The 112,063-nt window shown below is 70.0% G+C and carries 114 protein-coding genes and 1 pseudogene (2 of these 115 only partly in view); 41 read left to right on the top strand and 74 right to left on the bottom strand.

The features are described 5' to 3' along the window. The 4 genes from ABD987_RS10320 to ABD987_RS10305 form a co-directional block, all read right to left on the bottom strand. Nucleotides 1-204, bottom strand: partial view of a penicillin-binding transpeptidase domain-containing protein gene (locus tag ABD987_RS10320; protein ID WP_345389632.1) — the start only. 1,602 nt of this gene lie to the left of the window's left edge; 204 of the gene's 1,806 nt are visible here — the first part of the coding sequence; its start codon is at nt 202-204; the stop codon falls past the left edge of the window. A 72-nt stretch (nt 205-276) separates the two neighbouring features. After that, nucleotides 277-1,131, bottom strand: a complete 855-nt coding sequence (locus tag ABD987_RS10315) for a GNAT family N-acetyltransferase (protein WP_345389629.1) — start codon at nt 1,129-1,131, stop codon at nt 277-279. A gap of 81 nt (nt 1,132-1,212) precedes the next feature. Next, entirely contained in the window at nt 1,213-1,620 is a 408-nt protein-coding gene (locus ABD987_RS10310) for a VOC family protein (protein WP_345389626.1), read from the bottom strand. 5 nt (nt 1,621-1,625) lie between these two features. Next, entirely contained in the window at nt 1,626-2,453 is an 828-nt protein-coding gene (locus tag ABD987_RS10305; protein WP_345389623.1) for a helix-turn-helix domain-containing protein, read from the bottom strand. A 109-nt stretch (nt 2,454-2,562) separates the two neighbouring features. Between ABD987_RS10305 and ABD987_RS10300 the strand changes: the two genes are divergently transcribed. Beyond that, nucleotides 2,563-2,817: a hypothetical protein gene (locus ABD987_RS10300; RefSeq protein WP_345389620.1), complete on the top strand. Its 255-nt coding sequence runs from the start codon at nt 2,563-2,565 to the stop codon at nt 2,815-2,817. A 5-nt stretch (nt 2,818-2,822) separates the two neighbouring features. Here ABD987_RS10300 and ispG read toward each other — a convergent pair whose 3' ends face one another. From ispG to dxr, 3 genes are all read right to left on the bottom strand, one after another. Further along, on the bottom strand, nt 2,823-3,956 hold the full coding sequence (ispG, locus tag ABD987_RS10295; protein ID WP_345389923.1) for a flavodoxin-dependent (E)-4-hydroxy-3-methylbut-2-enyl-diphosphate synthase: 1,134 nt from the start codon (nt 3,954-3,956) through the stop codon (nt 2,823-2,825). Nucleotides 3,957-4,092: 136 nt separating this feature from the next. Further along, nucleotides 4,093-5,304, bottom strand: coding sequence for a M50 family metallopeptidase (locus tag ABD987_RS10290; RefSeq protein WP_345389617.1), 1,212 nt, complete (start codon nt 5,302-5,304; stop codon nt 4,093-4,095). Between the two features lie 6 nt (nt 5,305-5,310). Beyond that, nucleotides 5,311-6,516, bottom strand: coding sequence for a 1-deoxy-D-xylulose-5-phosphate reductoisomerase (gene dxr / locus ABD987_RS10285; RefSeq protein WP_345389614.1), 1,206 nt, complete (start codon nt 6,514-6,516; stop codon nt 5,311-5,313). Between the two features lie 96 nt (nt 6,517-6,612). Here dxr and ABD987_RS10280 point away from each other — a divergent pair, with 96 nt between their 5' ends. Further along, entirely contained in the window at nt 6,613-6,867 is a 255-nt protein-coding gene (locus ABD987_RS10280; RefSeq protein WP_345389611.1) for a DUF2631 domain-containing protein, read from the top strand. 115 nt (nt 6,868-6,982) lie between these two features. On the opposite strand, the gene ABD987_RS10275 is transcribed toward ABD987_RS10280, so the two are convergent. Beyond that, nucleotides 6,983-8,212, bottom strand: a complete 1,230-nt coding sequence (locus ABD987_RS10275) for an RNA-guided endonuclease InsQ/TnpB family protein (RefSeq protein WP_345389608.1) — start codon at nt 8,210-8,212, stop codon at nt 6,983-6,985. A 79-nt stretch (nt 8,213-8,291) separates the two neighbouring features. Here ABD987_RS10275 and ABD987_RS10270 point away from each other — a divergent pair, with 79 nt between their 5' ends. After that, entirely contained in the window at nt 8,292-8,960 is a 669-nt protein-coding gene (locus ABD987_RS10270) for a peptidylprolyl isomerase (RefSeq protein WP_345389605.1), read from the top strand. Between the two features lie 31 nt (nt 8,961-8,991). On the opposite strand, the gene ABD987_RS10265 is transcribed toward ABD987_RS10270, so the two are convergent. The 6 genes from ABD987_RS10265 to ABD987_RS10240 all read right to left on the bottom strand — a co-directional run bounded on the left by ABD987_RS10265 (nt 8,992) and on the right by ABD987_RS10240 (nt 14,171). Then, nucleotides 8,992-9,534: a hypothetical protein gene (locus ABD987_RS10265; protein WP_345389602.1), complete on the bottom strand. Its 543-nt coding sequence runs from the start codon at nt 9,532-9,534 to the stop codon at nt 8,992-8,994. 21 nt (nt 9,535-9,555) lie between these two features. Continuing rightward, complete coding sequence (locus ABD987_RS10260) at nt 9,556-10,317, bottom strand: SUKH-3 domain-containing protein (RefSeq protein ID WP_345389599.1); 762 nt, start codon at nt 10,315-10,317, stop codon at nt 9,556-9,558. 97 nt (nt 10,318-10,414) lie between these two features. Further along, nucleotides 10,415-10,708 (bottom strand): DUF6881 domain-containing protein, encoded by a 294-nt coding sequence (locus ABD987_RS10255; RefSeq protein WP_345389596.1) that lies wholly within the window; start codon nt 10,706-10,708, stop codon nt 10,415-10,417. A 140-nt stretch (nt 10,709-10,848) separates the two neighbouring features. Further along, the gene (locus ABD987_RS10250; protein ID WP_345389593.1) at nt 10,849-11,463 is read right to left on the bottom strand and encodes a class I SAM-dependent methyltransferase; all 615 of its coding nucleotides are present in this window, start codon (nt 11,461-11,463) and stop codon (nt 10,849-10,851) included. Nucleotides 11,464-11,505: 42 nt separating this feature from the next. Further along, nucleotides 11,506-13,206 carry an MFS transporter gene (locus tag ABD987_RS10245; protein ID WP_345389920.1) on the bottom strand — a complete coding sequence of 567 codons (1,701 nt, stop codon included), beginning with the start codon at nt 13,204-13,206 and terminating at the stop codon, nt 11,506-11,508. 236 nt (nt 13,207-13,442) lie between these two features. Beyond that, on the bottom strand, nt 13,443-14,171 hold the full coding sequence (locus ABD987_RS10240; protein ID WP_345389590.1) for an alpha/beta fold hydrolase: 729 nt from the start codon (nt 14,169-14,171) through the stop codon (nt 13,443-13,445). 47 nt (nt 14,172-14,218) lie between these two features. Between ABD987_RS10240 and ABD987_RS10235 the strand changes: the two genes are divergently transcribed. Next, complete coding sequence (locus ABD987_RS10235; RefSeq protein WP_345389587.1) at nt 14,219-15,490, top strand: cytochrome P450; 1,272 nt, start codon at nt 14,219-14,221, stop codon at nt 15,488-15,490. A gap of 39 nt (nt 15,491-15,529) precedes the next feature. On the opposite strand, the gene ABD987_RS10230 is transcribed toward ABD987_RS10235, so the two are convergent. Then, entirely contained in the window at nt 15,530-18,688 is a 3,159-nt protein-coding gene (locus ABD987_RS10230; protein ID WP_378214014.1) for an NACHT domain-containing protein, read from the bottom strand. A gap of 50 nt (nt 18,689-18,738) precedes the next feature. Beyond that, nucleotides 18,739-20,214 carry a hypothetical protein gene (locus ABD987_RS10225; RefSeq protein WP_345389581.1) on the bottom strand — a complete coding sequence of 492 codons (1,476 nt, stop codon included), beginning with the start codon at nt 20,212-20,214 and terminating at the stop codon, nt 18,739-18,741. A 533-nt stretch (nt 20,215-20,747) separates the two neighbouring features. Here ABD987_RS10225 and ABD987_RS10220 point away from each other — a divergent pair. The 4 genes from ABD987_RS10220 (at nt 20,748) to ABD987_RS10205 (ending at nt 25,512) form a co-directional block, all read left to right on the top strand. Next, entirely contained in the window at nt 20,748-22,865 is a 2,118-nt protein-coding gene (locus ABD987_RS10220) for a putative bifunctional diguanylate cyclase/phosphodiesterase (RefSeq protein WP_345389578.1), read from the top strand. Nucleotides 22,866-23,005: 140 nt separating this feature from the next. After that, nucleotides 23,006-23,857, top strand: a complete 852-nt coding sequence (locus ABD987_RS10215; RefSeq protein WP_378214021.1) for a helix-turn-helix transcriptional regulator — start codon at nt 23,006-23,008, stop codon at nt 23,855-23,857. 101 nt (nt 23,858-23,958) lie between these two features. Beyond that, the gene (locus ABD987_RS10210) at nt 23,959-24,834 is read left to right on the top strand and encodes a dioxygenase family protein (protein WP_345389572.1); all 876 of its coding nucleotides are present in this window, start codon (nt 23,959-23,961) and stop codon (nt 24,832-24,834) included. A 141-nt stretch (nt 24,835-24,975) separates the two neighbouring features. Then, nucleotides 24,976-25,512 carry a hypothetical protein gene (locus ABD987_RS10205; protein WP_345389570.1) on the top strand — a complete coding sequence of 179 codons (537 nt, stop codon included), beginning with the start codon at nt 24,976-24,978 and terminating at the stop codon, nt 25,510-25,512. A 54-nt stretch (nt 25,513-25,566) separates the two neighbouring features. Here ABD987_RS10205 and ABD987_RS10200 read toward each other — a convergent pair whose 3' ends face one another. The 3 genes from ABD987_RS10200 to ABD987_RS10190 are packed head-to-tail and all read right to left on the bottom strand — an operon-like array spanning nt 25,567 to nt 26,391. Then, nucleotides 25,567-25,914: a hypothetical protein gene (locus ABD987_RS10200; protein WP_345389567.1), complete on the bottom strand. Its 348-nt coding sequence runs from the start codon at nt 25,912-25,914 to the stop codon at nt 25,567-25,569. 7 nt (nt 25,915-25,921) lie between these two features. Next, nucleotides 25,922-26,128 (bottom strand): DUF397 domain-containing protein, encoded by a 207-nt coding sequence (locus tag ABD987_RS10195; RefSeq protein WP_345389564.1) that lies wholly within the window; start codon nt 26,126-26,128, stop codon nt 25,922-25,924. Next, entirely contained in the window at nt 26,125-26,391 is a 267-nt protein-coding gene (locus ABD987_RS10190) for a hypothetical protein (protein ID WP_345389562.1), read from the bottom strand. Before ABD987_RS10190 ends, ABD987_RS10195 begins: the two co-directional genes overlap by 4 nt. A gap of 228 nt (nt 26,392-26,619) precedes the next feature. Between ABD987_RS10190 and ABD987_RS10185 the strand changes: the two genes are divergently transcribed. The 3 genes from ABD987_RS10185 (at nt 26,620) to ABD987_RS10175 (ending at nt 28,822) form a co-directional block, all read left to right on the top strand. Further along, nucleotides 26,620-27,477, top strand: a complete 858-nt coding sequence (locus ABD987_RS10185) for a helix-turn-helix domain-containing protein (protein WP_345389560.1) — start codon at nt 26,620-26,622, stop codon at nt 27,475-27,477. Beyond that, entirely contained in the window at nt 27,474-27,671 is a 198-nt protein-coding gene (locus ABD987_RS10180; protein ID WP_345389557.1) for a DUF397 domain-containing protein, read from the top strand. The genes ABD987_RS10185 and ABD987_RS10180 overlap by 4 nt, the downstream gene beginning before the upstream one ends. Before the next feature lie 278 nt (nt 27,672-27,949). Further along, nucleotides 27,950-28,822: a PaaX family transcriptional regulator C-terminal domain-containing protein gene (locus ABD987_RS10175; RefSeq protein ID WP_345389554.1), complete on the top strand. Its 873-nt coding sequence runs from the start codon at nt 27,950-27,952 to the stop codon at nt 28,820-28,822. Here ABD987_RS10175 and ABD987_RS10170 read toward each other — a convergent pair. Genes ABD987_RS10170 through ABD987_RS10155 form a run of 4 tightly spaced genes read right to left on the bottom strand, consistent with a single transcriptional unit; the run spans nt 28,811 to nt 34,781 of the window. Next, nucleotides 28,811-31,891, bottom strand: a complete 3,081-nt coding sequence (locus tag ABD987_RS10170) for an ATP-binding protein (protein ID WP_345389551.1) — start codon at nt 31,889-31,891, stop codon at nt 28,811-28,813. The two genes, ABD987_RS10175 and ABD987_RS10170, sit on opposite strands and share 12 nt — an antisense overlap. After that, nucleotides 31,891-32,538, bottom strand: a complete 648-nt coding sequence (locus ABD987_RS10165) for a hypothetical protein (RefSeq protein ID WP_345389548.1) — start codon at nt 32,536-32,538, stop codon at nt 31,891-31,893. The genes ABD987_RS10170 and ABD987_RS10165 overlap by 1 nt, the downstream gene beginning before the upstream one ends. Nucleotides 32,539-32,561: 23 nt before the next feature. Next, a complete protein-coding gene (locus ABD987_RS10160) occupies nt 32,562-34,193 on the bottom strand; it encodes a tyrosine-protein kinase family protein (protein ID WP_345389545.1) in 1,632 nt (543 codons plus the stop codon). Nucleotides 34,194-34,196: 3 nt separating this feature from the next. Then, entirely contained in the window at nt 34,197-34,781 is a 585-nt protein-coding gene (locus tag ABD987_RS10155; protein ID WP_345389542.1) for a TIR domain-containing protein, read from the bottom strand. A 186-nt stretch (nt 34,782-34,967) separates the two neighbouring features. Between ABD987_RS10155 and ABD987_RS10150 the strand changes: the two genes are divergently transcribed. Continuing rightward, nucleotides 34,968-35,942, top strand: coding sequence for an SEFIR domain-containing protein (locus ABD987_RS10150; RefSeq protein ID WP_345389539.1), 975 nt, complete (start codon nt 34,968-34,970; stop codon nt 35,940-35,942). A gap of 60 nt (nt 35,943-36,002) precedes the next feature. Here ABD987_RS10150 and ABD987_RS10145 read toward each other — a convergent pair whose 3' ends face one another. From ABD987_RS10145 to ABD987_RS10130, 4 genes are all read right to left on the bottom strand, one after another. Further along, on the bottom strand, nt 36,003-37,859 hold the full coding sequence (locus ABD987_RS10145) for a hypothetical protein (protein ID WP_345389536.1): 1,857 nt from the start codon (nt 37,857-37,859) through the stop codon (nt 36,003-36,005). 117 nt (nt 37,860-37,976) lie between these two features. Next, complete coding sequence (locus tag ABD987_RS10140; protein WP_345389533.1) at nt 37,977-39,197, bottom strand: hypothetical protein; 1,221 nt, start codon at nt 39,195-39,197, stop codon at nt 37,977-37,979. After that, nucleotides 39,197-42,127, bottom strand: coding sequence for a DEAD/DEAH box helicase (locus tag ABD987_RS10135; protein ID WP_345389530.1), 2,931 nt, complete (start codon nt 42,125-42,127; stop codon nt 39,197-39,199). Before ABD987_RS10135 ends, ABD987_RS10140 begins: the two co-directional genes overlap by 1 nt. 44 nt (nt 42,128-42,171) lie before the next feature. After that, the gene (locus ABD987_RS10130) at nt 42,172-43,575 is read right to left on the bottom strand and encodes an SEFIR domain-containing protein (protein ID WP_345389527.1); all 1,404 of its coding nucleotides are present in this window, start codon (nt 43,573-43,575) and stop codon (nt 42,172-42,174) included. A 216-nt stretch (nt 43,576-43,791) separates the two neighbouring features. Here ABD987_RS10130 and ABD987_RS10125 point away from each other — a divergent pair, with 216 nt between their 5' ends. Beyond that, nucleotides 43,792-44,364, top strand: coding sequence for a toll/interleukin-1 receptor domain-containing protein (locus ABD987_RS10125; protein WP_345389524.1), 573 nt, complete (start codon nt 43,792-43,794; stop codon nt 44,362-44,364). Between the two features lie 91 nt (nt 44,365-44,455). Here ABD987_RS10125 and ABD987_RS10120 read toward each other — a convergent pair whose 3' ends face one another. Next, nucleotides 44,456-45,412: a hypothetical protein gene (locus ABD987_RS10120; RefSeq protein WP_345389521.1), complete on the bottom strand. Its 957-nt coding sequence runs from the start codon at nt 45,410-45,412 to the stop codon at nt 44,456-44,458. Between the two features lie 272 nt (nt 45,413-45,684). On the opposite strand from ABD987_RS10120, the gene ABD987_RS10115 reads away from it, so the two are divergent. From ABD987_RS10115 to ABD987_RS10105, 3 genes are all read left to right on the top strand, one after another. Then, nucleotides 45,685-45,843 carry a hypothetical protein gene (locus ABD987_RS10115; protein ID WP_345389518.1) on the top strand — a complete coding sequence of 53 codons (159 nt, stop codon included), beginning with the start codon at nt 45,685-45,687 and terminating at the stop codon, nt 45,841-45,843. A gap of 204 nt (nt 45,844-46,047) precedes the next feature. Further along, on the top strand, nt 46,048-48,249 hold the full coding sequence (locus tag ABD987_RS10110) for a helix-turn-helix domain-containing protein (protein WP_345389515.1): 2,202 nt from the start codon (nt 46,048-46,050) through the stop codon (nt 48,247-48,249). A gap of 158 nt (nt 48,250-48,407) precedes the next feature. Next, nucleotides 48,408-48,863, top strand: a complete 456-nt coding sequence (locus tag ABD987_RS10105) for a MarR family winged helix-turn-helix transcriptional regulator (protein ID WP_345389512.1) — start codon at nt 48,408-48,410, stop codon at nt 48,861-48,863. A gap of 90 nt (nt 48,864-48,953) precedes the next feature. Here the strand turns inward: ABD987_RS10105 and ABD987_RS10100 are convergent, their stop codons facing one another. Together ABD987_RS10100 and ABD987_RS10095 are read right to left on the bottom strand one after the other, a co-directional pair. Further along, nucleotides 48,954-49,673 (bottom strand): ABC transporter permease, encoded by a 720-nt coding sequence (locus ABD987_RS10100; RefSeq protein WP_345389509.1) that lies wholly within the window; start codon nt 49,671-49,673, stop codon nt 48,954-48,956. Nucleotides 49,674-49,704: 31 nt separating this feature from the next. Then, entirely contained in the window at nt 49,705-50,589 is an 885-nt protein-coding gene (locus tag ABD987_RS10095; RefSeq protein WP_345389506.1) for an ABC transporter ATP-binding protein, read from the bottom strand. A gap of 163 nt (nt 50,590-50,752) precedes the next feature. On the opposite strand from ABD987_RS10095, the gene ABD987_RS10090 reads away from it, so the two are divergent. From ABD987_RS10090 to ABD987_RS10050, 9 genes are all read left to right on the top strand, one after another. After that, nucleotides 50,753-50,986, top strand: coding sequence for a hypothetical protein (locus ABD987_RS10090; RefSeq protein ID WP_345389503.1), 234 nt, complete (start codon nt 50,753-50,755; stop codon nt 50,984-50,986). Continuing rightward, nucleotides 50,983-52,134 carry a sensor histidine kinase gene (locus ABD987_RS10085; protein ID WP_345389500.1) on the top strand — a complete coding sequence of 384 codons (1,152 nt, stop codon included), beginning with the start codon at nt 50,983-50,985 and terminating at the stop codon, nt 52,132-52,134. Before ABD987_RS10090 ends, ABD987_RS10085 begins: the two co-directional genes overlap by 4 nt. Continuing rightward, nucleotides 52,131-52,733, top strand: coding sequence for a response regulator (locus ABD987_RS10080; RefSeq protein WP_345389498.1), 603 nt, complete (start codon nt 52,131-52,133; stop codon nt 52,731-52,733). The genes ABD987_RS10085 and ABD987_RS10080 overlap by 4 nt, the downstream gene beginning before the upstream one ends. A 92-nt stretch (nt 52,734-52,825) precedes the next feature. Further along, nucleotides 52,826-54,496, top strand: coding sequence for an amidohydrolase (locus tag ABD987_RS10075; RefSeq protein WP_345389495.1), 1,671 nt, complete (start codon nt 52,826-52,828; stop codon nt 54,494-54,496). Continuing rightward, nucleotides 54,493-54,705 (top strand): DUF3311 domain-containing protein, encoded by a 213-nt coding sequence (locus ABD987_RS10070; RefSeq protein ID WP_345389492.1) that lies wholly within the window; start codon nt 54,493-54,495, stop codon nt 54,703-54,705. The genes ABD987_RS10075 and ABD987_RS10070 overlap by 4 nt, the downstream gene beginning before the upstream one ends. Continuing rightward, on the top strand, nt 54,705-56,138 hold the full coding sequence (locus ABD987_RS10065; protein WP_345389490.1) for a sodium:solute symporter family protein: 1,434 nt from the start codon (nt 54,705-54,707) through the stop codon (nt 56,136-56,138). The genes ABD987_RS10070 and ABD987_RS10065 overlap by 1 nt, the downstream gene beginning before the upstream one ends. Nucleotides 56,139-56,320: 182 nt before the next feature. Continuing rightward, nucleotides 56,321-56,875 (top strand): hypothetical protein, encoded by a 555-nt coding sequence (locus ABD987_RS10060; RefSeq protein ID WP_345389487.1) that lies wholly within the window; start codon nt 56,321-56,323, stop codon nt 56,873-56,875. Beyond that, nucleotides 56,872-57,969, top strand: coding sequence for an MAB_1171c family putative transporter (locus tag ABD987_RS10055; RefSeq protein ID WP_345389484.1), 1,098 nt, complete (start codon nt 56,872-56,874; stop codon nt 57,967-57,969). The genes ABD987_RS10060 and ABD987_RS10055 overlap by 4 nt, the downstream gene beginning before the upstream one ends. Before the next feature lie 144 nt (nt 57,970-58,113). Continuing rightward, complete coding sequence (locus ABD987_RS10050; RefSeq protein WP_345389481.1) at nt 58,114-58,776, top strand: DUF4097 family beta strand repeat-containing protein; 663 nt, start codon at nt 58,114-58,116, stop codon at nt 58,774-58,776. 105 nt (nt 58,777-58,881) lie between these two features. Here the strand turns inward: ABD987_RS10050 and ABD987_RS10045 are convergent. The 4 genes and pseudogenes from ABD987_RS10045 to rlmN form a co-directional block, all read right to left on the bottom strand. Further along, a pseudogene (locus ABD987_RS10045) lies at nt 58,882-59,013 on the bottom strand (dual-specificity RNA methyltransferase RlmN); the annotation flags it as partial. Between the two features lie 112 nt (nt 59,014-59,125). Beyond that, on the bottom strand, nt 59,126-60,073 hold the full coding sequence (locus ABD987_RS10040) for a cold-shock protein (RefSeq protein ID WP_425551077.1): 948 nt from the start codon (nt 60,071-60,073) through the stop codon (nt 59,126-59,128). A gap of 412 nt (nt 60,074-60,485) precedes the next feature. Further along, on the bottom strand, nt 60,486-60,761 hold the full coding sequence (locus ABD987_RS10030; RefSeq protein WP_378214013.1) for a hypothetical protein: 276 nt from the start codon (nt 60,759-60,761) through the stop codon (nt 60,486-60,488). Nucleotides 60,762-60,790: 29 nt separating this feature from the next. After that, the gene (gene rlmN, locus ABD987_RS10025) at nt 60,791-61,897 is read right to left on the bottom strand and encodes a dual-specificity RNA methyltransferase RlmN (protein ID WP_345389478.1); all 1,107 of its coding nucleotides are present in this window, start codon (nt 61,895-61,897) and stop codon (nt 60,791-60,793) included. A 135-nt stretch (nt 61,898-62,032) separates the two neighbouring features. Between rlmN and ABD987_RS10020 the strand changes: the two genes are divergently transcribed. Further along, entirely contained in the window at nt 62,033-62,635 is a 603-nt protein-coding gene (locus ABD987_RS10020; RefSeq protein WP_345389475.1) for a PadR family transcriptional regulator, read from the top strand. On the opposite strand, the gene ABD987_RS10015 is transcribed toward ABD987_RS10020, so the two are convergent. Further along, nucleotides 62,575-63,414, bottom strand: a complete 840-nt coding sequence (locus ABD987_RS10015; protein WP_345389473.1) for a class I SAM-dependent methyltransferase — start codon at nt 63,412-63,414, stop codon at nt 62,575-62,577. The genes ABD987_RS10020 and ABD987_RS10015 overlap by 61 nt on opposite strands. 120 nt (nt 63,415-63,534) lie before the next feature. Here ABD987_RS10015 and ABD987_RS10010 point away from each other — a divergent pair, with 120 nt between their 5' ends. Then, entirely contained in the window at nt 63,535-64,377 is an 843-nt protein-coding gene (locus ABD987_RS10010) for a VOC family protein (RefSeq protein WP_345389470.1), read from the top strand. Nucleotides 64,378-64,456: 79 nt separating this feature from the next. On the opposite strand, the gene ABD987_RS10005 is transcribed toward ABD987_RS10010, so the two are convergent. The 5 genes from ABD987_RS10005 to rpsB form a co-directional block, all read right to left on the bottom strand. Continuing rightward, complete coding sequence (locus tag ABD987_RS10005; protein ID WP_345389467.1) at nt 64,457-65,362, bottom strand: phosphatidate cytidylyltransferase; 906 nt, start codon at nt 65,360-65,362, stop codon at nt 64,457-64,459. After that, entirely contained in the window at nt 65,362-65,919 is a 558-nt protein-coding gene (gene frr, locus ABD987_RS10000; protein ID WP_345389464.1) for a ribosome recycling factor, read from the bottom strand. Before frr ends, ABD987_RS10005 begins: the two co-directional genes overlap by 1 nt. A gap of 51 nt (nt 65,920-65,970) precedes the next feature. Further along, nucleotides 65,971-66,714, bottom strand: a complete 744-nt coding sequence (gene pyrH / locus ABD987_RS09995) for a UMP kinase (protein WP_345389461.1) — start codon at nt 66,712-66,714, stop codon at nt 65,971-65,973. 121 nt (nt 66,715-66,835) lie between these two features. Further along, nucleotides 66,836-67,651: a translation elongation factor Ts gene (tsf, locus tag ABD987_RS09990; RefSeq protein WP_345389458.1), complete on the bottom strand. Its 816-nt coding sequence runs from the start codon at nt 67,649-67,651 to the stop codon at nt 66,836-66,838. A gap of 94 nt (nt 67,652-67,745) precedes the next feature. Further along, nucleotides 67,746-68,606 carry a 30S ribosomal protein S2 gene (rpsB, locus tag ABD987_RS09985; RefSeq protein ID WP_345389455.1) on the bottom strand — a complete coding sequence of 287 codons (861 nt, stop codon included), beginning with the start codon at nt 68,604-68,606 and terminating at the stop codon, nt 67,746-67,748. A 375-nt stretch (nt 68,607-68,981) separates the two neighbouring features. Here rpsB and ABD987_RS09980 point away from each other — a divergent pair, with 375 nt between their 5' ends. Next, entirely contained in the window at nt 68,982-69,548 is a 567-nt protein-coding gene (locus tag ABD987_RS09980) for a murein hydrolase activator EnvC family protein (RefSeq protein ID WP_345389452.1), read from the top strand. A gap of 2 nt (nt 69,549-69,550) precedes the next feature. On the opposite strand, the gene ABD987_RS09975 is transcribed toward ABD987_RS09980, so the two are convergent. The 6 genes from ABD987_RS09975 to ABD987_RS09950 all read right to left on the bottom strand — a co-directional run bounded on the left by ABD987_RS09975 (nt 69,551) and on the right by ABD987_RS09950 (nt 75,777). After that, the gene (locus ABD987_RS09975) at nt 69,551-70,333 is read right to left on the bottom strand and encodes a hypothetical protein (protein WP_345389449.1); all 783 of its coding nucleotides are present in this window, start codon (nt 70,331-70,333) and stop codon (nt 69,551-69,553) included. 84 nt (nt 70,334-70,417) lie between these two features. After that, a complete protein-coding gene (locus tag ABD987_RS09970; RefSeq protein ID WP_345389446.1) occupies nt 70,418-71,266 on the bottom strand; it encodes a FliA/WhiG family RNA polymerase sigma factor in 849 nt (282 codons plus the stop codon). A 109-nt stretch (nt 71,267-71,375) separates the two neighbouring features. Continuing rightward, nucleotides 71,376-72,374, bottom strand: coding sequence for a tyrosine recombinase XerC (locus ABD987_RS09965; RefSeq protein ID WP_345389443.1), 999 nt, complete (start codon nt 72,372-72,374; stop codon nt 71,376-71,378). A gap of 57 nt (nt 72,375-72,431) precedes the next feature. Beyond that, nucleotides 72,432-73,574 carry a DNA-processing protein DprA gene (gene dprA / locus ABD987_RS09960; protein ID WP_345389440.1) on the bottom strand — a complete coding sequence of 381 codons (1,143 nt, stop codon included), beginning with the start codon at nt 73,572-73,574 and terminating at the stop codon, nt 72,432-72,434. 292 nt (nt 73,575-73,866) lie between these two features. Next, nucleotides 73,867-75,381 (bottom strand): YifB family Mg chelatase-like AAA ATPase, encoded by a 1,515-nt coding sequence (locus ABD987_RS09955; RefSeq protein WP_345389437.1) that lies wholly within the window; start codon nt 75,379-75,381, stop codon nt 73,867-73,869. Further along, complete coding sequence (locus ABD987_RS09950) at nt 75,382-75,777, bottom strand: YraN family protein (protein ID WP_345389434.1); 396 nt, start codon at nt 75,775-75,777, stop codon at nt 75,382-75,384. A 226-nt stretch (nt 75,778-76,003) separates the two neighbouring features. On the opposite strand from ABD987_RS09950, the gene ABD987_RS09945 reads away from it, so the two are divergent. Then, nucleotides 76,004-76,561: a hypothetical protein gene (locus ABD987_RS09945; protein WP_345389431.1), complete on the top strand. Its 558-nt coding sequence runs from the start codon at nt 76,004-76,006 to the stop codon at nt 76,559-76,561. Nucleotides 76,562-76,572: 11 nt separating this feature from the next. On the opposite strand, the gene ABD987_RS09940 is transcribed toward ABD987_RS09945, so the two are convergent. The 12 genes from ABD987_RS09940 to ffh form a co-directional block, all read right to left on the bottom strand. Next, nucleotides 76,573-76,896, bottom strand: coding sequence for a DUF2469 domain-containing protein (locus ABD987_RS09940; RefSeq protein WP_003096226.1), 324 nt, complete (start codon nt 76,894-76,896; stop codon nt 76,573-76,575). Then, on the bottom strand, nt 76,893-77,672 hold the full coding sequence (locus ABD987_RS09935) for a ribonuclease HII (RefSeq protein WP_345389907.1): 780 nt from the start codon (nt 77,670-77,672) through the stop codon (nt 76,893-76,895). Before ABD987_RS09935 ends, ABD987_RS09940 begins: the two co-directional genes overlap by 4 nt. Before the next feature lie 77 nt (nt 77,673-77,749). Continuing rightward, a complete protein-coding gene (gene lepB / locus ABD987_RS09930; protein WP_345389427.1) occupies nt 77,750-78,694 on the bottom strand; it encodes a signal peptidase I in 945 nt (314 codons plus the stop codon). A gap of 31 nt (nt 78,695-78,725) precedes the next feature. Continuing rightward, the gene (gene rplS, locus ABD987_RS09925) at nt 78,726-79,094 is read right to left on the bottom strand and encodes a 50S ribosomal protein L19 (RefSeq protein ID WP_345389424.1); all 369 of its coding nucleotides are present in this window, start codon (nt 79,092-79,094) and stop codon (nt 78,726-78,728) included. Between the two features lie 184 nt (nt 79,095-79,278). After that, nucleotides 79,279-80,019 (bottom strand): tRNA (guanosine(37)-N1)-methyltransferase TrmD, encoded by a 741-nt coding sequence (gene trmD, locus ABD987_RS09920; RefSeq protein ID WP_345389421.1) that lies wholly within the window; start codon nt 80,017-80,019, stop codon nt 79,279-79,281. 2 nt (nt 80,020-80,021) lie between these two features. Further along, nucleotides 80,022-80,534, bottom strand: coding sequence for a ribosome maturation factor RimM (rimM, locus tag ABD987_RS09915; RefSeq protein ID WP_345389418.1), 513 nt, complete (start codon nt 80,532-80,534; stop codon nt 80,022-80,024). Nucleotides 80,535-80,553: 19 nt separating this feature from the next. Continuing rightward, nucleotides 80,554-80,793, bottom strand: coding sequence for an RNA-binding protein (locus ABD987_RS09910; RefSeq protein WP_003103110.1), 240 nt, complete (start codon nt 80,791-80,793; stop codon nt 80,554-80,556). Continuing rightward, nucleotides 80,790-81,230, bottom strand: a complete 441-nt coding sequence (gene rpsP / locus ABD987_RS09905; RefSeq protein WP_345389415.1) for a 30S ribosomal protein S16 — start codon at nt 81,228-81,230, stop codon at nt 80,790-80,792. The genes ABD987_RS09910 and rpsP overlap by 4 nt, the downstream gene beginning before the upstream one ends. Before the next feature lie 171 nt (nt 81,231-81,401). Continuing rightward, the gene (locus ABD987_RS09900) at nt 81,402-82,190 is read right to left on the bottom strand and encodes a CPBP family intramembrane glutamic endopeptidase (protein ID WP_378214010.1); all 789 of its coding nucleotides are present in this window, start codon (nt 82,188-82,190) and stop codon (nt 81,402-81,404) included. Between the two features lie 162 nt (nt 82,191-82,352). Continuing rightward, nucleotides 82,353-83,120 (bottom strand): CPBP family intramembrane glutamic endopeptidase, encoded by a 768-nt coding sequence (locus ABD987_RS09895; protein ID WP_345389411.1) that lies wholly within the window; start codon nt 83,118-83,120, stop codon nt 82,353-82,355. Between the two features lie 43 nt (nt 83,121-83,163). After that, entirely contained in the window at nt 83,164-84,237 is a 1,074-nt protein-coding gene (locus ABD987_RS09890) for an amidohydrolase family protein (protein WP_345389409.1), read from the bottom strand. Next, entirely contained in the window at nt 84,238-85,773 is a 1,536-nt protein-coding gene (gene ffh, locus ABD987_RS09885) for a signal recognition particle protein (protein WP_345389407.1), read from the bottom strand. It abuts the gene before it with no gap. 179 nt (nt 85,774-85,952) lie between these two features. Between ffh and ABD987_RS09880 the strand changes: the two genes are divergently transcribed. Beyond that, nucleotides 85,953-87,155, top strand: coding sequence for a nucleotide disphospho-sugar-binding domain-containing protein (locus tag ABD987_RS09880; protein WP_345389405.1), 1,203 nt, complete (start codon nt 85,953-85,955; stop codon nt 87,153-87,155). Nucleotides 87,156-87,427: 272 nt separating this feature from the next. Here ABD987_RS09880 and ku read toward each other — a convergent pair whose 3' ends face one another. The 3 genes from ku to ABD987_RS09865 all read right to left on the bottom strand — a co-directional run bounded on the left by ku (nt 87,428) and on the right by ABD987_RS09865 (nt 89,258). Further along, nucleotides 87,428-88,312, bottom strand: a complete 885-nt coding sequence (gene ku / locus ABD987_RS09875; protein ID WP_345389403.1) for a non-homologous end joining protein Ku — start codon at nt 88,310-88,312, stop codon at nt 87,428-87,430. 51 nt (nt 88,313-88,363) lie between these two features. After that, a complete protein-coding gene (locus tag ABD987_RS09870) occupies nt 88,364-88,747 on the bottom strand; it encodes a hypothetical protein (RefSeq protein ID WP_345389401.1) in 384 nt (127 codons plus the stop codon). A 91-nt stretch (nt 88,748-88,838) separates the two neighbouring features. Then, on the bottom strand, nt 88,839-89,258 hold the full coding sequence (locus ABD987_RS09865; RefSeq protein WP_345389399.1) for a MarR family winged helix-turn-helix transcriptional regulator: 420 nt from the start codon (nt 89,256-89,258) through the stop codon (nt 88,839-88,841). A gap of 81 nt (nt 89,259-89,339) precedes the next feature. Between ABD987_RS09865 and ABD987_RS09860 the strand changes: the two genes are divergently transcribed. The 3 genes from ABD987_RS09860 to ABD987_RS09850 all read left to right on the top strand — a co-directional run bounded on the left by ABD987_RS09860 (nt 89,340) and on the right by ABD987_RS09850 (nt 90,950). Next, nucleotides 89,340-90,167, top strand: coding sequence for an SDR family NAD(P)-dependent oxidoreductase (locus tag ABD987_RS09860; RefSeq protein ID WP_345389397.1), 828 nt, complete (start codon nt 89,340-89,342; stop codon nt 90,165-90,167). 88 nt (nt 90,168-90,255) lie between these two features. Continuing rightward, nucleotides 90,256-90,516, top strand: coding sequence for a hypothetical protein (locus tag ABD987_RS09855; protein ID WP_345389395.1), 261 nt, complete (start codon nt 90,256-90,258; stop codon nt 90,514-90,516). After that, nucleotides 90,513-90,950 carry a type II toxin-antitoxin system VapC family toxin gene (locus tag ABD987_RS09850; RefSeq protein ID WP_345389393.1) on the top strand — a complete coding sequence of 146 codons (438 nt, stop codon included), beginning with the start codon at nt 90,513-90,515 and terminating at the stop codon, nt 90,948-90,950. The genes ABD987_RS09855 and ABD987_RS09850 overlap by 4 nt, the downstream gene beginning before the upstream one ends. Nucleotides 90,951-90,957: 7 nt before the next feature. On the opposite strand, the gene ABD987_RS09845 is transcribed toward ABD987_RS09850, so the two are convergent. Genes ABD987_RS09845 through ABD987_RS09830 form a run of 4 tightly spaced genes read right to left on the bottom strand, consistent with a single transcriptional unit; the run spans nt 90,958 to nt 95,665 of the window. Further along, nucleotides 90,958-91,578, bottom strand: a complete 621-nt coding sequence (locus tag ABD987_RS09845) for a maleylpyruvate isomerase family mycothiol-dependent enzyme (protein ID WP_345389391.1) — start codon at nt 91,576-91,578, stop codon at nt 90,958-90,960. 44 nt (nt 91,579-91,622) lie between these two features. Next, the gene (locus tag ABD987_RS09840) at nt 91,623-93,935 is read right to left on the bottom strand and encodes a [protein-PII] uridylyltransferase (RefSeq protein WP_345389389.1); all 2,313 of its coding nucleotides are present in this window, start codon (nt 93,933-93,935) and stop codon (nt 91,623-91,625) included. 9 nt (nt 93,936-93,944) lie between these two features. Further along, complete coding sequence (locus tag ABD987_RS09835) at nt 93,945-94,283, bottom strand: P-II family nitrogen regulator (protein ID WP_345389387.1); 339 nt, start codon at nt 94,281-94,283, stop codon at nt 93,945-93,947. Continuing rightward, nucleotides 94,280-95,665 carry an ammonium transporter gene (locus tag ABD987_RS09830; RefSeq protein WP_345389385.1) on the bottom strand — a complete coding sequence of 462 codons (1,386 nt, stop codon included), beginning with the start codon at nt 95,663-95,665 and terminating at the stop codon, nt 94,280-94,282. Before ABD987_RS09830 ends, ABD987_RS09835 begins: the two co-directional genes overlap by 4 nt. Before the next feature lie 175 nt (nt 95,666-95,840). On the opposite strand from ABD987_RS09830, the gene ABD987_RS09825 reads away from it, so the two are divergent. From ABD987_RS09825 to ABD987_RS09815, 3 genes are all read left to right on the top strand, one after another. Next, entirely contained in the window at nt 95,841-96,701 is an 861-nt protein-coding gene (locus ABD987_RS09825) for a putative RNA methyltransferase (protein WP_345389383.1), read from the top strand. After that, nucleotides 96,698-97,327 (top strand): (2Fe-2S)-binding protein, encoded by a 630-nt coding sequence (locus ABD987_RS09820; RefSeq protein WP_345389381.1) that lies wholly within the window; start codon nt 96,698-96,700, stop codon nt 97,325-97,327. The genes ABD987_RS09825 and ABD987_RS09820 overlap by 4 nt, the downstream gene beginning before the upstream one ends. Nucleotides 97,328-97,522: 195 nt before the next feature. Further along, nucleotides 97,523-97,969, top strand: a complete 447-nt coding sequence (locus tag ABD987_RS09815) for an RICIN domain-containing protein (protein ID WP_345389379.1) — start codon at nt 97,523-97,525, stop codon at nt 97,967-97,969. Nucleotides 97,970-98,117: 148 nt separating this feature from the next. On the opposite strand, the gene ABD987_RS09810 is transcribed toward ABD987_RS09815, so the two are convergent. Continuing rightward, the gene (locus ABD987_RS09810) at nt 98,118-98,633 is read right to left on the bottom strand and encodes a GNAT family N-acetyltransferase (RefSeq protein ID WP_345389377.1); all 516 of its coding nucleotides are present in this window, start codon (nt 98,631-98,633) and stop codon (nt 98,118-98,120) included. Nucleotides 98,634-98,663: 30 nt separating this feature from the next. Between ABD987_RS09810 and ABD987_RS09805 the strand changes: the two genes are divergently transcribed. Genes ABD987_RS09805 through ABD987_RS09785 form a run of 5 tightly spaced genes read left to right on the top strand, consistent with a single transcriptional unit; the run spans nt 98,664 to nt 101,775 of the window. After that, nucleotides 98,664-99,953, top strand: a complete 1,290-nt coding sequence (locus ABD987_RS09805; RefSeq protein WP_345389375.1) for an O-acetylhomoserine aminocarboxypropyltransferase/cysteine synthase family protein — start codon at nt 98,664-98,666, stop codon at nt 99,951-99,953. Beyond that, the gene (locus ABD987_RS09800) at nt 99,950-100,426 is read left to right on the top strand and encodes a CoA-binding protein (protein ID WP_345389373.1); all 477 of its coding nucleotides are present in this window, start codon (nt 99,950-99,952) and stop codon (nt 100,424-100,426) included. The genes ABD987_RS09805 and ABD987_RS09800 overlap by 4 nt, the downstream gene beginning before the upstream one ends. Before the next feature lie 11 nt (nt 100,427-100,437). Further along, nucleotides 100,438-100,938 (top strand): GNAT family N-acetyltransferase, encoded by a 501-nt coding sequence (locus ABD987_RS09795; RefSeq protein WP_345389371.1) that lies wholly within the window; start codon nt 100,438-100,440, stop codon nt 100,936-100,938. Nucleotides 100,939-100,974: 36 nt separating this feature from the next. Next, complete coding sequence (locus tag ABD987_RS09790; protein ID WP_345389369.1) at nt 100,975-101,148, top strand: hypothetical protein; 174 nt, start codon at nt 100,975-100,977, stop codon at nt 101,146-101,148. 51 nt (nt 101,149-101,199) lie between these two features. Continuing rightward, the gene (locus ABD987_RS09785) at nt 101,200-101,775 is read left to right on the top strand and encodes a TetR/AcrR family transcriptional regulator (RefSeq protein WP_452039168.1); all 576 of its coding nucleotides are present in this window, start codon (nt 101,200-101,202) and stop codon (nt 101,773-101,775) included. 58 nt (nt 101,776-101,833) lie between these two features. Here the strand turns inward: ABD987_RS09785 and ABD987_RS09780 are convergent, their stop codons facing one another. The 8 genes from ABD987_RS09780 to ABD987_RS09745 form a co-directional block, all read right to left on the bottom strand. After that, nucleotides 101,834-102,847 carry an NADPH:quinone reductase gene (locus ABD987_RS09780; protein ID WP_345389367.1) on the bottom strand — a complete coding sequence of 338 codons (1,014 nt, stop codon included), beginning with the start codon at nt 102,845-102,847 and terminating at the stop codon, nt 101,834-101,836. A gap of 130 nt (nt 102,848-102,977) precedes the next feature. Beyond that, the gene (locus tag ABD987_RS09775; protein WP_345389365.1) at nt 102,978-103,700 is read right to left on the bottom strand and encodes an MgtC/SapB family protein; all 723 of its coding nucleotides are present in this window, start codon (nt 103,698-103,700) and stop codon (nt 102,978-102,980) included. Nucleotides 103,701-103,853: 153 nt separating this feature from the next. Next, complete coding sequence (locus ABD987_RS09770; protein ID WP_345389363.1) at nt 103,854-106,265, bottom strand: ATP-binding protein; 2,412 nt, start codon at nt 106,263-106,265, stop codon at nt 103,854-103,856. Nucleotides 106,266-106,268: 3 nt separating this feature from the next. After that, nucleotides 106,269-106,844 (bottom strand): DUF6879 family protein, encoded by a 576-nt coding sequence (locus ABD987_RS09765; protein ID WP_345389361.1) that lies wholly within the window; start codon nt 106,842-106,844, stop codon nt 106,269-106,271. Between the two features lie 28 nt (nt 106,845-106,872). Further along, complete coding sequence (locus tag ABD987_RS09760; protein ID WP_345389359.1) at nt 106,873-107,193, bottom strand: hypothetical protein; 321 nt, start codon at nt 107,191-107,193, stop codon at nt 106,873-106,875. 171 nt (nt 107,194-107,364) lie between these two features. Then, nucleotides 107,365-109,632 (bottom strand): xanthine dehydrogenase subunit D, encoded by a 2,268-nt coding sequence (pucD, locus tag ABD987_RS09755; protein ID WP_345389357.1) that lies wholly within the window; start codon nt 109,630-109,632, stop codon nt 107,365-107,367. Beyond that, nucleotides 109,629-110,969, bottom strand: coding sequence for an 8-oxoguanine deaminase (locus ABD987_RS09750; protein ID WP_345389355.1), 1,341 nt, complete (start codon nt 110,967-110,969; stop codon nt 109,629-109,631). The genes pucD and ABD987_RS09750 overlap by 4 nt, the downstream gene beginning before the upstream one ends. Before the next feature lie 227 nt (nt 110,970-111,196). Then, on the bottom strand, nt 111,197-112,063 hold the 3' portion of the coding sequence (locus ABD987_RS09745) for a DUF6986 family protein (protein WP_345389353.1). The gene runs 327 nt beyond the window's last position; the window shows 867 of its 1,194 coding nt (coding positions 328-1,194); its start codon lies beyond the right edge, outside the window — the gene reads right to left on this strand; it ends in the stop codon at nt 111,197-111,199.

The following is a 112,063-nucleotide window of genomic DNA, read 5'->3' as shown; positions in this document are numbered from 1 at the left end:
CCGGCCCAGTGTCGCGCGGGCCTGGTCCGGGGCGTCGGTGACCCGCGCGGCGGCGTCGGCGTCACCGGACACGACGGCGGCGAGGAACTCGTCGAGCACGTCGTCGGCCTCGGGCGCGCCGCAGGCGGTGAGGGGGACGACGGCCAGCAGCGCCAGCGCGAGTGCCGTGGCGCGGGATCGGGGGCGCGGTGGGGCGGAGCGCATGGGGCCGGATGGTGCCAGTTCACCGGAACGGCGGCGGCCCGCAACGCCGACCCGGAAGAGCGAACGTACCCGTCAGAAAAGGACGGTCGCGTACTGGCCGACCTGCTTGAACCCGATCTTGCGGTACGCGGCGAGCGCGGGGGTGTTGAACCCGTTGACGTACAGGCTCGCGGTGCGGCCGAGACCGCGGACGAGGCGGGTCGCGACCGCGGCCGTGCCCGCGGTGCCGATGCCGTCGCCGCGGCGTCCCGGATGGACCCAGACGCCCTGGATCTGCCCGACGGTGGCCGACATCGCGCCGATCTCCGCCTTGAACACGACTTCGCCGTTCTCGAACCGGGCGAAGGCCCGCCCCGCCGCGATCAGCTCGCTCACCCTGGCGCGGTAGCTGGCGCCGCCGTCGCCGCTGCGCGGGTCGACGCCGACCTCCTCGATGAACATCGCCACGGCCGCCGGGAGATAGCGTTCGAGTTCGTCGGGCCGGACCGCGCGCACCGCCGGATCGGCCGCGACCAGCGGCGGCCCGTCCAGCGCCATCAGCGGCTGATCGTCGCGGATCTCCCTGGCCGGGCCCCACTCCCCGGACAGCTCGTCCCACAGCCCGAGCACCTGTTCGGCCGGGCCGACCAGCGACGAGCAGCTGCGCTGGCGGCGCAGCGCCCGATCGGCGAAGGACCGCAGCGCCGAAGCGTTGCCGCGCAACGGGATCAGGTTCGGCCCGGAGAAGCACAGGCCCTGCAGGCGGGCGGCCCGGATCGGCCGCGACTCGGCCGCCCAGAGCTCACCACCGAGCCGCCACGGGTCGAGGCCCGCGGCCTCGACCCTGGCGCTGACCATGCAGCTGCCCACCGGGTCGGCGGCCAGCGCGGCACGGACCGCCGGATAGTCCCGATCATCGAGCAGCCGTGCACCTGCAAGCCGCAACACGGTGTCTAGCCTGCCAGATGAACGCCGTGAACGGAACGCAAGCCCGCGTATACGCTCGGGCAAACCGCGTGCGTACGGCGGTCACGCCGCCCCGCGGTAGGTGCCGATGGTCCAGGCGTTGCCCTCCGGGTCGCGAAGGCTGAAGGTGTGCGACCCGTAGTCGGTGTCGTGGAGGTCGAGGGTGATCTCCGCGCCCGCCGCGCGAACACGCTCGTGGATCTCGTCGACGTGGTCCGAAACGACGTAGGCGACACCGCCGCCGGGCTTCATGTTGTCGTGGACGCCGTCGTCGGGTTTGACGCTGCCGAGCATCACGCCACCGCCCTCGGGCCAGCGCAGTTCGGCGTGCTGGACGAGACCGTCGTCATCGGAGACCACGAGAGCCTCGCGGAACCCGAGGACGTCGACGAGGAACCGGATGGCGGCGGGCGCGTCGCGGTACCGGAACGCGGGCCGGACAGTGGGAAGTAGTGTTTCTGCTTCGCTCATGCACCTCAGTCTTGTTCGCCGAAGACCTCGGAGTCTTGGAGGAACGGGAGCTCCTCGCGGATCCACGTCCGCGGTGAGCAGCCCGCCAGTGCCCGCCATTCGTTGGACAGGTGGGCCTGGTCGTAGAAGCCGCATTCGACGGCGATGCCCGCGAGGTCGACCGGTCCGCCACGCCGGATCAGCGCCCCGGCCCGCTCGAACCGCAGCACCCGCGCGGCCTGCTTCGGCGCGAGCCCGAGTTCGGCGCGGAACCGTTCCCCGAAATGCCGTCTGCTCCAGCCGATCTCCCCGGCGAGGTCGGCGACGCGGACCTGCCCGGCGGCACCGCGCATCCGCCGCCACGCCTCCCCCAGCTCCGGCGCGGGCTCGACCACTTCCCCGGCCCGCGCGGTGAGGACCTCGTCGAGGATCGCGAAGCGCTGCTGCCACGTCGGCGTTTCGACGAGCCGTTCCGGCAGCGACGCGAGATCCGGCAGGTCCAGTTCGTCCAGCCCGACGACGTGGCCGCTCAGCTCGGCCGCGGTGACGCCGAGCAGCGTGCGCACCCCGAGCGGGTCGAGTTCGAGGTGGATCCCGGCCTGGACGAGGTCCTGTTCGATCAGGATGGCCTCGGTGTGCAGGCCGCCGACGAAGGCCTGCGCCCGTTTCGTGTACTCGGGCCGGGGGCCCGCCATCCGCACCGGCCCCTCCAGGCTGATGATGAGCGTCACATGCCGGGACGGCAGGCCGCGGTGCACCGGCAGCGTCACGTTCCGTTGCGCGTAGCCGACATAGCGCGTGACCAGCGGCCGCACCACGGGATGCGGCGTGCGGACGGCCCAGCTGACGTTCACACGACCAGCCTAGGCCGACGTCCTCGCCAGCGGGGCTTCACCGGAGTTTGCTAACACGGACGAGGGCGTGACCCGTCCCCCGATGTCCCCGCCGCGCGAAGGAACCACCATGACCATCCAGGAACAGGCACACCAGCTGGAACAGCTGGCCGAGCAGGTCCCCACCGGGATCGCGCTGGCCACCAAGAGCGAGCTGGAGGAGCTGCGCTCGCTCGTGCTCGGAGTGCTCGGCGAAACGTCGACGGCGGTCGCGATCCAGGGCGCGATCGAACTCGCCGGCGCGCAGATCGACGATCTGACCGCGGCGCTGGAGAACGTCAAGATCCAGATCCGCGACGCCGCCCAGCACCACCTCCAGGGCTGAGGCCGTCAACCCACCGTGACGACCGGCTCACCCTCGCCGACGGTCTCGCCCGCCTCTTCGGCGATGCGCATGGCTTCCTCGATGAGGGTCTCGACGATCGCGTGCTCGGGCACGGTCTTGATGACCTCGCCCTTGACGAAGATCTGGCCCTTGCCGTTGCCGGAGGCGACGCCGAGGTCGGCTTCGCGCGCCTCGCCGGGTCCGTTGACGACGCAGCCCATCACGGCCACGCGCAGCGGGATCTCCATGCCCTCCAGCCCGGCGGTGACCTGCTCGGCGAGCGTGTAGACGTCGACCTGCGCGCGTCCGCACGACGGGCAGGAGACGATCTCCAGCTTGCGCTCCTTGAGGTTGAGCGACTGCAGGATCTGGATGCCGACCTTGACCTCTTCCACCGGCGGCGCGGACAGCGACACCCGGATGGTGTCCCCGATGCCCTGGCGCAGCAGGGCACCGAAGGCGACGGCGGACTTGATCGTGCCCTGGAACGCCGGGCCCGCCTCGGTGACGCCGAGGTGCAGCGGGTAGTCGCACTGCTCGGCGAGGAGCTCGTAGGCCCGCACCATGACCACCGGGTCGTTGTGCTTGACCGAGATCTTGATGTCGTGGAAGTCGTGCTCGGCGAACAGCGACGCCTCCCACAGCGCCGACTCCGCCAGTGCCTCCGGCGTCGCCTTGCCGTACTTGTCCATGATCCGCTTGTCCAGCGAACCGGCGTTGACCCCGATCCGGATCGGCGTGCCGTGGTCCTTCGCGGCCTGCGCGATCTCCTTGACCTGGTCGTCGAACTTGCGGATGTTGCCCGGGTTCACCCGGACCGCGGCACACCCGGCCTCGATCGCGGCGAAGACGTACTTGGGCTGGAAGTGGATGTCGGCGATCACCGGGATCTGCGACTTCTTCGCGATCGCGGGCAGCGCCTCGGCGTCGTCGGCCGACGGGCAGGCGACACGCACGATGTCGCAGCCGGCCGCGGTCAGCTCGGCGATCTGCTGGAGCGTGGCGTTGACGTCGGCGGTGAGCGTGGTGGTCATCGACTGGACCGAGATGGGGTGCTCGCTGCCGACACCGACCGGGCCCACCATCAGCTGACGGGTCCTGCGGCGCTCGGAGAGGACGGGCGGTGGCAGGGCTGGCATACCTAGCGCGACGGTCACGGCACCCAGCCTACCTACTCCGACCGGGGCACCTTCACCAAGTCAACCGTGACGGTGAGCAGTATTACGGGCGGTGCGGCGCGCACCGGCCGGGCCACGACCCGACCGGTGCGCGTGACTACGGCAAACGGATCGGGTTGACGATGTCCGCGGTCACGGTGAGCAGCGTGATCCCACCGCCGATGACGACGAGCACGAGCGTCACCGCCGACAGCTTCGTGTAGTCGACCGGCCCGCCCGCGGCCTTGCCCCGCAGCTTGCGGAACCAGTCGCGGACACGCTCGTACCAGACGATCGCGATGTGCCCGCCGTCCAGTGGCAGCAGCGGCAGCAGGTTGAACACGCCGATGAAGAAGTTGAAGCTGGCCAGGAGGAAGAAGAACAGCGGCCAGAGCCCGCGTTCGACCGCCTCGCCGCCGATGCGGCTCGCGCCGACGACGCTGACCGGGGTGTTCGGGTCCCGTTCGCCGCCGAAGATCGAGTTGACCACCGCCGGGATGCGCTGCGGGAACTCGACCAGGCGCTTCGCCGTCTCGGAGAACATCGTGCCGGTGAAGCTCACGGTCTTGCCGACCGCGTCGACGGGGCCGTAGCTGAGCAGGCCGGGCGGGTTGGCCGCCGAGGCGCCGATCATGCCGACCTCCTTCACCGAGTTGTCGGTGAGCAGCCGCTGTACCCGGGGGATGTCGATGGTGATGGGGAGGGTCTGCCCGCCCCGCTGGACCTGGAACACGGTGGGCCCGCCGGCGGCCTGGACGGTGTTGAGCATGTCGTTCCAGGTCGGCGTCGGCTTCCCGCCGACGGAAAGCACCTTGTCGCCGGGCAGCAGCCCGGCCTTGGCGGCGGGCACGAGGTCACCCGGCGCGCAGGTGGCGTTGTTGACCTGCTCGGTGGTGGTCGCGGCCTTGGCGCACGAGGTCTTCCCGATGACCGCTTCCACGGTCGGGTGCAGGTTCGGCAGGCCCATGGTGACCGCCATGAGGTAGAGCACCACGAACCCGAGGATGAAGTGCATGACCGATCCGGCGGCCATCACCACGGTCCGCTTCCAGGTCTTGAAGCGCCACATCGCCCGCTTGGTCTCGTCCGGGGTGATCTCGTCCATCGCGGTCATCCCGGCGATGTCGCAGAAACCGCCCAGCGGGATCCACTTGAGACCGTATTCGGTCTCGCCGCGGCGGAAGGAGAACACCGTGGGCCCGAAGCCCACGAAGTACCGGCGCACCTTCATCCCGAAGGCCTTCGCGGTCAGCATGTGACCGGCTTCGTGCAGCGCCACGGAGATACAGATCCCGAGCGCGAACAGCACTATCCCGACGATATAGGCCACGACGCGCTACTTCCCCTTACCGATCATCGATCCGGCACGCGCGCGAGCCCACCGCTCGGCCGCGAGCACATCCGCCACGTCGCGAGGCTCGCGACGCCATTCGTCGGCGGCTTCCACCACCTGCGAAACAGTGTCCACGATGGAGGTGAAGCTGGTGTTCTGCGCCAGGAAGGCGGCCACCAGTTCCTCGTTCGCGGCGTTGTAGACCGCCGGGACGCAGCCGCCCAGCTCCCCGGCGTGACGGGCCAGCCGCACCGCGGGGAAGGCGTCGTCGTCCAGCGGCTCGAACGTCCAGCTCGCGGCCTTGTCCCAGGTACAGGCCGCGGCGGCGCCGGGGACGCGGTCGGGCCAGTGCAGGGCCAGCGCGATGGGCAGCCGCATGTCGGGCGGGCTGGCCTGGGCGATGGTGGAGCCGTCCACGAAGGTCACCATCGAGTGAACGATGGACTGCGGGTGCACGGTCACGTCGATCTTCTCGGCCGGGATGTCGAACAGCAGCGTCGCTTCGATCAGTTCGAGGCCCTTGTTGACCAGGGTGGCCGAGTTGATCGTGATCAGCGGCCCCATCGACCAGGTCGGATGCGCCATCGCCTGCTCGACGGTGACGTCGGCGAGCTCGGCGCGGGTGCGGCCGCGGAACGGGCCGCCGGACGCGGTCAGCACCAGCCGCGCGACCTCGGCGTCCCGCCCGGCCCGCAGCGCCTGCGCGATGGCCGAGTGCTCGGAGTCGACCGGGACGAGCTGCCCCGGCTTGGCCGCGGCCAGCACGAGCGGACCACCCGCGATGAGCGACTCCTTGTTGGCGAGCGCGAGCGTGGCGCCGGTGGCCAGCGTCCGCAGCGTCGGTTCCAGGCCCTGGGAGCCGGGCAGCGCGTTGAGCACCACGTCGACGCCGACCGCGTCGATGAGCTCGGTCACCGCGTCGGCCCCGGCGAAGATCCGCGGGATCCGGAACTCGCCGCGTGCGTACCCCCGCTTCTGCGCCTCGGCGTACAGCGCGAGCTGGAGATCCTCGACGACGGTCGGCTTCGTCACAGCGACCGCGTCGACCTCGTGCGCCAGCGCCTGCGCCGCCAGCGCCTGGGGATCCGAGCCGCCCGCGGCGATCCCGGCGACCCGGAACAACCCCGGGTTACGGGCCGCGACGTCGAGGGCCTGGACTCCGATGGACCCGGTCGAGCCGAGCACGAGCACACTTCGCGAAGTAGTCATCGCGAGCCATTATCGCCCGGGTCGTGTCGGTGGCGCCCGCCCCGGTGTGGGATCATCCGGGGGTACGTGTTGTTCCGGGTCTCAAGGAGTTTGATCGTGGTGAGCAAGGCGGTCGAGAAGCGGCCCGAGGTCGACCCGCGCGACGAGCCGTCGGCAGCGTGGGGCTGGCACGGTGAGTTCCCGAAGGCCACCCGGATCGCGGGCTGGGCGAGCGCGGTCATCCTGCTGCTGATGCTCAAGGGCAACCACGAGAACAACACCGAGAACGTCTGGCTGGTCGGGCTCGCGGCGTTCATCGTGCTGCTGCTGGTCCTGGACATCCGCAAGCGCCGCACGGCCTGGCGCAAGTGACGTCCTCTCCCACCCCTGTGGGAGGTTCCTCCCCGTCGTAGTGCGGTTCAGGGAGGAAGGTTCACGCATCCGGCTCCCTATACGGGTGCCTCGCCCTGTCTGGACTGCGCGTGCTCTACGACCTACCGTGACCGCTCACGGTAGGTCCCGCCCGTCCGGCGGTGGATAGTGCTCGGTCACGGATATTTATTGCCGCGTTGCGATCAGCGTGGTCGGTGTGACCGCAGTGAACGCATGCGAACAGGCGACCGCATCCTCGGCGGGAGTCGGGATCGCGGACACCGCATTCCGCACAGGTTTGCGAGGTACCCGGTGCAGGCACCACGACCAGCGTTCCGCCGCTCCGCTTCGCCTTATACCCCAGCTGACGACGAATCTCGAACCATCCCTGATCGTAGATCGACCTGTTGAGTCCAGCCTTCTGCAACACTTGACGGCCAGGATGTTCGATAGTGCCCTTCGCTGAGCGAGCCATGTTGGACACACACAAGTTCTCGATCGCGATCAGGCCGTGGTTGTTGGCCAGGTCGGCGGTGAGCTTATGGTTCCAGTCGGCGCGACGGCGGGACTGCCGAGCCTTCATCGTCGCGATCTGTGCGATGGTGCGGCGAAGCCGTTTACTGTATCTACCTCGGCTGTGTCTCTTCGCGTACACGATCTGACGGGCCTTGCGCTGCTCCAAGCCGCGGAGCCGCTTCTTCTCACCGGGGCTGAAGATATCGGGACGCTGCCGTTCGCTCTCCTCACTGGAGAGAAACACCGAACAAGCTATCCCGAGATCCACCCCGACCGGCGGCCCAGTGTTGACGAGCGGTTCGACTGGCTCCGGCTGGTGAACACCGAACGCGATATGCCAGCCCAGGCCATCCTGGCTCACCGCAGCATTGCGCACGACGCCCTCGATCGGCCGGGCCAGCCGCAGCCGCACCCATCCCAGCTTCGGCAACCACACCTGAGCCATCCGCCGAGACACCTTGCGGATACGCACTGCCTGCCCGGGGAACGCCACTCCTTGCCGACCCCGTTTGCGCTTGAATCGAGGGAATCCAGCCGGGTGAGCTGGGTTCCAGAAGTTGTCATACGCCGTGTCAAGTTGCCGCAACACCCGCTGAGCGCACTGAGCAGGCAGATCCCGCAGCCATTCATGCTCCCGTCGCGCCTCGGTCAACTCGACACACTGGTCCACCGCGCGCACCGTGACACGTCGCGCGGACCGATATGCCCAGACCCGCTCCGCCAGGGCTACGTTCCTCACGGCCCGGCAGGTGTGCGTCCACGACACGAGCCGCTCCGCCTGTACCGAATCCGGGTACAAGCGGAGCCGCGAGGCCGTGTTCGCCTTCATGCCAGGACCGTATACGGCAGGTACGACAGTTATTGCGCAAGACAGACAGGCCAGCCTACGACCGCTAAACTCGCGGGTCATGAAGCTGCGCTGGGGTCTCGCTGTCGTCGTTTCACTGCTGGCCACCCTGGTGGCCCCCGCCGTAGCCTCGGCGGCACCCGCCTCCGGGTTTCCCGTTGTGCGGTGTTCCTTCACGCCGACACCCGAGAACCCGGCGGCACGACCGGTGCTGCGTCCGCTGCCCTTCGCGCTGACGCACGGCAGCGTCGACGTGACGTTCCGCTTCAACTACGGCCCGGTGACCGTGCGGCTCGACCGCGCGGGCGCGGCGCCGTGCGCGGTGCACAACATGGCGAGCCTGGTGCTCCAGCGGTTCTACGACCACTCGCAGTGTTGGCGCCTGACGAACTCGGCGCGGCTCGGCGTGCTCCAGTGCGGGGACATCTACGAGGTCGAAAAGGGCGGGCCAGGGTACAAGTTCCCCGACGAGGTCACCGGTGCCGAGACCTACCCGCGCGGGACGATCGCGATGGGCAACCAGGGCGCGGGCACGAACGGGAGCGAGTTCTTCATCGTGCACTCGTTCGCTCATATTCCCGCTCAGTATTCGGTGCTGGGGCGGGTTGTCCGGGGCATGGACGTGCTGGACCGGATCGTGGCGGCGGGGATCATCCCCAGCGAACGCGGCCCGCTCGACGGAGCACCGGCCAAGCCGGTCAAGATCGACCGAGCCACCTTCAGCTTCTGAGCACCTGGGCGCTCTTACCCAAGCCGGTCAGCTATTCGTCCTCTGGAAGAGCTCCCATCACATACTCGCCCTGAGGAAAAGCTCCAGTCAAACGCGAAAACCGGTCTCGGTCCACCTCGACCCGGTCGAGGATGTCCCGGGCGGCGTAGTCGAACTTCCCGCCTAGCTCGCCGTAGAGGATCCATAAGCCCTCCCGCGCGCGGGCCCGGCACTCGTCGCCCAGCTTCGGGTTGCCGCGCGCTGCTGCTTCTTCGTCGGCCTCACCGGCAACCAGCTGGAAGAGAAGTTCCAGCACGTGCGGCTTCGCCGCAGGAGAAACCCCTTCGACGAGAGCGGCGAGAAGGACGGGCACCACCGCGGGCGCCGCTTCGAAGAGCTGCCCCTGCACGACCACGCAGTTCTCGAGTTCCCAGTAGTATCGCTCGGCTTCAGCGTTCGACGTCGCCAGCAGCAACCCCGCGATACTGCCCGGCACCCTCTTCGATCGGTCACCCATGACCGGGAGCGATTCCCAGTCCGTTCTCCGAATTTCTTCTCGGGCCAAGACAGCCACCGCACCGATGTTTCCCGTCACAGCCACTCTTCCGTTCGATCCTCACCGCACAGCGTGCTTGAAGTCGGGAACATCGGCGACCGACGCCGGATCGCCGATCGGCCAGACCCGAAATCCTTCCGGTGCCCACACTCGCGATAGTTGAATTCCCCTCAGACACGCGTCGCACCAGAACAGCAGATAGGCCTTCCGCGTTTCAGGAAAGCCCACGTAACGAATCTCCAGCCGGTATTTACTACAAGTCGGGCAGGAAACGAAGGCGGCGTCACCCCTGCCGGCGTCGATCACCGTGACCAGCTTCTTCACCCATGCCCTGCGCGACGACCTGACACCCGATCCCTTGTAGGGAACGGACATGCCCTTGTCTCCCGTGGCGTTCTCGATGAACTCGAACACGTCCGTACCGAACTCGACGAGGACCTGGTCATACCCACCGAACCAGCGGCCGTCCTCGCCGAGAAACACAGTCATGTGCCGGGAGAACGCCTCGCCGACGGGAACCACGGCGACCCCGGCCTGCTCGGTGTACTCGGCCGCCAGTCCCCAGCTGATCCCGGCACAGGCCTCCGCGGCCGAGAATATGATCTCATCGTGCCCATACGGCCTCCGGACATCCACGAACAGACCGGAGAAGTTACGCAGGAAGTCGACGGCGGCCGGAAACACCCGGTACCCGTCCTCCTCCAGCGCCCGCAGATCCGCGTCGATGGGCACCCGGCGACTCGGTGACCAACGCGCCTTGCGCAGGGCACGAATCGCCGGACGCACGACTTCCGGCGCGGAACCAGGATTCTCGATCAGCATTCGGAGATCCCCAGAAAGAAGCGACCGCAGTCAAGTTCACCGATCGAAAACAAGGAATTTTCGAGACTTTCACTCCAGTCGACAAATCGGTGTCCCGTCACAGCCACCCTTCCGTTCGAGCCCGCTCCCACATAGCCTCGAAGTCTGCTCTTTCCATGGTCGCGGCCGAAAATTCCGCTTGCGCGTTGATTTCCTCGAGTGGAGGCATCGGAGCCTCAGCGAGGAACACGCGATCGGTTTCCCGGACGGCATCCGCCCAGTCCATCCGGCCATCGCGATACACCTCGACCCTGCGAATCTCGTACCCGTCTTCGCCTATCTCGCCGAACGTCTCGACAGGTTCGACCTCAAAGTCGTGACGCCATTCAACACGAAGAAACCAGCTGGCCAATCCTCACCTCATGTTTCATGAAAGACCACGCTCTTGCTATCGAGCGCCCGAGAAATCCGTTACAAGCTTTTTTGACATTGCTCCGTTCGGCCTACATTCACCATTCTGAACGAGGCCGAAAACCGTAACTGCGCCTGGGTTTATCCAGCCGTCGCGTAGAGATACTGATGAACCTCGGGCCGTTCTCCCGCCTCCGCTTCGACCTCGCGCAGTTCGAGCACGCGGAAACCGGCGGCGTACACGACGGCCGACAGTTCGTCGTCCGGGTAGGCGGTCACCGCCACCGGGACGTCGAGGAACTCCAGCGGGTACGCGTCGAAGTCGCCCCGCACCATGCCGAGCACCAGCAGCCGCGGACCGCGCAGGCGCGTCCGGAGGTCGGCGAGCACCTCGGCGATCGACGCCTTCGGCAGCATGAGCAGGGAGAAGAACGCGGTCACGGCGTCGAACTCGCCGAGGTCGTCCAGCGCCCGAAGATCGCGCTGGTGGAAGGTCGCCCGGGGGACGTTGGCCCGCGCCAGGTCGAGCATGACGGCGGATTCGTCGACGCCGACGACCTCGGCCCCGGCTTCGCTCAGATCACGGGCAGTCGGGTCACCACTGCCGCAGCCGAGGTCGAGCACCCGGCCACCCGCCGGGAGGCGGGTGGCGAGCCAGGCGACAGCCTCGCGCTGCGGGCCCCGGTCCGACCAGGACTCGTCGTAGCGGGCACCGATGCGGTCGAACGGCGCGGGACCGGGCTCCTGGCTGCTCATGATCCGCAGTGTTCCAGGAGCGCGGCCCGGCCGCACCGTCGTTTATCGTCGTTCGCCGGTGACCGGGGCGACGAGTTCGCTCGGGCCGCCACTCGCTTCCCCGGCCACCGCGGCCAGTTCCTCGCCGACCGGTTCGCGGTCGGCCTCGGCGGGCGGCTTGCCCTTGGTGAACAGCGAGGCCACGGCGCCGATGACGCAGACGACGATGGCGAAGCCGAAGGCGACCGCGAGGCCCTGCGAGAACGGTTCGGAGATCAGGTTCGGGAAGAAGCTGCGGCCGGTGAGGAAGCTCGCCTGGTCCGCGGGCAGGTTGTGCAGTTGATCGCCCAGCAGCTGCTGGATCGGGTTGTAGCCGAGGAACGCCGCGAACAGCACCGCGACCGCGGGCAGGTGCGCCAGCTGGTCGGCCGACGCGGCGGGGACGCCGTGCGCGGTCAGGCCCTGGCTCATCGCGGTGGGCAGGCTGCTCGACAGCCCGGCGATGATCAGGCTGAAGAAGAACCCGATGGACAGCACCATCGCCGCGTTCTGGAACGTCGTCATCATGCCGGCGCCGGACCCGCGCGCGTCGGCGGGCAGGCTGTTCATCACCTCGACGCGGTTCGGTGAGGCGAACATGCCCATGCCGATGCCGTTGAGCAGCAGGATTCCCGCGAACGCCCAGTAGTCGAAGTCCACCGGCAGCACGATCAGCAGGCCGAAGGTGACCGCGGTCAGCGCCAGGCCGCCGAAGGCCAGCAGCCTGCTGCCCATCCGGTCCGACAGCGCGCCGGAGACCGGGGCGGAGAGCAGGAAGCCGACCGTCATGGGCAGCATGTAGATCCCGGCCCACAGCGGCGTCTGTTCGAAGGTGTACCCGTGCTGCGGCAGCCAGATCCCCTGCAGCCAGATGATCAGCACGAACTGTAGCCCGCCGCGGCCCAGCGACGCGGTGAAGTTCGCCAGGTTGCCGAGGCTGAACGAGCGGATGCGGAACAGCGAAAGCCGGAACAGCGGGTTCTCCACCTTGGTCTCGATGACCACGAACCCGATCAGCACCACGACTCCGCCGATCAGGCAGCTCAGCACGAACGGGCTCCCCCAGCCGGTCGGCGAACTGCCGTAGGGCTGGATGCCGTAGGTGATGCCGACCAGCACCGCGATCAGGCCGACGGCGAAGGTGATGTTGCCCCACCAGTCCATCCGGCCGTGCTTGCTGACGCCGGTGTCGTGCAGTTTGAGGTAGGCCCAGATCGTGCCGATCACGCCGAACGGCACGGACACCAGGAAGATCAGGTTCCAGTCGATCGGCGCGAGCACCCCGCCGACGACCAGGCCGATGAACGAGCCCGCGATCGCCGCGACGCCGTTGATGCCCAGCGCCAGGCCGCGCTGGTTGGTCGGGAACGCGTCGGTCAGGATCGCCGACGAGTTCGCCATCAGGAACGCGCCGCCGACGCCCTGCACGATCCGCCAGCCGATCAGCCACAGCGCGGCCGCGTCGCCGTCGAACCAGGTGATCGCCAGCATGACCGACGAAACCGTGAACACGGCGAAGCCCATGTTGTACATCCGGGCCCTGCCGTACATGTCCCCCAGCCTGCCGAAGCTCACCACCAGTACCGCGGTGACCACGAGGAATCCCATGATCATCCACAGCAGGTAGCTGGTGTTCGACGGTTCGAGGGGGTTGATGCCGATGCCCTTGAAGATGTCCGGGAGGGCGATCAGCACGATGGACGAGTTGATGGTGGCGATCAGCATGCCCAACGTCGTGTTGGACAGCGCGATCCACTTGTACCGCGGCCCCAGTTCCGCGGTCGAATACGTCTTGCGCCGCACCTTGACGGACCTCCGTTCGATTCCCTTAGTAAGGCTAAGCAAGTTAATTGCGTGACGCAACCAACAAGCCGTGATCGACATCGGAGAGAACAGTCACAATCGCAAATAGTCCTTTATGGACTATTTGGAAAAGAGAAACCCTTGGCGCGCGGCGGGTCCTAGGTCGCCGCGCCGGATGGCCCAGCGGCGACCCGGTCGAGCAGCGGAAGCAGCGACGCCGGGTCCTCGACGTGCGCGTTGTGCCCGAGACCGGGCAGTTCGACGGCGTTCGCGCTCAGCTCGCGCAACTGGCCGATCCCGCTCATCGGGTCGTGCTCGCCGGCGGCCAGCAGCACCGGGCAGCGCGCGGCGGCGAGCAGTCCGCGCATGTCCGGCCTCCCGACGGCGAACGCGGCCGGGTCCAGCGCGAGGCGCCAGCCGTCCGCCGACTCGGCGAGCCCGGCCGGGTCCGCGCCGGTCAGGCCCAGCAGCCCGGACACCTTCAGATATCCCCGCTCGGCGTCCTCCCTGGTCTCGAACACCCGGGGCGGGCGCGCGGCCATGGCAGCGGCCTTCGCCAGCTCGTCGTCACTCCACTCGACCTTGACGCCGACCGCGACCACCCCGGCGACTTCGATCCCGAACCAGCCGGTCGCCAGCGTCAGCGCGAGCACCCCGCCCAGGGAATGGCCGACGACGAGCACCGGCCCGGCGCCGGGCAGCCGATCGGCCACGGCGGCCGCCATTCCGCCGAACGAGTACCGCGGCAGGCGCGGCGCGCCGCCGTGTCCCGGCAGGTCGGGGGCGTGCGCGGGGCGGTCGAGCAGCTGGGTGAAGCCGTCCCAGACCGCGCCGGTGGCGCCCAGTCCGTGCAGCAGCAGTACGTCCGGCCGTGTCGTCGTGTCCACCGGTTGGATCTTTCCGCAGGCCGGGGTCCGCGGGCTAGTGTCGGAAGGTGCGCACCGCGGCGATCACCGATCCGGACACCTATGTCACCGGCGTCCCCCACGAGCTGCTCGCCCGGTTGCGCCGCGAGTCGCCGGTGGTGCGGCTGGACGGGTTCTGGGCGGTGCTCGGGCACGCCGACGTGCGGCGGGTGCTGCGCGATCCGGCGGTGTTCTCGTCGCAGCTGGGCGGCACACAGATCCGCGACCCGGCGACTGCGCGGGATCTGCGGTACGTGCGCCGGATGATGCTCAACATGGACCCGCCGGAGCACGCGCGGCTGCGCGGGCTGCTGACGAAGGCGTTCACGCCGCGGGCCGTGGCCAGGCTGACCGACCGGATCCACGGGTGGGCGCGCGCCCTCGTCGGCGCGGTGGCCGACGACGGCGAATGCGACTTCGCCAAGGTCGCCGCCGATCTGCCGCTGCTCACCCTCGCCGAGGTGTTCGGCGTGCCCGAACGGGACCGGCGGCTGATGTACGACTGGAGCAACCGCGTCATCGGCTACCAGGACGCCGAGTACGCGGTGAGCGCGACCGTGCACGCGGACGAGGTCACGGAGCTGGCGCGGGCGGCGCTGGCCGTGCGACCGGTGCCGGGCCCCGGCGGCACGATGCCCGACCCGCGCACCCGCGAGGGCATGCCGGACCTCTACGCCTACGCCACCGCGCTCGGCGAGTACAAACGCGAGTATCCCGGTGACGACGTGATGAGCAACCTGATGCAGCACGTCGATGACGAGGGCGGCCAGGTCTCGATCGCGGAGTTCGAGAACCTGTTCTGGCTGTTTTCCGTGGCGGGCAACGAAACCCTGCGCAACGGGCTGCCCGGTGGGCTGTTCGCCCTGCTGTCCGACCGCACGCAGTACCGCGCGCTGCTGGCCGACCGTTCGTTGCTGCCCGGCGCGGTCGAGGAGATGTTGCGCTGGTGGACTCCGGTTATGCACTTTCGCCGCACGGCTACTCGGGACGTCCGGCTGTCCGATGTGGATATTCGAGCCGGGGAGAAAGTGGTGGTGTGGTTCTCCTCGGCCAATCGGGACGAGACGGTGTTTCCGGATCCTGATCGGTTCGACATCACCCGTGCTGCCGGTGATCACCTGACCTTCGGGCACGGGCCGCATTTCTGCCTTGGCGCGCAGCTGGCGCGGGTGCAGATGCGGGCGATGTTCTCCGCGGTGCTGGATCTGCTCGGCGAGGTGGAACTCGCGGGGGAGCCGGCGCGGCTGCGGTCGAACTTCCAGAACGGCCTGAAAAGCCTCCCAATCCACTGGCGCCGCTAGCCGCAAAAGCGGACCGGCCGCCCGCCTTCCGCAAGCCTGTCATACCCGACGAAGTACGACACCGGGACCAAGCTTGTCCACTCCGACCAACTCGACTCCCCTACCTACAGTGATCCTAAGAGGCATGTCAGCCAACGGAGTCACGTCCACTTTCCGACTGCGCCCGTCGATAACTATATTTCGCAACGTCGACAGATTGGAAATTCCGCCAAAATCAACGAAATCACAGTCGCTGAAATGCATGGATGTCAGCGACAGATTGCGCATCGAGCGCAGGTTGTCAAGTGTTTGACAGCGGTAAAATCTTATATTTTTCGCGTTGCGAAACCGCTCAGTGACCCGCACAAGCGCATCACCATCCGAAATCTTTGCACAGGTAAGGGAGGTGATTTTCTCGGGATACGCGATCTTATCCATCCAGTCCATCACCGAGTTTCTGACAAAGTGAACGGCCTCCAACGAAGTCAAGGAATCAAGGAACGAGAATTCGGCCACACTAGCTGAATTCGCCAGAAAAAGAGTGCGTAGCCCAACCAAGGAGGCCAGAAAATCCACGGAATCCAGGCAGCCAGCGGCGAAATCGAGAAAAAGGAAATCCAGCTCCCGCAATTCACCCAGCACCCGGAGCGTCGGCGGTACCCGATCTCCCAGCAACACCAGGTCGACCAGACCACGGGCCCCGCCGAGCGTCCCCACTTCCTCAGCCACTGGCCCGCACCCCCAGAGGTTGATCCGGCATCTGCGAAGATTACGAAGCAGGTGAAGAAACGGGACAGCGGCGGGAAAATCCACCTCAACTAGTTTGTACTGTTCGAGTGTGAGAGGAGCGTCCGCGAGGACTCGGCGCGCGTAGGCTTCCGGGTCGAAGTACTTCCAGGCCTGAACCAACTCCCGCTGCACTTTTACCCGCGGGTCGTGTGCGTAGCGAGTCAGCACGTCCAAGGCCTGAGGTCCGTTCACTAGTGAGGCGGTGCGGACACACGCGGCGGCCTGTGCCTCAGAAAGCTCCGTCAAGGTTTCCGGCAGGTGGTCCAGGAACGATTCACCCACAGTTGCCAGGGAGCGGCTTTCCCGGACGCTGCGCGGCGGCACCAGACCAGCGATCCGGGCGTCCACACGGTCGAGCGCCTCGGGCGGCGCAAGGATCGCGGTCTCCTTGCAAGCCGCAGCCAGCAGGTTCAGCTGCCGGGCGGTTTTCGCCGGAGATCGGTCCGCCTTGTCGAGAATGCCGGTAAGGAGGCGACCCCGCTGTTCCTCACTCCCCTGCGCACAGGCCATCAGCACGGTTTCCCGCCAGAGATCCGAACGGGCGTGGCCGATGAGCAGATCGATGCTGTCCCGGTCGATCGCCTCCCGCGCGGCGAGGAACTCCTGGAACGTCCGGTGAATGAAGTCGACCCGGCCCTGTACGGGCTGACGGATGACACCGCTGCGTTCGATGAGGTGACTGAGCAGGGTCTCGGCATCCTCACGAACATTGGGCATGCCGCGAAGACGGTCGGCCAGCCGGGCGATGGCCTGGTCACGGCTCATCTCCGTGCGGCCGTTCTCGTTCAGCCACCACGCCAGCACCCGCAGCAGGACGAGCTTTTCGTTCGCCGAGACCTGGATTTCCTCGCCGGCGGTCACGTTCCGGTCGGCGTCGCGGCGCTCCAGCAGCATGTCCAGCGCGGCGGAGTACAGGGCGAGCCGATCGCGCGGCAGCTTGGCACGACGGTCGAGGTTGAGTGCGCACAACATCGCGCACAGCAGCGGACTTCGCGCCAGCGCGCGCAGGTGCGCCCTGGCCTGCAACTGGGCGAGCAGCGCGCGCTCGTGTTCGGGGACCTCGTCCGGGTGGCAGGGCAACAGGTCCGGTTCCGGGGTGGAGTCCAGCAGTGCGGCATGCCACCGGCGTAAGAACACCTTGACGTCGTCGGAGGTCATCGGTTCCAGCACGACCGAGCGGAAACCGTCGCGTACCAGCCATTTCGACGTCACCGCCGTCGGCCGCGAGGTCACCACCACCCGCAAGTCCGGATAGCTGTTCAGCATTTCCCGCAGCCACAGTTTGACGGCGTTGCGGCGCCGGGCGGCCAGCTCATCCACGCCGTCCACGAGCAACAGGGCGCGGCCCGATTCGCACTGGCGATGCACCCAGCCCTCCGGCACCGGCCCGCACTGCGGCGAGCTCGGCTGGGTGAGCAGTTCGTCGCCCCTCGGCAACGGTCCCTGCGGGAAGTCACGCAGCTTCACCAGGAACGGCACGCATTCGTTCCACTCTTCGAGCTGGTCCGTGAACGCCGTCCGCGCCGCGTTCACCGCGAGCCAGCGCAGCAACGTCGACTTGCCCGCGCCCGCCTCACCGCGGATCACGGTCAGTTTGCTGCCGCCCAGCGCCAGTTCGACCCGAACGTTTTCGGCCCCCCGCGACCTCCGCATGTCCTGGTGCAGCCAGTCGGCGATCGCCCGGTCCCGCGTCCGCCGCTGCGGCCGTTCCGAATCCGTCGTGACCGTCAGGCTGAGGTAGGCGACGCTGAGCGTGGTCCTCGGCTCGTAGGTGTGCGTGGTCAGGCCGATGACGTCGAGATGGTTGTACGAGCGGGCGACCAGGCCCAGATAGCGGCGGCGGAACTGCTCGTCGAAATCCCTCCCGGACGGCGCCGCCAGCTCACGGTCCGGCAGTCGCTCGAAGAGCCGGTCGACATCGTCCAGCAGCCGCCGGAGCCGCCCGAGCGTTTCCACCGCGACCGCCGCGTTGAACTCCGGCAGCTCTTTGACCAGGTGCGTCAGGACGACGCAAGCGCGGTCGAGCGCCACCTCGTAGAGCCGCGTGCCTTGTTCCGAGAGCGCGGCCCGCTCCACCGGCCGCTGTCCGCGCACCGCGGCGGCCAGCGCACCAGGGTCGAGATCGACCGCGAACAACGCGTGGTCGGAGAGATCGGCTTCCTCCAGCGCGTCGGAAACCGCGTCGAACGCCGCTTCCCTTTCGTTGTCCGGCAAGCCGTACGCCGTCTCGGCGAGCCCGGGCGTGAGCTGCTTCGCGACGTCGTCTTCGATCTTGACCAGCGCGTCGAGGATGTCCCGCTCGTCGCGTCGTAGCGGAAACCGCGCGCGGACGAGCCTGGTCAGATCGCGGCCTCGCCTGCTCTCGGCTTTCTTGTCCGCCAGCCATTTCAGCGCGACCTGCTTGGCCACGGCCTGACCGACCTTGAGCAACGATTCGGTAAGCGTGACGTCCCCCTCACACCCGGCTGGCGGCCATCGTACTAACGATCCAGCAGGACGCGGAGGACGGCGGGAACCAGTTCGTGCACGGCCGGATCGTGGTCGAGCGGGACGACGACCGGGCGATAGCCGCGAGAGGTCAGCTCGGCGACGAGGGTCGAGGGCTCGGCGTGGACGCCGTCGAGCCGCAGCGCCCGGCAGTGCGCGCGCAGGCCCTCGGTCACCGCCGCGGTCCAGTCGGGCCCGGCGGCCACGCCCAGCAGGTCGTCAAGCCCGGGAGAAGCGGGGAAGACACGGTCGGCGCGGACCAGCACGGCCTCGCCGCTTTCCCAGGCATAGCCCCAGATGTACGCCTCACCGCCCGGAAGGTCCCGCAGCGCGGCGTCCGGATCGGCGCGCGCGGTCAGCAGGGGCGCGCCGGTACGGTCCAGCAGCCGCCGCGGGTCGACCATCGCCGTCCCGTACCGCACCAGCGTGGCGCGGGTGTCCCCGCCCGAAGCGCCGGGCAGGCCGAAGCGGGGATCCGCGAGCACCGCGGCGCGGCGCGCGAACTCCTCGTCCGGCGTCGGTTCCGCCGACGCGAGCCGCTTGACCCGTGCCAGGAACTCGTCCGCGGTCTCGGCGGTGACGGGCTGGGTGAACGGGTGCCCGAGCACGACGTGCCGCGTCTCGTCCAGGGTGTCCAGCCGGACGCGGACGAGCCCGCCGTCCGGCGCCGCGCCAGCGCCGCCGGTGCGGTGCCGGAGCGCGGCCAGCATCGCCCGGCTGGTCAGCAGGGCGGTGGTCGCCTCGTCCAGTTCCCCGGCCGGCCCCTCCGGCAGGCCGCCGACGTGTCGCCGCCAGGCGCTGGCCAGCGAAACCGGCGGCGATTCCGGCGCCGCGCCGGGCAGGGCCAGCCACGCCTCGTCCCGGTGCACCGCGACCTGTACCAGCGGTACGCCCACCGCGGCGCACATCCGTTCCAGCCGCGCGGTCTCCCCCGCCCGCGGCTGCTCGGGGACGTGGATCGCGAACTCCGTCCCGCGCAGCGCCGCCGCGAGCGCCACCGGGTCCGCCGTGCCGACCGGACGCACCGCGCGCAGCCCGGACCGCCGCGCCGCGCGCACGATCGCCGCGCACAGCGGGCCGCCACCGGCCACGGTCAACGGTCCGTCCTGGTAGCGGGCGGGCACCCTGGCCGGGATGCTCAGGTAGTGGCCGAGCTGCGACACGATCCGCTCGCACATCGGCTCGCGCCGCACCTGAAGCACCGCGCCCGCCTCGACCAGCGTGCCCACCAGCGCGGTCAGGTACTCGCGGCGCGGCGGCGTCAGCGGGCCGGCCAGCTGGGCGAAGGTACGGCTGCCGTCGAGCAGGGGCACGAGCCAGGCAAGCCACGGCCCCGCCTCCCCGCCGTCGAGCCGGACGCCCCCGCCGGGAACGAGCACGTAGACGCCGTGCGCGGTCGCCACCGGATGCGCGTCGGGCCGGAAGAGCAGCCTCGGCGCCGTGTCGCAGTCCAGCTCCGGCAGGCACATCTGAAGTCCGTCCCCTGTCCGGGCGTCACCGTCTCACCGCCCGGACACCTCGGAACCGGTCGTGGACCACGATGGACGCAGGGCTGAAGGGACGTTAGCGGCTGCCACCGGAACGCACAACGGGCGGTGGCCGGGACCGTGGGCTTCCACAGCCCGCGCCTCCACTGTCCATTATGGACGTTCAACGGCCGCCCAGGAGGTCCATCCGAGTGACATCCGGTCACTCGGATGGCGCAACGACCACCGTACGGGCGTATCGCTAAGCTCGAACATCCACAAAAAGCCGAGGTGTTTCTCCGTGACCGAACAGGGTTGGTTCCCGCAAGGCGTCGATCTCACCGTGCCGGGCGTCCGCGATGAATACGCTCGTCCACGCCGGTGTCGGCGGCAAACCGTGAATAGGCACGGAATGTGACTTGCCAAGAAATCAATTCCCCCGAACGTGCTCGATTATCCCACCGGAAAGTCTGGGCACCCGCACTTCGAGTAGCTAAACTTCCGCTCGGCCGGAAACCACCACAGGGTGAACGATGATGTCGGAACCAAGCCGCGGTCACCACCTCCCGCCCACGCCGCCCGATCACCGCCGGGCCCGTGCCGTCCTCGCGCGGAAGTGGGCGTATCTGCTCAGCGGTGTCGTCGTCGTACCGTTGAGCGCCGAGGATCTCGGCCGCGAACTCGGCGGCAGGCTCGACCGGTTGTGCTCGGCGCTGACGGCCGAACCGTTCACCACCGAACCGTTCGAGCGGGCGGGCGAGCAGCTGGTCGCGCTGGGCTACCTGGGCGAGCCGGGACTGCGCTGCACAGTGGACGTGCTCGGAAAGGGCTTCCTGGCACTGCCCGAGTTCGCGAGCGCGCACCGGTTCGCCGAGCGGGTGGTGCTCGGACTGGGCGCGCTCGCCTGCGGATTCCTCGCCGGCAGCCAGCGGGTCGTGCTCGAACAACAGGAGACCATGCACCTGACGCTGCTCAAGGCGGTGCGCGACGCCAAATGGAACCTCCGGGAGAGTGAAGCGCGTTTCGACGAGGTCGTGACGTCGTCCTCCAGCGGTGTCATGATCGTCGACCTCGACGGGCAGGTGGCCCGTGCCAACGCCGCGATCGGCGAGATGCTCGGCTACACCCAGGCGGAGCTGACCGGCGCCGCACTGCTCGACCTCGTGCACCCGGACTCCGCGCCGGTCCTGCGCGACGCGATGCGGGCGCTGCGCGAAGGCGGGCGGGACCGGGTCCGGCAGTCACAGCGCCTGCTGCGCAAGGACGGCGACCTCGCCCGCATCTCGCTGACCTTGTCGCTGCTGCGCGGCGCCGACGACGAGTCCGGCCACTTCGTCACCGTGGTCGAGGACGGCACCGAGCTCATGTTGCTGCAGAGCGAGCTGAGCCGTCAGGCCCTGCACGACGTGCTGACCGGGCTGCCCAACCGGCAGTACTTCACCTCCAATCTGGAGAACGCGCTGCGGCGGGCCGATCCCGCCCACGGCACCACGATGTACCACCTGGGCATCGACGCGTTCGACATGCTGTGCAACAGCCTCGGCCGCCGCGCCGGTGAGCGCGTGCTCGTCCACATCGCCCAGCGGCTCAAGGCGGTGCTGGCCCGCGAAAAGGCGATGATCGCCCGGTTCGACGGCGACGAGTTCGCCATCCTCGTCGAGAACACCGAGGCCACACCCGGTGTCGCCGAGCTGGTCGCCGCGATCAGGGACGAGCTCACCGAACCGACCTATGTGGACGGTCGAGGGCTCGCCGTGTCGGCGAGCATCGGCGTGGTGCACCGCCCGCCACCCACCGTCGACCCGGCCGAGCTGCTGCGCACCGCCGATCTGACCCTGCGCCGCGCGGCGGCCGGACGTCGTGGCCAGTGGGAGCTCTACGATCCGGCGCGGGACACGGCCGAACGGAGCGAGCGGACGCTCGCGGTAAGCATGCCGGGCGCGTGGGAACACGGCGAGATCGACGTGCGTTACCGGCCGGTCGCCCGGCTCGCCGACGGCGGCACGGCGGGTGTGGAGGCACTGCTCCGTTGGGCGCCGGAAGGGCTGGACCCGTTGCCGCACAAGCACTGCGTCCAGCTGGCCGAGCAGACCGGGCTGAGCCTGCCGCTGGGCGAATGGCTGCTGCGGACCGCGGGCGGGCAGATCGCGTGGTGGCGGCAGCGGAACGGGTTCGAGCACCCGCTGCTGCTCGGGCTCACCGCGCACCAGGCCTGCGACGGGGAGCTGACCTCCCGGGTGCACCGCGTGCTCGCCGATGTCGGCCTGCGCCCCGAGCAGCTGATGCTCGGCGTTCCGGCCGGGACGCTGCCGGTCGACGAAGCGGCCGACAACCTCACCGTGCTGGCCGACATGGGTGTGCGGACGATGCTCGACGACTTCGACCTCGGGCCGGCGGGCCTGGCCGCGGCGGCGGACCTCCCGGTGACGGCGGTGCGGGTACGGCCCGCGCTCACCGCCCGTCTCACACCGGATTCCCCGCTCGCGAACGCGCTCCTGCCGCTGGTCCGGCAGGCCGGCGTCACCGTCGTCGTCGACGGGATCGAAGACGAGGCGCGGGCCCGCTGGTGGCGCGAGGCGGGCGCCGAGTTCGCCACCGGCGACTTCTTCGGGACCGCCGGTCTGGCGGAAGAAACCGTCACCCACTTCAACTGAGCGTCCTCTCGTGCGATCGTGGGAGATCACCCATGATTGGTCTGGACCTTCGGACCGATGACGAGAGGAGCCGGACAATGCGCGGTACCACGGTGTTGCCGGGGGCGCCCTGTCACACGGTGAACGAAGGGGAACTGCCGATGCACCGGCTCGAAGTGCCGACGCCGAATGCGCTTCCTTTCGCCATCGGCACCTTCGAGACCATGGGCCCGAACTCCCGCGCGTCCTTCCCGCACCGGCACACCTTCCACGAGATCGTCCACGTGACCGGTGGCACCGGGACACACGTCGTCGACCTCGCGCGCTGGGAGCTGCGGCCGCCGCACCTGTGTGTGCTCGGCCCCGGCCAGGTGCACCACTGGGAGAACGCGCGCGGGCTGACCGGGATCGTCGTGCTGTTCACCGACGACTTCCTGCTGGATCACCCCGGCGACCGGGATGTGCTGCGGCAGCTGAGCGAACGGCCGTGGCTGACGCTCGACGACGCCACGAACGCCGCCACCTCCCGGCTGCTCACCGAGATCCAGGAGGAGTACCGGCACGCCGCGCCGGGCGCCGAATCGGTGCTGCGGTCCCTGCTGCACATCCTCGTGGTGCGCGCGGCCCGGCTGCCCGAGACCACCGGCACCGCGACCCCGGCCAGGGCGGGCGCGGTGGTGGAGGAGTTCGTCCGGCTCACCGGACGGACGGATCTCGCGCTCTGGTCCGTTCGCGCGTACGCCGAACGCGTCGGTGTCACTCCCGGCTATCTCACCGAGGCGGTGAAGGCGGCGACCGGACGCACGCCCTCGCAGCTGATCCGGGAAACCCGTGCCCGGGAAGCGAAACGACTTCTGGCCAGAACGGACCTGACGGTGCGGCAGGTGGCGGGCAGGGTCGGTTTCGTGGACCCGGCGTACTTTTGCCGCTTCTTCCGCAGGGAAACCGGGATGAGCCCGGGCGATTTCCGCCGCGACGGTGACGTCCGCTTGCTCCCCGTGCCTTCATCGTGACCCTGCGAAATCACCACGACCAGCGGAGCCAGTCCATCGTCCACGCCGAACCGCGCACGTACGTTCATGGAGAATCTCCCACGCCCCCACAAGGAGCAGCCATGGACGGCGAGCACAGCCAGGCCGAGGGACACCCCACCGAAACACCCGGTGACGATGCCCAGCGGCAGTACAGCCGCAAGACGGTGTTGCGCGCGGCACTCGCCGCGGGAGTCGCGGTCCCCGCCGCCGTGATCGGCGCGCCCGCACTGGCGCGCACCGCCACCGCGTCCGGTGCCCCGCTCGAACCGACGCCCTCCTGCCACGACGGCGACGAGCCGACCATCGAGCAGACCGAGGGTCCGTACTTCAAGCCGAACTCACCGGAGCGGAGCTCGATCCGGGAACCGGGCTACCCCGGCACCAACCTGACCGTGTCCGGTTACGTGTTCGGGCTGGCCTGTCAGCCACTGGACCGGGTCCTGCTGGACTTCTGGCAGGCGGACGACGACGGCGCGTACGACAACTACACGTACCGTTTCCGCGGCCACCAGTTCACCAACGCCCAGGGCCAGTTCAAGCTGACCACGATAGTGCCCGGCCTCTACCCCGGACGCACGCGGCACATCCACGTCAAGGTGCAGGCGCCGGGACGCCGCATCCTCACCACGCAGCTCTACTTCCCCGGCGAGCCGCGCAACAACACCGACACGATCTTCGACCCGCGGCTGCTGATGACGGTGCGCGACGGGTCCGGCGGCCGCGAAGCCTCGTTCGACTTCGTGCTGAACGTGCCGGGCGGTGGGCCGACGACGCGGCCCACGCAGCCGACCACGCCCACCACCCCGCCGGGCGGGACCACGTGGGCGGCGGGCACCTCGTACACAGCGGGGACCCGGGTCACCTACAACGGAAAGACCTACGTGTGCCTGCAGGGTCACACGGCCCAGCCCGGCTGGGAACCGCCGACGGCCCCCTCGCTGTGGCAAGCGGCGTAACCGGGATCTTCCCGACCTGACCGAACGCGCACCGCGCCCGCTCTCCGGGTGCGGTGCGCGTTCCGTGTGGGCTCCGTGTGGCGTCGCCCGTGAAGATGACGCACCTCTGGTTCCCACCGCGTGAAAGGTTGTCGGTTCTCCATGCGTCGCGTCCTCCTCCCCGGCCTGCTCGCCGTCCTGTTCCTCTCCGGCGCGTGCGCCACCTCCACCACCGCTCCCGGCGGGACCCCGGCCACCGGCGCGTCGGCCTCCGCGGTGGAGGCGACGACGGCTCCGGCGCCGGAAAAGAAGATCGGCAAGACGATCACGGTCACCGATGACGAGGACAGCGCGGCCGTCACGCTCGTCTCCGTCGGCACGCTCAAGCAGGGCACCACTCCCGGCATCAAGCCGAGGAGCGGCACCTTCGTCGTGTTCGACCTCAAGATCGAGGGCAGGACCGGGAAGTTCAGCACCAACTCGCTGTACGTGTGGATGAAGACGGCGGCGGGCAAGACGGTGAAGGCGACCGACGGGTCGGCACCGGGGACCGGCGCCGACCCGGAACTGCCGTTGAAGGACCTCGGCCCCGGCGAGCAGGCGAGCGGGAAGACGCTGGTCGACGCCACGCTGGAACCCGGCGCCCAGATGCTCTGGATGTCCGCGATGGATCAGCCGCTGGCTTCCTGGGACCTGTAGTCGCCTGGTCCGTGAATGCCACATTGAGGGACTCTGATTCCCTCAATGTGGCATTCACGGACCTGGGGATCTCGTGCGGTATTCCAGTTCGGTGGGGATGCGGGTGTTTTTCCAGCGTTTCTCGAGCATGGCGTCCACCGACGATCGGACCGCGTCGAACGAGGGCGGCGAATCCGCGTTGTAGACGACCGTGAGATCCTTGTCCTTGCCGAGGACGACGAATTCGCAGGAAATGCCGTCCTCTTCGCACGCGGCGTGGACGATTTCCCGCCAGCGCGGCGGATCGATCCCTTCCCTGTCCGCCCATTCGTGCAGGTAGACGGCCCACCGCCCGAGCCGGACCGCGCCGACGACGTCCTTGGCCGTGGCGGACAGGTACGGCTCCCCCACCGTCCCGCTCACGGTGGCGTTACGCGGAAATGGCTGCCGCGAACGCCGCGAACGTGCCCGGCAGGACCGCGAGCGTGGGGCGAGTGGCCGAGGGCAGGTCGGCGTGCTTGCTGTCGCGCAGCACGGTGACGCCGCCGGCCGTGCCGACCTCCACGCAGTTGTCGTGGTCGTCCCGGGTGCACTGGGCCGCCTGGTGCCAGTTCGTCACGGTGGCGTGTTGACTCATGACAGTACTTCCTCTCCCTCTGTTTTTTCGCGGACGGCGCCCGCGAAGTCGAATTCGCCGTTCCGCACCCCTTCGGCGAACGCGGCGAACTCCCGCTGATCGAAGACGAGCGTGGTGCATTCGTGATCACGAAGCACCGTGAACGTCTCGCCCGCGAACTCGAATTTCGTCATCTGGAGTACGTCGAGGCCGGCTCCGAAGGTCTCCCAGCCGTCGGTAAGCTGCCAGTTCCGGGTGATGACGGTTTCGATGAACGCGGTCACGGTTCGCCGGTCGATGGACGAAAGTGGCATTTCACATCCTCTGCGCAAGCTGTCACGGGCGGGAACGCGCCTACCCACGTGGCTCCGTACGGCCGCGCGTCCCCGCCCTCCCTGTCGGCGAGGTCGTAGCTCCACCGCCGACACCTGTAATATAGAGCTGTAACTACACAGATAAAATCCCACCTTCGAGTGAGGCGTGACGCGCCTGGTTGCCGCTAGGCTCCCGCCATGGCGACGACACAACGTAAGGTTCAGTTCGGTAAATGGCTTGCCACGCAACGGGAACGCGCCGGGAAGTCGATGGATGACGTCGCCGAAGCGCTGGCCGTCACCTCGGTCTCGGTGAGCCGGTACGAGTCCGGCGCCTCCCGGCCTCAGCGCCTCGCACTCCAGGTCCTGACCCCGTTCTTCGGCCTGTCGCGGGAGGTCGCGGCCGAAGGCCTGGCGCTCTGGGAAGACGCCGGAGAACGCCTGACCCGCATCCGGCTTCCCGGCGCGGCCACCAAGGAGTACCGCGCGCTGCTGCGTGCGGAGAGTGAGGCGGTGACCCTTCGCACCGTCCAGCCGCTGGCTGTGCCGGGCCTGTTGCAGACGCCCGCGTACGCGGAAGCAGTCATGAAGGCCGGACGCCGGTTCCAGGACCCGGACGCCCGGATCACGCAGTACGTCGCCGCGCGGATGAAGCGGCAGAAGCGTTTGGAGGGCGAGGATCCGCTGAAGCTGCATGTCCTGCTGGACGACGGGGTCATCCACCGCGTCATCGGCGGCCCGGCGACGATGATCGAGCAGCTTCAGCACCTGCTCACCGTGAGCGAGCGGGACAACGTGACGGTGCAGATCGTTCCGCAGAGCGCGGGCGCCTACGGAACCATGACCGGGAGCTTCAGCGTCCTGAGCTTCCCGCGCCCGGAGGACGTGCCCTGCGTGTACCTCGACCACGCGGCCGGAGGCGAATGGATAGACAATGGGAGTGACGTCAAGCGGTACGAAGAGACCTTCGGTGACGTAGCCACCGAAGCCGCTTGGTCGGAAGAGGAGTCGGCGGAGGCTCTCCGCCGGCAGATAGGGAGGCTCGAGTCAGTATGACCAAAGAACCCACGTGGCGAAAAAGCAGTTACAGCGGTGGTACCGGAAACAGCGAATGCGTCGAGCTGCTGATCAGCACTGACCAGGTCGGCATCCGCGACAGCAAAGCCCCCGAGTACGGCCGGCTGAGCATCCCCGCCCCCGCCCACCGCGCCCTCCTCGACACCCTCAGGTCCCACACCCCCGGCGCCTAGCAACTCGCGGTGGTCATGCGCCCCAATGTGGCGTTCGGTGCGTCCAACGCACCGAACGCCACATTGGGTGCGTGGAATCGAGGCTGGACGCGGAGCGTCTCCGTTGAGGGTGGTGGCGGGGGCAAGGGCGGAGCACCCAATGCCACATTGGGGCGCTGGGCACGATGCGGCGATCTCGCGTGATCAGGGACGCAACTCGCGTGATCCGGCGGCGATCTCGCGTGATCAGACGGCGATCTCGCCGTGCGGGTGCGCGGGGCCGGTAGGCTCCGGTACTCATGAGCGACGCCCACGACCCGCCCGGACCGGCCGTGCAGGTCCCGACCCGGATGCTCGTCGAGGCGCTGGTCCGCGCGGACCACACCGTCGACGCCGGTGAGCTCTACGCCACCGCGAACCTGCTCGGCATGACCGACCAGCAGGTGCGGCTGTGCATCAAGCGCCTGGTGGCCGAGGAGCGGTTCACCCACGAAGGCCGCGGCCGGAAGGCGCTGTTGCGCGCCACCGAATCGACGTCGAAAACGCTGGGCCCCGAACCGGAGTTCGTCGCGCACGCCTTCCGCCAGGACGCCGGGCTGGCGCCGTGGGACGGTGTCTGGCACCTCGTCGCGTTCGCCGTCCCCGAATCCGCGCGGGCGGCACGCGACACGCTGCGTTCGGCGCTCACCTACCTCGGCGGCGCTCCCGTCCAGGGTGGACTCTACGTCAGCGCCGGCGCCTGGGAGTCCTCTGTGGAGGATCATGCGCGGGACCTCGGTGTCCTGGACCGCCTCACCTTCCTGACCACCCGGGATCTGCGCCACGGCGCACACGACTCCCCACCAGCACTCGCCCGCGCGTTCTGGCCGCTGCCCGAGATCGCCGAGCGCTACCATCGCTTGACCGCCGTCGCGCGGCCCCGCCTCGACCGGCTCCGTGCACAGCCGGACGACACCACGCTGCTGACCATCGCGGTCGAACTGGCCGCCGAGTTCACCCGCGCCATGGAACCGGATCCCCTGCTCCCGCCCGAACTCCTCCCCTCGCCGTGGCCCGGCATCGAAGCCCGCGCGCTGGTCGCGGAATGCTGGTCGCTCCTGGACGAACTCGCCGGGTCCACGACCCGGCTCTTCCGGCTGTTCGACGACGTCCTGCCCCTTTCAGGAGGCTGACCGCCGCGCGCGGGCGAGCACCTCCTCGATGCGCAGCGGGCTGGCCGGATGGTGGGTCAGGCACAACGGCGTCGCGAGCTGCCGGAAGCCGAAGGACTCGCCGGCCACGTAGAACTGGGCGCGTTCCAGCCGGGAGATGTCCTCGACCGGGCTGCCCTTGGCCCTGGCCAGCTCGTTGGCCGCGTCGATCTGCGCCGGGCTGTTGAGCCTGCCGAAGAACTGGGTCATGGCGTTGCCCACGACCTGGTTGTGCAGGCCCTTCGGCGCCTGGGTCGCGAACAACAGGCCGAGGCCGTACTTGCGGGCCTGGGAGGCGAGCACGATCGTGCTGCGCGTACTCGCGGTGAGCATGCCCGAGGCGGCGAGCATCTGCGCCTCGTCCATCACGAAGAGCGCGCCCAGCGGCCGATCCTCCGCCGGATTACGCTTGATCCAGGCGAACAGCTCCATCTGGAGCTGGTTGACGAAGTTCTGCCGCTGCCCCTCCGCGGGCAGGCCGACGAAACTGATGACCGACACCCTCGCCCGCCTGCCCGCCGACGGTGTCAGCAGTACCCCCGGATCGACGGGCTCGCCGCCGCCCGCGAACAGCGGATCGTTGACCATGGCCGCCTTGAGCACCTCGGCGAGGTCCGCGGCGATCCGCCTGCCGTCGTTGAGGTTGCTCACGTCCTCGGGCAGGTCGGCCAGCACCTCGATGAGGCCGGGCAGGCTCCGCGACCCGGTGCGGGCGTGGTGGCTGACGGCCTGGCGCAGGACCGCGAGACCGATGCCGGCCTTGGCCGTGCTGCCGGTGAGCCGGGCCTGCGGCGCCAGTGTCGCGACGGCCACCTCCACGGCCGCGGCGAACTCGTCCTCGTCGTCGAGCACCCCGGCGAAGTCGGGCAGCGGCTGGAAGGCCAGCGGCCTGCCGGTGGCACGGCCGGGCGTCCACACGACCACGTCCGTCTCGGCCAGATACCGCGCGGCGAGCCCGGCGTCGTCCGGGCCCCACGACTCCGGCGGCTCCGGCCAGGCGTCCCCGAGCCGCGCGAGGTCGTTGTTCGGATCCAGCACGATCGCGGAAACCCCCTGCAGCGCGCATTCCTCCACGATCCGCCGCAGCAGCACGGTCTTCCCCGACCCGGACCCGGCGAACACCGCGGCGTGCTTGCGCAACGCGGCGACTTCGAGCCGGACCGGCTCACCGTCGCCGACGGCGGCGCCCAAGGTGATCTCGCCCTCGGCCGGTGGCGGATGCGTCCCGTTCACGCCTTTTCCCACCGGCACCTCCGGAAGCACCGCCGAGAGCAACTGCGACTGCCCGGCGGGCCGCCGGGCGACCAGCCATTCGTGCAGCCCGGCGCCGTGCGCGGCGAGCATCCTGTCCAGCGCCCAGAACGTCCGAACGTCCTCTGTGGACAGCGCGAGGCTCTTTCCGCCGGCCGCCTTGAACGCCTGAAGCTCCTCCTGCGTCTTGGGACCCTTTGCCCATGACAGGTTACGGAGAAGGATCAGATGCCGGTTGTCCAAGCCCTTATGCACGCCCGCAGCGGACAGCGCCTTGCGGAAACGGCTCAGCACGGCAAAATGGTGCCGCGCCGCTATCGCCCGAAACGCCCAGTGCTCTTTGAGATCGGATGCCTCGTCGACCGTGCGAGTAAGCCACGCGTGCAGCTCGTTCCCTTCCGTCCACGCCTTGCACTCCCATGCCATTTCGTCGTCCCCGACCTCGGTGATCCATCCCCGCAAAGCGGAGGAGAGCAGTCCGGGCATCACCTCGTCCTCGGTCCGTTGATCGAGCAGTGCCGAGGCATCGGCCTCCGACCGCAACTTCTCGAACCGGGCATCCAACTCGGCGAAGCGATCTGGCTCAAGAACCGGACGTGGCTGTGCGGCCGGGACAGACGCGTCCTCGTCCAAAGTGGTCAACTCGCTGACCTGCCCGGTGCGCAGGCACATGTCGATATGCGCGCAAACACGCTTCAGCAGCTCACGCGGGGTCCATAGCTCCCAGGTGCTGTCGAAGGCCGAAGAGGCTACCGGCCATGTCGGATGTGGTGGAGCGAAACCCATCTTTTCGTAGGCGACGCCTAGCCTCTTCGCGACCAGGTCACGGCCGACCTCGGCATCGAGTATCCGGCCCAGGATCTTCGTTTCATCGAAACGGTCAGTGACCGTGCCAGCCGCCTTGGCGCTGATCTGCGTCCAGGTGCTGGGCAGGCAGGCCAGCACGGTCACTGTGCGGCGGGTCACCTCACGCAGCCGCATCAGCCCGTCGGCGATCTGGGCGACGAGCAGGTCTTCTTCCCTGCCAGTCCCGATGTGCTGGGTCTGCTGCACGGACTGCGCGATGAGGGTGTCGAGCTGATCGACAGCGATCAGGATCGGCCCGGTCAGCGCCAGCAGCCTGGTGATCTCCTTCACCCGGGCCAGCGCGCTCTTCGACGGCGATCGAATCCCCCACTTGCGCCGCTCCCCACGCTCGGACTCGTCGAAGCCACCGAGGTAGTAGTCACCGATATCGCTGATCTTCACGTTCTCGTTCGCGTAGAGCACCAACGCCCGCGCGGTGTCCGCGCATTCGACCGCGGTCTGCCGGTCGATCCCGCGCAACGCCTCGATGAACGCGTCGACGTCCTTCCTCGTAAGATTGCGTCCCTTGAGAATCCGCGAGGTGACATTCCCGGAGACACCAGCTCGTAGGCACACCCGGCGCAGGAAGTTCGTGAGCTGCATTAACCCGGATTCGTCGGGCCGGAGAAGTCCCTGACGCAGCGCTTCGACAGTGTCCCCCCAGAACGCGTCACCCGCAGTGAGATCGTTGAGGAAGAAGTATCCGCGAGCCTGATGTGTCTGCCGCCGCACGAGCCCGAGCAGGTGAGTCTTGCCAACCCCCTTCAGCCCTTGGAGCACGACCCCGACCGGACTGGGTCCGTCGCTGGCGACGGCGTTCCGAATCCCTTTGTCGACTTCGGCAATGGCATCCGTGTGAAGACCGTCAACGTGGTACGGCGAGTCCCGCCAGACGTGATCCGGGGTATCGGCCCAGTCAAACCGCAGTGCTTCCAACGCCTCCAGCGGTTCCATCACGACACCTCAAGAGACAGGAGATGGTTGTCCTGGCCGCCGACACGAATCGCCGCCTGGTGGTCGACGGCGGTGAGTGTCTTGCGGTTGTCCTCCGGAACCAGGTGCACCTTCCCCTTGCGACTCAAAGCTTTGAGTACCGCATCCACGTCCTTGGCGGGAACCGCGCCGAGCTTCGGTCGGAGGTCGACCAGGCCAACCCAGTCGCGAGGTTCCCGTGCCAGCTCGCGGTAGGCGGTCCTGATGCGGCGCTCGATCTCGTCCGGGGTCAGGTCGATTTCCGGTGTCACGCCCGGGGCGAACACGTCGGCCAGGCGCAGGTTCTGGCGCCGCATGAACTCGTCGAAGCCGTTGAGCAGGACGTAAATCCCGGCGAGGAGGGTGCTCCGCGAGTTCGGTGGCGGCTCCTTCCTCGCAAGCTCCTCTTCGCACCAGTTCCACCCGCTGTCGGTCAGCTGATGCACGAACATCCGACGGGGTCCCGATTGCTCACTGTCGACGTACCCGAGGGCGTTGAGCTCCCGGCGCTCATCGCCGGTGAGCGTGAAGCCCACCAGGGTCGCCAACTCGGAGTTGGGTACCTCGCGGGCGAGTACCAGCAGCGCGAACATCGCCGCGGTCTGTTTGTGTCCCAGCCGATCAGCCATTCGTTTTCCTTTCACACCAAGGTTCATTCGGGTAGGTATCCGGTGAAACCGCCGCTTGTGCCCTTCGCCCGCGCGCCGAGCACGCTTTCCGCCCATTCGAGCGCCTCCTTGGTCCCGGAGGGGACCGGTACCCGGCCGCCGTTCTCGCCCAGGCGAGAACGGGTCATCACGGCGAGTTCCTCACCGAGTGCCTGCGCCCGCTGGGAGTCGCCCGCACCGACCGCGTTGACCAGGTCGCGGGCGATCTCGCCGACGAGGTGCCACGACGCCGGGCGCAACAGCGCGTGCGCGGCCTGCCGGAGCAGGTCGACGAGATCGACGTCCCCGGTGTCGACGAGCGCGATATCGCCGTTGAGCTGATCCATCAGGTCACGCGCGACCCCGGCCAGCCCACGCGAGCCCTTCGACCGCAGGTAGCGAAGGTTGCCGACATAGCCGGTCAGCGCGTTCGGCTCGGTGTTCTCGGTCAGCACCGGGATGACCCGTCGATCCTGGCCCAGCGTGCGGTGCAGGAACAGCTCGACCTCGGCGGACTGCCAGCGGCTCACCTTGCCGTCGACGATCAGGCACAGGTGCTGCGCGTTGTCCTCGGCCTTGCCGAGCAGTGAGCGGTCCCCGGACAGTGACTTCCCGACCCGCGTGCCGAGACTCTCCAGCTCCGCGATCAGCTCGTCGGCGAAGTCCATTGTGGACCGCTGGGTGCTGACCCTGATGTCATAGGCGAAGCTGCGGTTGGTTTCCCGCACCGCCGCCACGTAGGCGTCGCGGTTCTCCTCCAGCAGGTCCGTGCGGTCGAACTCGTGCGCGATCACGGCGGCCACGGTTTCCAGCGCGAAACCGATCTGGTCGGCGCCGGGGCTGGACTCGGACTGGACCGCCAACTGCTCCCCGAAGCTCCAGTAGGAGACGTAGGGCAGCGTCAGATGGCGGAGCATGACATCGGCGGACACCGTGTGATGCACCCAGTTGCCGAAGAGGCTTTCGGTCTCCCGCACACAGATGCGGCGCCACTCCTCCGACCGGTCGTACTCCTCGCGGGTGTCGAACCGGGACAGCACCGGCAGGATGGTCAGCCGCGGCCGGTCGAACGGCAGCCCTCGGCGGGCGGCGTTGGCGCGTTCGGCGATCTCGACGGCGCCCCGGATGCTCTGCATGTTGGCGGTGAACAGGACGACGAGACGGTCGGGCAGGTGCGCGCTGCAGATGCTCGCGATATCGGAGATGCCGGTGCGGCTGTCGAGCAGGACGTAGTCGTAATCCGCGGTCCACTTCTCCCGGCACTTTTCGAGGTACTCGCCGAAGCCGTCGTCGTACAGGGACGCCCAGTCCACCGACTGCACCCAGCCGCGGTAGTCGGCGCCCGGACGGCCCGCGGTGATGAGATCGAGGGTGTCCGTGTGCGCCAGCCTGGTGATGTGCGCGGCCGGGCGGCACTCGCCCGCGACGAAGTCCTCGACCAGGTCCGCCACACCGCTCGTGGGATCCGCCTGCAACATCGGCCGGAAGTAGTCGTGCAGGCCGGGCGCTTCGAGATCCCAGTCCACGCACAGGACCCGGTTCCCCCAGCGTGCCAGCAGCACGGCGATATTGGCCAGTGCGAAGCTGCGGCCGACGCCACCCTTGTACGAGTAGAAGGTGATCACGGTGCCCGGCATCGGTCAGAACCTCGGCAGCTTTGCGGTCGGGGGCTTTTCGGGTAGAGGAGTGTCCAACGGCCAGTCCGGCTGCCAGGCGGGCGCGCGCTCGATGAGTTTCTCCAGTTCTTCGGCGATCCGCCCCACCTCGCTGCGGAAGTCGAGATACCGCGGACTCATCTGAAAGTGCTCTTCGGGATGGTTCAAGTCATTGAAATCTCGCATGCGACGCTGGTGCGCGTAGTCCGGAAAGCTGTCCGAATCGCAAAAGATCACCGGGTAGATCAGGCTCTGTGTTCCCTCCGGCGACGTCCTGCCGACGAGTTCCTCTCGCCGCGCCATCGATTGCCACTCGGCCATGCACCACTCGCTGCGAAAGTACTTGGGAGCGCACACCGCGACGAGGATGCGAGTCCGCCGCAGGGCATGTTGCAACGTGGGTGGCCACTTGGCTCCGGCGGGAATGTTCTCGTCGAAGAAGACAGTCACCTCACGATCGAGGTAGGCGTCCAGATGCTCCAGCAACCGCGGATAGAAGTGCGTACGCACCCAGGCGGCCGCCAATGCGACTTCGCGTGGATAGCTGATGAAGACGTCATACTCGTACACCCGGTACCCCGCTCCTTCGTCCCCTGCCTTCGGGCGGGGCGATCGTAAGTCGCCGAGGCTGGACAGAAACAGACAAGAAACATGACAAAAGCTGGACAGTCTCCGACCGCCACCCACCGGCCACCGAATATCGCGCAGAATTCGGGGCATCCACAGCCAAGATTCCCGATCGTTCCAGGAGCCCTGATGTCCGACGGCGAGGTCCCCCGACTGTTCATCACCTATGCCCACGACTCGGAGGCGCACAAAGAACGGGTCAGACGATTCGCGGCTTTCCTGCACGAGAAGATCGGCCTCGACGTGCACCTGGACCAGTGGTACGACAACAAGCGCCAGGACTGGTCGTCGTGGGCGATCGAGCACCTGGCGGCGGCGGACTTCGTCGTGGTCATCGCCTCGCCGGAGTACAAGCGCCGGGCCGACGGCGCCGCACCCGCCGACGAAGGGCGAGGTTCGCAGTTCGAAGCCGCGATGCTCCGGAACAACCTGACCAAGGATCTCCGTCGCGCGACCGAGCGGATACTTCCCGTCGTCCTGCCGGGGCAGACAGCGGAGGACATCCCGACGTTCCTCAACCCCTACTCCACCACCAGATTCCACGTCAGCACCTTCACCAGGGAGGGTGTGGCGGAACTGATCGCCGCGATCACCGGGAAGGGCCGGCACCAGCCGCCCGAACGCGGCCAGTGGCTGGGCGGGACAGCCAGCGGCACAACGGTGCCCGAGTACGTGTCGCTGGCGAACGGGCTGCCCTGGCTGGCCAGCGGCGCCGGTGTCCGTTCGGACAGCGCGCTGATCGACGGCGTGCGCTACGTGGACAGCATCGTGTTGCGGCCGTCGGCGAGCGCGATCGAGACACTGGGCTTCGTCGAGGTGGACCTCGGCTTGACCTACCGGCGACTGACCGCGATCGCCGGAGTGCTCGATGACGCCGAGGAATCCTTTCAGGTAGGGCATTTCGTGGTGTCTGCCGACGGCACAACGCTCGCCGAGTACCGGGTGGCCCTTGGTATGCCGGAGCCGGTCGAGGTGGACGTCACCGGGGCGCTGAAACTCCGGCTGGAGATGTACCGTCCGCGTGTCGGCGCGAGCCCGCGCCGGGATCGCCGGCCCGGTCGGTTGCCGGAGCTGGCCTGGGGCAACCCGGCGCTGTTCGGCTGAGCACGCGACGGCGGGCGGGAGCGTCGCCCCCGCCCGCCGCGCCCCTCCCCGGGCCGGTGGTTACGCGCTGCCGACGACGATCAGGTCGTCCCAGAGCGCGGTGACCGTCCTTCTGGTGCTGTGCAACACGTTGTCGAGCAGGGCGAGCCCGCAGGTGTCCCTGGTGACCCGATTCGCCGCCGCGTCCTCCCGCGCCCTGTCGTGCGCCGCGCGCTGCAGGTGCGGCTGGATGATGACCACCTTCGTCCGGTCGGTGGTCACGCGGGTACGGAGTTGCTCGATGAACTCGGCACTGGTGATCCGGCCGCCCGCGTGCCATGCCGCCCTGGCACGGACACGTGGTTTCAGCAGCTCGTCCTCCAGGATGTCCGTGTCCAGCAGGCGGACGTTCTTCTCGGCCTGGGTGACGACCTGCTCGAAGGGCGCGACGGCGACGCGACGGCCGATACTGGCGCTACCGGCGGCTTTCACGTGGATCGCGGTCAACGTGCCGTCGTCGGTGAGGTGCAGGAAGTCCGCGACCTCGCCGGCGCCGTCGTCGCACAACAGCCAGTCCTGGCCGAACTGCTTGACCACCCAGGCGAACAGCGAGTCGTCGCCGTTCACCGCGATCGCGTCGTGGAGCGACTCGTCCTCCTTGACGGCAGGCTTCTCCTTCGTGACCACGAAACCGGAGAAGTCCTGGAACACCAGGTTGGGGAACGGGGTGGACACGAGGTTCTGGCGGACCACCTGCCTGCCGTCGAACAGGTGCCCCGACTGGTAGTGGACGGTGACCAGATCGCCGCCCTCGAGCGCCTCCCTGATCTCGCGGGCGACGGGTTCCACCATCGGCACCCCGTCGTACCGGACGTCGAGATGGACGCCTTCGGGGCTCTCGACCGGTTTGAGCACCAGCGTGGCCGCGCGGACACCGTCGTGCCCGACGTCGACGAACGCGCGCGCGGACGCGGAATCGCCGCGGACGTCGAGGACGACCGAGCGCAGGAACTCGGCCCGTTCGACCCGCTCTTCGGTCGCGTCGGGCTCGCCGCGGACCTGGTCCGGATCGGGCACCAGGACGTCGAAGGCGTTCCGCACCCGGTTGAGGTCCTTTTCCGGCACCGCGAGTTCGGCGAACGGCGGCACCGGATTCTCCCCCTCCCCCAGCGCCTTTTTGACGGTGTCGAGCACTTCTCCCACAGCCTGGAGGAACATCAGGAAGTGCGAGGTCCGTTTCCACGAGACCCGCGAATTGCCCGGCGTGATGGTGACCAGGTCGCGCAGCAGCGCGTTTTCGTCGTCCGGCAGGTAGGCGACCTTGGCCGCGGTCAGCGCGAAGGTGCTGTCCTCGATGGCGTTGAGCGCGTCCTGGATCCGCAGGCCACCCAGCGCCTTGCTGTCCGGTTTGGTGGTGCGGGGCCGATGCACACCGCGCAGCCACACCATCCGGCCGTCACCGCGGAACACACCGGACAGCAGATCCGCGGGCACGAACCGGAACGGCGCCCCGCCCCGGCGGATCCACCTGCCGATGACGGTGTCGGTGGTGATACTCGAATAGATCGCCACGAGCTTGTCCCGGCGAACGGCCACCGACAGCTGGTTGAGCACGTCGACGAAGCCCGAGTCCCGCTCCGCCCAGCCCGGCGCGCGCAGCACTTCGCGAGCGATACCAAGGACTTCTTCGACGCCGAGGTCACCCACGATGCCGAGGTCGTCGACCAGTTCCCCGGCCCGCACCGCGACCTCGCCGCGGATCCGGGCGTCATCGGCGCGGCCGGGATCGGCCGCGCTCTTGCGCAGGAACCGGCGCAGGGTTTCGAACGCCTGCGCGGGATCATCGGAGGTGCATTCCAGCAGCACGACGGACATGTAGGGTTTCAGATCGGTGAGGCACAGTTTCTGGAGCGGGGGACTCGCGCTTTCGGTCGTCATGACTCAGGGAAGCTAGCCGCGCGAAACGGCGTTCGCCAGGCTGAACGGCGGAAGCGCGGATATTGTCCGGGAACTGTCCGGTTGACATTTCCGGTACAGTTCCCGGTCCGTAAACTGTCACTCGACGGGCCCGGCCAGCAACTCGTCGAGCCGACCCGCCAGCTTGGTTTCCCCGGCGTCGGCCGCCATCCGCCGCACCTCCGGCACATCCGCGGTCAGCTCCAGCTGGCGGGCGACCCGGTCGACCCGGCCGTCGAGGTCGGCGGCCGTGACCCCGGAGCGGCGCGTAACGTAGGAACCGACCCGTTCCAGCAACGCGCGTTCCCGAAGCTCCTTGTCCTCGCACCGAATGCGCAGCAGACAGGTGCTCAGTACAGCGAAGGAACCGATCCGGTAGTGCGGTATCCGTTTGGGCCCGAACGCTTCGGCCGGAAGAGTGACCTGCCAGCCACCCTCGTCGAGCCGGACCGGTTCGACCTGTTCGAACCCTCGCCGCCGGCACCATTCGGTGACCTGGCTTTCCTGTCGCTCCGGATCGACCGCCAGGTCCGCGATGTCGAGGACCTCGCGGATACCGGGCGTTTTCTCGCACAGTTCGGTGAATTCCGGGTCGGCCTCCGCGCCGGCCTGGCTGTAGGCGAGATACCGGACGGCGCCGCGCCGATCGACGGCACGCACCACGTAGAGCGGAAGATAGACGAGATCCTCCTGGAGACTTTCCGGCTGCTCGATCCGGACTGGCAGGTTGTAGCGCTCCCGGTCGGTGTGATTCGCCAGTTCCCGCAACGCTTCCCGGCGGAACCCGCCCGGATTGCAGAGCATCTGGAACGGCGGCTGCCCGCTGTCCGCCACCAGGGACATCACCTCGTCCGCCGGCGGCAGCGTCACGGCCCCGGCGTCGTAATAGGACCTGGTGAGCGGACGCGAGGCGAACGCGTCGAAGTACAGTTTCCGGCGGTCCTCCCGCTTGACGAAGTAGTACCTGTCGTCCCGTTGCGAGCGCCTGCCGAGTTCGGTCAGCGTCAACCTGCCCTCGCGCTCCACGACATGGCCGACGGCGTGGAGAAAGCGCAGCGCCCGGTCGACGATCGGTTCGTCCAGCGCGAGGAACGCGGCCAGTTCCTCCTTCGTGCCCAGCGCGCCTTCGGCGATCCCGCGCTCGATGTAGCGCTCGATCAGCTCGTAGGGCCTGCCGTCGGTGACCGTGGCCCTGACCTCGACCTGCCAGACCGGCAGCAGCAGCGCGAGGAGCCGGGTCGGCGCAAGCTCTCGCGAAAACGCCGCGTCCTCCAGGATCCGCTCCTTCGGATAAGGCATCACCCGCTTCCTGTCTGCCATTACCGCAGTCCTTCCAGGTCGGTCATGAATTCGGCGTACTTACGGACATCGCCGGTGTCGCGGACGTGATCGCGCAACGAGGTGGCCAGCTCCCGGAACCGGGTGTCGGTCGCGCGCAGCAGCATGTCCATGTCTCCGACCAGCACGAGTTGCTGTTTGGCCCTGGTGAACGCCACGTTCGCGCGTCGCAGTTCGTCGAGGAACCCGACACTTCCCCGCCGGTTGCTCCGGGTGAAGCCGTAGAGGATCACGTCCCGTTCCCCGCCCTGGAACGAGTCGACCGTCCCGATGTTCCCGTCGATCGCGTCGGAATCGCGGATGCTCCGGCCGAGGAGCTCGGCGATCAGCTTGACCTGGGCGGCGTACGGAACGATCAGGGCCCACTCCACGCCGCGCCGGTGGTAGTACTCCGCGAGTGCCCCGAGCACGCGCGCTTCGGCGTGGTTGACCGTGCCCTTCCGGCCGCCCGGCGCGGCCGACTCGGCGCGCTCGCGCTCGGGCAGCCCGGAGGTGTCGACGAACGCGAGCGGCTTGGCGAACAACGAGGTGTCCGGGGTCCGTTCGACCATCGTCCGCAGGGTCCCGTCGTAGAACATGTCGGAGATGAAATCCGCGATCACCCTCGGCATCCGCCGTTGCCGGGTGAGCCGCACGACGTGGCTGCCGGGCACCTCGTCCACCAGCATTTCGAGCGTGCTCTTGGTGACCAGTGCGGTCGTCTCGGCGTCGCCGGTCCCGTCCGCCCAGTCCGCGACGCCGTCCCCGACGAAGGGCGGCAGCTGCCGGTGGTCCCCGACCAGCACCGCACGTCGCGCCCGGACCAGCGGGATCAGCACGTCGGCGGTGCCGATCTGCCCCGCCTCGTCGACGATCGCGAGGTCGAATTCGACGTCGGCGAGTTCGGTCCGGGACGCCGAGCCGATACAGGTCGCGCCGATGACGTCGGCGTAGCGGATCAGTTCGGGATACAACTGGTCCACCGCGCCGGAAATGCCGACCCGCCATTCCGCGAGCAGTTTCTCCCTGGCCGCGAGCACGTCGAGGCGTCCCGGCAGCCACGCGTTCAGCCGCCGCAGGATGTCCAGCACCTGCGCGGGGTCGCCCTCGATCGCGACCGCGGGCAGGGCGTCCACCGCGGCCACCAGCGAACGGATCGCCCGCAGGGCCTGCTCGACCTCGTCCCGGCTCGCGACGAACCGCTGTTCGGCCAGCGCGGCGGCCTGGCGCGCCGCCCGCACCGGCGGCACGTCGTGGATCACGACGTTGAGGTGGTGTTCGGCCGTGGCGATCTCCGTGCGCAGCCTGCCCGCCTCGGCGGCCGCCGTGTCGAACTGGGCCCGGCACGCCGTGATCCGCCGTTCACGACGTCGGGCCGCGGCCCTGGCCAGTGCGGCGAACGGCGGCCACCAGCGACGCGCCCGCGCGCGCTCGTCCCGCGACACCAGGAGTCCGAGTTCGCCGTGTCGCCGGGCCAGCAGCTGGTCCTGCCCGGCGAGCCCTGCCCGTAACTCGGTGATCCGGTCCCGGACCGGGCCGCCCGCCGCGTACCGGATCCGCTCCAGCTCGTGCCGTTCCTGTACCAGGGCGCCGAACGCCGCCGCCATCGCCTCGGTGCGCTGGGCGAGCACCGGCAGCCACTGTCTGGCCTGGGGCAGCGTGGCATAGCCGCGCAGGGCGGTTTCGGCGCGGCCGATGGCCTCACGCCGCAGATCGGCGGCCAGCTGTTCCAGCAGAAACTGCCGTCCGTCGGGGTCGACCTTGCCCTCGCTGCCCACCCGGATCACGACGACGTCCTTCGGCAGCTTGACCAGCACGTTGTCCACGGCCCGGTTCGTGTGCGAGGTGACCAGGACCGGGCCGCGGTCCGGTGCCAGCGCGCAGGCCCGCGCGATCTCGCTGATGGTGCGTGTCTTCCCGGTTCCCGGCGGCCCGAGCACCAGTGCGAGGTCCTGGACGCCGAGCGCCATCCGGAAGGCGGCGAGCTGATCCTCGTCCAGTTCCTCGCCTGGCCGGTCGGAAACGTCTTGAACCGGCTTCAGCCGATGATCCACGAGCACCGGCAGCAACGACCGGTTCCGTTCCCGCTGGGTCCGGAGCAGGCGCACGGCCTCACGTCGCTTGGTGTGCACGACGTCGCCGGCGGTCTCCTCCAGTTCACCCTGCTCGGGCAGCTCTTTCCGGTCGATCAGGCGGTCGAAGCGGACGAGCACGCGGTCGCCCTCGACTCGCCGCACCTGGCCGCGGTAGTCACGGGCACCGCGTATCCCGACGTACTTGTTCCGGACGGGAAAGCGTTTACCTACGATGTGGAAGGCGTAGACCCCCTCGGCGCTGTATCGCCGTTCGGCCACCGACTCGACTTTCCCGTACGGGTAGGACGCCGGCGCGTTCTGCCGCTCCCCGGCGATCCGCTGCGTGGCGTCGATCAGCCGGTCGAGCCGATCGAGGTAGCGAGTGTGCGCCGGGCCGGGCTCGGTGACCGCGCGCCGGTCCGCCGGCCGGTTCCGCAGCGCCGTCCAGCCGTTGTGCACGACGTCCCACTGGGCACGAAAGCCGGGCGGGACCTCACGCGGCTCGAGCTTCGCGTGCCATTCCGCCCGCAGCATCAGGGCCCCGCTGGCCAGCCGATGCTGGTCGGCCAGCTGCATCGGGTTGATCCCGGCCACCGTGTAGGCGTCCCCCGACCTGGTCACGAACAGCCGCACGACATAGGTGCGGGTGTGCAGCAGCAGGCTGTGGTCGCCGCCGTTCCGCGGCTCGTCAACTGTGGCGGCGACACCCTGCGGATACCCGTTCAGTTCGCTGACGAGCTGGGTCACCCCGCTCGGCAGCAGTCCCGGATAGCGCTCCGCGTGCTGGACGAGCCGCGCGGCCAACGGCCGCCCCGGCACCAGTGCGACCGGGGCGGGCAGGGCGACTGGGGGATACAACGCGGGTTTCTCCTTGTCCGCAGGGGAGTTCGTCGGCACCGTCCTCACGCGTTCCGCAGGGCGCTCGCCAGCGCGGAGACGTCGGGACGCGCGCCGGGGTCGGCGGCGAGGGCGCGATCGAGCGCTTCGCCCACCGGGCGCGGTAAATCCGGTACCAGCCCGTGGATCGGCACCGGGTTCGGCGGGACGGGCACGTGCCCGGTCGCGAGGTGATAGGCCACCGCGGCGAGCTGGTAGACGTCGGTCCACGGGCCTGCCCGCCCTTGTCGGCTCCGGCGCTGTTCCGGGGCCCGGTAGAGATCGGGGCCCTCCCCCGGCTCGTAGGCCACCGCGGCGAGCCCGAGATCGCGGAGCACCAGCCGCCCGTCGTCGAGCCGGATCAGGCCCGCCGGCGTCAGGCACCGATGCGGTGTGTCCTTGCCGTGCATCACCGCGAGAATCCGGCATACCCCGGCGAGTTCCCGGAGGAATCCACGCGTGCGCAGGAGATCGGGGTGCTCACCGGGTTCCGGGAGGAACACCGCGAGCGTGTCGCAGGGAGCGCCGGTCCGGGTCGGCGGCCATCCGGTCGCCAGCGTCACGACACCGTCCTCTTCGGCCAGCCGCGCGGACTCCGGCATCCCCGGTGTCCGGCCGGTCGGCGCGGTGAGCAGGCGATGTTCGCGTACCAGTGCCGCGGCGACGGCGTTGGCCAGTGGGGTCCGCTGTCGTAGTTCGGCCTGACGAAGCCAGACGTAGCCACGCGACGCGCCGATGCGCAGCGCCCGCGCCGACCGGGTCACCGCCGCCCCGTCCGCGGTGATCCGTTCCTCGAAGGTGTCGCCGTGCACCAGGTAGTGCTCGTCCCCGACGAGGGCTTCGGTGCCCGGTACCAGGATCGGGCTCCGCCCTGGAGTGGTCTTCCGCTCGGCGACGACGATGGGATCGACGCCTGGCACCGGGGGCAGAAAGGGCCCGAGCGGCGGTTTCACGTGTTCCGGCGCACCGTAAATGACGCGCACCAGGTCACGGATTCCATCAAGAGTCAGGTCATCTACTACGTATTTCGTAGCGGAATAGGGAAGCAGAGTCGGAGGAATGTCGTCGACCGACTGATCCGGCAGCACCACCGGCAGAATTCGCCGCGTCGCCTCGCGCACGTCCCGGCCGAGATCGTTGTTGATCAACGCGTTTTCCAGCTGCGTCAGGCCGCTACCGGCGAGCCGTCCGTACTCGGGCGACACGATCACGAGGACGAACTCGGCACCGGTGTATTCCTCGCTGATCCAGGCCACCCGATCACGCCGGGCAGCGGTTTCCCACTCGTCGACCAGCGTCTCGATCCCCGCACGCTCCCGGAGGAAGCCCGCGAACCTCACAACCTGCTCGACGTGCCGCGCCGAATCCCGGGCATAGGAGACGTAAACCTTGGGTGAACGGGAAGTCTCGTCCGGCTCTGCCACGATCATCGATCCCTTCCGTGCGCGGCCATGATCGACAAACGCACGCACCATGTCATGAGTCGTACCGCAGCCGCAGGCGAATCACCAAACCGGCCCGGTTTTGTCCGGCATCACACAAATCGGCCGGCCGGGATCCCCAGCCGACCGAATGGACACCCGCGTTGCTATCGTTTTCGCCGGGACGATCGCCGCGGTGGCGGCCCGGACGACGAGGACCTTTCGATGCAGTTCCAGGAAAGTCAGCAGGCAGGCCGGGTCACCACACATCCGACGGTTTTCCTCTCCTATACCCACGACACCGAAGAGCACTGCCAGGCCGTCCTGGAGTTCGCCGGGTTCCTCAAGGGCAACGGGATCACCGTGCTGATCGACCGGTGGGCCGGTGTGTCGCGCCGCGACTGGCAGCTGTGGTCACAGCGGAACATCCCCGGTGCCGACTACATCATCGTCGTGGCCTCGGAGGTCTACCGGCGGGTCGGCGACGGCGACAGCACCTACGACCGGAACCGTGGCGGGCAGTGGGAGGTCGCCCTGCTGCGTGACGCCCTCCAGGAGAACCGTCCGAAATGGACGGAGAAGATCCTCCCGGTGATCCTGCCCGGCCACGGCATCGACGGTATCCCGCGGTTCCTCCAGCCCCACGCCGCCGACCGGTACGAGGTCACCTCGTTCACCGTGGCGGGAGCCGAACCGCTGCTGCGTGTCCTCACCGGACAGCCGGGCCACATCGCCCCGCCGCTGGGACCGCTTCCCCACCTGCCACCGCGGTCGGGCCCCGGCGCGAAGCCGACCTGACACCCGGCGATCGCTGTCACCCTCGCCAGGAGCCGGTCCGAGATCCGGTTCGCCGCGGACGAAGCCGTCGCGCTGAGCAGCCGGTAGCGCCTCACACCGCTTCCGGCACGTTCCAGCGCACCCCGTAGGCGAAGCCGGGGGTCAGCTGCCGAAACCGCAGGTGCACCTCCCCGGCGTCGTCCGGTTCCAGTGCCGTCCCCCGGACCGACCGGTTCAGCGCGTCGTTCTGGAACACCCGGTCCAGCCGGACGATCTCCTCGGGCATCGGCCGGGCGAACCGGACGTGCAGTTCGAAGGACTCGATCGGATGCCGCGGCACGCACACGTAGTGCGGGAACCGAAACACGGCCAGGAACCGTAGCGTGATCTCGTGCCGATCCCCTCGGCGCAGCGGCGCGGGCAGCCGGAGCGACAGCTTGGCCCGGTCGCTGGACTCCATCTCCCGACGGACGAGCCGGGCTCCCCGGAAGACATGAGCCCGCAGATCCGGCTCCTCGACCGCGGGCCCGCGCGGGTCTGGCGTGGTCAGGGTGAACGCCAGGTCGATATCACTGACGCCGTCGACGTCGGCCACGATCCGGCGGGTCTCGACCACCTCCGGCACCGGCTGATCGAGCGCCAGCGTGGTGCCCAGCCACTCGGTGTGCCAGCCACGTCCCGGGGAAGGCGGTTCCACGGCGGGTTCGGACTGGACGGCCAGCTCCGCGACCCGCTGCGTGCCCTCTTTGATCCGCCGGTTGATCGTCCGCTCGTCCCGCTCCAGTTCTTCGGCGACCCAGAGCACCCGGTCCCGCAGAAACTGACGCTGTGCCTGGCTGTGCAGCCCGTAAGCCGCGAGCAATGTGATGCGCAGGTCGGTCGGCAACTGTGCGATAGGACCACGCAACCACGTGGAAAGCTTCCGCCGGATCTCCGCGACGTCCTCGCCGTCGGCAATACCGCAGAGCGCTCGCAACGCGGGTCCCACCCGATCACCGAGGTCATCGGCGAAAACGCCCCGTCCCTTGCGCACCAGCTTCAGTTCCTCCACCACGTCCTTCGCGCTCACGTTCACCGTTCCCTCCCCGAGCAGCTCAGCACGGCTGCCAATCCTCGTCAACACCGATCGCGGTGTCCAGCCGGGCGCCGGGGCACATTCGCGATCGTTATGTCGCGGTTTCCTTTCCCGCCGGGAGAGGAAACAGGAAACCCGTTGTCAGCCACTTACCACCAACCGCATTCTTGGTGGGCCGCAACGATTCGCGGCGAAACACCGAAGACCACGGTGGACATCCCGTTTTCGCAGTGCCGTACCGGCACGCTCTCGTCGAAGGAGTCGCGATGAAGATCATGCGCTCGTTTTCCATGCTCATCCGGCTGCCCTTTTGGCTGGTGATCGCCGTTCTCGTGGGGGGAACGGCGCTCGGCGGCCAGGCCGGGAGGGTGCTGGGGAACCGCGCCTCCGCCGTGGTCGGCGCCACCGGAAAGGAGGTGTTGTGACATGCAGACCCACGACGTGTTCGGACTGATCCTGACCCTGCTGACCCGCTCCTTCGGCTGAGGCCGGATATGTGGCGAAACCACACCCCGCGTTCTCGCGGGCCGGTCGGCTCCGAGGATCCGACCGGCCCGCGGGCCGTCATCAGCCGGTACCGCGGCCCGCTCCGCGCGGCCATACTGAACGTGCGACGAGGATGGGAGCTGATGAGCGAACGAGCGACCTTCGGCGCCGAACTCCGGCGCCGCCGCCGCGCCGCCGGGCTCTCCCTGACCGAACTGGCGGAGCGCACGCACTACAGCAAGGGCTACCTGAGCAAAGTGGAGACCGGGGCGGCCACGCCGAACCCGGCACTGGCCGCCCTGTGCGAGTCGGAGCTCGGCGTCCCCGGCACGCTCGTCCCGCTCCTGCCCCGTGAACCGGTGCGCCGGCGCACCCGGCCGGACGTCCGCCCGTCCGGCCTGCCTCCGGCCACCCCCGACTTCGTCGGACGCGCCACCGAACTGCGGCTGGTCCGGGACGCCCTCGAGGCCGACGGCGGGATCTGCGTGGTCTCGGGCATGGGTGGCGTCGGTAAGACCGCACTGGCCGTCCGCTGCGCCCACCGCCTCGAAACCGGATTCGCCGACGGCTGTCTCTTCGTGAACCTCCACGGCTACGACGCGGGAGAAGCCGCGGCCGCGCCCGCCGTCGTGCACGACCGTCTCCTGCGGGTGCTCGGCGTCCCGGCCGAACGGATCCCGGCCGATCCGGACGACCGCGCCGCGCTGTACCGCTCCTGTCTCCGCGGCCGGAGCCTGCTGCTGGTACTGGACAACGCGGCGAACGCCGCCCAGGTCCGGCCATTGCTGCCCGCCGAGCCGAAGTGCCGGGTCCTGATCACCAGCCGGTCCCGGCTGACCACGCTCGACGAGGCCAGGCACGTCTCCCTCGACGTGCTGTCCGCGCCCGCCGCCGCCGAGCTGTTCGGGGCGCTCACCGGGAACCCGCCGGGCGATCCGGTCGCCAGGGTGGTCGATCGGTGCGGCAGGCTCCCGCTGGCGATCCGGATCGCCGCGGCCCGGCTGCGGGCCCATCCCACTTGGCAGCTCGAAACGCTGGAGAGGCGGCTCGGTGCCGAGGCCGACCGGCTGGGCGAGCTGGACGACGGCGAGCGCGCGATGTCCGCCGCGTTCCAGCTCTCCGCGCGACGGCTCGGCGACGTCGAATCCCGGCTCTTCGGCTTACTGGCCCTGCACCCTGGCGACGACTTCGACGTCCACGCCGCGAGCGCGCTGAGCGGGCTTTCCCTGCGCGAGACCGACCGGGCGCTCGAACGGCTGCACGACATGTACCTCCTCACGCAGCCCGAGGCGGAGCGGTACGGCTTTCACGACCTGCTCCGGGAGTTCTCCGGCGAAGCCGTGCTCGCCGACGTGCCCGAGCCCGACCGCGCCGCGGCCTTCCGCAGGCTCGCCGCCTTCGCCGTGCGAAGCGCCGCCCAAGCGGATTGCCTGACCACTCCCCAGCGTTTCCGGCCCGAGATCGCCTTCGGCGAGGACGTCCCGGCGCCCGTCCGGCTCGACGACGACGAGATGGCGCTGGCCTGGTACCGCGCCGAGTGGCCGGGCCTCGTCGCCCTGTGCCGGGCGGCCGCCGAGCGCGGTGAGCACGAACGGTGCTGGCAGCTGGCGTTCTTCCTGCGCGGGTTCTTCTTCACCAGCAAACTGTGGGATCCCTGGATCGCGACGCACCGCTGGGCACGTGCGTCCGCCACGACGCTCGGAAACCGGTGGGCGTTCGCGACGATGACGGCCAACCTCGGCGTGGCACTCGTCGACCGCGGCGAACTCGACGAGGCGTCCGCCCGCTACCGCGAAGCACTCGGGGTGTACCGCGAACTCGGGGACGAGCACGGCGAACACACCGTGCTGGCCCACCACGCGTGGGCCCTGCACTACCAGGGCGAGCACGAGAACGCGTTACGCGATCTGCGGATCGCCAGGGATCACTACGAGCGGACCGGCAACCGCCGCAACGCGGCGATCACCACCAGGGGCATCGCGCTCACGCTGACGGCACTCGAACGAGCCACCGACGCGGCCGCCCTCGCCGAGCAGGTGCTGCCGGTGTTCGACGAGCTCGGGCTGGCCCTCGACGCCGCCATGACGCAGAACTGTCTCGGCTGGGCGTGGTTCCACACCGACCGGCACGACCGGGCGACCGCCGCCTACCACGACGCCGCCACCCGCGCGCTGGCCTGCGGGAGCGCCTACGAGACGGCCCGCGCCTACACCGGGCTCGGCAACGTCGCCGCCACCCGAGGGGAGCCCGAGGTGGCGGCGGTCTTCTGGGCCCGCGCCGACGAGACATACCCGGACCTCGACCCGGTCATGGTCGGGGAAGCCCGCGCCCGGCGCCTTCGGTGAACACACCGGTCGGCGGGGCCGGCGCTGGGCCTCGCCGCGAGGGTCCAGGAGCCGTGCCCACTCCGGGGACCGAGGTGCTGGTGGCCGTCGATCCGTTCCATGTCGTTGCCTGCCCAAAAGTTAGCTTGCCAAATATTGCACAGGCTAGGCTCGCGCTCATGCGGAAGACGAGCACCGAGGAACTGGCGCGGGCCGCGGACCGGCTGTTCTACGCCATGCGCCGGTCCAGGGCCGCAACCGTCGGCCAGGCCGACGGCGGACTGTCCCTGGCCCAGCTGGCCCTGCTCGGGCCGCTGGCCGAGACACCGGACGAGCCGGGCCTGCCGGTCGGCAGGCTCGCCACCGCCGCCGAGGTCAGCGTCTCGACCGCCACCCGCATGCTCAAACAGCTCGAAACCAAGGGCGTGGTGACCCGGCGCCGCTCCCCCGACGACGAACGCCAGGTGCTGATCAGCCTCACCGGCGACGGCGTCCGCCGCCTCGACGCGGTGCGCGCCGACCTCCGTGCACGGCAGAACCGGGCGCTGAGCAGGTTCACCGCGGAGGAACGCCGGGAGCTCGCCGCCCAGCTGCACCGGCTGGCCGACGTCATCACCGACACGCCGCCCGCCTGAGCACCGAGGGAGGCCCTGGGTGCGTTGGCCGCGACAAGGGCGTCCCTCGGCGCGTCCAACGCACCGAAGGCGTCCCTCGGCACGCGTCCGTCAACGACGCGGCTCCCAGCGGAAGAACCGCCGGGCCAGTACTCCCGCCACGACCACCCAGGCCAGCGTCGGGCCCAGCAGGGTCAGGGAGTCCGAGACGCGGACACCGCCGTTCCAGGCGTTGAGGACCAGTTCGGTGGCCGACCCGCCGGGCAGCATCCGCTTGAGCACGGCGAGCTTTTCGGTGCCGCTGATACCGACCCAACCGGCCACGCCGAGCACGCCAATGGTGACCGGCAGCGTGGTCACCTGTGCGTGTTCCGGCGAGTTCGTCACGCCCGCCGTGGCCAGTGCGAGGCCGAGCATCATGAGCACCGCCGCGAGAACCGCCACCACCAGCAGGAGCGCGTTGCTCGGCGCGCCGGCGGCCGAGGCCAGCACGATCAGGATCACCGCGACCTGGACCACGGTGATGACGGTGATCGGCAGCAGCAGCCCGGAAAGGATGCCGCGATCGCTGACCGCGGTGGACCGCAGCCGTTTGAGGAAAAGGTTCTGCCTGCGCGAGGCCAACGTGGTCACCGCGGTGGTGTAGAGCCCGATCGCGACCACGAAGAACAGCACCAGCGCGGCGATGTACCCGAGGCTCGCCACCTTTTCGAAGGTTTCGCGCAGATAGATGAACATCGCGCTGAAGGCCACGGGGAGAACGAGGGTGGTGAGCAGGACCAGCCGGTTCCGGAAGATCTGGACCAGCTCGCCGCGAGCGATGGAGAACATGGGAAATTTCCTGTTCTGGAAAGGGAATGTGCTATTCGGCGCCGATGGCGCGGAAGACGTCGTCGAGCCGGGTCGGCCCGGCCCGCAGGTCCCGCAGTTCCAGCGCGTTGTCCTGTGCCCACCCGAGCAGGGTGTGCAGATCCTTCTGCAGCCCGAAGGTCTCGACGAGGAAGCGCCCGTCACCTTCGCGCGTGGCGGGCAACGGCGGCGCGGGCGCGTGGGCGGGCAGGACGAACCCGATGGTGGAGGGCAGGGTCCGCGTCAGCTCGGAAACGGTGCCCTCCCGGTGAAAAGTGCCCCGGTGCATGAGCCCGACGCGGTCGGCGCGCTGCTGGGCCTCTTCGAGGTAGTGCGTGGTGAGCACGATGGTGGTCCCGTCCTCGCGCAGCCTGTCCACCGCGTCCCAGAGCGCGTCCCTGGACCGGATGTCCAGCCCGGTGGTGGGCTCGTCCAGGAAGATCAGCTCCGGCGACCCGTACACGGCGGTGGCGAAGTCGAGCCGCCGCTTCTCACCGCCGGAGAGCTGGGCCACCTTCGTACTCGCCTTGCGGGTGAGGTCGACGACGCCGAGCACGCGGTCGACCCGGTCGGTCCGCTCGGTGAGCCCGCCGATCAGCCGGACGGACTCCCGCACCGTCAGGTCCGGGGAGAAACCGCTCTCCTGCAACATGATGCCCATCCGAGGCCGCACGGCGCGGCGGTCGCGCGGACTCTGCCCGAAGACCCGCACGGTGCCCGAGGTGGCGGCGCGATGACCTTCGACGGTCTCCAGGGTCGAGGTCTTTCCCGCCCCGTTCGTGCCGAGCAGCGCGTACAACTCCCCGCGCGCCACCTGAAAGGACAGATCCTTCACGGCGTGGAAGTCGCCGTAGGTGAGATTCAGACGTTCAACGTCGATGACCGGTGTCGAGGACATGCCGACGATTCCAGCGGTCCCCGCGCCCGGCTACCAGTGCGCCTGTGTCACCACTTCACCGTGACATTCCTGCGAGTGAAGTCATGACACGGTGTCACTGGTGACCGCGCGCCCGGCGCGGAATGCTGGACGGCGACTCCACTGTCCGAAATGGAAAGCCACGATGAACACCAGACCTCCGCGCGTCGTGCTCACGATCGTCATGATCGTCTCTCTCCTGGTCTGCGTGGTGTTCCTGCTCCACCACGCCGGACTCGGCCTCTACCCTGACCGCATGGAGTCCTGGCTCGACGGCAACTCGTGGCTGATGTGGACGGCCGCGGCCCTCACCGTCGGCAGCGCACTGGCGATCCCGCCACTCGCCCTGCTCAACCGGCACCCGGACGACGACCGGTGAGGTCGTTCCGCCCGGTGATCTTCAAGCGCACCGGCCCGGCCAAGGCCCGGTTGCGCCGGATCAACCTCGTCTCCACGCTCCCGCCACTCGTCTGTGTCGGGGCGCTGGTGGTGGTGATCGACAGCAGGACCTGGTGGCAGGCCGTCGTCCTCAGCCTGGGCGTGGTGGCCGCCGTCGTGGGCACCGAACGCTGGACGGCGGACGACTTCCCCCGCGTCGCGGTGCCCTGCCTCGCCGTCGCCGCGGGGGTGTGGCTCTTCGGCGCGCTGGCCGGCTGCCCGACGGCGTTCTACGGCATCTCCGTCGTCGGCCCCACCGCCATCCCGTCGCTGCCCCGCTACCGGGGCCGCGCGACGCTGGCGCTGGCCGCCTTCGTCGCCGCGGCGGGCGCGACGCGGCTGGTGGTGGTGCGGGAGCCCGGCCTCGCCGTGGTGCTCCAGTACGTCGTCTTCTCCGCCTTCACCGTCGTGGTGGCCACCGGGCTGATGTTCGCCAGCCAGCGGATCTTCGACCTCATGAGAGAGCTGGAGCAGTCGCGGGACCGGGAAGCCGAGCTGGCCGTCATGCGGGAACGGATGCGGTTCGCCAGCGACCTGCACGACATCCAGGGCCATACCCTGCACGTGGTGAAGCTAAAGGTCACGCTGGCCGAAAAGCTGCTCGAACACGACGTCGACCAAGCGCGCGCGGAACTGCGCGAGGTGCACGCCCTGGTCGGCGACACCATCACCCAGACCAAGGAACTCGCCTACGCGCAGCGGCGGCTCAACCTGTCGACGGAGCTGGAGAACGCGAAGAACCTCTTCGAGGCCGCGGGTATCCACGTGCGTGTCGACCGCGAGGCCGAGATCGACGACCGCGCGGGCGAGCTGCTCGGCCAGGTCCTGCGGGAGACGACGACCAACATCCTGCGGCACGCGCAGGCCAGGCAGGTGCGGATCACGCTCACGAGGTCGGGGATCACCATCGTCAACGACGGCGCGCGGGAATCCGTGCTGCCGGAGCTCAACGGGCTCTCCACCCTCGGGCAACGACTGTCGGACAACGGAGGCGAGTTGAAGGTGACACTGCAGAACGGGTACTTCCTGACCGCCGCGACGTTCCCGCCCGCCGGCCCCGTGCCCCGGACCGCGGGAGAACGATCGTGACCACCGTGGTGCTCGCCGACGACGAGGCACTCCTGCGCAAGGCACTGGCGGCACTGCTGCCGCTCGAAGGCGAGATCACCGTGCTCGCCGAGGCCAAGGACGGGGAGGACGCCGTGGCCGCCACCCTGCGGCACGAGCCCGACGTGCTCGTCATCGACCTGGAAATGCCCGGGGTGGACGGGCTCGGCGCCGTCGAGCGGATCCGCCGCGCGCGGCCGGAGCAGGTGATCCTCATGCTGACCCGGCACGCCCGGCCCGGTGTGCTCCGCAAGGCGCTGAAACTCGGCGTCCAGGGCTTCGTCAGCAAATCGGCGGAACCGGCGCACATCACCACGGTCATCAAGGCCCTGCACGAGGGCAGGCGCTGGATCGACCCGGACGTCTCCGCGCTCGCCGTCGTCGACGACTGTCCGCTCACCGACCGCGAGATCGACGTGCTGCGGGCGACCGCCGAAGGGTTCTCGGTCGCCGACATGGCGGGCCGGCTGCACCTCGCGCAGGGCACCGTGCGCAACTACCTGTCGAACGCGATGCAGAAGACCCAGACCCGGACCCGGCACCACGCGGCGCGCTACGCCCGCGAACACGACTGGCTCTGACTGGTACCACGGACCTGTCGCCTTCTGGACCTTTCGGCGGGCCCCGATCTCCCGCAGTGTCGTGAGCCAGAGCACGTCCGCGAGGAGGTTCGGTGGAGGATTTCGCGCGCAGGGCCGAAGCAGACCGGGCCGCCGACTTCGTCGCGCTGGGCGGCACCGTGCTCACCCTGGACGGCGCGGGCAGGCGGGCGAACGCGATCGCGGCGCGCGCCGGGCGGATCACCGCGATCGGCACGGACCGCGCCGTCGCGGAACTGATCGGCCCGGACACGAAGGTGCTCGACCTCGGCGGCCGCACCGCGATCCCCGGGTTCGTCGAATCCCACAACCACCCCGCGTTCTTCGGCATGACGCTGGCCGCGCCCGTGGACGCCGGGAGCCCGCCCAACGACACCATCGGCGACATCGTGGACCGCGTTGCCCAAGCCGTGGCCGATCGCGGTCCCGGGGAGTGGATCCGGGGATTCCGCTACGACGACACGTTGCTCGCCGACCGCCGCCATCCGGCGCGGTCCGATCTGGACGCCGTCTCCCCGCGCAACCCGGTCGTGCTCACCCATGTGTCGGGGCATTTCTGCGTGGTCAACTCGGCGGCCCTGCGCGCGGTCGGCGTCGACGCGGCCACCCCCGACCCGCCCGGCGGGCACATCGCCCGTGACGAGCGCGGGGAGCCGACCGGCCTGCTCGCGGAGACCGCCGCGTTCCTCGTCACCTCACGGCTGCCCGGCCAGAGCGCCGGCGAACTGGCCGCCGCGCTGCGGCTCGCCGACGCCGAATACCTGGCCAACGGCATCACCTCGGTGCACGACACCGGGATCGGCCTCATCGGTGGTGCCGCCGAACTCGACGCCTACCGCGCACTGCGGCGCGGCGGCGAACTGCGCACCAGGATCCGGGGTTACCTGATCGACGGGCTCGTGCCGGGCCTCGCCGAAGGCCGCCCCGAACGTCCCGATGGCGAGAACGCGGACGAGCGGTTCGCGCTGACCGGCGTCAAGATCATCGCCGACGGCTCGATCCAGGGCCGGACCGGCTGCCTCGCCGAGGGCTACACCTGCGCCCCCGGCGAGCACGGGATGATGCTGATCGAGCCCGCCGTCCTCGGCCGCCGGATCGCCGCGCTGGACGCCGCGGGCTGGCAGGTGGCGGTGCACGGCAACGGGGACGCCGCGATCGACGCCGTCATCGACGGCTACGCCCGCCTCGGCGCGCCGGACGGAACCGGGCGCCGTCACCGCATCGAACACTGCCAGACGGTGCGGGAGGACCAGCTCGACCGGATGGCCGCGCACGACGTGCTCGCCTCGTTCTTCATCAAGCACGTGTACTACTGGGGCGATCGGCACCGCGACACGTTCCTCGGCCCGGACCGCGCGCGCCGGATCAGCCCGCTGGTCTCGGCGAAGTCCCGCGGAATCCACTTCGGACTGCACTCCGACACGCCGGTCACCCCGGTCCCGCCGCTGGAGGGGATCTGGTGCGCGGTCCGGCGTGTCACGCGCGAGGGCGCGGTCCTCGGCCCGGAACAGGCGGTGGACGTGGAGGCCGCGCTGCGCGGCTACACCATCGACGCGGCCTACCTGGCGGGCGAGGAAAACCTCAAGGGCAGCCTCGAAATCGGGAAGCTCGCCGACCTCGCGGTGCTGTCGGAGGATCCGACCGCGGTGGACCCGGACCGGATCCGTTCCCTGCGCGTCGAGGCGACGGTGAGCGGCGGCGAAGTCGTCTGGTCCCTTCCCCCTGCCCCGGCGCGTCCGCGATGATCCGCAGCTGGCCCAGCGTCCTCATCGGACTCGGCGTCCCGGCCGCCGCGCTGCTGATCGGGATTCCCCTGGTGGCAGGCAGCACGGCCTCGGTCTTCGGCATCCCGCTGGTGTTCTTCTGGGTTTTCTGCTGCTGCCCGCTGACCACGGCGTGCCTGTGGATCAGCTGGCGTTTCTTCGACCGCCCGCACTACCCCGAGGACGACTGATGCTCATCGCGACGGTGGCGGTGGTGATGGCGGCGTCGATCGCGCTCGCGGTGTGGGCCGGTCGTGGCAGGCGCGGCGGCGGGATCTCCGAGTTCCTCGTCGGCGGCCGGTCCTTCCCCGCCTGGCTGGTGTACTTCCTCGCCGTCGGCGAGGTCTACAGCATCGGGACGATGATCGGCTTCCCGAGCGGGATCTACGCGCACGGCGCGAGCTACGGGATCTGGTTCCTCGGCTACATCCTCCTCGCCTACTCGCTGGGCTACTTCCTGGCCCCGCTGGTGTGGCGGGCCGCGAAACGGCACGACGCCATGACTGTGCCCGACGTCTTCGGCCGCCACTACGGCAGCCGTTCGCTGGAACTCGTGACGTCCGTGACGATGCTGATCGCGCTGGTGCCGTGGGGCCAGTACCAGTTCATCGGCCTGCAGGTGGTGCTCGGCAACCTCGGGCTGCGGCTGAGCCCGGTGCACTGTGTCCTGCTCGCCGGGATCATCGCGTTCGTCTACATCTCGGTCTCCGGCGTGCGCTCCCCGGCGTTCGTGTCCGTGCTCAAGGACATCTTCATGCTGCTCGGCGTGGTACTCGTCGGGGTCGCCGCGGTGCTCGCCGCCGGTGGCACGGCGAAGATCAGCGGGCCCGAGGTGCTCACGAGCGCGCAGACCACCATGGGCGGCCAGGGGCTGGTGTTCGCGATGACCACGATCGCGTTCCAGAGTGTCGTGTTCTATCTCGGTTTCGGCGGCTCGTACGTGTTCCCCGCCCGGTCCGAGCGAGCGGTGAAGAGCTCCACCGTGTGGATGCCGCTGTACATGCTGATCTACCCGTTCCTGGTGCTCGCCGCCTACTACGGCGTCCGCGCGCATCCCGGCCTGGCGAACCCGAACACGGTGTTCATGGTGACCGCGCGGGGCCTGCTGCCGGAATGGCTGCTCGGGCTGGTCGCCGCGGGGGCCGCGCTGTCGGGGGTGCTGGTGCTCGCGGCGACCGCGCTCAGCATCGGCGGGATGGTCTGCCGCAACCTGGCGCCGAACGTGAGCCCCGGCACCCAGCGCCGGTGGACGGTGATCGCCGTGGCCGGTTTCCTCGTGCTGGCCGCCGTGCTCACCCTCGTCGCCTCGACGCTCATGCTGACCGTGCTGAACCTGACCTACACCCTGCTCGCCCAGGTCGTGCCCGGCTGGCTGGCGATCCTGTTCGCGCGGCGGGTGCGGACCTCGGCCGTCATCGCCGGCATGGTCCTCGGCGTACTGGCCTCCATCGTCCTGTACGTCACCGACGTGTCCTTCGGCGGCGTGAACCCCGGGCTGGTCGCTCTCGGCGTCAACCTGCTGGCGGTGTTCGGCTGGAGCCGGTTCGCCCCCGGCACCCCGCGCGAACCCGTCGCCAGTGCCGACGCGCCCCGTCCGGCCCGGTACTCCTCGGTGGCGAACTGATCGCGGATCGCGGTTGCGCCGACGGGCCCTGCTGGACCGTCCCGGTGTCGTCTACCGTAAGGAACGGCCCGGGGCAGGCCTTACGTCGAACGGGAGTCGGAAACGGCCGGACAGTGGGTGATTCACTACCGTCGGTGATGCTTCGAGAAACGGACACACGCACGCTGATAGCAGGGTGATCGGTGAGGGAACGCGAGTTGCGACGCCGCTGCAGGCGGCTGCTGAACGAACTGGACATCCAGCCGCCACTCGACGTCCTCGAACTGTGTCAGAAGGTGGGAGAACAACGGGGTCGCCCGATCCGGCTGATCGCGCACCGGATCCCGGTGCCCGGCCCGTTCGGCGCCTGGATCGCCACCGGCAAGGCCGACTACATCGTGTACCAGCAGGACACCAGCAAGGCCCACCAGTGCCACATCATCCTGCACGAACTGGGCCACATGCTGGCGGGCCACAGCACCACCACGGAGGACGACATCCTGGTCGCCGAACTGACCCCGGACCCCGCCCCACCCGGTGACCTGCGCGAACGCTACCCCGACCTGGAACCGGGTTCGGTCCGGCGCGCCCTGCGGCGCACCTCCTACGACACCGACCACGAGCGGGAAGCCGAGACCGTCGCGACGATCATCCTGGAATGGGCGTCCGTGCTCGACCGGATCGCGCCGGAGTCGTCGGACGAGGCCACCGCGCAACGGATCGAGACCGCGCTGAGCGAACGGCTGGGCTGGCTGTGAACAGCAAGGTCGCGCTGACCGTGATCCAAGGGGTGATCCTCTACCCCGCCCTGCTGTGGAAGAGCTACCAGCTCATGCGGGCGCCGAAGGACGTGGCGCGCTGGATGGTCACCGCCTGCCTCGCCTGCTTCGCCGCGTCCTACCCGTTCGGTCTGCTGGCGGGAAAGGTGGACCAGCCGGACCCCGGGCCGATCGTGCCGCTGCTGTTCCAGCACGTCTTCCTCTGCGGGCTCGTCTACACCCTGGCCTGTTTCTTCCTGTTCTCGGCGCTTCCGGCCGCGCGGGCGCGACGGCGTGCCTGGCTGGAGGCGGTGCCGCTGGGCGCCGCGATCCTGGTGATGGCGGTCGTCACGGTGCTCATGCCGGACGTCCCGCCCGCGCGGTACCCGCTCGCCGGGATGTCGATCTTCTACCTCACCGCCGATCTGTACCTGACCTACGGGATCGCGAGCGCGTGCTTCTTCGCGCGACGCTACGCGCGGGGCGCCTCACCCCGGCTGGCCCGCGGGCTGACGGTGGCGTCGTTCGGATTCGCCATCGGCGCGGTGGGCGGGGCGACGCTGATCGCGGTGGTGCTCGTGCACTGGGCGGGGGCGATCATCCCCTGGCTGCTGGTGCAGGCCACGGTCTTCCTGGTGTTCCCGAGCGCGATCCTGCTCGTGATCGGGCTGTCCTACCCCGGCGTCGCCACCCGGGCGGCCGCGGCGCGCGTGTGGTGGCAGCACCTGCGGATGTACCACCGACTCGGTCCACTGTGGACACGACTGCACGAGGCGTTCCCGGAGGACGCGCTGAGCCGGAAGCCGCTCAATCCGTGGCGGGACGCGCTGAGCCTGCGCGGCGTGCACCGCCGCTACTACCGGCGGGCCGTCGAATGCCGCGACGGCCTGGTCCGGATCAGCCCGTACCTCGCGCACCTGGGCCAGGACGGCTCGCTGGCCGACCAGCTCACCGAGGCGCTGCGCGCCCACGCCCGCGGCGAACCGGTGCCGGAGGAGGGCATGCCCGTCGCCCTGCCCGAGGGCAACAGCCTGGACGACGACGTCCGCGAGCTCGTCACGCTCTCCGAGTCGATGCGGACGGCCGCGGCCTGACCGGCGGCGCCGTGTCAGCGGCCGCGTCAGCGCGGTGGCCGTCCGGTGTCAGTGCGGGCGGCGATGGTGGTTTCCGTGATCAGCACAGCGATCACGTCGGAACCACCAGCCGCGCCCCGCGCGAACGCACCTCAGGAGAGCATCATGCAGAAGTTCGACACCCCCGCCCCGATCTCCGCCGTCCTGGAGGTTCCCGCCGGGAGCGTGCGGTTCCTCGCCGAGGACCGGGCCGACACCGTCGTCGAGGTCCGTCCCGCGGACGCCACGAAGAGCCGCGACGTGAAGGCGGCGGAACAGACCAAGGTCGAGTACGGCGACGGCGTCCTGCGGATCGAGGCCCCGGCGAAGAACCAGTACTTCGGCCCTTCGGGGTCGCTTGAGGTGACGGTCCACCTTCCGGCCGGATCCCGGGTCGAGGCGAAGGCGGCCGCCGCCGAACTCCGCACCACCGGGCGACTCGGAGATGTCACCTTCGACGGCGCGTACGGCACGATCGAGCTCGACGAAACCGAAAGCGTCCGTCTCACCGCCCACGAGGGAGACGTCGTGATCGGCCGCCTGGGCGGGCCCGCGGAGATCAGCACCCAGCAGGGCGACATCCGCATCACCGAGGCCGTACGCGGCACCGTCCGGCTGACCACCCAGCAGGGCGGGATCTCGGTCGGCGCCGCCCACGGGGTCTCGGCCTCCCTGGACGCCGGCACCTCCTACGGCCGCGTCAGCAACACCCTCAAGAACACCGGGACCGCCGACCTCGACATCCACGCGACCACGGCGCACGGCGACATCGCCGCCCACAGCCGCTGAGTGGCAAGCGACCGCTGTCCGGCAGGGCCGGGACGCCCGAGCGCGAAACGCCTCAGGCGTCCCGGCTGCGTGGATCCAGCGCCTTGACCACCGCAGTGACCAGCCTTCGGCGGCGAGCTGACCGCAGGCGGCGGCGATCTCCTGGCCCCGGGTGTCCCGCACCGTGCAGGCCACTCCCCCGGCGTTGACCAGCCGCACGAACTCCCGCTCCACCGGCTTCGGCGACGCGTCCCACTTAGGGAGATCGATCTCCTGGAGGAGGCTGCAGCCGCGTTGCTGACGGCATCATCGACGGGGATGAACGAGCACTCTCGTCGGGAAGTGATCAGCCATCGGTGGGGCCGCCTCTTCAGAGGCGTTCGATGCGGTCGGCCTGCGGGCCCCGGTCGCTCTGACGCACCGCGTACCGGACCCGGTCGCCCTTCTGCAGCGGCTCCGACCCCATGATCACGGACGCGTGGGCGAAGAGATCGTCGCCGCCTGCGTCCGGGGTGATGAAGCCGAAGCCGCGGTCGTCGTCGTAGCGCGCGACGACGCCCTCGCCGCCTCGTACGGGCGCGTCCCGCGCCGCCGGCCCTGCGGCCGCGGCAGGTGCCGACCGCTGCGGCGCCGTCTGGGGCTCAGCACCCCGGACCAGCTGCACGTCGCGGGCCTGCGGGCCCTTGTCTCCACTAGCCACCTCGTAGGCGACGCGGTCGCCCTCCGCGAGCCACGTCAGCCCCTCGGCCAAGGCCCGGGCGTGAACGAAGACGTCCCCGGCGCCGGAATCGGGGTTGATGAAGCCGAAGCCCTTGTCCTCGTCGTACCAGGCCACCGTGCCGTCGGCACCGTCCGCGATACCAGCCGCAGCGGGTGAGCCGGCCCCTGCTCCTAGCGGGATCACGTGCCCGGCCTGCGGGCCGCGCTCGCCTTCGACGATCAGGAAGGCCACCCGCTGGCCCTCGGTGACCACACCACCGGTCACGATGGCGGAGCTGTGCACGAAGATGTCGGCGCCGCCGCCGTCCGGCGACGCGAAGCCGTACCCCTTGCCCGGCTCGTACCAGTTGACGGTGCCGAGCAGGCCCACGGCGCTGCCGGTGGCCGCATCGGCGGTGACGCGAACGCGCAGCGCCTGGGGCCCGCGGTCGTTCTCGCCGACCTCGAACACGACGGCCTGCCCCTCGCGGAGCACTTTCGCGCCGCCGTCCCCGACGATCTCGGAGGCGTGCACGAACACGTCCGGCGAGCCGTCCTCGGGCGCGAGGAAGCCGAAACCACGTTCGGCGTCGAACCAACGGACGGTTCCTTGCGGCATCAAAGGCTCCAGGTCGAGAGGGCGGGCACTGGCCCCCAGTCTCTCTGACAGACCTCCGGTCCGTCGGGCCGGGCCCACAGGCGGGCGGTGCGGAGCCAGGGGCGGGCCGTTGGTTCACCTAGCGACCCGCCGAGTTTTGAGACCAGGGCTTAGCGCACTCGCCGCCGCCTACGGCGTAGCCGCCACCATCCAGCCGCATCTCGCGACAACCATGCACCGCGCTGAACCTGGATTGTCGCCACGATACGTACTGTCACCATTACCGGAAGCAGTATTGCCGCCAGCCGCCGGGTCAAGTCTGCTCTCGAAGCCGGGTCGAACAAGTGGCAGCTAGACACGCTCGTGCCGGGCGGTGTCCAGCTGTTATGGGTTCGAGCCGACGAGGTCGCGGGCACCCACCTCAGGCGGCCGTTCAGCGGCTAAGCCAGGGAGCGAGCAGCATCTCCAGGTCAGCGTCCGTTAGGGCCCGCGGCCCGCCGTGGAACTCGTGCCACCGCGACGCGTCCCGCGCGGCGGTGTACTCGACCTCGAACGCGCGCATCAGCACGTACATGAACGTCACCGAGCTGAATCGCTCACCCAGCAACGTCCTGGCCTCACGCGCGACCTCCGTCGCGCCACGGCCGACGACGTCGGCGAGCCTCAGCTCGTCCGCGGCCGGATCCAACAGGCTGGGGGCATACATCACGACACGATCTCCATCACTGAAACAGAAACTCAGCCTTCGGCGGCGAGCTGGCCGCAGGCGGCGGCGATCTCCTGACCACGGGTGTCCCGCACCGTGCAGGCCACTCCCCCGGCGTTGACCAGCCGCACGAACTCCCGCTCCACCGGCTTCGGCGACGCGTCCCACTTGCTGCCAGGCGTCGGGTTCAACGGAATCACGTTGACATGCACCAGCTGTCCCAGGTGCTTGCGCAGCCGCTTCGCCAGCAACTCGGCACGCCACGGCTGATCGTTGATGTCCCGGATCAACGCGTACTCGATCGACACCCGGCGGCCTGAGGTGTCCGCGTAGTACCGGGCGGCGGAAAGCACCTCGTCCACCGACCACCGGTTATTCACCGGCACCAGCGTGTCCCGCAGCTCGTCATCCGGCGTGTGCAGCGAAACCGCCAACCGCACCTGCATCTTCTCGTCGGCCAGCTTGCGAATGGCCGGCGCCAACCCCACCGTCGACACCGTCACCGAACGCTGCGAAATCCCCAGACCGTCCGGCGCCGGATCGGTGATCCGCCGCACCGCCGCCACCACCCGCTTGTAGTTGGCCAACGGCTCGCCCATGCCCATGAAGACGATGTTCGACAGGCGGCCGGGACCGCCGGGCATGAGGCCGTCCCGCATGACCGCGGCGGCGGAGCGGACCTGGTCGACGATCTCCGCGGTCGACAGGTTGCGGTCGAGGCCGCCCTGACCGGTCGCGCAGAAGGGGCAGGCCATGCCGCAGCCCGCCTGGCTCGAAATGCACAGGGTCGCGCGGTCCGGGTAGCGCATCAGCACGCTCTCCAGCAGCGTGCCGTCGTGCGCGCGCCAGAGGTTCTTGCGCGTGGTGCCCTCGTCGGTGGTGAGCGCCCGGACCTCGGTCAGCAGCGGCGGCATCAGCTCGTCGACGAGCCGCTGGCGCGAGGTGGCCGGGATGTCGGTCATCGCCTCGGGATCGACGGTGAGGCGGGCGAAGTAGTGGTTGGACAACTGCTTGGCGCGGAACGGTTTCTCACCGAGCGCGGCCACGGCCTCGGCGCGCTCGGCGGCCGAGAGGTCGGCGAGGTGGCGCGGCGGGAGGCCGCGCTTGGGCGCGTCGAAGACGAGGGGGAGGGCAGTCATAGCAGGTCAAGTGTCCCATGCCGGGCGTTGCGAGCCACATCACACCATCGTTGTTGCCAAACGACCGTTTCCGATATATCGTGAACGTGTCGGAATACTTCGACAACGATTCTCCTGACGAAAGGACTTCAGCCCATGAGGCGACACCAACACTTCCCCCGCGAACGTGGCCGGGCGGACTTCGGGCCGTGGGCCCGTGGCGGCTTCGGCGAATTCCCCCCGGGGCGCGGGCACGGCCCGCGTGGACGACGGGGCGGCGGCAGGCGCAGCAGGCGCGGCGACGTCCGCACCGCGATCCTGGCGCTGCTCGCGGAGCAGCCCCGGCACGGCTACGAGATCATCCGTGAGATCGGCGAACGCAGCGGCGGCTTCTGGAAGCCGAGCCCCGGTTCGGTCTACCCGACACTGCAGATGCTGGCCGACGAAGGACTCGTGCTCAGCAAGGACGAGCAGGGCAAGAAACTGTTCGAGCTGACCGACGAGGGCCGCGCCGCCGCCGAGCGGCAGGACGCCACCCCGCCGTGGGAGCAGATCGCCCACGACGTCGACCCGAACGAGGCCGGGCTGCGCAAGGCGGGCGCCGGACTGGCCGCCGCGGTCGCGCAGGTGATGCACGCGGGCTCGGAGAGCCAGCAGTCCCGCGTGGCGGACGTGCTCAACGAGGCACGGCGGTCGATCTACGCCATCCTCGGCGAGGTCGAGGACGAAGCACCGGGGTCACCGGCGGCGGCCGAGTGACCGGGCAGGACGAGGCCGGTGGGCTTGACACGCGTGTGCACGCGATAGCCCACCGGCAGCGTCACCTCCGCGTTCCCGGCGCGGAGCCCCGTTTCGTTGCGGCGGCGCACTTCGGCGATCGCGCGCGCCGCGACCTTCGCACTGAACTCGATCTTCAGCACTGACTCCATCGCGGCGGCGTCCTCGAACCGCCAGCGCGTCACCACCCGGCGGCACCGGAATCCCGCCCGGTCGAAGAACCGCTCGACGGCGGCCGGGTCGTAGTCCGGCAGGTCCTCCCGCATCCAGCTCCCGTACGGATCGCTGGTGACATCGAGGTCCACGATCAGGATCGCGCCGCCCGGCCTCAGCACCCGCTCGGCTTCGCGAAGCCCGGGCTCGCAACCCGGCCCGAAGAAGTACGCGGTGCGCGCGTGCACGACGTCCACGCTGGCCTTGTCGACCGGAAGCCGTTGTGCCCTGCCGTGACGGACCTCCGCGTTCGCCAGGTCCCGCACCCGTTCGGCGGCGTCGCGGGCAAGGGGCTCATGGGGCTCGACACCGAGGACGGAACGGGCGTCGCGGGCGAAGTACGGCAGGTGGAAACCGTCGCCGCAGCCCACGTCGAGCACGTCCCGGCCGGTCCAGTCGTGCTCCTCGCGCAGCACCCGCCAGATCTCGCCGTCGACGTCCTGCGCGCGGTTCTCCACCTCGTAGGCCCGCTGGTAGTACCAGATGTTCGGGCTCGGCACGACCTCGGACCGCCGGGACGGCGTCACGGACCGGGGCAGCCACCGCACTTCGGATCTCCCTTTCCCGGCGTGCTCGGCAGGAGGATCCACGATCTTCCGGCATCGAATCTTGGCGAAAAACTTACTTGGCCCCCATAGACTCCACCGAAGCCCGGAGGGAGACCCAGTATGCCGTCAGGCGCACCCAGCTCACCATCCCCGGTCGCGACGGGGCTCCCCTGCTGGATCGAACTCGGCTGCCAGGACGAGGCCGCGGCACAACGGTTCTACGGCTCGCTCTTCGGCTGGGAATACACGACGAAACGCGATCCCGCGACGCCGGAACGGCGCTACTCCATCGCGACCTCCGACGGGGTCCAGGCCAGCGGGCTGTACCGCGCGAGACAGGGCATGCACGGCTGGGTCCCGCATCTGGCGGTGCCGCACACCGCGAGCGCCGCCGAATGGGTCACCTATCTCGGTGGCCGCGTGACGCTCGGGCCGCTGCCCATCCCCCACCGCGGCGCGATCCTGCACGTGCTCGACGCCTGCGGCGCGCCAGTGGTGTTCTGGGAGGTCCCGCCGAACTGGGAGTTCGCCACCGGCCGTCCCGGCACCTTCAGCGGCGCCGACCTCAACACCCACGACGGCGCGGTCACCGATCACTTCTACTGCAAGCTGTTCACCTACGCGAGCCATCAGATCGGCGACGGCGACTCGATGGACTACGTGGAGTGGATGGTCGGGCACGAGCCCGTCCTCTACCGCTACGTCATGGGCCCGGAGTACCGCCGCGACACTCCCCCGCACTGGCTCGTCTACTTCGACATCGAACCGGCCCGCGGTGCCGACGGCGCCGCCGCCGACGCGCGATCGCTCGGTGGCGCCGTCGTCGTCGATCCCTACGACACCCCGTACGGCCGGATGGCGATCCTCGCCGATCCGGACGGTTCGGTGTTCGCGGTGATCGACCACTCGCGGGTGACCGAGAACTGGGGCACCGCCGAGGTCGACGACCCCTACGACGACTGAACAGGCCCGGCGGGAGCGACACTTCGGTGCCAGGCGAACTGTCACCCGGACGGCCGCCGGGACGCCTGGCCGGGCGAACTCAGGGAATCGGCACGAAGGCCGAGAGCAGGAGCCAGGAAACGACCGCCGAGGGCAGCAGCGAGTCCAGGCGGTCCATCAACCCGCCGTGACCGGGCAGCATCGTGCCCATGTCCTTGATCCCGAGGTCGCGTTTGATGAGCGACTCGACGAGGTCGCCGAGCGTCGCGGTGAGCACCACGGCGACGCCGAACAGCATGCCCTGCCAGGCGTGTCCGTGCAGCAGCAGGCTGAGCGACAGCGCGCCGGCGACCAGGCCGGCGACCATCGAGCCCGCGAAGCCCTCCCAGGTCTTCTTGGGGCTGATGGACGGCGCCATCGGGTGCTTCCCGCCGAGGACACCGGCGATGTAGCCGCCGGTGTCCGAGGCGACGACGCAGATCATGAAGGTGAGGACCCGGCCGACGCCGTCGTCCGGATCCACGAGCATCGCCGCGAACGCGCCGAACAGCGGGAGGTACGCGGCGGCGAACACCGAGGCCCCGACGTCGCGCAGGTAACCCTGTGCGCCCCCGGGCAGCCGCCAGAGCAGGCAGGCCAGCACGGTCAGCACGAACGCGGTGACCAGGCCCTCGCGGCCGAACGGCCAGGCGAGCCAGATCATCGCCTGCCCGCCGACCAGCACCGGGACGAGCGCGACCCGGATGTCCGCGGCCCGGCGCAGCGCCCCGGCGAGCTCGATCGTGCCGACCGCGATCGCGATGGCCACGATGCCGATGAACAGATGACGGACGGTGAGCAAGGAGACGACGATCGCCGCGCCCAGCACGAGGCCGACGGCGATGGCCGCGGGGAGGTTGCGGCCTGCTTTGGAGACCTTCTTCGCCGGTTCCGGCTGCTCGACCGGCTCCGGCTCGGGTGCCGGGGTGTCCACCCGGTCCTCGCGGTCCTCGCTCACCTGGCTCATCAGACCTCGAGTAGCTCGGCTTCCTTGTGTTTCACCAGGTCGTCGACCTGGTGCACGTAGGTGTCGGTGAGGTTCTGCAGCTCCTTCTCCGCGTGCACGACCTCGTCCTCACCCGCCTCGCCGTCCTTCTTGATGCGGTCCAGCTCTTCCTTCGCCTTGCGCCGGATGCTGCGGATGGAGACGCGGGCGTCCTCGCCCTTGCCCTTCGCGACCTTCACCATCTCCTTGCGGCGCTCCTCGGTGAGCTGCGGGATGACGATGCGGATCACGTTTCCGTCGTTGCTCGGGTTGACACCGAGGTCGGACTCGCGGATCGCCTTCTCGATCGCGACCAGCTGGGTCGTGTCGTAGGGCTTGATCAGCGCCATCCGGGCCTCGGGGACGTTCACGCTGGCCAGCTGGTTCAGCGGCGTCGGCGCACCGTAGTACTCGACGACGATGCGCGAGAACATCGACGGGGTGGCCCGGCCGGTGCGCACCGACGTCAGGTCCTCCTTCGCGACGGACACCGCTTTTTCCATCTTCTCCTCGGCGTCGAGGAGGGTCTCGTCGATCACGGCTACTCCCGGTGGTTGTGATGGTGGGCGCTGCGATAGATCCCAGCAGGTCTAGGCCGATACCCCGTCGGCGGGGGTACTGACCAGGGTGCCGATCCTCTCACCACTGACCGCACGGGCGATGTTCCCCTCGGTGAGCAGGTTGAACACGATGATCGGCATGTTGTTGTCCATGCAGAGGCTGAACGCGGTGGCGTCGGCGACCTTGAGATCCCGCTCGAGCACCTCGCGGTGGCTGATCTCGTGGAACATCTCGGCGCCCGGGTCGCTCTTCGGGTCGGCGGTGTAGACCCCGTCCACGGCCTTGGCCATCAGGACCGCCTCGCACCCGAGTTCGAGCGCGCGCTGGGCGGCCGCGGTGTCGGTGGAGAAGTAGGGCATGCCGACCCCGGCGCCGAAGATGACGACGCGGCCCTTCTCCAGGTGCCGCTCGGCGCGGCGCGGGATGTAGGGCTCGGCGACCTGGCCCATCGTGATCGCGGTCTGCACGCGGGTGGGCAGCCCCTCCTTCTCCAGGAAGTCCTGCAGCGCCAGGCAGTTCATCACGGTGCCCAGCATCGCCATGTAGTCGGCGCGGTCGCGGTCCATGCCGCGCTGGGACAGCTCGGCGCCGCGGAAGTAGTTGCCACCACCGATGACCACGGCGATCTGGACGCCGGTCCGCGCGACCGCGGCGATCTGCCGGGCGACCGAGTGCACCACGTCCGGGTCGACACCGATGGAACCCCCACCGAACATCTCGCCACCCAGCTTCAGCAGCACCCGCCGATAGCCGCCTTCGACCCGGTCACCCATTCTCACGCGCCTCCTGTTGTGTGTCTCATGGACTCGTCCCGCGAGCCCCGCCAGACCCGGCTGTGCCCCGTCCCCGATGAGCGGAGACGGGGCACAGTGGAACTTAGCCGTACGGCTTCGGTCAGGCCTGGCCGACCTCGAACCGGGCGAACCGGGTCAGGGTCACGCCCGCCTCGTCCAGCAGGGCCTTCACGGTCTTCTTGTTGTCCTTGACCGACGGCTGCTCGAGCAGGACGTTGTCCTTGTAGTAGGCGTTGACCTTGCCCTCGACGATCTTGACCAGCGCCTGCTCCGGCTTGCCCTCCTCGCGAGCGGTCTGCTCGGCGATGCGGCGCTCGTTCTCGACGATCTCGGCCGGGACCTCTTCGCGGGTCAGGTACTTCGCGCGCAGCGCGGCGACCTGCATGGCGGCGCCGCGGGCGGCGTCGACGTCGTCACCGGTGAACTCGACCAGCACGCCGACGGCGGGCGGCAGGTCCGAACCACGGCGGTGCAGGTACGTCGCGGTCTTGCCCTCGAAGGACACGACCCGGCGCAGCTCCAGCTTCTCGCCGATGCGGGCCGAAAGCTCCTGCACGACCTCGTTGACGGTCTTGCCGTCGAGCTCGGCACCCTTGAGCGCCTCGACGTCGCTGGTCTTGAGGGTCTTCGCGACCTCGACGACCTTCGCGGCGAGCGCCTGGAAGTCGGCGTTCTTCGCGACGAAGTCGGTCTCGGAGTCCAGCTCGATCAGGACGCCGCCGTCGCCGGTGACCAGGCCCTCGGCGGTGGCGCGCTCGGCGCGCTTGCCGACGTCCTTCGCGCCCTTGATGCGCAGGAACTCGACGGCCTTGTCGAAGTCGCCCGCGTTCTCCTCGAGCGCCTTCTTGCAGTCCATCATGCCGGCGCCGGTCAGCTCGCGCAGGCGCTTCACGTCAGCGGCGGTGTAGTTCGCCATCGTGCTTAATCCGTCCTTTTTCAGGTACGTGAAATCTTGTGCGGGGATCGAAACCCGTGCGGCCGGGGGCGACCGGCCGCACGGGCACCGTGGATCAGGAGGAGGCGGTGGCCTGCTCGGCCTCGGCCTTGGCGGCCTCGGTGTTGTCGGCCGCGGCGGCACCGGCGTTCTCGGCGCCGGCGAGCAGCTCCTTCTCCCACTCGGCCAGCGGCTCGTCCGAAGCGACACCCGGCTCCGGCTTCGCGTCGGCCGAGGCGCCGTTGCGGCTGGACCGGGCCATCAGGCCGGCGGCCGCGGCCTCGGCGACGACCTTGGTCAGCAGCGCGGCGGACCGGATCGCGTCGTCGTTGCCCGGGATCGGGTAGTCGACCTCGTCCGGGTCGCAGTTGGTGTCGAGGATCGCGACGACCGGGATGTTGAGCTTGCGAGCCTCGCCGACGGCGATGTGCTCCTTCTTGGTGTCGACGATCCACACCGCGCTCGGCACCTTCGCCATGTCGCGGATACCGCCGAGGGTCTTCTCCAGCTTTTCCTTCTCGCGGGTCAGCGTCAGGATCTCGCGCTTGGTGAGCCCGGCGAAGCCGCCGGTCTGCTCCTGGGCCTCGAGCTCCTTGAGGCGCAGGAGACGCTTGTGCACGGTCTGGAAGTTGGTCAGCATGCCGCCGAGCCAACGCTGGTTCACGTACGGCATGCCGACGCGGGTGGCCTCGCTGGCGATGGCCTCCTGCGCCTGCTTCTTCGTGCCGACGAACATGATCGTGCCACCGTGCGCGACGGTTTCCTTGATGAACTCGAAGGCACGGTCGATGTAGCTCAGCGTCTGCTGCAGGTCGATGATGTAGATGCCGTTGCGCTCGGTGAAGATGTAGCGCTTCATCTTCGGGTTCCACCGGCGGGTCTGGTGCCCGAAGTGCACGCCGCTGTCGAGCAGCTGCTTCATGGTGACGACGGCCATTGCCGGAATCACACCTCTTCTGTGTCGTGCGCGCCGGTGCTCGGACCGGCACGCTGCTCGGTTTTGTCGCGACCGGCCGGGTGGCCGCTCGCCCTGGTGCAGTGCCGGAACCCGGACCCCGTGGTGCGAAACCCCAGGGACCGCCGGGCGCCGTACGTCCTGATTCACCCCGGCTGAAGAGACCGGCTGGTGGACGCGCACGTGCACGCGAAGTCAGCCCGCTCACGCGGACCGCTGAAAAGATTCTACCCCCTGCCACCAGCCCTATCCCCACCGGCGGCCCCGACTTCGCCCGCTTGTCCACAACCTGCCCGGTTGTCCACAGATTCCCGTCCCCGCCACCCCGCCCGCCCCGCGCCCGACACCCTGGAAACCATGACCACGCCCACCCACCACCCCAGTCGGCCATGGCCGATGCCCGCCCTGCTCACAGCCCTCTTTCTCGGGTTCGTCACGCTGGTGACGGCCGCCCCGGCCGCGGCCTCGCCCACGGCGGCGAAGGCCGAGCCACGGCTGTCCTGGCCGTTGTCCCCGGTACCGAAGGTGACCAGGTACTTCGACGCGCCCGAAACGCCGTTCGGCCCCGGGCACCGCGGCGTCGACCTCGGCGCCGAGCCCGGCCAGCAGGTGCTCGCCGCGGCGGAAGGCGTCGTCGTCTTCGCGGGCGTACTCGCCGGGCGAGGCGTCGTCTCCGTCGACCACGACGGCGGCCTGCGCACCACCTACGAGCCGGTCACCCCGGCGGTGCCGGCGGGTGCACAGGTCTACCGCGGCCAGCCGCTCGGCGCCGTCGTCCCGGGGCATCCCGGCTGCGCCGTCGCGGCCTGCCTGCACTGGGGCGTACGCCGGGGGCCGGAGTACCTGGACCCGCTGACCCTCACCGGCGAGCGCGGCGAAATCCGCCTGAAGCCCTTCTTCCTGCCGAACGCTCCGCCGGCCTGACCTCAGACCGCGATCGCCCCGAACAGGTCCACGATGTCCCGCTGCAGCGTCATCACATCCGTCCCCGCGTATAGGCCCTGCCCGGGGCCGGGCTCGCCGCCGCGCGGTCCTTCCGGGTGTGCCGCCGCGACGGCCCGTACCTGGTGGGCGGGGTCGGGGAGATAGGTCAGGCCCTCCACGCCGAACCGGGCACGACCGCCCGGCCTCGCCGCCTCACGGCCCACCAGGTCGGTGAGCACGGGCGGCCCGGCGAAGGTACCGGTGTAGAACTCGATCACCGGGATCTCGTTGACCCCGGTCACCTTCCACACGTACGCGGCGTGGAATCGCCCGCCCAGCTCGATGGAGAGGACGTCACCGGGACGGAGGAACGTCAGGGAGCGGGGGCGCCGCGGCTTGTGGGTCAACGGTTCGGGCGTGGAACGGAGGAAAGCCTTGATATCCGCCGATTGCCTCTCGAAGGCATCGGACAACACCACCTCGCGGTTGAGCTCGTCCACCGCTTCGACCGCCTCCGCGGTGACCGCCGCGTCCTGAAAACCGTACTTGTGCAGGACCGTGGCGAGGGCCACCCGGACGACGTTCTTCGTCAGCGAAGGCACGTCGTCCGCCTCGAGAACGCAGCGCCACCGGGCGCGCACCGGAGTGATCACCTCGCGGGCGAGGTCCTCGTAGGCGTCGGCCGGGCGGCACATCTGCCGGTGTACCCAGCGCGCCAGCTCCTCGTCCAGTGCCTGGACGTGTCCCCTCGCCGCCAGCTTGTCCAGCACCTGCTGATGTTTCACGACACTCCCCCACCTCGGTCCGGCGATGACCAGGCTACCCATCGCACCGTCCGAAAAGGACGGCAGACCCAGTCGCGGAGCAGCTCAGGGTGAGGACTGCTCGACGAGCTTGGCCCGCAGGCGCATGACGGCGCGGGTGTGCAGCTGGCTGACCCGCGACTCGGTCACCCCCAGCACCTTGCCGATCTCCGCGAGCGTCAGGCTCTCGAAGTAGTAGAGGCTCACGACGATCTTGTCCCGCTCGGTCAGCTGCGCGATCGCCTGCGCGAGCTGCCGCCGGTTGTCCTGGTCGACGAGGACCGCGACCGGATCGACCGCGTCGTCGTCGGGCAGCGAGTCGACGAGCGAACCGCTGTCCTTGCCCGCCGCGACGAGATCTTCGAGCGCGACGACGCTGGTGAGCTGGAGCTGCCCGTAGAAGTCGCGCAGCTCGTCGACGGTGATGTCGAGTTCCGTGGCGAGTTCGGCGTCGGTCGGGGTGCGGTGCAGCCGCGCGCCGAGCCGTTCGAGGGCACGCTCGGCCTCCTTCGCCTTGCTGCGCACCGCGCGCGGCACCCAGTCCTGGGACCGCAGGTCGTCCAAGATCGCACCCCGGATCCGCTGCATCGCGTACGTCTCGAAGCGCAGGCCACGATCGGGGTCGAACTTCTCGATCGCGTCGACGAGGCCGAAGATGCCCGACTGCACCAGATCACCGACGTCGACGTGGGTGGGCAGGCCGGTGCCGACCCGGCCCGCGACGTACTTGACCAGCGGCGCGTAGTGCAGCACCAGCCGATCGCGGGAGGCCTGGTCCGGATTGTCGGCGAACTGGCGCCACAGAGCCTGGATGCCGGCGTCCACGTCATGACCGGGACGGCCGTCGGCGACGCCGTCCCCGGCGCCGCGGGCGGTCACCCCGGTGGCTTCGGTGACATGAGATCCCGCGGTCATTGCACCGTCGTTCTCGGCATGCGGCTCAGTATGGTCTCCGTGCTCGTGCGGATGCGCGTGCGCCGCCGGTTCCGGCGCCGACGTTCCGACCGAACCACCACCGGCCTTCTCAGGCCCGCGGATGTGCTCGATCATGGATCGCCTTCAACCGGTCGACGGTCACATGAGTGTAGAGCTGCGTCGTAGCAAGCGTAGCGTGACCGAGCAGTTCCTGAACGCTTCTGAGATCGGCACCCCCTTCCAGCAGATGGGTGGCCGCCGAATGCCGCAGGCCGTGCGGCCCCATATCGAGGGCTCCCGGCACCGAACCGACGGCGTCGTGCACCACCCGCCGCGCCGTGCGCGGGTCCAGCCGCCTGCCCCGCACGCCCAGGAAGAGCGCCTGCTCCCCCGCCGCGGCGACCAGCTCGGGCCGCCCCTCCTCCAGCCAGGCGCGGACCGCCTCCGCCGCGGGGACCCCGAACGGCACCACCCGCTCCTTTCCCCCCTTGCCGAGCACGATCACGACACGCCGGGAGAAATCGGCCGAAGCGACGTCGAGACCGCACAGCTCGGAGACCCGGATCCCGGTGGCGTAGAGCAGCTCCAGTACCGCCAGGTCCCGCAGCGCCACCGGATCCCGTTCGGCCGCGCCCACCTCCGAGGCCCGCATCACCTCCCCGGCCTGCTCGGCGCGGAGCACGCCGGGCAGGGTCCGGTGCGCACGCGGGGCGGCGAGCCGCCCGCCGGGGTCGGCGCCCAGATCGCCCCGCCGGTGCGCCCAGGCGGTGAACGTCCGCGCGGAGGCCGCGCGGCGGGCCAGTGTCGTCCGGCTCGCGCCGTCGGCCCGCTGCCGGGCCAGCCACGCCCGCAGCACGCCGATGTCCAGCGCCGCGAGCTCCCGGAGCGGTGCCTTCTCCTCGCCCGTGCCGGTGAGGAACCCGAGCAACGACACCGCGTCGCCGACGTACGCGCGCACCGTGTGCGCGGACAGGCCCCGCTCGAGGTTCAGGTGCCGCTCGTAGCCGGTGACGACCTCCTGGACCGGCCCGGGCAGCGCGGCGCGCAGCGCGCGCAGATCCGGTCTGCGGGCACGGCGGCGGTTCCCGGCGGGATTCGCGGACGGCATGGTGATCACGCTGCGCGATCGGCCGCGGCTGGTCAAGCATCGCCACACCCGGCCGCCCTAGGAACGTCGCGGACATCGCCGCCACCCCGCCTCCCCTCGGCTCGCGAAGCCGTCGATCTCCAGCGCCGGCAGCAGCGCGCGCACCGTGTGGACGGGAACGCCGGAATCGGCCGCGACGCGGTCCGCCGAGCGCCCCGCGCGTGACGGGAGCGCCTCGTACACCCGCAACGCCTCCGGCGCGAGCCCGTCGGTGGCGCGCCGTGGCCGTTCCGGTTCGGCCCCGCCGCTCCCGAGCCTGCCGACCGTTTCGACCACCTCCTCCACCGAGGCGACGAGGGTCGCCTGCGATTCGCGGATCAGGGTGTGACAGCCCACCGACGTCGCCGAGGTGACCGGCCCCGGCAGTGCCATCACGGCCTTCCCGAGCGCGCCCGCGGTCCCCGCCGTGTTCCTGGCGCCGCTGCGGCGCCCCGCCTCCACCACCACCGTGCCCTCGGTGAGCGCCGCGATCAGCCTGTTCCGCACGAGGAACCGGTGCCGGGCGGGTGGGGTGCCAGGCGGGTACTCGCTCACCACGGCGCCGCCGTTGGCGGCGATCCGGTCCTGCAGGCTGACGTGACCGGCCGGATATCCGGCGTCCAGCGCGCAGCCCAGTACCGCCACGGTCGGCCCGCCCGCGGCGAGCGCTCCGCGATGCGCGGCGCCGTCGACTCCGTAGGCAGAACCGGAAAACACCGCCATACCGCGGTCGGCCAGGCCATACGCCAGCTCCGTCGCCTGGTGTTCTCCGTACGCGGTCGCCGCACGCGCGCCCACGATGGCGACGGCGCCGTCCACGACTTCGGCCAGTGACAGCTCACCCCGCACCCACAACGCCAGTGGCGGTGAGCTGCCCTGGACTCCGCGGGCCGCCGCCAGCGTCAACGAGTGCAACGGCCACGCGGGCCACTCCTCGTCCTCGGGAACGACCAGCCGCGCGCCCGCCGCCGCGGCCCGCGCCAGATCGTGATCGGCACGGTCGTACTCGCGCCGGGCACTGGTCTCCTCCCGGACCTTGGGCGGGCAGTCGCCACGGCGGACACGCTCGGCCGCCACCACCGGCCCGTGCGCGCCGACGAACCCGACCAGACCGGGCGCCGGGGGTTCGGCGACACGGAGCAGGTACGCCCGCGCCTTCCGCTCGGACTCGACGGTACTCATGTTTCCTCCCGATCCACAGCATCGGAGCAATGGAACGACTTGTCCCGCAAAGAAAAGGTCAACCTCGATCTGTCCTCAAGGGACAGTCCACCCGGCTCGGCCGCCACCGTGGGACGTGCCGGGGGACTCGGCGCCGGCGGCTTCTGCAGGACCGGACCGGGAGCACGCGACCCGGTGTGGGGCCGATCCCGCGCGTCGTACCCGGGCTCCGGCCGGCAGCACGCCTCCAGCCGAAACGCCATGCCCGCCCGTCCGCGCCGCGCCGGAAGACGGCGGCGGCCCCGGAACCTCCTCATGCCGCGCTCCGTTCCCGGAAACCGAGCGCCGCGGACACGTGCTCGCCGCCGGGCCGCGCCGCGCCGTCCAGATCCGCGAGCGTCCAGGCGATCCGCAGACATCTGTCGGCGCCGCGCGCGGTGATGACGCCCCGGTCGAGCGCGCGGTCGAGGACCGTGGTGGTCCCCCTGGGGAGGCTGAACTCCCGGCGCAGGACCGGGCCCGGCACCTCGGAGTTCACCCGCCAGCCGTGCTCCCGCCACCGCCGCTCCGCCCGCTCCCTCGCGGAGAGGACCCGCTCCCGCACCCTCTCGGACCCTTCCGGGGTGTCGACCTCGTGCGCGCTGATCGCCGTCAGCGGGCGCAGTCGCACCCGGAGATCGACCCGGTCCAGCAGCGGGCCGGAGAGCCTGCCGAGATACCGGCGCCGGGCGGTGGCGGAACACGTGCAGTCGGTTTCCTTCGGTGGCGCGCACGGACAGGGATTCGTCGCCAGGACGAGCTGGAACCGCGCCGGATAGGAGACCGCGCCCTTCACCCGCGCGATCCGCACCTCGCCCTCCTCCAGCACCGTGCGCAGGGACTCCAGCCGCTGGCCGCCGAACTCGCAGACCTCGTCGAGGAACAACACCCCGCGATGCGCGCGGCTGATCGCGCCCGGCGAGGCCAGGCCGCTGCCACCGCCGATGAGCGCGGCGACCGTGATCGAGTGGTGCGGTGCCACGAACGGCGGCACGGTGACCAGCGGTGCCGTCCGGGACAGCGAGCCGTCGACCGAATGCACCGCCGTCACCTGGAGCGACTCCTCGGGTGACAGCCGGGGAAGCAGTCCCGGCAGCCGCTTCGCGAGCAGGGTCTTGCCGACCCCGGGCGGCCCGGTGAGCAACAGATGATGCCCGCCCGCCGCCGCGACCTCCAGTGCCCACCGCGCTTCCGGCTGGCCCACGACGTCGGCCAGGTCGGGGACGGACGGCGGTGCCGACGCGGGCTCGGGTGGCCCGGGCGGCTGGAGTTCTGTCTCGCCCTTCAGCCAGCCGACCAGATCGGCCAGCCGCGCCGCGCCCGCGACCTCGACCCCGTCGACGAGCGCCGCCTCGAACAGCGACTCCACCGGGACGACCGCGCGGACGAACCCCGCCGCACGCGCGGCCAGCAGCCCGGGGAGCACGCCGCGCACCGGACGGATCCGGCCGTCGAGGGCCAGTTCGCCGAGCAGCGCCGTGCGGATCAGCCGCGTCGCCGGGACCGTGCCCATCGCGGCCAGCACCGCGGCCGCGATGCCGAGGTCGTACCCGGAGCCGACCTTGGGCAGGTTCGCCGGGGAAAGCCCCAGCGTCACCTTCCCGTCCGGCCATGGCTGGCCGGAGTTGCGAACCGCGGACCGCACCCTGTCCTTGGCTTCGCGCAACCCCGCGTCGGGCAGCCCGACGAGGGTGACACGGCTCAGCCCGCCGCCGAGATCCGCTTCGATCTCGATCATCCTGCCGTCGATGCCGAGAACGGCGACCGACCACGCCTTCGCGATCGGCATCTAGAACGCCGCCTCGATGTGCCGGACACGCGGACGCTCGCCCGGGCACGCGAGCACGGTGACGACGTCGTAGCGCGTCCGGCACCAGCCGACGCGGAACGTGCGCAGCCACTGGTGCGCCGCCCGCCGGACCCGCTCGGCCTTCTCCGGGGTCACGGTCTCCGAAGGCAGGCCGTACTCGGTCCCCGAGCGGGTCTTGACCTCGCAGAACACCACTCTCGCCCGGTCGGTGAGCACGAGGTCGAGCTCCCCCTCGCGGCAACTCCAGTTCCGGCTGAGCAGGACCAGCCCCGCGCGCTGCAGGTAGCCCGCCGCCAGCTGTTCGCCCCAGCGGCCGAACTCGCGACGCCAGTGCGTCGTGGCCCCCTGCGCGGGACGGTGCGCCAAACCCGTCATCGTGCCCCCTCGGCATCCCGTGATCACCGGCGACCGGCGGTGGCCGGTCGTCACGGTGCGTGTGTGATCAACGGTGCCAGGGTGAGCGGAACGGGCACCAGGCCCGATTCGTCATCCTGTGGATAACCGGGGTGCTGTGGACAACCGGCCCGTCGCGCGGCCCGAGCCACGGAAACTGTCGGCGTGAGGTGCTATGCGTACGTCCCGCGACCGGGATACTGCCGAGGTGACACGGAGCAGCTGGCTGGCCGACACGGTTCGTGCCTTCACCGCGTTGCGGGGAACCCATGTCCGCTCCTGGACCGGCGTGGAAATGGCCTTACGCGAGGAAACGCCCGACGGCCCGCAGTTCGAGGACCCGGACGTGCCGTGCCTGCAACTGTTGTCGCTCCACGCGGAGCTGGACAGCACCACCACATACTTCGCCACACATCAGGACGACGACGTCTGGGGCCTGTGGCTCCCGTCGCCCACCGACGCCCAGCGGCAGGACGCCGAGCGGAACGACTGGCACGGGATCTACCGTGCCCGGCCGCTGGCCGAGCTGCCCACCGGCCGCGTCGACCAGGTCGCCCTCGTCACCGACGAGCAGGTCGTCGCCGAGGTGCTGCTGCACATCGACGGGCGGCCGCTGCTCCTGCTGGCCGGTGAGCTGTACGAGACCGCGGGAGACACGCTCCGGTACCACCGGCTCGACGAATCGGTCCTGGCGTTCACCGACCCGGGCGCGGCCGGGGAGCTGAACTGGACACCGCCCCGGCAGCCGCCCTCGGACGGGTGCTGACGGCGGCGGGGTCAGCCGGAGAAGGGGCCGTCCTCGGGCAGCCTCAGGTCGGGCTTGTCGAGTTCCTCGACGTTGACGTCCTTGAAGGTGATGACCCGGACATGCTTGACGAACCGGGCCGGACGGTACATGTCCCAGACCCAGGCGTCCGACATCCGGACCTCGAAGTACACCTCGCCGCCGCCGTCCCGGACCTGCACGTCGACCGCGTTGGCCAGGTAGAACCGCCGCTCGGTCTCCACCACGTACGAGAACTGGCCAACGATGTCGCGGTACTCGCGATACAGCGAGAGCTCCATCTCGGTCTCGTACTTCTCGAGATCCTCAGCGCTCATGAAACCCGCGCCCCTCCTCGCGATCGTCCGGCCGCCGGTGCGGCAGAGCGTTCATTGTTACCCACCCGGCGGGCCAGGGCACGGACCGGCACGCTCGGGTTTTCCAGCGCGGCGTAGGTGAGCACGACCCGATGCGGCGGGGTGAGGCCGTGCGCGGCGGCCGCGGTGGCGACATTCGTGTACGACCAGCGGTGCGCGGCGCTCGGCCCGTGCTTGGTCAGCGCGGCGATGTGATCGGCGGTGCTGTAGCCCTTGTGCACGTCGAAACCGTAGTCCGGCAGGTCCTCGTGCAGCCCGGCCATGATCCGGTCCCTGGTCACCTTCGCCAGCACGGACGCCGCGGCGATGCTGGCCACGGACCGGTCGCCCTTGATCACCGCCACGCTCGGCGCGGGCATACCCGGCACCGGGAAGCCGTCGATCAGGACATAGCCGGGAGTCTGCCGCAGCCCCGCGACCGCGCGCCGCATGGCCTCGAGGTTCATCACCCGGATCCCGAACAGGTCGACTTCGGTGGAGGGCACGACCACGACCGTGTAGTCCAGTGCCCTGGCCAGCACCCGGTCGTAGACCCGGTCCCTGGCCTTGGCGGTGAGCATCTTCGAGTCGGTCAGCTCGGGCAGGCGGGCCGCGTCGCCCGGCTTCAGCACGCAGGACGCGACGACCAGCGGGCCCGCGCAGGCACCCGCGCCCGCCTCGTCGACTCCGGCGACCGGGCCCAGACCTCGGCGTTCGAGGGCGCCCTGGAGGCCCCAGAAGAGCTCGCCGCGCACCACGGCGCGGGGTGGCCGCGGCGGCTCGGCCGCGGCACGGGGAACGGGAACTGTCAAGGCTGGATTACCCCGTCCGGGAGTCAGGTCCGGCGTTTCCGCCCGGTGGCCGCCCTGCGGACGCCCGCGGACAGCTTCCGGCCGACGAGCAGCGTGGGCCACGCGGCCGCGACACCGACGCCGAGCGGGAGCCCGCTCTGCCACGCCGGGGCGCTCAGCGCCACCGGCTGGGCGTTCTCCTGCGGATTGTGGTCGGTGATGCCGCCCCAGCGGTTCGGCGGGAGCACGATGATCCGCGCCTTGCCGATGACATGGTCCACCGGGACCGCGCCGGCGGGACCGCCGCCGCCCTGGAACCGCGAGTCGCTGGAGTCGTTCCGGTTGTCGCCCATCACCCACAGGCTGCCGTCCGGCACCTTCACCGGCGGGAACGACGACTGCGTCTGCTGGCTCGGGTCGCTCCAGTGGATGTACGGCTCGTCGAGTGCCTTGCCGTCCACGACGACCCGGTTCTGGGTGTCGCAGCACTGCACGGTCTGGCCGCCGGTCGCGATCACCCGCTTCACGAAGTCGCGTTCGTCCGGCGGGGCGAACCCGACCAGCGAGCCGAGCCCGCGCAGCGCGCGGACCACGAAGTTGCTCGGCTCCTGTGTGGGGATCTCGTTCTGCGTCCAGGCGGGCGGGCCCTTGAAGACGACCACATCGCCCGGGGAGGGGTCGGTGAAGTCGTAGGTGACCCGGTCGACCAGGATGCGGTCGCCCGTGCATCCGGTGCAGCCGTGCAGCGTGGCCTCCATCGATCCCGACGGGATCATGAACACCTTCGCGAGGAACGTCTGGATCAGGATCGTGAGCACCAGGGCGATCACGAGCAGGATCGGCAGTTCCTTCCAGAAGGACCGCTTCTTCTTCGGCTTGTCCTTCCGGTGTGCCCCGTGGCGCCCCTCGGAGCGGGAGCGCCACGGACGCTCCTCCTCCGGACGTTCGGGCTCATCCTCGGGCGCGTTCTGGGACACGGGTTCGACCACGCAGCCAGGCTACCGGTAACCAGGCGAGGGCTCAGGAAGCCGAAGTGGTCTCGCGGTTCTCGCGGCGCTCCTTGATCTTCGCGGCCTTGCCGCGGAGGTCACGCAGGTAGTAGAGCTTCGCCCGGCGGACGTCACCGCGCTTGAAGACCTCGACCTTGGCGACGTTCGGCGAGTGCACCGGGAAGGTGCGCTCGACGCCGACGCCGAAGGAGACCTTGCGGACGGTGAAGGTCTCGCGGATGCCCCCGCCCTGACGGCGGATGACGACACCCTGGAAGACCTGGTTCCGCTCGCGGTTGCCCTCGATGACGCGGACGTGAACCTTCAGCGTGTCGCCCGGGCGGAAAGCCGGGATGTCGGAACGCAGTGACTGCGCGTCCAGCGCGTCCAGGGTGTTCATCGGTGGTCCGTCCTCGTCGATTCGTATGGCAGGTGTTCACGGCCCGGGCCTGCGTACACACGCGGCACTACGCCACTGCGGCCGTTCCCGGGAGCTGTCGGCGGGCTCGTGGACGGACAGGTCCACTCACACCAACCGGTCAAGTATGACAGAGGCGTCGGGCCGCGTTCCCCAGGGGGCCGACCTACTCCGGCGCCAGCCCGTCGAGCACGGTGCGATCGCGCTGGTCGAGGCCGTTCTCCGGGAGCCGCGCGAGCAGGTCGGGACGACGCCGGGCGGTCCGTTCCAGTGCCTGGTCCCGCCGCCAGCGGTCGATCAGCGCGTGGTTTCCCGAGCGCAGGACCTCCGGGACGGCGAGCTCGCGCCACACCTCCGGCCGGGTGTAGCTGGGCCCTTCCAGCAGGCCGTCGGAGAAGGAGTCCTCCTCGGCCGAGCGCGCGTTGCCGAGCACGCCCGGCAGCAGGCGGACGACGGCCTCGACGATGACCAGCACCGCGGCCTCGCCGCCGACGAGCACGTAGTCGCCGATGGACACCTCGTCCACCGGCATGCGCCGGGCCGCGTCGTCGACGACCCGCTGATCGATGCCTTCATAACGCCCGCACGCGAAGACCAGGTGCTCCTCGGCCGCGTACGCGTGCGCGAGTTCCTGGGTGAACGGGCGGCCCGCCGGGGTCGGCACGACGAGCCTGCTGCGCTCCCCGCAGACCTCGTCCAGCGCGGGACCCCAGATCTGCGGTTTCATCACCATGCCGGGACCACCGCCGTACGGCGCGTCGTCGACGGCGCGGTGCACGTCGTGCGTCCAGTCCCGCAGGTCGTGGACGCCGATCTCGATGAGCCCCCGGTCGATCGCGCGGCCGAGCAGCGCGGCCCGCAGCGGGTCGAGGTACTCCGGGAAAATGGTGACGACGTCGATGCGCATCGCTACTCGTCCAGCAGGCCTTCGGGGGGATCGAGCACGACCCGCCCACCCGGAACGTCGACCACCGGCACGATGGCCTTGACGAACGGGATCAGCACCTTCCGCCCGTCCCGGTCGAGCTCCAGGAGCTCCCCGGCGGGCGAGTGCACGATCTCGACGACCTTGCCCGCCACCGAGCCGTCGGTCAGCTCGGCGCGCAGGCCGGCCAGCTCGTGGTCGTAGAACTCGTCGGGATCCTCGATCGGCGGCAGCTCGGCGGTGTCGGCGAGCAGCATCGCGCCCCGCAGCGTCTCGGCGACGTCGCGGGTGAGGACCTCCTCGAAACGCACCAGCAGCCGCCCGCTGTGTTCGCGGGCGGCTGCCATGGTGAGTGCTCTGCTGCTGCCGTCGCGCAGCTTCGCCGTCACGACCGCGCCGATCGCGAAACGCCGTTCCGGCGAATCGGTGCGCACGTCCACGGCGAGTTCGCCCCGGATACCGTGCGCCTTGGCGACGCGGCCGACCACGACGTCCATGTCGATCTTCCCGTGCTGGTCAGCGGTCGGTGTCGACGACGTCCACGCGGACGCCCCGGCCACCGATGCCGCCCATCACGGTGCGCAGAGCGGTCGCGGTGCGACCACCCCGGCCAATCACCTTGCCCAGGTCGTCGGGGTGCACGTGCACCTCGAGCGTGCGGCCACGACGCGTGGTCAGCAGCTCGACCCGGACCTCGTCCGGGTTATCGACGATGCCCCGGACGAGGTGCTCGAGGGAGTCGGCCAGGAAGCTCACGCCTCGCTCTTCTCACCCTCGGCCTCGGCCTTGTCGGCGTCGGCCTTCTTCGGCGACTTCTTCTTCGCGGTGATGGCCTCGGTGGAGGGCTCCTCACCGGCCGCGGCCAGCGCCGCGTTGAACAGTTCCTGCTTGGACGGCTTCGGCTCCTTGACCTTCAGGGTGCCCTCGGCGCCCGGCAGGCCCTTGAACTTCTGCCAGTCGCCGGTGATCTCCAGGAGGCGCTGCACCGGCTCGGTCGGCTGCGCGCCGACACCCAGCCAGTACTGGGCGCGCTCGGTGTCGACCTCGATGAAGCTGGGCTCTTCCTTCGGGTGGTACTTGCCGATCGTCTCGATGGCCTTGCCGTCCCGGCGGGTACGCGCGTCGGCGACGATGATGCGGTAGTACGGCGCACGGATCTTGCCGAGACGCTGCAGCTTGATCTTGACGGCCACGGGTGTGGGTACTCCTCAGTTCTCTCGATGCAAGGGTGGGCACACACGAGCCGAGTGGGGACACGGACGCGGGCACCCGAAGGTGGGCAGCTCCCGCGCGGTGAGAGGGTCCGGCGAGAGCGGGCAAGCGAACATTCTGCCAGATCGGCCGCGCGGCCCGCGCAGCCGGGCTCAGAACGAGGTCAGCCCGAGCGCGGAGACCAGGATCGCCACCGCGGGCAGGAAGTTGTTCATCTGGTGCGCCACGACGCTGCCGAGCAGCCGCCCGGTGCAGAACCTCGCCAGGCCGATCGGCACCGAGATGAGCAGCAGCAACGTCGTGCGGAGCGGTTCGAGGTGACTGGCCGCGAACACCGCCGTGGACAGCAGGAACGCCGCGATCCTCCCCCAGCGCTCGCTGCGCCACTGCAACCGCTCGACCGCGCCCCAGAGCAGGCCGCGGTAGATGAGCTCCTCGCAGATCGGGCCGACCAGCCACAGGTAGACGAACATCACGACGGCGGCGGACACCGACATCTTCCGGTTCTCGACCAGCGCGCTGATCGCCGACGTCGCGTTCGTGTTGCCGACGATCTGCGTCCAGACGTAGGCGCCGAGCGTGGTGCAGAGCAGGCCGACACAACCGAACTTGAGCCCGAGGCGCACGTCCGGCCAGTGCCAGGCCAGCCGCAGGTCCACCCGCGGCCCGTTGCCCCGCAGGCAGGTGATCAGGACGGCCACCGACGCCGCGATCATGGTGGGCAGCATCGTGCCGAGCAGCACCACCCGCATCGGCACCGGCTGGCCCGGTGTCTCGCCGACGATGGCGCTGATGAACGCCGCCGAGGCGATCAGCACGGCTTCCACGAGCAGGAAGGCGCCGAAGCCCCAGCGGTGGGACGGGGGCGGAGCAGCGCTGGACATGTCCTCCGATAGCGGCGCGGTACCCGGAAGGGATTCCCCGGACTGGGAAGTCGTCACGCCGGTCCTCCGGTGTTCTGCTCGGCTGCCGCAACGAGCCTAACCGTCTCCGTGATCCCGTACAGTGCCCATCACGTTACCGACAGCTGATCAGTCAGGCCATGTGTGCACGCTACGTCACGCCCGGAAGCATGAGTGTTCCAAATGAGCCGCGGCGTCCGGTCAGTGCGCCGCCAGCGAGAAGTCGCCCGTGCCGACGAACAGGAACACCGCGGGAGGCAGGTTGTTCGCCGCGTGCGCGACGACCGCGGCGCCCACCCGGCCGCTGAGGTGCCGGGCCAGCCCGATGGCCAGCCCCTGCCCGAACAGCGCGAGCACGCGGGTCGGCTCGCCGTGCAGCTGGGCGAACACCAGCGCGGTCAGCGCCAGCACCGCCCACGGCGGGATCCGATACCAGGACAGCCCGTTCCACAACGTGCCGCGCACCAGCAGCTCCTCGGTGACCGGGGCGCCGAGGACCACGATCACCGCGGCCAGCACGAGCCACCCGGTGTCGCCGCGGTAGGTGTCGGCGAGATCGGTGAGCGGGCTGTCGGTGACGTCATCCGTGCCGTACACCGCGATCGACAGCAGGTTCAGCGCGAACCCGGCGACGAGCGCGAGCAGACCGCAGGCGAGGCCGATCCGGACGTCGCGCCAGGTGGGCAGCAGCCCGAAGTCCGCGCGCAGCCCCGCGCCCCAGCGCCGCGAGCCGAGCACGGGACCGAGGCCGAGCAGCAGGTTGGGCAGGAAGGCCAGCAGCAGCAACGGGCCGATGTCGTGCAGTTCCAACGGGTCGAACTCGCCGAGGTGGCGGTTCATCAGCACGGTGATCGTGAGGTTGACCAGGTAGTACCCGGCGATGCCCGCGAAGAACGCGAGGAGTCCCCAGTGGGCGCCGAGGACGAGGCCCACCCGCCGCCGGGCTCCGCCGTCCTCCCGATCATCCACGGGTGCCACGGTAAGGTCCCTTGCCCGCCAAGGAAAACAGGGGTCAGGCGAAGACCGTGCCGCCCAGCACGATGTGGGTGGGATGCCGCAGCGCGGCGAGGTCCTCGCGCGGATCGACCGGGTAGACGAGCAGATCGGCCGGGGCGCCCTCGGCGATGCCCGGGTGCCCGAGCCAGTCTCGCGCGGCCCAGGACGCCTGGCCCAGCGCCTGCTCGGCGGACATCCCCGCCTTGTGCAGCGCCTCGATCTCGTCGACGAGCCTGCCGTGCTCGACCATGCCGCCCGCGTCGCTGCCCGCGAACACGCGCACCCCGGCCTCGACCGCCGAGGACACCATCGCGCCGACACCGGCGTGCAGCGCGCGCATGTGCGCCGCGTACACCGGGTACCTGCCCGCCTGGTCCGCGATGCCGGGGAAGTTCTCGATCTGGATGAGCGTGGGCACGAGCGCGATGTCGCGGCGCGCCAGCTCGTCCAGCTGCGCCGGGCTCAGCTCGGTGCCGTGTTCGAGGCAGTCGATCCCGGCCGCGAGCAGTCCCGGCAGCGCGTCCTGGCCGAACACGTGCGCGGTGACCCTGGCGCCCTCGGCGTGTGCCGCCGCGATCGCCTCGGCCAGCACGTCGTCCGGCCACAGCGGGGCGAGGTCGCCGGCACCGCGGTCGATCCAGTCGCCGACCAGCTTGACCCAGCCGTCGCCGTCGCGGGCCTGCTCGACGACCGCGGCGGGCAGTTGCGAGGGATCGTCCAGTTCGAGCCCGAACCCGGGGATGTACCGCTTGCGCAGCGCGAGGTGCTGCCCGGCGCGGATGATCGTCGGCAGGTCGGCGCGGGCCTGCAACGGCCGGACATCCAGCGGGAGCCCGCAGTCGCGGATCAGCAGCGTGCCCGCGTCCCGGTCCGCGGCCGCCTGCTCGGCGGCCTCCTCCAGCGTCGCCGGACCGTGCGCGGCGAGCCCGGGATGACAGTGCGCGTCGACCAGTCCCGGTACGAGAAACCCGTCCCGCGTCAGGGTTTCCGCGCCCGGCACGCGGGTGAAGGTGATCCGCCCGCCGTCGATCCACAGCTCGCCGGGTTCGCCGCCGGGCAGGATCACCCCGGCCAGGTGCAGCGCGGTCACCTACTTCTGCTTGGGGAGCTTGAACTTCGTCGGGTCGAAGCCCGGCACGTCGTTGAGCCCGCCGCCGAGCTGGGAGAGGTCGGGCCCGCCACCGGGCATCCCGCCACCGGGCGGCAGCATCGGCATGCCGCCGGGGAAACCGCCCCGCACCTTGGGCTGCGTCGGGCCGCGCCCCTTGCCCTTCTTCCCCTTCTTGCCCTTGCGCGACTTGCTGCCGCCCCCGCCGCCGAAGCCGAACTTCCCGGCCATCTGCGCCATCATCTTGCGGGCCTCGAAGAACCGGTTGACCAGGTCGTTGACCTCGCGCACGGAGACGCCGGAGCCGTTGGCGATGCGCAGCCGCCGGGAACCGTTGATCATCTTCGGATCGTCCCGCTCGGCCGGGGTCATGCCGCGGATGATCGCCTGGAGCTTGTCCAGGTGCTTGTCGTCGACCTGGGCGAGCTGGTCTTTCATCTGCCCGGCGCCGGGCAGCATGCCGAGCAGGTTGCCGATCGGGCCCATCTTGCGGACCGCGAGCATCTGCTCCAGGAAGTCCTCCAGCGTGAGCTGGCCGGTGGTCAGCTTCTGCGCCGCCTGCTCGGCCTGCTCCTGGTCGAAGGCCTGCTCGGCCTGCTCGATCAGGGTGAGCATGTCGCCCATGCCGAGGATCCGCGACGCCATCCTGTCCGGGTGGAAGGTGTCGAAGTCCTCGAGCTTCTCGCCGTTGGAGGCGAACAGGATCGGCTGGCCGGTGACCTCGCGGACCGACAACGCCGCGCCACCGCGGGCGTCGCCGTCGAGCTTGGTGAGCACGACGCCGGTGAAGCCGACACCGTCGCGGAACGCCTCGGCGGTGGTGACCGCGTCCTGGCCGATCATCGCGTCGACGACGAACAGGACCTCGTCCGGCTCGACCGCGTCACGGATGTCCGCGGCCTGCTTCATCAGCTCTTCGTCGACACCGAGACGGCCGGCGGTGTCGACCACGACGATGTCGTGCTGGGCGTGGCGGGCCTCGGCGATCGCGCGGCGGGCGACGTCGACCGGGTCGCCGACGCCGTTGCCGGGCTCGGGCGCGAACGTGACCACCCCGGCCCGCTCGCCGACGACCTGGAGCTGGGTCACGGCGTTGGGGCGCTGGAGGTCACAGGCCACCAGCATCGGCGCGTGGCCCTGCTTCTTCAGCCACAGCGCGAGCTTCCCGGCGAGCGTGGTCTTACCGGCGCCCTGCAGACCCGCGAGCATGATCACCGACGGCGGGTTCTTCGCGAGGTTCAGCCGCCGGGTCTCGCCGCCGAGGATCCCGACGAGCTCCTCGTTGACGATCTTGATGACCTGCTGCGCGGGGTTCAGCGCGCCGTGGACCTCGGCGCCCTTGGCCCGCTCCTTGACCTTCGCGATGAACGCCTTGACGACGGGCAGCGCGACGTCGGCCTCGAGCAGGGCGATGCGGATCTCGCGCGCGGTGGCGTCGATGTCGGCGTCGGACAGCCTGCCCTTGCGCGACAGGGTCTGCAGGGCCGCGGTGAGGCGGTCGGAGAGGGTGTCGAACACGGGGGTGCACGCTCCAGCTGAGTCGTCGTTGCGCGCCGGACCTGGCCCGGCATCTTCCGAGGGTAGTCGTTCCGGGGAGACGGCCTCGGAGGTACCGCGCCCCTTCGCCCGAATTATCCGGGTCGTCGCCGTGGTGGCCACTGGCTAGGCTGCCCCGGATCAAGGGGGTATCAGCCGAAATGAAGATCATGTTCTGCGCGGCGCCGGGCTACGGCCTCATGCTGCCGCTCGTCCCGCTCGTCTGGGCCGCCCGCGCGGCCGGTCACGAAATCCTGCTCGCGACGACCTCGGAGATGGCCGAGGTGGGGGCCCGCGCCGGGCTCCCGGTCATCGACGTCTTCCCGGCCCGCGACGTCTGGGCCGAACTGATGGGGAAGGTCGGGCCGGGGAACACGCCACCCGCCGACGAAGACCTGTCCGAAGAAGAGAAACTCGTCGCCGGCTCGGGGAACCCGTTCGGGGTCTTCACGCTGACGATGACCGAAGGCACGCTCGCCGCGGCGAGGGCGTTCGGCGCCGAGCTGATCGTCACCACGTCCGACCACGCCGCGGGTGCGCTGGCCGCCATCGCGCTCGACATCCCCGTCCTCGAAGTGGGCAACCGCGTCTCGTGGTCCATGCGGGACGAGGACTGGCGGCGGGAGCACTCGAACTTCGCCACCGACGACCCGTTGTCACGGCACCTCGCCGAGAAGCTGTCCTTCACGGCGGGACCGGCGAAGGTGCTCGCGCGGATCGACCCGCGTGCCCCGAGCATGGGCGGGATGACGGCCGGGGAGGAGACCGATCCGCGCGACGGGGCCCCGTGGTGGCCGATGCGGTACGTGCCGTTCAACGGCGGTGCCGTCGCCCCGCCGTGGGTCTTCGAGCGGCCCGAGCGGCCGAGGGTGTGTGTCACGCTGGGCACCGTCGTCCCGTTCCTGTCCGGTACCAGCAACCTCACCATCGTGATCGAGGCGCTCGGGCAGCTGGACGTCGAAGTCATCCTCGCCGCCGGGGCGGCGGACCTGTCCGCGCTGGGCACCCTGCCCGCCAACGTGCGGCCGGCCGGGTTCGTCCCGCTGTCGATGTTCCTGCCCTCGTGCGCGCTGATCGTGCACCACGGCGGCTCCGGCACCACGGCCGCGCCGCTGTACTACGGCGTCCCGCAGCTCGTGCTCCCGGCGTTCGCGGACAACTTCCTTTCCGCCGACCGGGTCGCCGAACGCGGTGTCGGGCTGCGCTGCGACGCCGCCGAGACCGACGTCGCGACGATGCGTTCGCTGCTGGAAAGGCTGCTCACCGAACCGGCGTTCGCCGAGGCGGCCGCGGCGGTCAGGGACGAGATGGCGACCCAGCCGAGCCCGGCCGAGATCCTCGAAAAGGCCGTCGCGCTGGTCTGAGGACGGGTGTGCCGAGGGACGCTCCGGGTGCGTTGAGTGCGACGAGGGCGTCCCTCGGTGCGCCTACCGCACCGAAGGCGTCCCTCGGCACCTCCCCCGCAGGCGACGCGGGATCCGGGGCGGACCGCTCCCCACGGACCGGGCCCCGGAGCCCTGAGGCGGAGGCTCACCTCCCCGGGAGCCGTCCGCGCGAGAAGGAGTCTGCCGGGCGGACCGGTGCCCGCGGCAGCGTGAAGTCCCCTATTCCGGCCTGAGTAGTCCTACGCAGAACCTCAGCGCGCGGACTTCGCCCGGCTCCGCACCTTCGCCGACGCCTTCTTCGCGCGCCCCTTCGCCTTCGCGGCTTTCTCGGCGGCGACCTTGGCCCGTCCGACGGCGGCCTGCGGCTCCCGTGCCGACTCGGCGACGTTCTGCTGCAACGCCGCGAGCAACCGCGTGACGCCCTCGGCCTGCTCGGCGGCGGTCGGCTGGACGACGTCGGCGCCGTCGATCTTCGCCCGGATCAGGGCTTCGAGCGCCGCGCGGTAGCGGTCGGCGTAGCGACCGGGGTCGAAATCTCCGGTCAGCTCTTCGATCAGGTTCACCGCGCGCTGCAGCTCCCCTTCGCCCAGTTCGACGTCCTCGTGCAGGAACGGGAAGTCCGGGGTGCGGATCTCGTCAGGCCAGAGCATGGTTTCGAGCAGGATCACCTGATCCCGTACCCGCAGCGCGCCGAGCGTCTCGCGCTGCCGCAACGCCACCTTGACCACCGCGACCCGGCCGGACCGTTGCAGTGCCTCGCCGAACAGCACGTACGGTTTGGTGCCCGCCGGTTCCGGCTCCAGGTAGTAGCTCTTCGCGAAGTGCACCGGGTCGATCGCGTCCAGCCGCGCGAACCCGAGCACGTCGATCGACCGCGCCGTCGGCAGCGGCAGCCCGGCGAGCTCCGCCTCGGTCAGCACGACGACGTCGCCGCCGGGGACCGGGACGCCCTTGACCAGTTCCGCCGCCGGGACCTCGGCGCCGTCGACCTCGCAGACCCGTCGCACCCGGATCCGGCCGCCATCCGGCTCGTGCACCTGGTGCAGCGTGACGCCGCGCTCCTCGGTGGCGCCGTACGCCTTCACCGGAATGGCGTAACTGCCGAACCCGATCGTGCCCTTCCACACTGCCCGCATGCGCCCACCTCCGCTGGTCCAGGCTAGTCACGCGGGCCTGGGGCCGGACAGCTACAAACGGGTGTCAGGGCCGACGGATTCGCTCACACATTCGAAGGACGGGACCGCTTCGCCGAGCGCGTCGGCCGAACAGCCCACGGCGGTGGCCGCCGCGTGGAGCACCTCGGTGACGACCTCGACGTCCACCGGGGGCGCCGCCACGAGCGCGTCCGCGTTCTCGCCCAGCCGATCCCCCAGCCCGGCCAGCGCCCCGGCGAGGGCCCGCTGCCCGGCGACCAGTTGGGCGACGACCTCGGCGAGTTCGGCGGCCGTGGCGGTGACCCCGCCGGCGCGCAGGGATTCGGCGAGTTCCTCGGCGCAGCCGCGCAAATGGCCGGCGACGACGGTCGGGGGCAGGGAAAGCCGCGGGGGATTGTGTTCCAGCACCGCGTTCACCGCCCCTTCCGCGCATTCCGTCCGAGCCGATCGGTCCGTCATCCTGCCACCGACGTGCCCGGCGGCCCTGCCGACACCCCGAAGCGCGCGGTCAGCCGGGCAGGAGGACGCGGTTCAGCAGGGTGAGCAGCTGCCGTAGTTCGCCGTCGTCCAGCGCGGCCAGCGGCGTCTTCTCCAGGGCGGCGCGGATCACCTCGGCGCGGACCTGACGCCCCTTGGCGGTCAGGACCAGCACGCGGGAGCGGCGGTCGGCCGGGTCCACGGCGCGCTCCACCAGGCCCCGGTCGGCGAGCTGGTTGCTCACGAAGGTCAGGTTCGGGGCGTTGCAGTGCAGCCGCCCGGCCAGCGCCTTCATCGAGGGCGGCTGCTCGTCCGGGTCGATCGCCCACAGCGCCTGGAACGTCGCCGGGGTCAGGCGGTGCTCCGCCAGCACCGGCCCGATCTCGTCGACGGTCCGCATCCAGACGTCGTAGGTCGCGACGATCGCGGTGACGAGATCGGGCGCGGACATGCCGTCATCCTACCTTTGCTTCGAGTCTCGAATAATTCTGCTACCGTCAGTACTTCAAGGCTCGAACTATTGGAGGATCCCATGAAAGACGGCTATCGCGGCGTCACCGCGCTCGTCACCGGTGCGTCCAAGGGACTGGGGCGGGCGTACGCGGAGGAGCTGACCCGCCGGGGAGCGCGGGTGATCCTGCTGGCGCGCTCGGAACGGGACCTGCGGGAACTCGCCACGGACCTGAGCGAGCGGTACGACGGTCCGAAGGCCGAGGTGATCGCGGCCGACCTCACCGCGCCCGACGGTCCGGAGCGGGTCCTCGCGAAGCTGCGCGACCGCGGCCTGGCCGTCGACCTGTTGCTCAACAACGCGGGCATGGGCAGCGCGGGCCCGTTCCTCGACCGCCCGCTCGCGCCGCAGCTGCGCTCGGTCGGGCTCAACGTCGGCGGCCTGCTCGCGCTGACCCACGCGCTCGGGGCCGAGATGGTCGCACGCGGCCACGGCGGCGTCGTCAACGTGTCTTCCACCGCGGCCTTCCAGCCGCTGCCGTATCAGGCCAGCTACGCCGCGACCAAGGCGTTCGTGCTCTCCTTCACCGAGGCGCTTGCCGAGGAGCTGCGCGGCACCGGTGTCCACGTGATGGCCGCGCACCCCGGCCCGGTCGCGACCGGTTTCTTCGACGGCACCTCGGCCACGATCAACCCGGCCGTCGCCGACAAACCGGAGGCCGTCGCCGCCCGCACGCTCGACGACTACGCCCGGCGGCGCGCGGTCTCCTACCCCGGCCGGTTCGTGAACCGGGCGCTGAACCGGACCTTGACCTGGCTGCCACGGCTGGTCCCGCGCGCCCTCGTCACGCGGACGGCCGGAGCACTCAACCGCAAGCTGGGCCTGCACGAGGTCGTCGACCTCGCCTAGCGCGAGCGTCAGCCGAGGCGCCGGGCCAGGGTGTGTACACTCAAACCAAGATGAGCGTACACATCCGCACCGGCGAAGAGGAGCGGCCATGACGAGCCACGGCACCAAGGAGTACCGGCAGGACATGGCCGCGATCCACGAAGAAGTGGTGCGGACCGGAAAACCCACGATCGTGACCAAGGACGGCAAACCCTACGTCAAGATCGTGCCCGCCCTGGAAGAAGACGTGCTGCACCGGCTGCGCGAAGCGGGCGCCATCGTGCTGCCCTCGGCGCGGCGGCAGACGATCGAGCCCATCGACGCGGGCGGGGACGACTCCACCGAAGTCATCGGGAAGGCGCGCGGATGATCTTCGTCGCCGACGCGTCGTTCGCCGTCAAGGTGCTGCTCCGAGAAGACGGAACCGAAACAGCGCAACGCTGGTGGGCCGACGACGCAGTCACCTGGCTCGCGCCGACGATCGTCGCCCCCGAGGTCGAAGCGGCCATCGCGGTCCATCACCGCAATCATCCCCAGGTCTTCGGCGAAACGCGGCGCAAGCTCGCGTCGGTCACCTGGGCCTCGATGCTGGACGCCATCGTGCTCCACGTGGTCGACCGTTCCGTGGCCGACACGGCCGTGAGCCTCATCCAGGATCATGGGCCGCTGCGCGGCGCCGACGCGCTCTACCTCGCCGTAGCCGTCCTGGCCGCACGAGAACCCGGTACCCAGGTGGTTCTCGGCTCGTTCGACCGCCAGCAGCGCCGGGCCGCGGAGGCCGCGGGTGTGACGCTGACCGCCTGAACCGCACTCAGCCGAGGCGCCGGGCCATGATGTGCTGTCCCGGACCGGAAAGAGCGCCCACGACGCCCCGTCGTCCGGCCATCGCCATGAGCAGCGCTTCGGCGGTGCCGCGCACGTCCGGGCCGGATCCGAACGACCAGTCGAGGTCCGTCGCGATCAGCCGGACACCCCTGGCGTGCACGAAACCCCGGATCGGCGGGGCGAACCGCGCGAAGGACAGCACGGGCAGCAGGCGTTCGCCGGGGATCTGCCGGGGCAGGCCGAGCGGGCGCCGGATGTCCTGCTGGTGGATCATCGCGTCGGTCAGCGCGAGCCGGCAGCCGAACCCGGTGGTGAAACCGCGTGGTTCGGCGTACTTCCGCAGCAGCGCGATCAGGTCCTCCGGCGAACGCGCGACGTATTCGGCCACGCCGATGTCGTTGATCCGGCCCAGCAGGAACTTCCCCTTGGCGAAGCGCCTGAGCACCCCTCGGGTGTCGAGCTCGTCGTAGCTGATCATGTGCGCGACGACGTCGCGGACGCGCCAGCCTTCGCACAACGTCGGGGTGTCCCATTGCGACGGTTCGAGTGTTTCGAGGAACGCCGCGAGGTCCAGCCGCTCGTCGCGCGCGAGGTGCTTGAGGCTCATGGCGACGTGCCTAGTACCTCGGCGCGCCCCGCGCAAGACACCTGTCACGAAGACGCCGCCAGCACCGCCCGCGCCACCTCGGCCCGCCACTCCGGATCGATCCGCCCGGCGCGCGGGGTGATCGCGAACGAGTCGACCACCGCGCCGCCCAGTGTCGCGACCTTGGCCCAGCGGACCTCGGCCTCGCACCGGCGCAGCGCCCCGGCGATCCGGAACAGCAGCCCGATCCGGTCGGTGGCCCGCAGTTCCAGCACCACGGTGTCCGACCCGCTCGTCTCGTCGTCGAACCACAGCACCTTCGGCTCGGCGACCGGCGCCGTCCCGCCGTAGTCGCGTTCCTTCGCCGCGAGCCGCTGGGTGAGCGGCAGTGTCCCGGCGACCGCGCGCGCGAACTGCTCCCGCAGCAGGGTGACGTCGGGCAGCGAGCCGAACTTCGGCGACGCGGTGAACAGGCCCGCCCGGCCGCCGTTGTGCGCCCGCAGCGACGCCGAGTGCACCTCCAGGGAGTTCAGCGCGAGCACTCCTGCCGCGGGCGCGAGCAGCTCGGCCCGTGCCGGGACGGCGAGCAGGACCGTGACCACCTTGCCGTGCGCGCTGATCCGCACCTCGCCCCGGCCCGACGTGACCGCCTCGGCGACCAGCTCGCGCTGGTGCTCGTCCATCGGACCGGGATCGGGGAACCCCTTGCCCCGCAAGGCTTCTTCGCAGCCCGAGACGAGCTCGGCGAGCAGCCGGGCTTTCCAGTCGGTCCACACGCCCGGACCGGTCGCGAGCGAATCGGCCTTGGTCAGCGCGTGCAGCAACTCGATCAACAGGCCGTCGTTTTCCAACGTCTTGACCACCCGAGAGACCGTCGCGGGGTCGCCGATGTCGCGCCGAGTCGCGGTGTGCGGCAGGAGCAGGTGGTGCCGCACCATCGCCGACACCGTCGCGGCGTCCTTTTCGGACAGTCCGAGCCTGGCGGCGACCTGGGCCGAGATCGCCGCGCCCAGCTCGGAGTGGTCCGCGTCACGGCCCTTCCCGATGTCGTGCAGCAGGGCGCCGATGAGCAGCAGATCCGGCCGCGCCACGGTGGTGGTCAGTTTCGCCGCCTCGACACAGGCGCGCACCAGGTGCCGGTCGACGGTCCAGGCGTGCACCGGCGACCGCGGTGGCAGGTCGCGCACCGCGCCCCATTCCGGGAACAGCCGTGCCCACAGCCCGGTGCGGTCCAGCGTCTCGACGGCGTCGACCAGCCCCTCCCCCGCGCCGAGCAGGTCCACGAGGGCGTCCAGCGCGTCCGGTGGCCACGGCGCGCGCAGCTCCGGCGCCGATTCCGCGAGCGTCTTCAGCGTCCCGTGGGCAATCGGTTTCCCGGCCCGCGCGGAGGCCGCGGCGACCCGCAGCAGCAACGCCGGGTCACGCGCGGGCACGACGTCGCGGGCGAGCGAGACCTCGTTCCCGTGCAGCACCACGCCTTCCGCGAGCGGGGTCCGCGCCGGACGTCGCCCGAAACGCGGCTTCGGTTGCTCCACAGTGGACCTGAGAGCCACGTCCACCGCGTACGCGATCGCCCGGCCCGCCCCGGAAAGCTTGCGCGCCAAGGAGAACCGGTCACCGAACCCGAGTTCGGCGGCGACCCGCTCGGCTTCCGGCGCGGCCAGCACGTCTCGCTCGCGCCGCAGTTCCCGGCGCAGTTCGGTGCGGACGTCCAGCAGCAGTGCCCGCGCCGCCAGCAGTTCCTCGCCGGGACGCGCCGTCAGCTGGGCCGCCGCGAGCGCTTCGAGCACCGCGAAGTCCCGCAGCCCGCCCCTGCCGTGCTTGAGGTCCGGCTCCGCGGACTGCGCGATCTCGCCGCTGCGCCGCCAGCGCAGCCGCACCGCGTCGGCCAGTTCGCCGAGGCGTTTGCGCGCGGTCCGCCGCCACTGCTCCCGCGCCGCGGCGGCGAGCCGCCCGGTGAGCGCGGCGTCCCCGGCGAGGTGCCGGGCGTCCAGCAGCCCCATCGCGGTGCGCAGATCCTCCGCCGCGACCTTGACCGCCTCGCCCGGCGTGCGCACCGAATGGTCGAGCCCCACCTTCGCGTCCCACAGCGGGTACCACAGCGCGTCCGCGATCTCCGCGACGCCGGGATTCCCGTTGTGCACCAGCACCAGGTCGAGATCGGAGCACGGCACCAGCTCGCGACGGCCGAGGCCGCCGACGGCGACCAGCGCGACACCGGGATCGGCGGTGTCGACACCGGCCGCCGTGGCGGCCCTGCCCAGCCAGAACTCGTAGAGATCGACCAGCGCGGCGCGCAACGCCGCCGCACCCAGCCGTCCGTGCCTGCCTTCGAGCAGCCGCTCGGCGGCCCTGGCCAGCTCACCCCCGTCGGTCATCCGTGGCGCCTATAGGGCGTCCGAGCCGCGTTCGCCCGTCCGTACCCGGATCACCGTGTCGACCGGGGTGACCCACACCTTCCCGTCGCCGATCTTGCCGGTGTGCGCGGCGGTGGTGATCGCGCTCAGCACCTTCTCGACGTTGGAATCGTCGGTGACGACCTCGATCTTCAGCTTGGCCACGAAGTCCACCGAGTACTCCGCGCCGCGATAGACCTCGGTATGTCCCTTCTGGCGGCCGTAGCCCTGCACCTCGCTGACCGTCATGCCGAGCACGCCCAGCTGTTCCAGCGCGGAGCGGACGTCGTCGAGCGTGAACGGCTTGACGATCGCGGTGATCAGCTTCATGCCTTGGTCTCCTCGAGTTTCGTGGCGGTCGCGGACTTCACCGGGAAGGTGGTGGGGTGGCCGAGGCCGCCGCCCATGCCCGTGAAGTCGTACGCGCTCTCCGCGTGCTGGGCCTCATCGATACCACCGACCTCGTCCTCCACGCTGACGCGGAAGCCACCGGCCTTCTTGATCACCCAGCCGATGAGGAAGGACAGCACGAACGAGTAACCCAGCACCACGCCCGCGGCCAGCGCCTGCTTCCCCAGCTGCCCGAGCCCACCACCGTAGAACAGGCCGTCGGCGCCCGCCGCGTTGACGCTCTTGGTGCCGAAGAAACCGATCAGCAACGTGCCGACGAGCCCGCCGACCAGGTGAACGCCGACGACGTCGAGCGAGTCGTCGAAACCGAAGCGGTACTTGAGGCCGACGGCCAGCGCGCACAGGGCGCCGGCGACGACGCCGATCGCGATCGCGCCCACCGGGCTGACGAACCCGGCGGCCGGGGTGATCGCGACGAGCCCGCCGACGGCGCCGGACGCGGCGCCCAGCGTGGTCGGCTTGCCGAACTTGAGCTGCTCGACCAGCAGCCAGCCGAGGACGGCGGCCGCGGTGGCGACGGTGGTGTTGGTGAAGGCGACGGCGGCGATGTCGTTGGCGGCCAGCGACGAACCGGCGTTGAAGCCGTACCAGCCGAACCACAGCAGGCTCGCGCCGAGCAGGACGAACGGGACGTTGTGCGGGCGCCCGGTGTCCTTCGGCCAGCCCTTGCGGCGGCCGAGCACGATGGCCAGCGCGAGGCCCGCGGCACCGGCGTTGATGTGCACCGCGGTGCCGCCGGCGAAGTCGAGCGCCTTGAGCTTGTTGGCGATCCAGCCGCCCACGTTCTGCGCGCCGAGGAAGCCGTCGAAAGAGAACACCCAGTGCGCGACCGGGAAGTACACGATGGTCACCCAGATCGCGACGAACAGCGTCCAGCCCCAGAACTTGGCGCGGTCGGCGATGGCGCCGGAGATCAGCGCCGGGGTGATGACCGCGAACATCAACTGGAACATCACGAACGCGAGCACCGGCAGCGCGTCCGGCCCCGGCCAGGCGACGGCGGGCGCGGTGTCGCTCGCGGCGACCGCGAACCCGGCGAGCTTGCCGACCGTGCCGGACAGACCCGCCAGGTCGAAGTTACCGAGCAGACCGCCGAACGCGTCGTTGCCGAAGGCCATCGAGAAGCCGTACAGCGTCCACAGCACTCCCACCACGGCCAGCGCGATGAAGTTCATCATCAACATGTTCAGTACGCTCTTCGCGCGGACCATGCCGCCGTAGAAGAACGCCAATCCCGGGGTCATGAGCATGACCAGCGCGGCGCTGACCAGTACCCATGCCGTGTCTCCCGCGTTCAGCACAATCTTCCTCCACCTGCACTGGGTATCTGCCGGGAGAGTTTTGGTGCGCGGTGTTTCACCGGGCGCCGATTCAGGTTTCGCGTGCGTGAACTGTCCGTGCCCGCTTGTTACGGCCAGGTTTCCGGTCACCCGTGGTGCGCTGTCCGGTTGCGAAACGTCGTGGTCGAATATCCCCATGAACTCCGCCGAGCACCCTCGTGACCGACTGCCCCATCGTGTGGTCCACGCCCTGCGCTGCTCGGTGTGCGGTGCCCAGGTCAAGCGGGCCGACACGACGGTGCGGTGCCACCAGGGTCACTCGTTCGATATCGCGAAACAGGGATACGTGAACCTGCTGCACGCGCGGATCCCGGCCGGGACGGCGGACACCGCGCCGATGGTGGCCGCCCGCGCGGCGTTCCTCGGCTCCGGCGTCTACCGGCCGCTCGCCGACGTCCTCGCGCGCCTCGCCGCGACCCACGCCGGGGACGGCCTGATCGTCGACGCGGGCGCGGGCACCGGCTACTACCTCGCGCGGGCGCTCGACGCCGCGCCGAAGGCCGCCGGCCTCGCACTCGACGTCTCCGCGCTCGCCCTGCGCCGCGCCGCCCGCGCGCACGAACGCGCCGGGGCGGCGGTGTGGAACCTGTGGGAGCCGTGGCCGATGGGCGATGACGTGGCCTCGATGGTGTTCAACGTGTTCGCGCCGCGCAACGCCGAGCAGTTCCATCGGGTGCTGGCGCCCGGCGGCCTGCTCGTGGTCGCGACGCCGACCGCGGGACACCTGCGTGAGCTGGGCGACCTCGTGCTCGACGTGGACGAGCGGAAGGACGAACGGCTGGCACGCTCGCTCAGCGAGTACTTCACCCGGACGAGCCGCGTCGAGGTCACCAACCGGGTGGAGTTCTCGCCAGAGCTCGTGCGCGAGGTCGTCGACATGGGCCCGACGGCGCATCACCTCACCGACGACCGGCGTGCCCGCCTCGAAGCGCTCTCTTCCCCTCTCGACGTCACGACGTCCTTCGCGGTGTCGGTCTACCGCGCGGTGACGGCATGACCCCGGACCTGACCGAGCCCGCCACCCTGCTCGCCGATCCGGCGTGGGTCCGCGCGCGGATCGGCGGTGCGGCGAAGCTCTACGGCTGTGCGAGGCCGGAGGTGCTCGGGACGATCTGGTGGTACTCGCTGTCGTCGGTGCTGGTGGCGCCGTCGCTGGAGTCACTGATCGCCACCGGTGTCGCGGTGGATCCTTCCCTGGACGCGGTTTCGCTGGACATGGTGGCCGACGGCCGTTTCCTCGGCGCGCGGTCCTCCCGGCCGTTGTCCTCGGATCCGGACGTACTGGGGGCCGCGTTCTCGGTCGCGCTGGAGACGGCGATCCGCACCATCGCCTCGGTGTCCGGCGCGAATCCGCGAGCGCTGGGCGCGATCGCCACCGACTCGATCGGCAACCGTCTACTGTGGACGTCCGATCCGGAGCGCGCGATGGATTTGGCCGCCCCGCTGGTGTCGGCGATCGGGCTCGGGATGCCCCGGCCACGCTTCGTCCGGGTGGGCCGCACGCCGGTCGTGCGCCGGTCTTCCTGTTGCCTGATCTACGAAGCCGGGAACCCGAAGTGCACCAGCTGCCCGCGCCAGCCCCCCGCCGAGCGCGACCGCCGCCTCCGCGCCGCCCTGGGGTAGCGCGCCCCAATGTGGCATTGGGTGCACTGGACGCACCCAATGTGGCGTTCGGTGCGTTGGACGCACCGAACGCCACATTGGGGCGCTTGACCTCGTCCTTCCAGGGCCGGTGCCACGGTCGGGCGACTTCCCACGCCAGGCACCGCACGGTAGGCAGAAAGTGACCTGTCACGACCGTGAGGAGTGTGCTCGTCGATGCGTGCGCGTGTACTGGCCCCGGCAATCGCCCTTGCCCTGACGTCACTCCCGGCCGTCGCGGCCACCGCCGCCGCGGATCCGCCGTACCAGCTCAGGCACGTCCACACCGGCTACTGTCTCGGCGAGGACGGCGGCCTGGTCGACACCTACCGCTGCGATCCGAAACACGAGTGGCACGTCTCCGGCGACCCGGGCGGGATGGTGTTCGAGGACATCGCGTCCAAGCGCTGTCTCGAAGTGGCCCGCAACGGCAGACAGGTGTCCACCAGCGCGTGCGACGGGGCCCCGGTGCAACGCTGGGCGCTGCGCGGCCCCGGCCGGTCGAAGGGCACCCTGGAGAACACGGCTTCGCACACCTGCCTGTCCTACGACTTCCGGAAGGTCACCGCCGAGCCCTGTGACGCGGCGAAGGGCCAGCAGCAGACCTGGGACGTCGACGGCTGAACCAGTGGTACCAGCCCGGCCGCCTTCGACAGATACCACTTCGACTGGTCGAAGATCCGCTTCGTCGACCAGGGCTGGCTGGACGGCGTGCCGTATGGATGCAGCCTCTCCTAGGCCGGGTTCCCCCTGTCGGCCGTCCGGCCCGCGATCACCGGGACGCGGCCTGGTGTCCGGCAGGGCTCCGGTCCGCGTCACGCCGGTAGCTGTAGTGGATGAACCCCTCGTGGTACCTGCCCAGCCTGTCGTACAGCGCCCTGGCCGGGGCGTCCTCCAGCGTGTTCCAGTAGAGGCCGGGAAAGCCGTGCTTCTCGGCGTCACGCGCCACCCACTCGATCATCGCGGTCGCGACACCCCGTCGCCGGATTTCCCCGTCCACGAACAGGTCCGCCAGATAGCACTTTCCGGCGTACCAGACGCTGACGTGGAACAGGTAGTGCGCGATGCCGACCATCCGGCCGTCCAGCCGGGCGGCGATCCCGCGGATCCGGTCGTCGTCGAGCAGGCGCCGCCAGGTCCGCTCGTAGGCGTCGTCGTCGCGTTCGACCCCGAAGTACGCGTCCTTGGCCCGGGCCAGTTCCTCCCAGCGGGCACGGTCGGATTCGGTCAGGAAGCTGATCTCCACCATGGTCACCATCCTGCCCATCGGCTGGGAATCGATGGCCACGGGCTGGAACGCTGAGTACCGTGGCGGTCGATGAGTGAACGTACCTGGGGTTTTCGCACGCGCGCGCTGCACGCGGGCGGTACCCCCGATCCGGCGACCGGTGCCCGCGCCGTGCCGATCTACCAGACCACCAGCTTCGTGTTCGAAGACGCCACCGACGCGGCGAACCTGTTCGCGTTGCAGAAGTACGGCAACGTCTACAGCCGGATCGGCAATCCGACCGTCGCCGCGTTCGAGGAGCGCATCGCCAGTCTCGAAGGCGCGATCGGCGGCGTCGCGACCGCCAGCGGGCAGGCCGCGGAGTTCCTGACGTTCTCCGCGCTCGCCGAGGCGGGCGAGCACATCGTGTCCGCGAGCGGGCTCTACGGCGGGACGGTCACGCAGCTCACCGGGACACTGGCGCGCTTCGGCGTGGAGACGACGTTCGTCGGCGGCGACCGCGTCGAGGACTACGCGGCGGCGATCACCGACCGGACACGGCTGCTCTACACCGAGGTCGTCGGCAACCCGAGCGGCGCGATCGCCGACCTCGCCGGGCTGGCGGATCTCGCGCACTCCCACGACATCCCGCTCGTGGTGGACGCGACGCTCGCGACGCCGTACCTGTGCCGCCCGATCGAGCAAGGCGCCGACATCGTGCTGCACTCGGCGACGAAGTTCCTCGGCGGGCACGGCACCACGCTCGGCGGAGTCGTCGTGGAATCCGGGAAGTTCGACTGGGGCAACGGAAAGTTCCCCCGGATGACCGAGACCGTGGAGAGCTACGGCGGCCTGAAGTACTGGGAGAACTTCGGCGAATACGCTTTCTGCACGCGGCTGCGGGCCGAGCAGCTGCGGGACATCGGGGCGGTGCTCTCGCCGCACTCGGCCTTCCTGTTGCTGCAAGGCGTCGAGACGTTGCCACAACGGATGGACGCGCACCTCGCCAACGCCCACGCCGTCGCCGAGTACCTCGCCCTCGACGACCGCGTCGAGTGGGTCGGGTACGCCGGGCTGCCGGGACATCCGCACTACGCCCGCGCCCAGCGGTACCTGCCGCAGGGGCCCGGCGCGGTGTTCTCCTTCGGGATCAGGGGCGGGCGCGCGGCGGGCGAGAAGTTCGTCGACTCGGTCGAGCTGCTTTCGCACCTGGCCAACGTCGGCGACGCGCGGACGCTGGTGATCCATCCGGCCTCGACCACGCACGCGCAGCTGTCGGACGAGCGGCTGCGGGCGGCGGGCGTGAGCCCGGACCTGATCCGGCTCTCGGTCGGGCTGGAGGACGCCGAGGACATCCTGTGGGACCTCGACCAGGCACTGGACAAGGCGGTGTCGGGATGACCGAAGACGTCTCGGCCGCCGAACGACGGCGACTGCTGGGCCGGACGCGGTCGGTGACGCTGGTCGGCGCGTCGGCGAATCCGGCGCGGCCGAGCTTCTTCGTCGCGACCTACCTGCTCTCCTCGACGCGCTACGAGGTCCACTTCGTGAACCCGCGGCTGGACACCCTGCTCGGACAGCCGGTGTACCCGACGTTGAAGGACGTGCCGGGCGGGCTCGACCTGGTCAGCGTGTTCCGCAGGCACGACGACCTGCCACAGGTGGCCGAAGAGGTCATCGACGTCGGCGCGCGGACGTTGTGGCTGCAACTGGGCCTGTGGCACGAAGAGGTCGCCGCGCGCGGCCGGGCGGCCGGACTGGACGTGGTGATGAACCGGTGCGTGAAGATCGAGCACGCGCGCTTCGCCGGTGGGCTGCACCTGGCCGGGTTCAACACCGGGGTGATCAGCTCACGACGTCGATCGGAGCCGTAAGGTTGGCCAGGATGATCAAGATCAGGGAGGCCGGGCCCGCCGACGGCGATGTGCTCGGCGAGATCCACGTCGCGGCGTGGCGGGTGGCGTACGCGCCGTCCTTCGCGCCGGAGTTCGCCGAGCGGGCGCTCAGTGCCCGGCTCGGGCGGTGGCACCAGCGGATCGCCGACGGCGCGGGAACATTGCTGCTGGCCGAGCTTGACGGCCGCCCGCAGGGGCTGTCGTTCTCGCTCCCGTCCACCGAGCGGCCGGGGCTCGCGGAGATCTCCAGCTTCTACGGTCACCCGGACAGCTGGGGCAGCGGCATCGCCGCCGCGTTGATGACCGAGACGCTGCGGCGGATGTCCGGCGGCGGTTTCACCCGGGTGCATCTGTGGACCTGGCGCGACACACCCCAGTCCCGCCGGTTCTACGCCAAGTGCGGCTTCGCCGAAACGGGCGCCACGCGCCGGTTCGACTACGGCGAGGGAAACCTGATCGACCAGGTCGAGTACGAACGCGCCGTGGGGTGACCGGCCGTCCCGCCCCCTATGGGTAGGGTCGTTGACATGGCGAAACCGAGCGGGCTGCAGGTCCGGAACATTCTCGCGGCCGTGCTGATGGCGGCGGCGTTCGTGTGGAACCTCGCGATCGGCGGCCCGTGGTGGGTCAGCGCGATCGTCGGTGTCGCCTTCGTCCTCTCCATCGCCTCGGCCGTTCTCAACCGTCCCGGCGCGAACTGACCCGCCCGCGAAAGTTGATAGACCGCTCTAACGCGCGCGTATCCTGACCGGGTGGCAGGGACCAAGGAACGCATCATGGCGGCCGGAGCCGAGTTGTTCCGGCGCAACGGGTACACCGGCACCGGGGTGAAGCAGATCGTCGAGACCGCGAACGCCCCGTTCGGCTCGCTGTACCACTTCTTCCCCGGCGGGAAGGAGCAGCTGGGCGAGGAGGTCATCCGCACCTCGGGGATGATGTACATCCAGGTGATCGACGTCTTCCTGGAACCGGCGACCGACCTGATCAGCGGCCTCGAAGCCTGCTTCGCCGGTGCCGCGGCCACACTGCGCGAGACGGACTACGCCGACGCCTGCCCGATCGCGACCGTCGCGCTGGAGGTGGCCAGCACCAACGAGCAGCTGCGGATCGCCACCGCGGACGTGTTCGAGGCGTGGACCGCAGCGGGCACCGAACGGTTCCGCCGGTTCGGGCTGGGCGAGGACGCCGCGCGGACGCTGACGCTGACGTTCGTCACCAGCCTGGAGGGCGCGTTCGTGCTGAGCCGCTCCCTGCGCAGCACCGAGCCCATCGCGGTCGCGGGCTCCGCCGTGGTCGACGTCGCCCGCCGCCTGCTCGCCGAGGCGTAAAGGTCTCTGAAGGCCACCTTGAGGGACCTGGAGTCCCTCAAGGTGGCCTTCAGAGACCTCAGGGGATTGTGACGAGGACTTTCCCGACAACGCCCTGTTCGAGGGCGGTGTGCGCCTCGGCGACCCGGTCGAGTGGGAAGTGGTGCAGCGGCAGTCCGGCCTCCTCGCCGACGCGCAGGGCGCCCGCGGCCATGGCCGCGGCGACGTCGGCGACCGCGTGGTCCTTCGCCGCCGCCGGGACGGTGTAGACGTAGACGCCCTGCCAGCGCAGGTTCGACGGCAGCGTTTCGAGCACCGGCACCGACAACGGCTCCCCCGCGTTGCCCGCGTAGAAGGCGATGACGGCGCCGGGAGCGGCCACCGCGACGTCGAGCGCGGCGTTGGTGGCGGGCGCGACCTCCACGATGATGTCCACGCCGTCCGGCGCGGCGGCCCGGATCTCCGTGGCGGCGTCCCCCGCGCGGTAGTCGATCACGTGGTCCGCGCCCGCCGCGCGGGCCAGCGCCGCCTTGGCGGGCCCGCTGACGGTGGTGAGCACCCGCGCGCCGGCCCAGCGGGCGAGCTGGATCGCGGCGTTCCCGACCGCGCCCGCGCCGCCCGCGACCAACACCGTGGTGCCGCCCAGACCGCCGGGCGCGATCCGCCCCGTGCCGCCGTCGGCGACCGTCAGCGCGCGGTGCGCGGTCAGCGCCGGGATGCCCACGGACGCGCCGAGCTCGAACGAAACCGCATCGGGCAGGACGACGGCCTGGCGGTCCGGGACGAGCGTGTACTGCTGGGCCGTGCCCCAGGCCCGCTGCCACGCGGCCTCCCAGATCCACACCCGCTGCCCGATCCGGGCCGGGTCGACGTGTGCGCCGACGGCGTCGATCACCCCGGCACCGTCCTGGTGCGGCACCTGTTCGGCGATCCCGTCGGGCAGCGTGCGCTGCCTGCTCCGCCAGTCCGTGGGGTTGACGCCGGAGACGCGCACCCGGACCCGCACCTCACCCGGACCGGGCTCGGGCACCGGACGTTCGACCAGCCGAAGGACTCCGGGACCACCGGCGGCGGTCCGCACGACCGCCTTCACCGCTCACCATTCCTGCACATACCCCGGCGAACCGCCATGATCGTCGACGTATTCCCCCGTAGCGGTCCGTGAATGCCACATTGAGGGACTCAGAGTCCCTCAATGTGGCATTCACGGACCTGGAAACGCGCTATTCGCCGTTCTTGGGTTCCGGGGCCTCGCTGCGCACTTCCCAGCGGACGCTGGTGACCGACGGCTCCAGCGAAAGCCTGCTGACCGCCGACTCCATCTGCTTGTCGTCCCGCTGCTCCGCCGACAGCTCGGCACGCACCTCGACGAGCCCTTCGGTCCCGGTGTTGCTGCTCTGCACCGAGGCGAGCCGGAAGTCGGTCCGCCCGAGGGCCTGCACCAGCAGCGCCCGCACGTGTGCCTCGGACTCGTCCCGGGTCACCGCGCGGAAGTCGTAGACCGAGGGCGTCTCGTCCCCGGATTCCGGCCTGCGGTCGATGATCCGGCCCAGCGGCCGCAGCGCCAGGTTGACCACGACGACCACGACCGTCCCGGCGACCGCGACCGAGTACAGCCCGGCCCCGGCCAGCGACCCGACCGCCGCCGAGCACCACAGCGTCGCGGCGGTGTTCAGGCCGCGGATCGACAGCCCGTCCCGCAGGATCACGCCGGCGCCGAGGAAACCGATGCCGGACACGATCTGCGCGGCCACCCGCGTCGGATCCGCGCCGGTGAGCCCGCCGAATCCGTGGGCCGACAGCAGCACGAACAGCGTGGCACCCGCCGCGACCAGCGCGTTGGTGCGCAGGCCCGCCATCCGCGCGCGGTACTGGCGTTCGACGCCGATGACGATGCCGAGGCCCACCCCGGTGCCCAGGCGCAGCACCATTTCCGCAGTGGTCATGCAGTCCGGCCTTCGATCTCGGGAGTAGCACTGCCACCACGTTCGGTGACAGCGCGCCCAGTAGACCGCAGTCCTCAGCGGACAGTCAAATACTTGCACAAGTAATTGACCATGTGTTCACCGCGTGTTCGCCGCCTCCGGAGGCGGACGTCCTCATGACGCTCCGGCCGCCAGGTTCTCCTCGACGCGCTCACGCAAGCGGACCGCCCGAGGATCGTCGAACTCCGCGAGAACGGCCGATGCCTCCGCCCAGTGCGTGTGCGCGTCCTCGGGCTCTTCCGCCTCCTGCAGTGCCATGGCGAGATTCGCCAACGCGCCCGCCAGCCGCCACCGGTCGCCGAGTTCACGATGCGTCGCGACAGCGAGCCGATGGAACTTCGCCGCCTCGTCGGGACGTCCCAGCGCCCGGTAGCTCTCCCCGGTCCCGTCCAGCGCCATGGCTTCCCGGTTGCGATCGCCGAGCCCGCGCTGGATCGCGGCGGACCGCTGTCCGTCGATCAACGCCTCGGCCGGCTGCCCGGCCGCGCGGTGCACCCTGGCGGCCTCCAGCAACCAGAACGCCTCCCACGCGAGATTGTGTTCGGCCCGCGCGATGCCGAGGGCGTCCTGGATCGAGGTCAGCGCGTCGTCCACCTCTCCCAGTTCCCGTTGCACCGCGGCGAGTTCGAACAACGCGCTGCCTTCGTAGGCGCGATCACCGAGTTCACGCAAGGTGACCACGGCCTCGTCGAGCAGCCGCACGGCCGCCGCGTGCTCACCGAGCTCGCCGAGCACCATCCCGAGATTGACCTGCGCCAATGCCGACCATCGGCGCTCGCCGAGTTCCTGGCAGGCGGCGAGAGCCGTCCCGAAGTGGTTCCGTGCCTCCGCCAGCCGCCGTTTCCGCCAGGCGAGCAGGCCGAGCGCGGTGACCGACAGCGCCGCGCCCAGACGGTCACCGGTCGCCCGCCGGATGATGAGAGCCCCCGTGTGACACTCCTCGGCCTCGGACAACCGCACCGTCTGCGAGTAGGCCATTCCGAGGCTTTCCAGCAGTTCGGCCTCCCCTGCGCGGTCGTGGACCCGGCGAGCCGAGTCGAGCCCGATCCGCGCCGTGGCGATCCAGTCCTCGAACAGGCTCCGGCGGGCGTAGACGCTCCGCAGCACGGCCGCGAGCTTCCAGGCATGACCGTGGAGCCCCGCCTCGGCGGCCGCGCGCACGGCGGCCACCAGGTTCACCTGTTCCTCTTCGTACCACCGGAACGCGGCGTCGAGGTCGGCGAAGGTCAGCGGGGTGACCGCCACCTCCGGCCCGACGTCGAGGTGCCGGTTGAGCGGAGCCAGGATCCGCACCGCGGCACTCGCCGCCCGCAGGTACCAGGAAACCACTCGTTCCAGGGCCGCACGGCGTGTTTCCGGTGTTTCCTGGTGCACCGCCTGGTCATTCGCATACGCCCGGAGCAGATCGTGGAACTGGTAGCGCCCCGGCGCACGCTGTTCGAGCATGTGCGCCCCCACGAGCACGTCCAGCAGATGTCGTGTCTCGCCGTCCTGGCCGTCGGCCAGCGCGGCGGCGGCCGGTATGCCGAACTCCGGGCCGGGATGCCACCCCAGCTTCCTGAACAATCGGGCCGCGGCTTCGGGAAGTGCCCGATAGGACCACGCGAACACCGTGCGGACGGCGTCTGCCTCTTCGTCGTCTTCAGCGGTGAGCGCGTCCCACAACGCCGACTCGTCACGGAGATCCGTGATGAGTTCGGCCAGCAGCATGAGCGGACGGCTGGACGCGCGTTCCGCCGCGATCCGCAGGGCGAGCGGAAGCCGGGCACACAGCCCGGCCAGCTCCGTCAGCTCCGCGTGGCTGTCCTGTCCTCGATAGCCCGCCGTCACGGTCCGCAGCAACGTGACCGCTTCCTCCTCGGACAGCGTGTCCAGGGCCAACCTGCGCGCGCCGTCCCTGGCGACCAGCCCGGACAACCGGCTCCTGCTGGTGACCAGGACCAGGCACTCCGCGTTACCCGGCAGCAGCGGCCGGATCTGCCCCACGGTCGCGGCATTGTCCAGCAGCACCAGCACGCGCCGGTCCGCCAGTAGCGACCGGTACAACGCCGCCCGGTCTTCGAGCTCGGCGGGAACAGCTTCCGGCCGCACTCCCAGCGCACGCAGGAAGCGGTCGAGCACCTGCTCGGGCGACACCGGCGGCCCCGGGTCGTAGCCGCGCAGGCTCGCGAACAGCTGCCCGTGGGGAAATCGCCACCGGGCGCTGTGCGCCCAGTGCAGAGCCAGCGAGGTCTTGCCGACTCCCGCGGTCCCCACGATGACGTACACACCGACGGCGGGGAGTTCGCCACGGTCGGCCCCGAGGGCCTCGTCGAGCCGTTCCAGTTCGGCTCGGCGATTGACGAATCCGCGCACATCCCCGGGCAGTTGCCGTGGCACCGGTTCCGCCGAGTGCCCGCCACCGTGGAAATGCACACCACCGTGGACATCCCTCGCCTGCACGACGTCGGACGCCGAGCCCGACATCTCGGCGCGCTGTCCCCGCCCGCGGTCGTCGTCCCGTTCCGCCGCGTCGCCCGCTCTCATCGGCTACCCGCCGGACGGCGGTGCCAGGCCCGCGACCTCACGTTCGAAAAAGGTCTCCATGTCTTCGCCCGCAGTGAACAGCTCCTGGATGCGTTCCTGGGTGCGCACGACCCGCGCCTGGTCGGTGAACCGGACTCCCCCTTGGGGGAGACCGTTCTCGTCGTACACGATCTCGTACATGACGTCGGTGCCGAGTGTGACGACCTCGGGGAGCGGCCCGTCCCGCTCGAACCACTCGACCTGCTCCGGCCGGACGGCCCGAACGTGGTCGCCGCATTGGTTCCGCAACCGGAGCAGGTGCAGTTCCCACTGCAAATAGGGTGTGATCGGCTTTTCCACCACCCGGACCCACCAGGTACTGAAACCGTGTTCGACGATCTTCCGGTAGGTGTCCTGCAAACTGGCGCGCCGGGCTTCGTGCAGCCGGAGCGCTTCCTCCCAGTCTCCGTTGCGGAATGCCGTCCAGCTCTCACTATAGGGTTCCTGAAACGTCTGGCGGCGTTCCAGCTTCCACAGGCCGGGCGCACCGGTCCGCCAAAGATCCTTTCCGAACTCCTCGTGGTAGATATCGCCTACCATCCGCTCGCCGGAATCTCTGTCGAGAAGATCACGCATCTGGTATGTCCGCCTTCGCCGCGATGATCATGCCGCGAGGCAGGATAACCAGCCGTTCACCCTCGCCGACGCTCACCCCGTCGGGCAACCGGGACCGATAGGCCTGTGTCAGATCCCGTCCGACAACCGCGACATCGCCGTTGGTCAGCTCCCAGATGTCCGGGCACTGGCCGAATTCACCGCTCGCCGTATCACCCCCTCCGCCACCACTGCCCGGCTCCCTCGGCGAGATCCCCAGCCGACGGGCGAACGAAGCGGAAGGATCCGGCTCCCATACCGCATGATTCACGATCAGCCCTCCCAACATAATCATGAACCTACGAGGATACTCGCACGCGACTAATCGAAACCACCTCTTCGACCGATCCGATCGAGTGACAATATTTCGACAAATGGCTGAATCGTCGCAGTGAATCATGAACCGAGAGCGACATTTTCCGTCGAATTCGCCGATGCTGACCTAAAGCGTTCAGCACCGCGCAAACTACGTGCCGGTGAGGTGCTCCGGCCGGACCGGGACCCGGGTCAGCGCGAGCCCGGTCGCCTGCCGGATGGCGGCGACGATGGCCGGGGTCGAAGAGATCGTCGGCGGTTCCCCGACCCCCCGCAAGCCGTAGGGCGCGTGCGGGTCGGCGCGCTCCAGCACGTCGATCGTCATCGGCGGCATGTCCAGCACGGTCGGGATCAGGTAGTCGGTGAACGACGGATTGCGGATCCGCCCGTGCGCGATCTGGATCTCCTCCATCACCGCGAGCCCGAGCCCCTGCGCGGAGCCGCCCTGGATCTGGCCGAGCACGGCCTGCGGATTCAGCGCCTTCCCCACGTCCTGCGCGCAGTCCAGCGCGACGACCTTGATCAGCCCGAGTTCGGTGTCGACGTCGACGACCGCGCGGTGCGCGGCGAACGCGTACTGGACGTGTGCGTCGCCCTGTCCGGTTTCCGGGTCGACCGCGGTGGTGGGACGGTGCCGCCACTCCACGGTCTCGTCGAAGGCCACTCCGGAAAGCACGTCGGGCAGATCCGCCACCACGCGTCCGCCCGCGGCCACCACCTTCCCGCCCACGATCCGGAGTTTTCCCGCCGCCCCCAGGGTTTCGGCCACCGCGCCGAGCACGGTCAGGCACGCGGCCCGCACCGCGCCGCCGGTGACGTAGGTCTGCCGGGACGCCGAGGTCGAGCCGCCGCTGCCGATCGAGGTGTCCATCGGCAGGATCGTCACCCGCTCGACGCCGAGTTCGGTCCGCACGATCTGCTGCATGACCGTGACGAGCCCCTGGCCGACCTCGGCCGCGGCGGTGTGCACGGTCGCGGCCGGTTCCCCGCCGACGAGCTCCAGCCGCACCCGCGCGGTCGAGTAGTCGTCGAATCCCTCGGAGAAGCAGACGTTCTTGATGCCCACCGCGTAACCGACCCCGCGCACGACACCCTCACCGTGGGTCGTGTTCGAGACGCCGCCGGGCATCCGCCGCAGATCGAAGTCACCCGGCGCGGCGGGCATCGGCATGGCGCGCACGCGTTCCAGCAGTTCGGCGACCGGCGCGGCCGAGTCGACGACCTGCCCGGTCGGCATGACCGAACCCTCGGTCATCGCATTGCGGAGGCGGAGTTCGACCGGGTCCAGCCCGCAGGCCGCGGCCAGTCTGTCCATTTGGGACTCGTAGCCGAACGCCGCCTGCACCGCGCCGAACCCGCGCATCGCGCCACACGGCGGGTTGTTCGTGTACACGCCCCAGCAGTCGACCGCGACATTGTCCACTGTGTACGGTCCGATGCCGAGCGTCGCCGCGTTCGCCACCACCGCGCCGGTCGAGGACGCGTACGCGCCGCCGTCGAGGTAGAACCGCGCCTTGACGTACACCAGGCGCCCGTCGCGATCCGCGCCGTGCTCGTAGTACAGCTTCGCCGGATGGCGGTGCACGTGACCGTAGAAGGATTCCTCACGGTTGTAGACCATCTTGACCGGCTTGCCGGTGTGCAGTGCCAGCAGGCAGGCGTGCACCTGCATCGACAGGTCTTCCCTGCCCCCGAACGCGCCGCCGACGCCGCCGAGCGTCAGCCGCACCTTCTCCACCGGCAGGCCCAGCGCCGCGACGATCTGCTGCTGGTCCACGTGCAGCCACTGCGTCGCCACGTAAAGGTCGACGCCGCCTTCGATGTCCGGCACGGCGAGCCCCGATTCCGGGCCGAGGAACGCCTGGTCCTGCATGCCGACCTCGTACACACCGGACACCACGACCTCGGCCCGCGCCTCCGCGTCCCCGCGCCGGATCTTCATGTGCCGCACCACGTTCCCGCCGTCGTGCAGCCACGCGCCCTCGCCGGCGGCGGCGGATTCGGCGTCGGTCACCGGCTCCAGCTCGGCGTAGGTCACGGTGATCCGCCCGAGCGCGCGGCGCGCGGTCTCCGGGTGATCGGCGGCGACGAGCGCGACCGGTTCGCCCTGATAACGCACCACCTCGTCGGCGAGTACCGGCTGATCGGCGTGTTCGAGGCCGTAGCGGTTGAGGCCGGGGACGTCCTCGTGCGTCAGCACGGCGTAAACCCCAGGTACGGCAAGGGCTTCCGCGATGTCGATGCCGGTGACGCGCGCGTACGGGTGCGGGCTGCGCAGGGTCGCGCCCCACAGCATGTCCTCGTGCCACAGGTCGGACGCGTAGGCGAACTCGCCACGGACCTTGCCGACACCGTCCGGCCGCCGCGGGCTGGCGCCGACGCCGGTCGTGGTCCCGGCCGCGGTCTCCGTGCTCGTCATCGTCGATCCCGCAGCCGCGCGCCCGCCGCGGCGAGGTCGCGGGCGATCGCCGGTTCCTCGGCGTGGTCGAGCAGGCCGTCGGTCACCACCGGGCGCCCGCCGACGTACAGCAGCCGCACCGGCGGCGTCGTGCCCAGCACCAGCGCGGCGACCGGGTCCTCGATGCCCGCGTAGTGCAGCCCGTTCAGGTCCCACACCGCGAGGTCGGCGAGCTTGCCCGGTTCGATCGAGCCGAGTTCGCTCTCCCGGCCGAGACAGCGGGCGCCGCCCATCGTGCCCATCCACAGCGCTTCACGCGTACTCAGCGCACGAGGGCCACCACGTTGCCGTGCCTGCAGAAGCGCCTGGTGCAGTTCCTCCCCCAGGCCCCCGGACTCGTTGGACGCCGCGCCGTCGGCGCCGAGCCCGACCGCCACCCCGGCATCGAGCAGTTCGCGGACCGGCGCGATCCCGGCGCCGATGCGCCCGTTCGAGGTCGGGCAGTGCCCCGCGCCGGTGCCGGTCGCGCCGAGCCGCCGGACGGCCTCCGGCGCGAGGTGGATGGTGTGCGCGAACCAGACGTCCTCGCCGAGCCAGCCGAGCTTGTCGACGTACTCGGCGGGCGTGTGACCGGTCTCGGCGAGGCACTGCCGTTCCTCGTCGACGGTTTCCGCGAGGTGTGTGTGCAGCCGGACTCCCTTGCGGCGGGCCAGCTCCGCGGCGCCGGTCATCAGCGCTTCGGTGACGGTGAACGGGGAGCACGGGCCCGCGGCGATCCGGACGTGCGCGTTCGGCGAGGTGTCGTGGAAGCGGTCGATGGCCTCCTCGGTGCCGAGCAGCGCGGCCTCGGTGTCCTCGACGAGGTTGTCCGGCGGCAGCCCGCCCTGAGACTCGCCGCGATCCATCGACCCACGCACGACGTGCAGCCGGACGCCGATCCGCTCGCGCGCGGAGACCAGCGCTTCGACCTGGTCGCCCGCGTCGCGCGGGAAGACGTAGTGGTGGTCGGCGACGGTGGTGCAGCCGGTGGTGGCCAGCCGCGCGAGCCCGGCGGTGGCCGCGGCGTGCGTGATCCCGGCGTCGAGCCGGCTCCACACCGGGTAGAGCGCGACAAGCCACTCGTACAGCGTGTGGTCGGCGGCCATCCCGCGCGTGGCCCACTGGTAGAGGTGGTGATGGGTGTTGACCAGGCCGGGCGTGACCAGGCAGCCGGTGGCGTCGACGCGCCGGTCGGCCCCGGGCGGGCCCGCGCCCGCCCCGACCGCGGTGATCCGCTCGTCGTCGAGTACGACGTGGCCACGGTCGTACTCGGGCCCGGAGACCGTGGCGATCGCGGCGTTCTCGATGACCGTCCTCATGCGACACTCCCCTTCACCGTGAGCCGCGCCACGTCATCGATCCAGTAGACGACAGGAGCGAGCCCGGCGCCAACGGGCCGAACCCACAAAACCCGGCCCGAGCTGGGCGGCTTTCTTGTGCTTTCCTCCAACCCGGGGACGGTCACGGTCTCTGAAGGCCACCTTCAGGGCATGAGAGTCCCTCAAGGTGGCCTTCAGAGACCGCCACGTCCGACGCAGCCCGACGCTCAGGTGAGGCGGCGGGCGTGGCGATCCAGTTCGGCGCGGCCGAACGGCAGCTCCGGCTCCCCCAGCGCGCCACAGTCCAGGCCACGCAGGAGATACGACGCCAGTGCCTGCGCGGTCGCGGGCTCGTCGAGCACCCCGCTGTCGGCCTTCGCCGTGTAGTCCTGAAGCCGTTTCACCGCTTCAGGAAAGCCCTCGCGGAAGAACGCGTACGTCGCCGCGTAGCGCGTCGGCAGCTGATGCGGATGCAGGTCCCAGCCCTGGTAGAACCCGCGTTCCAGGGACCGCCGCACCAACCTCAGGTGTTCCGCCCACGCGGCGGGCAGCGCGTCGCCGACCGGCAGGCGGTTGGTCGAGCCGTCGGACAGGCGCACCCCGGTCCCGGCGGCCGAGACCTGCATGACCTGCTTGGCGAAGTCCGCCGCCGGATGGTCCATGCTCTGGTACGCGGCGCTGATCCCGAGCCCGGCGCTGTAGTCGTAGGTCCCGTAGTGCAGCCCGCTACACCGGCCCGACGCCGCGCGGATGATCCGCGCCACCGACACCGAGCCATCGAAGTCCACAATGGACTGCGACGTCTCGATCTGGACCTCGAAACGCAGCGTGCCCTCGGCGAGGCCGTACGCGGATTCCAGGCTCGCCATGACGTCCGCGGCGACCGAGACCTGGTCGACCGCGGTCACCTTCGGCAGCGTGACCACGAAACCGGGCGGCAGCGGCCCGTGCTCCAGCAGGCCGGCCAGGAACAGGTCCAGCGTCCGGATCCCGCGCCGTCGCGTCGCGGCCTCGAAGCTCTTGAAGCGGATGCCGACGAACGGTGTCCCGCCGGTGGTGGCCAGCGTCTGTCCGGCCGCGAGCGCAGCCGCGTC

It is taken from the genome of Amycolatopsis samaneae, from assembly GCF_039541975.1.
GTDB classification, from domain to species: domain Bacteria; phylum Actinomycetota; class Actinomycetes; order Mycobacteriales; family Pseudonocardiaceae; genus Amycolatopsis; species Amycolatopsis samaneae.
This window is presented reverse-complemented; position numbering and strand designations above follow the sequence as displayed.

Excerpts from the sequence above, each read along its gene's own strand:
- dxr (WP_345389614.1), bottom strand. The coding sequence starts at position 6,516 with ATGACTACTTCGCGAAGTGTGCTCGTGCTCGGCTCGACCGGGTCCATC.
- ABD987_RS09940 (WP_003096226.1), bottom strand. The coding sequence starts at position 76,896 with ATGAGCGCTGAGGATCTCGAGAAGTACGAGACCGAGATGGAGCTCTCG.
- ABD987_RS09825 (WP_345389383.1), top strand. The coding sequence starts at position 95,841 with ATGAACTCCGCCGAGCACCCTCGTGACCGACTGCCCCATCGTGTGGTC.
- ABD987_RS09770 (WP_345389363.1), bottom strand. The coding sequence starts at position 106,265 with ATGAGAGCGGGCGACGCGGCGGAACGGGACGACGACCGCGGGCGGGGA.
- ABD987_RS09795 (WP_345389371.1), top strand. The coding sequence starts at position 100,438 with ATGATCAAGATCAGGGAGGCCGGGCCCGCCGACGGCGATGTGCTCGGC.
- ABD987_RS09980 (WP_345389452.1), top strand. The coding sequence starts at position 68,982 with ATGACCACGCCCACCCACCACCCCAGTCGGCCATGGCCGATGCCCGCC.
- ABD987_RS10275 (WP_345389608.1), bottom strand. The coding sequence starts at position 8,212 with ATGAAGGCGAACACGGCCTCGCGGCTCCGCTTGTACCCGGATTCGGTA.
- ABD987_RS09820 (WP_345389381.1), top strand. The coding sequence starts at position 96,698 with ATGACCCCGGACCTGACCGAGCCCGCCACCCTGCTCGCCGATCCGGCG.
- ABD987_RS10170 (WP_345389551.1), bottom strand. The coding sequence starts at position 31,891 with ATGGAACCGCTGGAGGCGTTGGAAGCACTGCGGTTTGACTGGGCCGAT.
- trmD (WP_345389421.1), bottom strand. The coding sequence starts at position 80,019 with ATGCGCATCGACGTCGTCACCATTTTCCCGGAGTACCTCGACCCGCTG.
- ABD987_RS10215 (WP_378214021.1), top strand. The coding sequence starts at position 23,006 with ATGCACCGGCTCGAAGTGCCGACGCCGAATGCGCTTCCTTTCGCCATC.
- ABD987_RS10220 (WP_345389578.1), top strand. The coding sequence starts at position 20,748 with ATGTCGGAACCAAGCCGCGGTCACCACCTCCCGCCCACGCCGCCCGAT.
- ABD987_RS10130 (WP_345389527.1), bottom strand. The coding sequence starts at position 43,575 with ATGATCGTGGCAGAGCCGGACGAGACTTCCCGTTCACCCAAGGTTTAC.
- pyrH (WP_345389461.1), bottom strand. The coding sequence starts at position 66,714 with ATGGGTGACCGGGTCGAAGGCGGCTATCGGCGGGTGCTGCTGAAGCTG.
- ABD987_RS09815 (WP_345389379.1), top strand. The coding sequence starts at position 97,523 with ATGCGTGCGCGTGTACTGGCCCCGGCAATCGCCCTTGCCCTGACGTCA.
- ABD987_RS10245 (WP_345389920.1), bottom strand. The coding sequence starts at position 13,206 with ATGCTGATCGCCACCATCAACTCGTCCATCGTGCTGATCGCCCTCCCG.
- ABD987_RS09965 (WP_345389443.1), bottom strand. The coding sequence starts at position 72,374 with ATGCCGTCCGCGAATCCCGCCGGGAACCGCCGCCGTGCCCGCAGACCG.
- dprA (WP_345389440.1), bottom strand. The coding sequence starts at position 73,574 with ATGAGTACCGTCGAGTCCGAGCGGAAGGCGCGGGCGTACCTGCTCCGT.
- ABD987_RS09790 (WP_345389369.1), top strand. The coding sequence starts at position 100,975 with ATGGCGAAACCGAGCGGGCTGCAGGTCCGGAACATTCTCGCGGCCGTG.
- ABD987_RS09840 (WP_345389389.1), bottom strand. The coding sequence starts at position 93,935 with ATGACCGACGGGGGTGAGCTGGCCAGGGCCGCCGAGCGGCTGCTCGAA.
- ABD987_RS09775 (WP_345389365.1), bottom strand. The coding sequence starts at position 103,700 with ATGACCACTGCGGAAATGGTGCTGCGCCTGGGCACCGGGGTGGGCCTC.
- rlmN (WP_345389478.1), bottom strand. The coding sequence starts at position 61,897 with ATGACTGCCCTCCCCCTCGTCTTCGACGCGCCCAAGCGCGGCCTCCCG.
- ABD987_RS10160 (WP_345389545.1), bottom strand. The coding sequence starts at position 34,193 with ATGCCGGGCACCGTGATCACCTTCTACTCGTACAAGGGTGGCGTCGGC.
- ABD987_RS10070 (WP_345389492.1), top strand. The coding sequence starts at position 54,493 with ATGATCCGCAGCTGGCCCAGCGTCCTCATCGGACTCGGCGTCCCGGCC.
- ABD987_RS09880 (WP_345389405.1), top strand. The coding sequence starts at position 85,953 with ATGAAGATCATGTTCTGCGCGGCGCCGGGCTACGGCCTCATGCTGCCG.
- ABD987_RS10005 (WP_345389467.1), bottom strand. The coding sequence starts at position 65,362 with ATGAGCCAGGTGAGCGAGGACCGCGAGGACCGGGTGGACACCCCGGCA.
- ABD987_RS09950 (WP_345389434.1), bottom strand. The coding sequence starts at position 75,777 with ATGACGGGTTTGGCGCACCGTCCCGCGCAGGGGGCCACGACGCACTGG.
- ABD987_RS09800 (WP_345389373.1), top strand. The coding sequence starts at position 99,950 with ATGACCGAAGACGTCTCGGCCGCCGAACGACGGCGACTGCTGGGCCGG.
- ABD987_RS10020 (WP_345389475.1), top strand. The coding sequence starts at position 62,033 with ATGAGGCGACACCAACACTTCCCCCGCGAACGTGGCCGGGCGGACTTC.
- ABD987_RS10110 (WP_345389515.1), top strand. The coding sequence starts at position 46,048 with ATGAGCGAACGAGCGACCTTCGGCGCCGAACTCCGGCGCCGCCGCCGC.
- ispG (WP_345389923.1), bottom strand. The coding sequence starts at position 3,956 with ATGCCAGCCCTGCCACCGCCCGTCCTCTCCGAGCGCCGCAGGACCCGT.
- ABD987_RS10310 (WP_345389626.1), bottom strand. The coding sequence starts at position 1,620 with ATGAGCGAAGCAGAAACACTACTTCCCACTGTCCGGCCCGCGTTCCGG.
- ABD987_RS10270 (WP_345389605.1), top strand. The coding sequence starts at position 8,292 with ATGAAGCTGCGCTGGGGTCTCGCTGTCGTCGTTTCACTGCTGGCCACC.
- ABD987_RS10225 (WP_345389581.1), bottom strand. The coding sequence starts at position 20,214 with ATGTGCCTGCCGGAGCTGGACTGCGACACGGCGCCGAGGCTGCTCTTC.
- ABD987_RS10150 (WP_345389539.1), top strand. The coding sequence starts at position 34,968 with ATGTCCGACGGCGAGGTCCCCCGACTGTTCATCACCTATGCCCACGAC.
- ABD987_RS10195 (WP_345389564.1), bottom strand. The coding sequence starts at position 26,128 with ATGAGTCAACACGCCACCGTGACGAACTGGCACCAGGCGGCCCAGTGC.
- ABD987_RS10010 (WP_345389470.1), top strand. The coding sequence starts at position 63,535 with ATGCCGTCAGGCGCACCCAGCTCACCATCCCCGGTCGCGACGGGGCTC.
- ABD987_RS10300 (WP_345389620.1), top strand. The coding sequence starts at position 2,563 with ATGACCATCCAGGAACAGGCACACCAGCTGGAACAGCTGGCCGAGCAG.
- ABD987_RS10065 (WP_345389490.1), top strand. The coding sequence starts at position 54,705 with ATGCTCATCGCGACGGTGGCGGTGGTGATGGCGGCGTCGATCGCGCTC.
- ABD987_RS09955 (WP_345389437.1), bottom strand. The coding sequence starts at position 75,381 with ATGCCGATCGCGAAGGCGTGGTCGGTCGCCGTTCTCGGCATCGACGGC.
- ABD987_RS10165 (WP_345389548.1), bottom strand. The coding sequence starts at position 32,538 with ATGGCTGATCGGCTGGGACACAAACAGACCGCGGCGATGTTCGCGCTG.
- ABD987_RS10175 (WP_345389554.1), top strand. The coding sequence starts at position 27,950 with ATGAGCGACGCCCACGACCCGCCCGGACCGGCCGTGCAGGTCCCGACC.
- ABD987_RS09855 (WP_345389395.1), top strand. The coding sequence starts at position 90,256 with ATGACGAGCCACGGCACCAAGGAGTACCGGCAGGACATGGCCGCGATC.
- ABD987_RS09750 (WP_345389355.1), bottom strand. The coding sequence starts at position 110,969 with ATGAGGACGGTCATCGAGAACGCCGCGATCGCCACGGTCTCCGGGCCC.
- ABD987_RS09765 (WP_345389361.1), bottom strand. The coding sequence starts at position 106,844 with ATGGTAGGCGATATCTACCACGAGGAGTTCGGAAAGGATCTTTGGCGG.
- ABD987_RS09760 (WP_345389359.1), bottom strand. The coding sequence starts at position 107,193 with ATGATTATGTTGGGAGGGCTGATCGTGAATCATGCGGTATGGGAGCCG.
- ABD987_RS10140 (WP_345389533.1), bottom strand. The coding sequence starts at position 39,197 with ATGGCAGACAGGAAGCGGGTGATGCCTTATCCGAAGGAGCGGATCCTG.
- ABD987_RS10180 (WP_345389557.1), top strand. The coding sequence starts at position 27,474 with ATGACCAAAGAACCCACGTGGCGAAAAAGCAGTTACAGCGGTGGTACC.
- ABD987_RS10260 (WP_345389599.1), bottom strand. The coding sequence starts at position 10,317 with ATGCTGATCGAGAATCCTGGTTCCGCGCCGGAAGTCGTGCGTCCGGCG.
- rpsB (WP_345389455.1), bottom strand. The coding sequence starts at position 68,606 with ATGGCCGTCGTCACCATGAAGCAGCTGCTCGACAGCGGCGTGCACTTC.
- rimM (WP_345389418.1), bottom strand. The coding sequence starts at position 80,534 with ATGGACGTCGTGGTCGGCCGCGTCGCCAAGGCGCACGGTATCCGGGGC.
- tsf (WP_345389458.1), bottom strand. The coding sequence starts at position 67,651 with ATGGCGAACTACACCGCCGCTGACGTGAAGCGCCTGCGCGAGCTGACC.
- ABD987_RS09805 (WP_345389375.1), top strand. The coding sequence starts at position 98,664 with ATGAGTGAACGTACCTGGGGTTTTCGCACGCGCGCGCTGCACGCGGGC.
- ABD987_RS10095 (WP_345389506.1), bottom strand. The coding sequence starts at position 50,589 with ATGTCCTCGACACCGGTCATCGACGTTGAACGTCTGAATCTCACCTAC.
- ABD987_RS09835 (WP_345389387.1), bottom strand. The coding sequence starts at position 94,283 with ATGAAGCTGATCACCGCGATCGTCAAGCCGTTCACGCTCGACGACGTC.
- ABD987_RS10050 (WP_345389481.1), top strand. The coding sequence starts at position 58,114 with ATGCAGAAGTTCGACACCCCCGCCCCGATCTCCGCCGTCCTGGAGGTT.
- ABD987_RS10125 (WP_345389524.1), top strand. The coding sequence starts at position 43,792 with ATGCAGTTCCAGGAAAGTCAGCAGGCAGGCCGGGTCACCACACATCCG.
- ABD987_RS10090 (WP_345389503.1), top strand. The coding sequence starts at position 50,753 with ATGAACACCAGACCTCCGCGCGTCGTGCTCACGATCGTCATGATCGTC.
- ABD987_RS09845 (WP_345389391.1), bottom strand. The coding sequence starts at position 91,578 with ATGAGCCTCAAGCACCTCGCGCGCGACGAGCGGCTGGACCTCGCGGCG.
- ku (WP_345389403.1), bottom strand. The coding sequence starts at position 88,312 with ATGCGGGCAGTGTGGAAGGGCACGATCGGGTTCGGCAGTTACGCCATT.
- ABD987_RS09970 (WP_345389446.1), bottom strand. The coding sequence starts at position 71,266 with ATGACCGCGGGATCTCATGTCACCGAAGCCACCGGGGTGACCGCCCGC.
- ABD987_RS09860 (WP_345389397.1), top strand. The coding sequence starts at position 89,340 with ATGAAAGACGGCTATCGCGGCGTCACCGCGCTCGTCACCGGTGCGTCC.
- ABD987_RS09865 (WP_345389399.1), bottom strand. The coding sequence starts at position 89,258 with ATGTCCGCGCCCGATCTCGTCACCGCGATCGTCGCGACCTACGACGTC.
- ABD987_RS10205 (WP_345389570.1), top strand. The coding sequence starts at position 24,976 with ATGCGTCGCGTCCTCCTCCCCGGCCTGCTCGCCGTCCTGTTCCTCTCC.
- ABD987_RS10185 (WP_345389560.1), top strand. The coding sequence starts at position 26,620 with ATGGCGACGACACAACGTAAGGTTCAGTTCGGTAAATGGCTTGCCACG.
- ABD987_RS10100 (WP_345389509.1), bottom strand. The coding sequence starts at position 49,673 with ATGTTCTCCATCGCTCGCGGCGAGCTGGTCCAGATCTTCCGGAACCGG.
- ABD987_RS10040 (WP_425551077.1), bottom strand. The coding sequence starts at position 60,073 with ATGCCGCAAGGAACCGTCCGTTGGTTCGACGCCGAACGTGGTTTCGGC.
- pucD (WP_345389357.1), bottom strand. The coding sequence starts at position 109,632 with ATGACGAGCACGGAGACCGCGGCCGGGACCACGACCGGCGTCGGCGCC.
- ABD987_RS10105 (WP_345389512.1), top strand. The coding sequence starts at position 48,408 with ATGCGGAAGACGAGCACCGAGGAACTGGCGCGGGCCGCGGACCGGCTG.
- ABD987_RS09850 (WP_345389393.1), top strand. The coding sequence starts at position 90,513 with ATGATCTTCGTCGCCGACGCGTCGTTCGCCGTCAAGGTGCTGCTCCGA.
- ABD987_RS10210 (WP_345389572.1), top strand. The coding sequence starts at position 23,959 with ATGGACGGCGAGCACAGCCAGGCCGAGGGACACCCCACCGAAACACCC.
- ABD987_RS10145 (WP_345389536.1), bottom strand. The coding sequence starts at position 37,859 with ATGACGACCGAAAGCGCGAGTCCCCCGCTCCAGAAACTGTGCCTCACC.
- ABD987_RS10250 (WP_345389593.1), bottom strand. The coding sequence starts at position 11,463 with ATGAGCAGCCAGGAGCCCGGTCCCGCGCCGTTCGACCGCATCGGTGCC.
- rplS (WP_345389424.1), bottom strand. The coding sequence starts at position 79,094 with ATGAACACCCTGGACGCGCTGGACGCGCAGTCACTGCGTTCCGACATC.
- ABD987_RS10115 (WP_345389518.1), top strand. The coding sequence starts at position 45,685 with ATGAAGATCATGCGCTCGTTTTCCATGCTCATCCGGCTGCCCTTTTGG.